At 56.7% G+C, this 93,098-nt stretch carries 79 protein-coding genes and 2 pseudogenes; 33 read left to right on the forward strand and 48 right to left on the reverse strand.

The genetic code is table 11. The features are described from left to right. From rsxC to blr, 7 genes are all read right to left on the reverse strand, one after another. Positions 1 to 1,849: electron transport complex subunit RsxC (rsxC, locus tag ABLU67_RS26975; protein WP_348852601.1), on the reverse strand; the 1,849-nt coding region annotated here is incomplete at its 3' end. Continuing rightward, the gene (gene rsxB / locus ABLU67_RS26980; protein ID WP_025105826.1) at positions 1,842 to 2,420 is read right to left on the reverse strand and encodes an electron transport complex subunit RsxB; all 579 of its coding nucleotides are present in this window, start codon (positions 2,418 to 2,420) and stop codon (positions 1,842 to 1,844) included. The genes rsxB and rsxC, both read right to left, overlap by 8 nt. Further along, on the reverse strand, positions 2,420 to 3,001 hold the full coding sequence (rsxA, locus tag ABLU67_RS26985; RefSeq protein ID WP_004102633.1) for an electron transport complex subunit RsxA: 582 nt from the start codon (positions 2,999 to 3,001) through the stop codon (positions 2,420 to 2,422). The genes rsxB and rsxA overlap by 1 nt, the downstream gene beginning before the upstream one ends. A gap of 77 nt (positions 3,002 to 3,078) precedes the next feature. After that, on the reverse strand, positions 3,079 to 3,519 hold the full coding sequence (locus ABLU67_RS26990; protein ID WP_004851426.1) for a DUF2569 domain-containing protein: 441 nt from the start codon (positions 3,517 to 3,519) through the stop codon (positions 3,079 to 3,081). 79 nt (positions 3,520 to 3,598) lie between these two features. After that, positions 3,599 to 3,814 (reverse strand): transcription modulator YdgT, encoded by a 216-nt coding sequence (gene ydgT / locus ABLU67_RS26995; RefSeq protein WP_004134363.1) that lies wholly within the window; start codon positions 3,812 to 3,814, stop codon positions 3,599 to 3,601. A 219-nt stretch (positions 3,815 to 4,033) separates the two neighbouring features. Beyond that, entirely contained in the window at positions 4,034 to 5,404 is a 1,371-nt protein-coding gene (locus ABLU67_RS27000) for a GH1 family beta-glucosidase (protein WP_254540023.1), read from the reverse strand. A 103-nt stretch (positions 5,405 to 5,507) separates the two neighbouring features. Next, positions 5,508 to 5,657: a division septum protein Blr gene (gene blr / locus ABLU67_RS27005; RefSeq protein WP_014229585.1), complete on the reverse strand. Its 150-nt coding sequence runs from the start codon at positions 5,655 to 5,657 to the stop codon at positions 5,508 to 5,510. Positions 5,658 to 5,844: 187 nt separating this feature from the next. Between blr and ABLU67_RS27010 the strand changes: the two genes are divergently transcribed. Continuing rightward, positions 5,845 to 6,885, forward strand: a complete 1,041-nt coding sequence (locus ABLU67_RS27010; RefSeq protein WP_014838658.1) for an oxidoreductase — start codon at positions 5,845 to 5,847, stop codon at positions 6,883 to 6,885. Positions 6,886 to 6,955: 70 nt separating this feature from the next. On the opposite strand, the gene add is transcribed toward ABLU67_RS27010, so the two are convergent. Continuing rightward, positions 6,956 to 7,957 carry an adenosine deaminase gene (gene add, locus ABLU67_RS27015; RefSeq protein WP_046876580.1) on the reverse strand — a complete coding sequence of 334 codons (1,002 nt, stop codon included), beginning with the start codon at positions 7,955 to 7,957 and terminating at the stop codon, positions 6,956 to 6,958. A gap of 272 nt (positions 7,958 to 8,229) precedes the next feature. Between add and metQ the strand changes: the two genes are divergently transcribed. Beyond that, positions 8,230 to 9,045, forward strand: coding sequence for a methionine ABC transporter substrate-binding lipoprotein MetQ (gene metQ / locus ABLU67_RS27020; protein WP_348852602.1), 816 nt, complete (start codon positions 8,230 to 8,232; stop codon positions 9,043 to 9,045). 86 nt (positions 9,046 to 9,131) lie between these two features. Here metQ and yedF read toward each other — a convergent pair whose 3' ends face one another. The 5 genes from yedF to malX all read right to left on the reverse strand — a co-directional run bounded on the left by yedF (position 9,132) and on the right by malX (position 13,961). Beyond that, the gene (yedF, locus tag ABLU67_RS27025) at positions 9,132 to 9,365 is read right to left on the reverse strand and encodes a sulfurtransferase-like selenium metabolism protein YedF (RefSeq protein WP_004102619.1); all 234 of its coding nucleotides are present in this window, start codon (positions 9,363 to 9,365) and stop codon (positions 9,132 to 9,134) included. Beyond that, positions 9,362 to 10,573: a selenium metabolism membrane protein YedE/FdhT gene (yedE, locus tag ABLU67_RS27030; RefSeq protein WP_025105821.1), complete on the reverse strand. Its 1,212-nt coding sequence runs from the start codon at positions 10,571 to 10,573 to the stop codon at positions 9,362 to 9,364. The genes yedF and yedE overlap by 4 nt, the downstream gene beginning before the upstream one ends. Positions 10,574 to 10,761: 188 nt before the next feature. Beyond that, positions 10,762 to 10,965, reverse strand: a complete 204-nt coding sequence (gene ydfZ, locus ABLU67_RS27035; RefSeq protein ID WP_004851411.1) for a putative selenium delivery protein YdfZ — start codon at positions 10,963 to 10,965, stop codon at positions 10,762 to 10,764. A 183-nt stretch (positions 10,966 to 11,148) separates the two neighbouring features. Beyond that, the gene (locus ABLU67_RS27040; RefSeq protein ID WP_348852610.1) at positions 11,149 to 12,321 is read right to left on the reverse strand and encodes a MalY/PatB family protein; all 1,173 of its coding nucleotides are present in this window, start codon (positions 12,319 to 12,321) and stop codon (positions 11,149 to 11,151) included. 47 nt (positions 12,322 to 12,368) lie between these two features. Continuing rightward, entirely contained in the window at positions 12,369 to 13,961 is a 1,593-nt protein-coding gene (gene malX / locus ABLU67_RS27045) for a maltose/glucose-specific PTS transporter subunit IIBC (RefSeq protein WP_004119586.1), read from the reverse strand. A 174-nt stretch (positions 13,962 to 14,135) separates the two neighbouring features. On the opposite strand from malX, the gene ABLU67_RS27050 reads away from it, so the two are divergent. Next, positions 14,136 to 15,164: a Mal regulon transcriptional regulator MalI gene (locus tag ABLU67_RS27050; protein WP_348852603.1), complete on the forward strand. Its 1,029-nt coding sequence runs from the start codon at positions 14,136 to 14,138 to the stop codon at positions 15,162 to 15,164. A 25-nt stretch (positions 15,165 to 15,189) separates the two neighbouring features. Here the strand turns inward: ABLU67_RS27050 and ABLU67_RS27055 are convergent, their stop codons facing one another. Together ABLU67_RS27055 and manA are read right to left on the reverse strand one after the other, a co-directional pair. Continuing rightward, the gene (locus ABLU67_RS27055) at positions 15,190 to 16,752 is read right to left on the reverse strand and encodes a YdgA family protein (RefSeq protein WP_014838654.1); all 1,563 of its coding nucleotides are present in this window, start codon (positions 16,750 to 16,752) and stop codon (positions 15,190 to 15,192) included. Between the two features lie 98 nt (positions 16,753 to 16,850). After that, entirely contained in the window at positions 16,851 to 18,029 is a 1,179-nt protein-coding gene (manA, locus tag ABLU67_RS27060) for a mannose-6-phosphate isomerase (RefSeq protein WP_025105820.1), read from the reverse strand. Positions 18,030 to 18,226: 197 nt separating this feature from the next. Between manA and fumA (ABLU67_RS27065) the strand changes: the two genes are divergently transcribed. After that, positions 18,227 to 19,873, forward strand: coding sequence for a class I fumarate hydratase FumA (gene fumA, locus ABLU67_RS27065; protein WP_014229578.1), 1,647 nt, complete (start codon positions 18,227 to 18,229; stop codon positions 19,871 to 19,873). Positions 19,874 to 20,015: 142 nt separating this feature from the next. After that, complete coding sequence (gene fumC, locus ABLU67_RS27070) at positions 20,016 to 21,416, forward strand: class II fumarate hydratase (protein WP_025105818.1); 1,401 nt, start codon at positions 20,016 to 20,018, stop codon at positions 21,414 to 21,416. Here fumC and tus read toward each other — a convergent pair. Together tus and rstB are read right to left on the reverse strand one after the other, a co-directional pair. After that, a complete protein-coding gene (gene tus, locus ABLU67_RS27075; protein ID WP_134898158.1) occupies positions 21,406 to 22,338 on the reverse strand; it encodes a DNA replication terminus site-binding protein in 933 nt (310 codons plus the stop codon). The two genes, fumC and tus, sit on opposite strands and share 11 nt — an antisense overlap. 74 nt (positions 22,339 to 22,412) lie before the next feature. Next, on the reverse strand, positions 22,413 to 23,714 hold the full coding sequence (gene rstB, locus ABLU67_RS27080) for a two-component system sensor histidine kinase RstB (protein ID WP_014229576.1): 1,302 nt from the start codon (positions 23,712 to 23,714) through the stop codon (positions 22,413 to 22,415). A gap of 318 nt (positions 23,715 to 24,032) precedes the next feature. Here rstB and ABLU67_RS27085 point away from each other — a divergent pair, with 318 nt between their 5' ends. Further along, positions 24,033 to 24,722 carry a VIT family protein gene (locus ABLU67_RS27085; protein WP_032748939.1) on the forward strand — a complete coding sequence of 230 codons (690 nt, stop codon included), beginning with the start codon at positions 24,033 to 24,035 and terminating at the stop codon, positions 24,720 to 24,722. A gap of 176 nt (positions 24,723 to 24,898) precedes the next feature. Here the strand turns inward: ABLU67_RS27085 and ABLU67_RS27090 are convergent, their stop codons facing one another. From ABLU67_RS27090 to iraM, 4 genes are all read right to left on the reverse strand, one after another. Beyond that, positions 24,899 to 25,381: a glutathione peroxidase gene (locus tag ABLU67_RS27090; RefSeq protein WP_048262187.1), complete on the reverse strand. Its 483-nt coding sequence runs from the start codon at positions 25,379 to 25,381 to the stop codon at positions 24,899 to 24,901. A gap of 88 nt (positions 25,382 to 25,469) precedes the next feature. Beyond that, complete coding sequence (locus ABLU67_RS27095) at positions 25,470 to 27,242, reverse strand: EAL domain-containing protein (protein WP_348852604.1); 1,773 nt, start codon at positions 27,240 to 27,242, stop codon at positions 25,470 to 25,472. A 309-nt stretch (positions 27,243 to 27,551) separates the two neighbouring features. Next, positions 27,552 to 28,268: a two-component system response regulator RstA gene (gene rstA, locus ABLU67_RS27100; protein WP_004851385.1), complete on the reverse strand. Its 717-nt coding sequence runs from the start codon at positions 28,266 to 28,268 to the stop codon at positions 27,552 to 27,554. A gap of 348 nt (positions 28,269 to 28,616) precedes the next feature. Further along, entirely contained in the window at positions 28,617 to 28,964 is a 348-nt protein-coding gene (gene iraM / locus ABLU67_RS27105; protein WP_014229571.1) for an anti-adapter protein IraM, read from the reverse strand. 1,029 nt (positions 28,965 to 29,993) lie between these two features. Here iraM and ABLU67_RS27110 point away from each other — a divergent pair. After that, the gene (locus ABLU67_RS27110) at positions 29,994 to 30,329 is read left to right on the forward strand and encodes a GlpM family protein (RefSeq protein WP_014229570.1); all 336 of its coding nucleotides are present in this window, start codon (positions 29,994 to 29,996) and stop codon (positions 30,327 to 30,329) included. Here ABLU67_RS27110 and folM read toward each other — a convergent pair. The 3 genes from folM to ydgH all read right to left on the reverse strand — a co-directional run bounded on the left by folM (position 30,326) and on the right by ydgH (position 33,600). Continuing rightward, complete coding sequence (gene folM, locus ABLU67_RS27115) at positions 30,326 to 31,051, reverse strand: dihydromonapterin reductase (protein WP_348852605.1); 726 nt, start codon at positions 31,049 to 31,051, stop codon at positions 30,326 to 30,328. The two genes, ABLU67_RS27110 and folM, sit on opposite strands and share 4 nt — an antisense overlap. A 36-nt stretch (positions 31,052 to 31,087) precedes the next feature. Further along, positions 31,088 to 32,470 (reverse strand): amino acid permease, encoded by a 1,383-nt coding sequence (locus tag ABLU67_RS27120; protein ID WP_348852606.1) that lies wholly within the window; start codon positions 32,468 to 32,470, stop codon positions 31,088 to 31,090. 179 nt (positions 32,471 to 32,649) lie between these two features. After that, a complete protein-coding gene (gene ydgH, locus ABLU67_RS27125) occupies positions 32,650 to 33,600 on the reverse strand; it encodes a DUF1471 family protein YdgH (RefSeq protein ID WP_032748948.1) in 951 nt (316 codons plus the stop codon). A 522-nt stretch (positions 33,601 to 34,122) separates the two neighbouring features. Here ydgH and pntA point away from each other — a divergent pair. The 3 genes from pntA (at position 34,123) to ABLU67_RS27140 (ending at position 37,384) form a co-directional block, all read left to right on the forward strand. Then, positions 34,123 to 35,652, forward strand: a complete 1,530-nt coding sequence (gene pntA, locus ABLU67_RS27130) for a Re/Si-specific NAD(P)(+) transhydrogenase subunit alpha (protein WP_004851372.1) — start codon at positions 34,123 to 34,125, stop codon at positions 35,650 to 35,652. Positions 35,653 to 35,662: 10 nt separating this feature from the next. Beyond that, entirely contained in the window at positions 35,663 to 37,051 is a 1,389-nt protein-coding gene (pntB, locus tag ABLU67_RS27135) for a Re/Si-specific NAD(P)(+) transhydrogenase subunit beta (protein WP_014229565.1), read from the forward strand. Positions 37,052 to 37,195: 144 nt separating this feature from the next. Continuing rightward, positions 37,196 to 37,384 carry a YdiH family protein gene (locus tag ABLU67_RS27140; RefSeq protein ID WP_004102581.1) on the forward strand — a complete coding sequence of 63 codons (189 nt, stop codon included), beginning with the start codon at positions 37,196 to 37,198 and terminating at the stop codon, positions 37,382 to 37,384. 128 nt (positions 37,385 to 37,512) lie between these two features. Here ABLU67_RS27140 and uspE read toward each other — a convergent pair whose 3' ends face one another. The 6 genes from uspE to ABLU67_RS27170 form a co-directional block, all read right to left on the reverse strand. Further along, positions 37,513 to 38,463: a universal stress protein UspE gene (gene uspE / locus ABLU67_RS27145; RefSeq protein WP_004851366.1), complete on the reverse strand. Its 951-nt coding sequence runs from the start codon at positions 38,461 to 38,463 to the stop codon at positions 37,513 to 37,515. A gap of 137 nt (positions 38,464 to 38,600) precedes the next feature. Beyond that, entirely contained in the window at positions 38,601 to 39,353 is a 753-nt protein-coding gene (fnr, locus tag ABLU67_RS27150) for a fumarate/nitrate reduction transcriptional regulator Fnr (RefSeq protein ID WP_004851364.1), read from the reverse strand. A 194-nt stretch (positions 39,354 to 39,547) separates the two neighbouring features. Further along, positions 39,548 to 40,063 (reverse strand): methylated-DNA--[protein]-cysteine S-methyltransferase, encoded by a 516-nt coding sequence (gene ogt / locus ABLU67_RS27155; RefSeq protein WP_014229564.1) that lies wholly within the window; start codon positions 40,061 to 40,063, stop codon positions 39,548 to 39,550. 454 nt (positions 40,064 to 40,517) lie between these two features. Then, a complete protein-coding gene (gene abgT, locus ABLU67_RS27160; RefSeq protein WP_025105810.1) occupies positions 40,518 to 42,044 on the reverse strand; it encodes a p-aminobenzoyl-glutamate transporter in 1,527 nt (508 codons plus the stop codon). A 112-nt stretch (positions 42,045 to 42,156) separates the two neighbouring features. Further along, positions 42,157 to 43,602, reverse strand: coding sequence for a M20 family metallopeptidase (locus ABLU67_RS27165; protein WP_048262176.1), 1,446 nt, complete (start codon positions 43,600 to 43,602; stop codon positions 42,157 to 42,159). Then, positions 43,602 to 44,912, reverse strand: coding sequence for a M20 family metallo-hydrolase (locus ABLU67_RS27170; RefSeq protein ID WP_265837584.1), 1,311 nt, complete (start codon positions 44,910 to 44,912; stop codon positions 43,602 to 43,604). Before ABLU67_RS27170 ends, ABLU67_RS27165 begins: the two co-directional genes overlap by 1 nt. A gap of 166 nt (positions 44,913 to 45,078) precedes the next feature. Between ABLU67_RS27170 and ABLU67_RS27175 the strand changes: the two genes are divergently transcribed. Next, positions 45,079 to 45,987 carry a LysR family transcriptional regulator gene (locus ABLU67_RS27175; RefSeq protein ID WP_014229560.1) on the forward strand — a complete coding sequence of 303 codons (909 nt, stop codon included), beginning with the start codon at positions 45,079 to 45,081 and terminating at the stop codon, positions 45,985 to 45,987. Positions 45,988 to 46,069: 82 nt separating this feature from the next. Then, a complete protein-coding gene (gene smrA / locus ABLU67_RS27180; RefSeq protein WP_025105807.1) occupies positions 46,070 to 46,633 on the forward strand; it encodes a DNA endonuclease SmrA in 564 nt (187 codons plus the stop codon). Here the strand turns inward: smrA and ABLU67_RS27185 are convergent. Further along, positions 46,630 to 47,436, reverse strand: coding sequence for an IclR family transcriptional regulator C-terminal domain-containing protein (locus ABLU67_RS27185; RefSeq protein WP_004851343.1), 807 nt, complete (start codon positions 47,434 to 47,436; stop codon positions 46,630 to 46,632). The two genes, smrA and ABLU67_RS27185, sit on opposite strands and share 4 nt — an antisense overlap. A gap of 167 nt (positions 47,437 to 47,603) precedes the next feature. Here ABLU67_RS27185 and ABLU67_RS27190 point away from each other — a divergent pair, with 167 nt between their 5' ends. The 6 genes from ABLU67_RS27190 to pcaC are packed head-to-tail and all read left to right on the forward strand — an operon-like array spanning position 47,604 to position 52,662. Next, complete coding sequence (locus ABLU67_RS27190; protein ID WP_038424589.1) at positions 47,604 to 48,290, forward strand: 3-oxoacid CoA-transferase subunit A; 687 nt, start codon at positions 47,604 to 47,606, stop codon at positions 48,288 to 48,290. 10 nt (positions 48,291 to 48,300) lie between these two features. After that, entirely contained in the window at positions 48,301 to 48,957 is a 657-nt protein-coding gene (locus tag ABLU67_RS27195) for a 3-oxoacid CoA-transferase subunit B (protein WP_116280804.1), read from the forward strand. A 10-nt stretch (positions 48,958 to 48,967) separates the two neighbouring features. Next, positions 48,968 to 50,170: a 3-oxoadipyl-CoA thiolase gene (gene pcaF / locus ABLU67_RS27200; protein WP_004851337.1), complete on the forward strand. Its 1,203-nt coding sequence runs from the start codon at positions 48,968 to 48,970 to the stop codon at positions 50,168 to 50,170. 9 nt (positions 50,171 to 50,179) lie between these two features. Beyond that, positions 50,180 to 51,532: a 3-carboxy-cis,cis-muconate cycloisomerase gene (locus ABLU67_RS27205; RefSeq protein WP_049083973.1), complete on the forward strand. Its 1,353-nt coding sequence runs from the start codon at positions 50,180 to 50,182 to the stop codon at positions 51,530 to 51,532. After that, entirely contained in the window at positions 51,522 to 52,289 is a 768-nt protein-coding gene (pcaD, locus tag ABLU67_RS27210) for a 3-oxoadipate enol-lactonase (protein WP_025105805.1), read from the forward strand. Before ABLU67_RS27205 ends, pcaD begins: the two co-directional genes overlap by 11 nt. Then, entirely contained in the window at positions 52,279 to 52,662 is a 384-nt protein-coding gene (pcaC, locus tag ABLU67_RS27215) for a 4-carboxymuconolactone decarboxylase (RefSeq protein WP_064377268.1), read from the forward strand. Before pcaD ends, pcaC begins: the two co-directional genes overlap by 11 nt. A gap of 80 nt (positions 52,663 to 52,742) precedes the next feature. Here the strand turns inward: pcaC and fumA (ABLU67_RS27220) are convergent, their stop codons facing one another. Both fumA (ABLU67_RS27220) and ABLU67_RS27225 read right to left on the reverse strand, forming a co-directional pair. Beyond that, a complete protein-coding gene (fumA, locus tag ABLU67_RS27220; protein ID WP_064374898.1) occupies positions 52,743 to 54,398 on the reverse strand; it encodes a class I fumarate hydratase FumA in 1,656 nt (551 codons plus the stop codon). Between the two features lie 51 nt (positions 54,399 to 54,449). Then, positions 54,450 to 55,955: an anion permease gene (locus tag ABLU67_RS27225; protein WP_004851326.1), complete on the reverse strand. Its 1,506-nt coding sequence runs from the start codon at positions 55,953 to 55,955 to the stop codon at positions 54,450 to 54,452. Between the two features lie 627 nt (positions 55,956 to 56,582). Between ABLU67_RS27225 and ABLU67_RS27230 the strand changes: the two genes are divergently transcribed. Beyond that, entirely contained in the window at positions 56,583 to 59,360 is a 2,778-nt protein-coding gene (locus tag ABLU67_RS27230) for a flavocytochrome c (RefSeq protein WP_032694458.1), read from the forward strand. 67 nt (positions 59,361 to 59,427) lie between these two features. Continuing rightward, the gene (locus tag ABLU67_RS27235) at positions 59,428 to 60,378 is read left to right on the forward strand and encodes an FAD:protein FMN transferase (protein WP_014838638.1); all 951 of its coding nucleotides are present in this window, start codon (positions 59,428 to 59,430) and stop codon (positions 60,376 to 60,378) included. Here the strand turns inward: ABLU67_RS27235 and dcuR are convergent. From dcuR to ABLU67_RS27250, 3 genes are all read right to left on the reverse strand, one after another. Continuing rightward, positions 60,359 to 61,078, reverse strand: a complete 720-nt coding sequence (dcuR, locus tag ABLU67_RS27240) for a two-component system response regulator DcuR (RefSeq protein WP_004851320.1) — start codon at positions 61,076 to 61,078, stop codon at positions 60,359 to 60,361. The two genes, ABLU67_RS27235 and dcuR, sit on opposite strands and share 20 nt — an antisense overlap. Then, complete coding sequence (locus ABLU67_RS27245) at positions 61,075 to 62,688, reverse strand: sensor histidine kinase (protein ID WP_004851318.1); 1,614 nt, start codon at positions 62,686 to 62,688, stop codon at positions 61,075 to 61,077. Before ABLU67_RS27245 ends, dcuR begins: the two co-directional genes overlap by 4 nt. A gap of 80 nt (positions 62,689 to 62,768) precedes the next feature. Beyond that, positions 62,769 to 63,692 carry a LysR family transcriptional regulator gene (locus ABLU67_RS27250; protein ID WP_048262154.1) on the reverse strand — a complete coding sequence of 308 codons (924 nt, stop codon included), beginning with the start codon at positions 63,690 to 63,692 and terminating at the stop codon, positions 62,769 to 62,771. 107 nt (positions 63,693 to 63,799) lie between these two features. On the opposite strand from ABLU67_RS27250, the gene ABLU67_RS27255 reads away from it, so the two are divergent. The 4 genes from ABLU67_RS27255 (at position 63,800) to ABLU67_RS27270 (ending at position 68,775) form a co-directional block, all read left to right on the forward strand. After that, complete coding sequence (locus ABLU67_RS27255) at positions 63,800 to 64,540, forward strand: SDR family oxidoreductase (protein WP_049082726.1); 741 nt, start codon at positions 63,800 to 63,802, stop codon at positions 64,538 to 64,540. Positions 64,541 to 64,771: 231 nt separating this feature from the next. Beyond that, on the forward strand, positions 64,772 to 65,677 hold the full coding sequence (locus tag ABLU67_RS27260; RefSeq protein ID WP_049082727.1) for an N-acetylmuramic acid 6-phosphate etherase: 906 nt from the start codon (positions 64,772 to 64,774) through the stop codon (positions 65,675 to 65,677). Between the two features lie 300 nt (positions 65,678 to 65,977). Then, positions 65,978 to 67,633 (forward strand): malate dehydrogenase (quinone), encoded by a 1,656-nt coding sequence (mqo, locus tag ABLU67_RS27265; protein WP_025105795.1) that lies wholly within the window; start codon positions 65,978 to 65,980, stop codon positions 67,631 to 67,633. A gap of 215 nt (positions 67,634 to 67,848) precedes the next feature. After that, positions 67,849 to 68,775 (forward strand): LysR substrate-binding domain-containing protein, encoded by a 927-nt coding sequence (locus tag ABLU67_RS27270; protein ID WP_004135593.1) that lies wholly within the window; start codon positions 67,849 to 67,851, stop codon positions 68,773 to 68,775. Here the strand turns inward: ABLU67_RS27270 and mdcH are convergent. From mdcH to ABLU67_RS27315, 9 genes are all read right to left on the reverse strand, one after another. Next, positions 68,765 to 69,667 carry a malonate decarboxylase subunit epsilon gene (gene mdcH / locus ABLU67_RS27275; RefSeq protein WP_025105794.1) on the reverse strand — a complete coding sequence of 301 codons (903 nt, stop codon included), beginning with the start codon at positions 69,665 to 69,667 and terminating at the stop codon, positions 68,765 to 68,767. The two genes, ABLU67_RS27270 and mdcH, sit on opposite strands and share 11 nt — an antisense overlap. Continuing rightward, positions 69,664 to 70,284, reverse strand: a complete 621-nt coding sequence (locus tag ABLU67_RS27280) for a malonate decarboxylase holo-ACP synthase (protein ID WP_025105793.1) — start codon at positions 70,282 to 70,284, stop codon at positions 69,664 to 69,666. The genes mdcH and ABLU67_RS27280 overlap by 4 nt, the downstream gene beginning before the upstream one ends. Before the next feature lie 2 nt (positions 70,285 to 70,286). After that, positions 70,287 to 71,246 carry an AEC family transporter gene (locus tag ABLU67_RS27285; RefSeq protein ID WP_348852607.1) on the reverse strand — a complete coding sequence of 320 codons (960 nt, stop codon included), beginning with the start codon at positions 71,244 to 71,246 and terminating at the stop codon, positions 70,287 to 70,289. Positions 71,247 to 71,375: 129 nt separating this feature from the next. Further along, positions 71,376 to 72,176: a biotin-independent malonate decarboxylase subunit gamma gene (mdcE, locus tag ABLU67_RS27290; RefSeq protein WP_064377284.1), complete on the reverse strand. Its 801-nt coding sequence runs from the start codon at positions 72,174 to 72,176 to the stop codon at positions 71,376 to 71,378. Continuing rightward, positions 72,176 to 73,009, reverse strand: coding sequence for a biotin-independent malonate decarboxylase subunit beta (locus tag ABLU67_RS27295; RefSeq protein ID WP_004851300.1), 834 nt, complete (start codon positions 73,007 to 73,009; stop codon positions 72,176 to 72,178). Before ABLU67_RS27295 ends, mdcE begins: the two co-directional genes overlap by 1 nt. Continuing rightward, positions 73,002 to 73,301 (reverse strand): malonate decarboxylase acyl carrier protein, encoded by a 300-nt coding sequence (mdcC, locus tag ABLU67_RS27300; protein ID WP_004102520.1) that lies wholly within the window; start codon positions 73,299 to 73,301, stop codon positions 73,002 to 73,004. The genes ABLU67_RS27295 and mdcC overlap by 8 nt, the downstream gene beginning before the upstream one ends. Before the next feature lie 17 nt (positions 73,302 to 73,318). Then, positions 73,319 to 74,161 carry a triphosphoribosyl-dephospho-CoA synthase gene (locus ABLU67_RS27305; protein ID WP_048262144.1) on the reverse strand — a complete coding sequence of 281 codons (843 nt, stop codon included), beginning with the start codon at positions 74,159 to 74,161 and terminating at the stop codon, positions 73,319 to 73,321. Further along, entirely contained in the window at positions 74,161 to 75,816 is a 1,656-nt protein-coding gene (mdcA, locus tag ABLU67_RS27310; protein ID WP_048262142.1) for a malonate decarboxylase subunit alpha, read from the reverse strand. Before mdcA ends, ABLU67_RS27305 begins: the two co-directional genes overlap by 1 nt. Positions 75,817 to 76,250: 434 nt before the next feature. After that, entirely contained in the window at positions 76,251 to 77,285 is a 1,035-nt protein-coding gene (locus ABLU67_RS27315) for an AI-2E family transporter (protein WP_004119683.1), read from the reverse strand. Between the two features lie 526 nt (positions 77,286 to 77,811). On the opposite strand from ABLU67_RS27315, the gene mdtJ reads away from it, so the two are divergent. From mdtJ to ABLU67_RS27330, 3 genes are all read left to right on the forward strand, one after another. Further along, positions 77,812 to 78,174, forward strand: a complete 363-nt coding sequence (gene mdtJ, locus ABLU67_RS27320) for a multidrug/spermidine efflux SMR transporter subunit MdtJ (RefSeq protein ID WP_004851286.1) — start codon at positions 77,812 to 77,814, stop codon at positions 78,172 to 78,174. Further along, positions 78,161 to 78,490 (forward strand): multidrug/spermidine efflux SMR transporter subunit MdtI, encoded by a 330-nt coding sequence (mdtI, locus tag ABLU67_RS27325; protein ID WP_004851284.1) that lies wholly within the window; start codon positions 78,161 to 78,163, stop codon positions 78,488 to 78,490. Before mdtJ ends, mdtI begins: the two co-directional genes overlap by 14 nt. Positions 78,491 to 78,595: 105 nt before the next feature. Further along, the gene (locus ABLU67_RS27330; RefSeq protein ID WP_025105790.1) at positions 78,596 to 80,752 is read left to right on the forward strand and encodes a bifunctional diguanylate cyclase/phosphodiesterase; all 2,157 of its coding nucleotides are present in this window, start codon (positions 78,596 to 78,598) and stop codon (positions 80,750 to 80,752) included. Positions 80,753 to 80,756: 4 nt separating this feature from the next. On the opposite strand, the gene ABLU67_RS27335 is transcribed toward ABLU67_RS27330, so the two are convergent. The 3 genes from ABLU67_RS27335 to ABLU67_RS27345 form a co-directional block, all read right to left on the reverse strand. After that, on the reverse strand, positions 80,757 to 81,569 hold the full coding sequence (locus tag ABLU67_RS27335; protein ID WP_014229539.1) for a serine protease: 813 nt from the start codon (positions 81,567 to 81,569) through the stop codon (positions 80,757 to 80,759). A 1,210-nt stretch (positions 81,570 to 82,779) separates the two neighbouring features. After that, positions 82,780 to 83,205 carry an acid resistance repetitive basic protein Asr gene (gene asr / locus ABLU67_RS27340; RefSeq protein WP_009654716.1) on the reverse strand — a complete coding sequence of 142 codons (426 nt, stop codon included), beginning with the start codon at positions 83,203 to 83,205 and terminating at the stop codon, positions 82,780 to 82,782. 174 nt (positions 83,206 to 83,379) lie between these two features. Continuing rightward, complete coding sequence (locus tag ABLU67_RS27345) at positions 83,380 to 84,867, reverse strand: carboxypeptidase M32 (protein WP_049082739.1); 1,488 nt, start codon at positions 84,865 to 84,867, stop codon at positions 83,380 to 83,382. Between the two features lie 743 nt (positions 84,868 to 85,610). Here ABLU67_RS27345 and ABLU67_RS27350 point away from each other — a divergent pair. From ABLU67_RS27350 to ABLU67_RS27375, 6 genes and pseudogenes are all read left to right on the forward strand, one after another. Beyond that, a pseudogene (locus ABLU67_RS27350) lies at positions 85,611 to 85,751 on the forward strand (type VI secretion system contractile sheath small subunit); the annotation flags it as partial. A gap of 397 nt (positions 85,752 to 86,148) precedes the next feature. After that, positions 86,149 to 88,644: a type VI secretion system tip protein VgrG gene (gene vgrG, locus ABLU67_RS27355; protein ID WP_348852608.1), complete on the forward strand. Its 2,496-nt coding sequence runs from the start codon at positions 86,149 to 86,151 to the stop codon at positions 88,642 to 88,644. Between the two features lie 252 nt (positions 88,645 to 88,896). Next, positions 88,897 to 90,864, forward strand: a complete 1,968-nt coding sequence (locus tag ABLU67_RS27360) for a hypothetical protein (RefSeq protein WP_348852609.1) — start codon at positions 88,897 to 88,899, stop codon at positions 90,862 to 90,864. Between the two features lies 1 nt (position 90,865). Next, positions 90,866 to 91,126 (forward strand): PAAR domain-containing protein, encoded by a 261-nt coding sequence (locus ABLU67_RS27365; protein WP_064406713.1) that lies wholly within the window; start codon positions 90,866 to 90,868, stop codon positions 91,124 to 91,126. Further along, positions 91,126 to 92,559, forward strand: a complete 1,434-nt coding sequence (locus ABLU67_RS27370; RefSeq protein ID WP_064358499.1) for a hypothetical protein — start codon at positions 91,126 to 91,128, stop codon at positions 92,557 to 92,559. The genes ABLU67_RS27365 and ABLU67_RS27370 overlap by 1 nt, the downstream gene beginning before the upstream one ends. Before the next feature lie 6 nt (positions 92,560 to 92,565). Further along, a pseudogene (locus ABLU67_RS27375) lies at positions 92,566 to 93,098 on the forward strand (type VI secretion protein VasK); the annotation flags it as partial.

Raw genomic sequence — 93,098 nt, forward strand, 5'->3', positions numbered from 1 at the left:
CCTGCTGTTGGGCTTTACGCGCTTTGGCGCGGGCGATGGCGGCCTCAACGGCGGCTTTGCGCGGGTCAACGGCGACGGGCTGCTCTGCTGCGGCGTCTTCCGCAGGAACCGCCTGCTGTTCGACTTTGCGCGCTTTGGCTCGGGCGATGGCGGCCTCGACGGCGGCCTTGCGCGGGTCAACGGCGGCGTCGGATGACGGCCCGGCGACGTTGCTTTGTGCCTGTTGCTGCGCTTTGCGTGCCCGGGCCTCGGCCTTGCGGGCTTCGCGGGCGGCAATGGCTTCGCTGTTATCCGGTTTGGCGCCGGAGAGCACGATAATCGGCTGCGCCGCGTCACGCTGCTTTTCCCGTACCCGGGCAAGGGCGGCGTTAATCGCGTCCTGATCTTTCGCCGCGGGCTGGACCGCGGCCTGCTTATGCCGTTCCAGACGCGCGGCTTTATCGCGCTCAAGACGCGCCTGACGGGCCTCAAAGCGTAATTTCGCCTCCGCCGCGCGTTTCTCTTCCTGAGCAAGCGCGTAAATCTCCGCTTTTTCCTGGCGGAAGTACTGCACCAGCGGGATATTGCTTGGGCAGACCCAGGCGCAGGCGCCGCACTCAATGCAATCCGCCAGGTTATGGCTGGTGGCTTTGTCGTGCTGCTGGCCTTTGCTGAACCAATAAAGCTGCTGCGGCAGAAGATCGGCCGGGCAGGCGTCCGCGCAGGCGCTGCAGCGGATGCAGCCTTTTTCCTCTTCCGGCTCGCCCATTTCGCTCGCCGACGGCGCCAGCAGGCAGTTGGTGATTTTCACGACCGGCACGTCGAGCCACGGCAGGGTGAAGCCCATCAGCGGCCCGCCCATAATTACCATAGGATCGCCGCTCGGACAGAAACCGGCATCGTTGAGCAGATGGCTGACCGGAGTGCCGAGGCGCGCCCAGACGTTGCCCGGACGCGAGATCGCTTCCCCGGTCAGGGTGACGACGCGCTCAGTCAGCGGCTCGCCGTCGATTACCGCGCGTTTCACCGCATAGGCGGTGCCGACGTTCTGCATCAGCACGCCGATGTCAGAGGAGCGTCCGCCGTGAGGCACCTGCTTGCCGGTGAGGATCTGCGTCAGCTGTTTCGCGCCGCCGGAGGGATATTTCGTGGGGATCACGCGCAGGGAAATACCGTGCGTGTCGGCTAATACCGCGCGCAGCATCGAAATCGCCTGCGGTTTATTATCCTCGATGCCGATCAGTACCTGAGCTGGCTGCAGAATATGGGTAAGGATGCGAATACCCTCGACGATCTGCGCCGCGCAATCCTGCATCAGACGGTCGTCGGCGGTAATATAGGGTTCGCACTCGGCAGCGTTGATAATCAGTGTGTCGATTTTGTCGCCGCCGCCGCGCAGCTTGGCGCCGGTCGGGAAACCCGCGCCGCCCAGTCCGGCCACGCCAAACTGGTGAATACGCTCAATCAGCGCTTCGCGGGATTTATTCTGGTAATCGTTCCAGCCATCGCGTTCAATCCAGCGGTCTTCGCCATCGGCATCAATAATGACGCTCATTTCCGCCAGCGCGGAAGGGTGGGCTGTAGAGTGGGGGGCAATGGCCGCCACCGTACCGGACGTCGGGGCGTGCACCGGCAGCATTCTGCCCCAGCCGCGCGTTAACGGCTGGCCGCGCAGGACGCGATCGCCCGGCTGAACGCAGAGTTCACCTTCCGCGCCAATATGCTGTTTTAGCGGAATGACAAAACGCTGCGGCAGTGAAACCTGACGCAGCGGGGTACCGTTGGACTGGGTTTTCATTTCTGGCGGATGGATGCCGCCGTTGAAGTCCCAGACTTTATCTTTGCGAAAAGCGGAAAATAACTTAAACATGTTGTTCCACGGGAATAATGCGTACCGGGATGGTCTGAAGATCCCATTTCCAGGTTTCTGTCGTCGGCGCCACCGGGCGCAGTTCAATACATTGCGTCGGACAGGGCGCGACGCAAAGATTACAGCCGGTACAGAGATCGCTCATCACCGTATGCATGGCGCGCGTGGCGCCGACGATGGCATCGACGGGACAGGCCTGAATGCATTTTGTGCAGCCGATGCAGTTCGCCTCGTCGATCACCGCCAGCATTCGCGCCGGTTCGGCTTCCTGCGCATCGCCGTCTGTCGGCTGCGGATCGACGTTCAATAGCTCGGCGATTTTCAGCATCACCGCTTCGCCGCCGGGGGCGCAGCAGTTGATTTTCTCGCCCTGGGTCCCCACCGCTTCAGCGTAGGGACGACAGCCAGGGTAGCCGCACTGGCCGCACTGGCTCTGCGGAAGCAGGGCATCAATTTTTTCCACCACCGGGTCATCTTCCACCTCAAAGCGGCGGGAGGCGTACCCCAGAATTAAGCCGAAAATTAGCCCCAGCAGGCTAATGGCGACCACGGCTATCCAGACAGCGTTCATTACAACTTCACCAAACCACTAAAGCCCATAAAAGCAAGGGACATTAAACCTGCGGTGACCAGCGCAATCGCGTTACCGCGAAACGGCGCGGGAACATCCGCTACCACCAGTCGCTCGCGAATGGAGGCGAAAAGCACCATAACCAGCGAAAAACCGACCGCGGCGGCAAAACCGTACAGCGCCGATTGCAGGAAATTATGCCCAAGGTTAATGTTGAGCAGCGCCACGCCGAGCACCGCGCAGTTGGTGGTGATCAGCGGCAGGAAGATGCCCAGCAGGCGATACAGCGCCGGGCTGGTTTTACGCACGACCATTTCGGTAAACTGCACCACCACGGCGATGACCAGGATAAAGGCCAGCGTACGTAAATAGACCAGATCCAGCGGGATAAGGATCCAGGTATCAATTAACCAGGCGCAAATAGAGGCCAGCGTCATCACAAACGTGGTGGCTAGCCCCATCCCCATAGCGGCTTCCAGCTTTTTGGAAACCCCCATAAACGGGCACAGTCCAAGAAACTTCACCAGCACGAAGTTGTTAACCAGGACAGTGCCAACAAAGAGCAGTAAATAATCAGCCATCATTCGACCTGAAATAGAAAAAGCCGTCTATTATCGAATAAATCGATACCGGCGACAACAGGTTAACTGTGTGGTTATTACGGATTCACAAAGGTCCGCTTAACCCGTTGAGAACGCCTGAAATAGGGCGCAAGCAGCGCTGCGGCGAGGAGAGGGAAAAGCAGCTGGCGCAGCGCGAGCGCGTCGGAAATCGGGGAAAAGGCAAAGGCTTTTACCGCCAGCAGAAGCGTGATCAGCAGCCAGATAATGTAGTGCTTCGGTACCCCTTTCCGCCGTTTAAAGAAGGCGATGGTCAACCACAGCGTGTAGTACCACATGGCGATCGCAAACGCTAAGGAGGCGATCCACAGGGCGAGATGTTCGATACTCATCGCGCTCAGCAATGTGTAAGTCTGGGAAGACATCAGGGCATCAGCAAAAAACAGCAGCGACAATGAGGCGCTAAGCAGGGCTACCAGGAGCCATGCCAGCGGTGCCAGAAGCCATCCGCCAATACGTTCCACAGAGTCAGAAGACATTATTACTCCAAAATTCAACGCCAGTTATAAATAAAAGCAGGGCGGAAGTATAAGCAACTGGCGTGAATGATGACAGTCTTTATTGCACGTAGCGCCAGACGGACTTGGGCACTTCGCCGATGTTGAACAATTTGCCGCCAGAAACCAGCTCCGCCCGGCGATGGTCGGCCGCGCGATACATGTTGACGATCTCTTCGTTATCGGTCAGGGAATAGTTAAGGTGATCAAAAAGTTTTTCCAGACTTTCCAGCGAACTGATTTTACGAAATTTTAATAAGTAGTCCTGAACGGTCATTTGCGTATCCATTTTATAATCGGAATAAATTAAGTTGAATATACCCATACTGAGTAAACCTGTTCTCAACCGGCAGTTCCTTTCTAAGATAAACTGTATGCAATTATTTCGGTTGTAAATACCGGTGACAAGAACAGATGATGTTTCCGGCCTGGTAAAAAGAAATTTAAGAGTATTCCAGAACTGAATCAGGCGCCGGAAGGCGCCTGGGAGAGAAGATTAACGCTGTTCGCCTCGGCTGGCAATAACGTTTTGGTACCAGAAAAAACTCTTTTTCCGTTTACGCGCCAGATTTTGCTGGTGATCGACATAAACGAATCCGTATTGTTTTTTGTAACCGTTCAGCCAGCTCAAAAGATCAATAAAGGACCAGGGGTAGTAGCCGCGCACGTCGGCGCCCTGTTCCAGCGCTTTTTCCAGCGCGGTAATATGGCTACTGAGATAGTCAATCCGCGGGTCGTCGACGATTTCGCCATTGATAATCGGGTCTATTGCCCCCAGGCCGTTTTCGGTGATGTAGATCGGAATATCACCGTAGCGCGCTTTAATCATCATGATCCCGTCGGTTAAGCCCTGAGGCCAAATTTCCCAGCCCCATTCGGTATAGGTGCTTTGCGGGTTGCGCACGAAGTAGAAGAGCCCATCCACGCCCGGCTCGCCGCCGGTCGTTACTTCAGGAGGCTGCGCCGACACGGTTTCACGGCGATAGTAGTTCAGGCCGATAAAGTCACAGCGGTTGTCACGCAGCAGCGCGTCGTCTCCCGGTTCAAAGACCGGAACCCCCCACAGCGCCCGGGTCTGCTGCAGTAGCTCTTCGGGATAGCCGCCTTTTAACACCGGATCGTAGAGCCAGTGGGTATGGATGGCGTCCGCCATCTCTGTCGCCCGCTTATCTTCCTCACTGTCGGTTAATGCGGTGTGCGGCTGCAGCACGTTGACAAACCCTATCTCCCCCGCCACGCCCATTTCACGAAACGCTTTCACGGCCAGCGCATGGGCGATAAAGACGTGGTGGCAGGCCTGAATGGCGCGCGCCGGATCGCGCACCGCAGGAGGATGGAGGCCGTTAATGTAACCGTGGCCGATAAAGACGATAGTCTCGTTAAAGGTTGCCCACAGTTTGACCCGGGAGCCAAAACGTTGATAGCACAGGCGAGCGTACTCAGCGAAGGCTTCCGCGGTACTGCGCGCCTCCCAGCCGCCTTCATCCTGCAGCGCCTGGGGAAGATCCCAGTGGTACAGGGTAATCATCGGTTCAATGTTATGCGCCAGCAGTTTGTCAATCAGGTCGCTGTAGAATTGGACACCAGCCTCGTTCACTTCACCGCGGCCGCCAGGCAGCAGGCGGGGCCAGGAAATAGAAAAGCGATAGCTTTGCAAACCCATTTCCGCCATCAGCGCTACGTCTTCGCGAAAACGATGGTAGTGGTCAACGGCGACGTCACCGGTTGTCCCCTGATAGGTGGTGCCCGGAAGGTGGGAATAAATATCCCAGATAGAAGGGCCTTTGCCGTCGGCATCGTGACCGCCTTCAACCTGCCAGGCCGCGGTCGCGGCGCCCCATAAAAAGTGTTGCGGGAATTTGGACATCAAGAAACTCCTTATCGATTGATAAAGAGAGTGTAATAAAGGCGCATGCAACTATGCAACCGGTTTCAGAAACCGGTTGCATAGTTGCGAAGCGGGTCACTGTTTATTTCGACAGCGGCTTCGTCTGAACAGCATCAACGGCAGGCGGGGACTGGTAGTTATCAATATGATGAGCGATAACTAAAAGCAGGGCCGAAACGCCCAAAACAATCCAGCCAATAAGTTCTACAATACGGTTAAAAACGTTTTCCATAACTCTACGGCAAATGGTGAAACCAGACTGAAATGGTACTCAACGACTGAAGTAACGCAAGTGTTACATGATCTTAGCTGCGCAAATGGCGTAAAGCTGAGCAACCGTGCAGGGGCAAATGCGTCGAAGATGCGTTCAGAATCGCGGTGTTAGTGCGGCTGCGACATTTCGTTAAGGGGGCAGAAAAATGAGTGACCCTATCCGGGTAGGTTTAATCGGGTACGGCTATGCGAGCAAAACCTTTCATGCGCCGCTGGTCAGCGGTACGCCGGGGATGACGCTGGCCGCGGTCTCGAGCAGCGATGAAACGAAAGTGCTGGCCGACTGGCCTGCGGTGAAGGTGGTGACCGCGCCGCAGGCGCTCTTTAGCGACCCCGATATCGATCTGGTGGTGATCCCCACGCCCAATGATACCCATTTCCCGCTGGCGAAAGCCGCGCTGGAAGCGGGCAAGCATGTGGTGGTGGATAAACCGTTTACCGTGACGCTGTCACAGGCGCGCGAGCTTGAGGCCATTGCCAAAAGCGAGGGCCGACTGCTGTCCGTGTTCCATAACCGCCGCTGGGACAGCGATTTTCTGACGGTGAAGTCGCTGATTAACGAAGGCCTGTTAGGTGAAGTCGGCTATTTTGAGTCGCATTTCGACCGCTATCGACCGCAGGTACGGCAACGCTGGCGCGAGCAAGGTGGGCCGGGCAGCGGCATCTGGTACGATCTTGCCCCGCATCTGCTGGACCAGGTGGTAAATCTCTTCGGTCTGCCGGTGAGTATGCAGGTCGACCTGGCTCAGCTACGGCCTGGCTCCCAGTCCACAGACTATTTTCATGCGGTGTTGGCCTGGCCGCAGCGTCGCGTGGTGCTGCACGGAACCCTGGTGGCCGCGGCGGAAACGGCGCGCTTTATCATCCACGGTTCGCGGGGAAGCTATGTGAAATACGGCCTTGATCCGCAGGAAGAACGGCTGAAAAGCGGCGAGCGCCTGCCGCAGGAGGATTGGGGGTACGATATGCGCGACGGGCTGCTGACGCGTGCCGAAGGCGAGGAAATCACCGAGGAGTCGTGGCTGACGCTACCGGGCAACTATCCGGCCTATTACGCCGCCATTCGCGATGCGCTTAATGGCATCGGCGTTAACCCGGTTCCGGCAAGCCAGGCGATTCAGATTATGGAGCTGATTGAGCTTGGGCTGGAGTCGGCCAGGCATCGGGCGACGCTGTGCCTGAATTAGGCCGACCTGACGAAACGCGCTGGCCAGGCGCTGATTGAGCTTCCCCCCGTGCTGGCACGGGGGAGAAACATCAAGCCTGCTGCACGCGCTGGATCAGCGCCGCTTTTTCCTGGGCGCTTAAAAAGGCGAGCTCCAGACCGTTTCTCTGCGCCTGGCGAATTTGCTCGCGGCTTAAACCGGCAGCCGGGGCGGCGACGGTGTATTCGTGGATAATATCGACGCCCTGAACGGCAGGGTCGTCGGTATTGATGCAGGCCAGCACGCCGTGTTCAAGGAATGTTTTCAGCGGATGCTCGGCCAGGGATGGCACGGTGCTGGTCTGAATATTAGAGGTCAGGCAGGACTCAATCCCGATTCGCTGCGCGGCGAGATAATCCATCAGCGCCGGATCCTGCACCGCCTTCACGCCGTGGCCGATACGCTCGGCGCCCAGTTCGCGAATCGCCTGCCAGATGCTTTCCGGGCCAGCGGCTTCGCCCGCATGTACGGTGATGCGCCAGCCCGCATCGCGCGCGCGGCTGAAGTGATCCATAAACAGATTTCCCGGGAAGCCGAGCTCATCCCCGGCGAGGTCGAGGGCGGTGATGCCATCGCGATGGGCGAGCAGGGCCGCAAGCTCCTCTTCGCAGGCCGCTTCGCCAAAGGTGCGGCTCAGAATGCCGATCAGGCGGGCCTCAACGTTAAAGTCGCGGCTGCCTTCTTTAACGCCGGCGATCACCGCTTCGACCACGCCCGCGACCGGCAGCTGGTGGGTCATCGCCATATAGCGCGGAGAGAAACGCAGTTCAACGTAGTGCAGGCCGTTGCGAGCGGCATCTTCGAGGTTTTCATAAGCGACGCGGCGGCAGGCTTCCAGCGAGACCAGCACCTTTACGCCCCAGTCAAGCTTAGCGAGGAAGCTGACCAGGTCAGGCTCATTGCTGGTGACCTGTACATGAGGACGTAATGTGTCGAGGGTGTCTGCCGGAAGGGCGAGGTTGTACTGGCGGCCAAGATCGAGAATGGTTTGGGCCCGGATATTACCATCAAGGTGGCGATGGATGTCGGTTAATGGCAAAGTTAAATCAATCATGGTCGCACTCTTTTTTTAGTTAAAGTGCGCGTCATTGTACATCAGAACGATAAATGGTTAAAAGCGGAGAAAATTACCGAACAATACAAGGAAAAACGGTGAGGGAAGGGAAGATTGCCCTCTCAAAGGGAGCAATGACGAAATCGCTCATAGCAAAACGCTATTAATCATAGTCAATCAGTATTTAATTTCGCGCCCGAGATTTTCTATAGTCTCAGGCGCTGGTTTTCCTGCAATGAATGGCAGGCAATTTTAAAAAGGACTCTGGGAATATGATCTTCACGTTAAAAAAAGTCGCGGTACCGCTGGTTGTCGCAGGCTCGCTGCTGCTGGCCGCCTGCAAACCTGGCGAGCAGGACCCCAACCACATCAAAGTGGGCATAAGCGCAGGCGTTGACCAGGAAGTCTGGGCGGTGGCGCAAAAAGTGGCGAAAGAGAAGTACAATCTCGACGTTGAGGTGGTGACGTTTAATGATTTCGTCCTGCCCAACGAGGCGCTGAACAATGGCGATCTTGATGCTAACGCTTTCCAGCATAAGCCCTATCTGGACAAACAGATCCAGGAGCGCGGCTATAAGCTGGTTCAGGTTGGCACCACCTTCGTTTATCCGATAGCGGCCTATTCGAAGAAAATCACGTCGGTCGCTCAGCTGCCCGATGGCGCGCAGGTGGCGGTCCCCAACGATCCAACTAACCTCGGCCGCTCTCTGCTGCTGCTAGAAAAGCAGGGGCTGATTACGCTGAAGGACGGCGTGGGTCTGCTGCCCACCTCGCTGGATATTATTAACAACCCGAAAAAGCTGAAAATCGTCGAAATTGAAGCGCCGCAGCTCACCCGCGCGCTGGACGACCAGCAGATAACCATGGCGATTATCAATACCACCTTCTCAAGCCAGATCGGGCTGTCGCCGTCGCGCAACGGCCTGTTCGTGGAAAGCAAAGATTCTCCTTACGTGAATATTTTCGCCAGTCGTATCGAAAATAAAGACAGCGAAAAGGTGAAAAACCTTGTGAAGGCCTACCAGAGCGATGAGGTGGCCGCGGCAGCAGAGCAGCTTTACAAAGGCGATGCGGTTAAGGGCTGGTAATCGTTGACGTTTTCAGGCCCGTGACGCGCGGGCTAGCGCATGTGATGCGGAAGACAGCCGGTAGCCCACTACCGGCTTTTTTCTGGCTATTTTTGAATCAAATAGCGGATGGTTGGCCCATCCTGCTGAATGTCGAGCACGGTATAGCCGTGGTTTTTGGCATCCAGCGGGATGTTGTTAATCGACTGCGGACAGTCGCTGACCACTTCCAGAATCTCGCCTTTCTTCAGCGAAGGCATGGCTTCGAGCGTGGCGATGGCCGGATAGGGGCAGGGTTCGCCAACCATATCGAGGCGATAATCGGGGACCAGAGTTTTCATGCGCTTTCCTTAACGGTCGAGGGGGCGAGAGACTGGCGGCGGAAAAACCGTTTTTCCCAGCCAATCACCAGAATCAGCGCGATCAGCAGCAGGAGATAGGTCACCAGCAGGCCGCCGAATGGCCCGAAGGTCGCCAGCAGGTTGATTTTATCCCAGCTTGTGGCCAGCGCCGGAGAGAGCCCGTCCCAGTAGTAGGCGAGGATCGTTGAACCGATAACGTTGCCCAGCCCGACCCACCAGTAGTGCACCTGACCTTCCACCGCGCGGTACATCCAGCCGGTTTCGCAGCCGCCCGCCAGGACGATGCCAAAGCCAAACAGCAGGCCGCCGATAACCGCGTTGGGCCCCGCCCACATGATTTTCGGCTCCATACCCAGCTGCACGTAGCTGAAGATCCCAATAGCGCTGGCGGCCATGCCGAAAATAATCGCCTTCGCCATATTGGTACGTCCGGTGATCCACATATCGCGAAAGGCGGAGGTGAAGCAGATCTGCGCCCGTTCGATGAGCAGGCCAAATCCGACGCCAAACAGCAGCGCCAGGCCGAGCTTCGGCCGATCGGCCGCGGTGAGCAGGCCCCAGGCGATCATGGCGAAAAAGACCACCATGCCGAGACGGAACCGGCGCCGCGCCTGGTCAGGTTTTTGCGTCAGCGGCGAGGCCTGGGACACTTTCTGCATTTTTACCGGAATACGGAAGATGGGCAGTAAGGTAAAGCGCGCGCCGAACCAGGTTCCGATAGCGGTAGCGATGGCAAAGAACCAGGCGTGCAGGGAAAACTGTGGGATACCGGTAAAAAATGCGGCCAGATTGCAGCCCATAGCCAGACGGGCGCCGAAACCGGCGATGATTCCCCCGGCGACGGCCTGCAGAATGCGGATCCGGCTGCGGGGGAAGCGCAGCTTGACGTTATTTGCCCACAGCGCGGCGGCGAAACAGCCGCCGAACATACCGATGATCATCATGCCGTCGATACGGGTGAGCGGGGTGCCCTCGAGATGAATGAGCTTATAGTAGCCCCACTCTTCGCTGTGCACGCCGACGAGCTGCAGCAATTGCCCACCCCAGCGGGTGAATTCGCCGGTGACGGCCCAGAAGGTGCCGGTAATGCCGAAGTAGTAGGTGGAGAGAATACCCGCGGCGATAACGGCGGGGACGGGGGACCAGAATTTAATCAGCCACGCCTGTTTGAACTGTTGCCATGTCATGAAGATGCCTCTGAACTCAGAAGGTATATTACCCGTAGCGGGTAGAAGAGGGGCGATAATACGCTGCTTATTAATGTAAAACGCTCGATGGGATCAAATTGAACGATAAAGAGAATATCAAAGGCCACGCTTGGGTGGCCTTTTACGCCTGCGGATCCGCGGTCAGATATTGATGACGGATATTGCGATTAATTAAAGCCCAGGCGAATAAGGTTTAGCGGGCAATATAACCCCTGATGTCCGTCTATTTCCACGCAGTCCGCCCGGCGGAGCTGCTCCGCCGTTTTACCCTCGGCGTGGATGGCTTTGATGACGCCCGTCGCGCCGCTGTCGGCCACCATAACCATGCTGCCGGTAGCGATAGCGTTACGGTTACGATCGTAGGTGTTCATATTTTTTCCTCCTGGTGAATATTTTGACGGGAATTAAAAACGGCATTTAAATACACCTTTGTGAAATAGCGTTTTTTGAGTCTCGTCAAAATATCGTTTTATTGTGCCGGGAGGACGGATGAGTGAGCGGAGAGTCAGCGGTAGCGGACAGGCCGCTACCGCGTTGGCGGCCAGCGAAAACAGTTAGCGCAGCGAGCCCAGGGCGGCAATTAATCCCTGCACGCCTTTTTCCAGCTTTTCACGTGGGCAGCCGGCATTCAGACGGACAAAACCCTTACCCTCATCGCCGTAGGTGTCCCCTGGCATAATGGCGACCTTCTGTTCCTCAATAAGTGCTTTTTGCAGGGCGCGATCGTCCACCGCCAGCGGGCGCAGGTCAATCCACGCCAGGTAAGTCGCCTGCGGCGGCTGCCAGTTTAGCTCGGGAAACGCCTGATTCAGTTCGCGCACGATGTAGCGCATATTCTCCTGCAGATAGGCGCGCAGGGCATCCAGCCAGGCGGCGCCCTCGCGATAGGCGGCGATATGCGCCACCAGCGCCGGTACGGAAGGGGAAGAGAGGCCATCGCGGGCCTTAAGCGCGTGCAGATAGCTTTCGCGCATCGCGGGATCGTCAATCAGCCCGTATGCGCCGGTAAACGCCGGAATGTTGAAACTTTTCGATCCGGAGGTGAACAGCGCCCAGGGACTGCGCGCCACCTCGCACCACGGGGTGTGCTGATGTTCGTCCCACACCATGTCCATGTGGATCTCGTCGCTAATTACCTTTACGCCGTGCTTCTCGCACAGCCGCGCCATGGTTTCCAGCTCTTCGCGGGTCCATACCTTGCCGGTGGGGTTATGCGGACTGCACAGCAGCAGCACGGTATTATGCGGCTCGGCCAGTACCCGTTCCAGCTGCGCCATATCGCAGCGCCACTGATGGTTGTCGAGGGAGAGCGGAACCGCCGCGACGCGCCGCTGGTTGCCTTCAATGGTTTTATAAAAGGCATCGTAGGCCGGAGTGTGTACCACAATACCGTCACCCGCTGCCGACCACTGACGAATCATCTCCGCCACCATATAGATAACCGACGGTCCGTAAACAATTGCTTCGCGGTCGATTGGGCTATGAAAACGGCTGGCGAACCAGTGGCTCACCGCGCCGAGGAATTCATCGTTTTTCCAGCGGCTGTAGCCAAAAACGCCGTGCGCCAGGCGTTTGCTGACGGCATCGATGATGCAGGGGGCGGTGGCGAAATCCATGTCGGAGATCGTAAAGGGCAGCAGGTCGGCCGCGCCAAAACGGTCGGCGACGTAATCCCACTGGGTGCACCAGGTGCCGTGACGGTCGACCGGCGTTGAAAAATCAAACATCTGTACTTCCTTCATCATGTCCCCCTCCTGTACGGAGGGGGCGGAGCCTATGCCTCGACGGTATTCATCAGGACAGCCATTTCATCTTTTACCGACTGCACCTGCGGGCCAATCACCACCTGCAGGTTGTGCTGGTTAAGCTGCACCACGCCGATGGCGCGATTCGCTTTCAGCGCGGCGCTGTCGACTTTGCTCATGTCGTTAACCGACAGACGCAGGCGGGTAATGCAGTTATCGAGCGAAACGATATTTTCCGCGCCGCCGAGCGCCGCCAGAATCGCCGGGACGTTGTAGCCTGATTTTCCGGTCACGCCGGTGACGGCCTTTTCGAAGGCACTATTGGTTTCAATATCGCGTCCCGGGGTTTTCAGGTTAAAGCGGGTGATAGCGAAACGGAAGATACCGTAGTAAACCGCAAACCAGATGGCCGCGACCACCGGTACCAGATACCACTTGGTTGACAGACCGTGCAGAATGCCGAACACCACAAAGTCGATAACGTTGCCGTCGGTGTTGCCGATAGTCACGCCCAGAATGGCCATCATGGTAAAACCCAGTCCGGTGAGGAGCGCGTGGATAACGTACAGCACCGGGGCGACGAACAGGAATAAAAATTCCAGCGGCTCGGTCGTGCCGCCTACCACGCAGGCGATAACGCCGGAAATCAGCAGCCCCTTAATTTTATGGCGGTTTTCCGGGCGAGCGCAGTGGTACATCGCCAGCGCCGCTCCCGGCAGGCCGCCGAGGAAGGCCGGCATTTTGCCTTGCGAGAGGAAGCGGGTCGCGCTTTCGGAGAAGCCGTGGGTGGTTGGGCAACTGAGCTGGGCCTGGAAAATCGTCAGCGCGCCGCTGACGCTATGGCCGCAAACGTCCATGGTTCCCCCCGCCTCGGTAAAGCGGATCAGCGCCACCAGAATATGGTGCAGGCCGAAAGGCAGCAGCAGGCGCTCTCCGGTACCGAAAATCATCGGTCCGAAATCTCCCGCGCTATTGATGACGTGGCCGAGGGCATTAATCCCCATGGCGAAGACGGGCCAGATCAGCGGAATGACCAGACCGACCAGGCCGAGAACCACGGTCGTGATAATCGGTACAAAGCGGGTGCCGCCAAAAAAGGCCAGCGCGTCGGGCAGGCGGATATTGTGAAAACGCTCATGCAGCATCCAGACGATGATCCCGGCGATCACCGCGCCGAGGATCCCGGTGTCGATCGATTGAATGCCGATAATATTCTGGATGTTGTTCGCTTTGAGGACGGCGGCATCGGTGGTCGGCAGAATGCCTTTGGCCGTCAGCCAGAAGTTAACCGCCAGATTCATCACAGCATAGCCGACAAAACCGGCAAACGCGGCGACGCCTTTGTTTTCCCGGGCCAGGCCTAGCGGAATGGCGATACAGAACATCACCGGCAGAAAGCTGAAGGCGAAGGATCCGACTTTGCCCATCCAGATGAATACGGCCTGCAGCAGCGGCACGTCCAGCCACGGCAGGAGCGTCAGGACATCATGGCTGCTCAGAGAGCTGCCGATCCCCAGCATGATCCCGCAAAAGGAGAGCAACGCCACGGGTAACATGAAGGTTTTCCCTAACTGCTGGAAAAACTCCCACAGGGTAATTTTGGTTGCTGTTTTCGCCGTCATAACACGAATCCTGGTTCTTTAAGTTATCGGTAGGATGTAACGCCACGGAAAGATAAAACGTTTTACCAAATTTTAGTGCGATAAAAATCACATATTCTGGCGATAATAACGTTTATAAAGAGAGTATCTTGATAAAACGTTTTATCGACAGCCAAAGGGAGTCGGCCTGCAGTTATGGCTATCGCGAAAAAAATCACCATTAATGATGTCGCCCAGGAGGCGGGCGTGTCGGTCAGTACGGTATCGCTGGTGCTGAGCGGCAAGGGGCGTATTTCGTCGGCCACCGGCGAGCGCGTCAATCATGCCATTGAACAGCTGGGCTTCGTGCGCAACCGCCAGGCGGCGTCGCTGCGCGGCGGCCAGAGCGGCGTTATTGGCCTGATCGTCAGCGACTTATCGAAGCCTTTCTACGCGGAAATGACCGCCGGATTGACCGACGCGCTTGAGTCGCAGGGTAGAATGGTGTTTCTCACCCAGGGGGGGCACAGCGGTGAAAAAATGCTCCAGCGTTTTGATACGCTAGTTGCGCAAGGGGTCGATGGCGTGGTGATTGCCGGGGCGATCGACCAGGGGGCGGAGCTGCGCGACCGCGCGGCGCAAGCTGGAATGCCGCTGGTGTTTGCTTCCCGCGCCAGCTATCTCGACGATGTCGACCTGATCCGCCCGGATAATATGCAGGCGGCGCAGATTGTCACCGAGCACCTGATCCGCCGCGGCCATCAGCGCATTGCCTGGCTGGGAGGGCAGAGCTCGTCCCTGACGCGCGCCGAACGGGTAGGCGGCTACTGCGCAACCCTGCTGAAGTATGGCCTGCCGTTTCATAGCGAGTGGGTGCTGGAGTGCGAGTCGAGCCAGAAGCAGGCGGCAGAGGCGATGGCGGCGCTGCTGCGGCAAAACCCAACGATTAGCGCTGTGCTGTGCTACAACAGCGTGATTGCCACCGGGGCGTGGTTTGGGCTGATGCGCGCCGGGCGCCAGAGCGGCGAAGCTGGCGTCGAAAGCTATTTTGAACAGCGGGTCGCGCTGGCGGCCTTTGCGGAGTTACCCGAGGAGGCGCTGGACGATCTGCCGCTGACCTGGGTGACGACGCCCGCCCGGGAGCTGGGACAAAGCCTCGCGGAGTGTATTTTACGGCGTATGGAAGAGGGACAGGGCGCGGCGAGAAACCAGATTATTTCTCCCCGACTGATTACCCGAAAATAGCCCCTGGGCAGGGGCTATTTGCCGTTTATTGCTGCGGCGCGGCGGGTGGCACCACGTCTTGCGGCGCGTCATCTTGCGGCTGAGTTTCCTGCGGCGCTGCGGGTTCAGAGACGGCGGGAAGCGCTAAACCGAACATTCCGGCAAACTCATCCAGCGGCATTTTCTGTCCGTTCAGCGTAACCTGGCCGTCAGCGTACTGCAGGCTTGAGGTGATGGCGTTATCTTCCATGGTGGTGATGCGGAACATCTGCCCCATCGCCGCCAGGCCTTTCACCTGCTGATCCGCAAGCTTAGCGGCGTCGGCGGGCTGATAGCCTTCCAGCCCGGCAATCTGGGTCATAAACGCCGTCGCCATATCCACCGGGATCACCAGCTTGCCGTCGAGCGATTTAACGCTACGATCCACTTCATCCGCCAGCGTCTGCGGCGGCGTGGTGGTCAGCGACGGGTCTTTGAGCAGAATCGAAAGATTCAGGGTGGTTTCCCCCTTCGCATTGCGCCAGCTCAGCGGCGAAATGGTCAGAGACGGGCTGCCTTTCAGCATCATCGGCAGCGCGCTAAAGAAGGTCTGCGTCAGCGCCTGCTGATAGAGCTCAGGATTCTGCGCCAGCTGCGGATCCGCCATCAGCGCCTGCGCTTCAGCGTTGTATTTTTGGCTGAACTGATGGAAGGCTTCGCCATCAATATTGTCCAGCTTCAGCGTCAGCCGGCCGCTACCGATATCCTGATTTTGCAGCTTGAGGCTATTGACCGTGTAGTCCAGCTGGCTGTTAATACCTTTACCGTCGGCAGTCAGCGACGAATTGCCGTCAATTTTCATCCCTTCGAACAGCGCCAGCTCTTTGCCTTCAACGCCAATCGCCAGCTTGTCCAGCGAGATAGCCTGTTTACCGATACGCTCGTTGAAGCTGGCCATTTCGGTAGAGCCGTCGGTTTTCAGGTTATTAAAGGTGAGCTGAACTTTCTGGTTGTACTCGTTAACCGCGTTAATCTGCCCGCTACCGGCTTCGCCGCTCAGGCTGAGGGTTTTCCCTTCGCGGTCAGCGTCCAGCTGGAACTGTCCGCCGCTGAAGGTCACCTTCTCATCGCCTTTCGCGTAATCAAGCGGGTTGAGCACAATAGCGGATGTGTTGTCGCCGCTATAAGCGATACGGGTATCAATGGTGAACGGCGTTTCGCCTTTAGCGATGTCGAACAGCGCCTTGCTGGCGTCGTTATTGGTCAGGGTGGTTTTGACGGACGCCATCGCCGGGGCGAGGTTAAAGGATTTGAGCGAGGCCAGCGGGAAAGGGCCGTGATCGACGACTTCATCAAACACCAGCGACTGTCCGGCGGCAAGCCAGCGGGGCGCTTTGCCGGCAGCAGGCTTCAGCACCAGCTGTAAATGGCTGCGGAACAGCCCGCGCTGATAGCCCTGATACGTCAGCTCCACGCCAGCCTGCGGCGCGCTGCTTTGCAGCTGAGCATTAGCCTGCTGCACCATGTCGGCAATGCGGCTTTCCAGCTGCTTCCCCGTATACCACGCGCCGCCCGTCCAGACGACGCCCAGCGCAATGATAACTCCTGCTGCGACCAGCGATTTTTTCATAGCATTTGTCCATAAATGAAACCAGGCGGATCGGGCCGCCTGGTTGTGTTGTCATGATGGGTGAAAGTCTAGCAACTGTGGCTAAAAAGTTCAGTAACTTACTGGAGCTTATTAAACACGCGCGCCACGCGGCCGCGGCCGCTGACCTGCACCGGTGATTCATTACAGCCGATAAACGCGGATTCACCCGGCTTCAGCGTCAGGCGCTGTTCGCCTTTGGCAATCGTCGCCTCACCCTCGACGCAGAACAGGATCGCCGCGCTCTGCTGGGCGATGGTTGACGCCTGCGCTGACAGGTCGTGCAGCGAGAAGGCAAAATCGTCAACCGGGATGGGGAAGTCCAGCTCCGCGCCGTGAATTACCGGCTGGGTCAGCAGTTGGCCCGCGGGTTTTGGCTCAAATTTGACGTTCGCCACCAGTTCCGGAATATCGATATATTTCGGCGTCAGGCCCGCGCGAAGCACGTTATCAGAGTTGGCCATCACTTCCAGCGCCACGCCCTGCAGGTAGGCGTGCGGGGTTTCCGCAAACAGGAACATCGCCTCGCCGGGATTCAGTTTGACCACGTTGAGCAGCAGCGGAGAGAAGAGGCCGCTATCGTCCGGGTAGAACTCGGCGATCAGGCGGATAGTCTGCCAGGGCTCACCCTGTTCGCTGTCCAGCGCCGCCTGCAGCGCCCGTAAGGCGTGCGCTTTTTCATCGCCTTTCATGTTCAGCAGGCTGGCGAACAGCTGGCTCAGATGCCCGGCGTCAGGCTGCGCAAGGAACTGGGCAATCGCCGGATGCGCATCGGCAACCGGCTGCAGCAGGGTGACGATTTCGGCAAACTCGCGGAAGGCGTTCATGGCGAGGAACGGCGTTAAGGCGAAAACCAGCTCCGGCTTGTGGTTCGGATCTTTATAGTTACGTTCGGCGGCATCAAGCGGGATCCCGGCAGCGTTCTCTTTGGCAAAACCGATTTCCGAGGCCTGCTTGTTGGGGTGGACCTGGATAGAGAGCGGCTGCGCGGCGCACAGAACTTTGAACAGGAACGGCAGTTCGCCAAAACGCTCGGCGACTTTCGCGCCAAGCAGGGTTGCTTTATCGCTTTCGATCGCGTCGCGCAGAGAGCGCGGCGCCCCGCTATTATCCACAATCTGCGAGCTGCTCTTGGGATGGGCGCCCATCCACAGCTCCGCCATCGGCAGGTTGTCCGGGTTAGCAATCCCATAAAGTTCGGTTAAGGCGGTATGGCTTCCCCAGGCGTAGTTTTGCACTGAGTTAATGAGCTTTTGCATTCTCAATCCCTGTTTCCACTTAATAGTCATGGCACTATTAAACCAGCAATCGACCGATAAGCAACCGGCGCGAAGAAAAAGTCGTCCTTGTCTCAGTTTTTGTTAAAAAATTGTGTAAAATCGATCGACTCGCTTTTCCACGGGCAAATGGAGTGTCTGCCTGAAATATAATCAGCTAAGCAGTAAGTGAGAGCACAATGTCGAATAAACCGTTTGTATATCAGGATCCTTTTCCACTGAAAAAGGACGATACCGAGTACTACCTCCTCAGCAGTGATTACGTCTCCGTCGCCGAATTCGCCGGCCAGGAAGTTCTGAAAGTTGAACCTCAGGCGCTAACTTTACTGGCACAACACGCTTTCCACGACGCCTCCTTTATGCTTCGCCCGGCGCACCAGCAGCAGGTGGCCGATATTCTCAACGACCCGGAAGCCAGCGAAAACGATAAGTACGTGGCGCTGCAGTTTCTGCGCAACTCGGATATCGCCGCCAAAGGGGTGCTGCCGACCTGCCAGGATACCGGTACCGCGATTATTACCGGCAAAAAAGGCCAGCGCGTTTGGACCGGCGGCGGCGATGAAGCCGCGCTGGCGCAGGGCGTTTATAACACCTATATCCAGGATAACCTGCGCTATTCGCAGAACGCGCCGCTGGATATGTATAAAGAGGTCAACACCGGCACTAACCTGCCTGCGCAGATCGATCTTTACGCCACCGACGGCGAGGAGTACAAATTCCTCTGCATCGCCAAAGGCGGCGGCTCGGCGAATAAAACCTACCTGTACCAGGAAACCAAAGCGTTAATTACCCCGGCGAAGCTGAAAAACTATCTCGTCGAAAAGATGCGCACTCTGGGAACCGCCGCCTGCCCGCCGTACCATATTGCTTTCGTCATTGGCGGCACCTCGGCGGAGTCCACCCTGAAAACCGTTAAGCTGGCCTCAACCAAGTACTACGACGGCCTGCCGACCGAAGGCAACGAACACGGTCAGGCCTTCCGCGATATTCAGCTGGAACAGGAACTGCTGGTGGAGGCGCAAAACCTCGGTCTCGGCGCGCAGTTCGGCGGCAAATACTTCGCCCACGATATCCGCGTCGTGCGCCTGCCGCGCCACGGCGCCTCCTGCCCGGTGGGCATGGGCGTCTCCTGCTCGGCGGATCGCAATATCAAAGCCAAGATCAATCGCCAGGGGATCTGGATTGAGAAACTGGAGAGCAATCCGGGCAAATATATTCCCGAGCATCTTCGTCAGGCCGGCGAGGGCGAGGCGGTCAAGGTCAACCTCAACCAGCCGATGAGCGATATTCTGGCGCTGCTGTCGCAGTACCCGGTGTCGACCCGCCTGTCGCTGAGCGGGACGATTATCGTGGCCCGCGATATCGCCCACGCGAAGCTGAAAGAGCTCATCGACAGCGGTGAGGCGTTGCCGCAGTACGTCAAAGACCACCCGATCTACTACGCGGGCCCGGCGAAAACGCCCGACGGCTACGCGTCCGGCTCCCTTGGCCCGACGACCGCTGGCCGCATGGACTCCTACGTCGACCTGCTGCAGGCGCACGGGGCGAGTAAAATCATGTTAGCCAAAGGCAACCGCAGCCAGCAGGTGACCGACGCCTGTCATAAACACGGCGGTTTCTACCTCGGCAGCATCGGCGGCCCGGCGGCGGTACTGGCGCAGCAGAGTATCCGCAGCCTCGAGTGCGTGGCGTACCCGGAGCTGGGTATGGAAGCCATCTGGAAAATTGAAGTCGAAGACTTCCCGGCGTTTATCCTCGTGGATGACAAAGGCAACGACTTCTTCCAGCAAATCCAGAGCTCGCAGTGCGCCCGCTGCGTGAAATGATTTCAGCCGCCCTTCGGGGCGGTTTTTTTATGCCGCTTAGCGGCACGAACCACCAAAACAACTTATAAATCTGACCCATACTTTACCCTTTGAGCAGGTGAGCTTTGTCGCTATTACGCACGTTGAATCCAAGGAGAAAGTCATGACAACGCATCGCAGTGAAAAAGACTCAATGGGCGCCATCGATGTGCCTGCCGACAAGCTATGGGGCGCGCAAACCCAGCGCTCGCTGGAGCATTTTCGTATTTCGACGGAAAAAATGCCGGCCGAGCTTATTTATGCGCTGGCGCTGACCAAGCGCGCAGCGGCGAAGGTGAATAACGATCTCGGCCTTCTGGCCGCGGAGAAAGCGCAAGCGATTATTCAGGCCGCGGACGAAGTGCTGGCAGGCAAACATCCGGACGAGTTTCCGCTGGCTATCTGGCAAACCGGCTCCGGCACGCAAAGCAACATGAATATGAATGAGGTACTGGCCAATCGCGCGAGTGAACTGCTGGGCGGGGCGCGCGGGATGGAGCGTAAGATTCACCCCAACGATGATGTCAACAAGAGCCAGAGCTCTAACGACGTGTTCCCGACGGCGATGCACGTGGCGGCGATGATTGCCCTGCGGGAGAAGCTGATCCCGCAGCTCAACGTGCTGAAGCAGACCCTGAACAATAAAGCCGTTGCCTTCAGTGATATTGTCAAAATAGGCCGCACCCATCTGCAGGATGCGACGCCGCTGACCCTCGGTCAGGAGATCTCCGGCTGGGTAGCCATGCTGGAGCACAATTTAAAACATCTCGACCATAGCCTGCCGCATCTGGCCGAGCTGGCGCTGGGCGGGACGGCGGTGGGAACCGGGCTCAATACCCATCCGGAATATGCGGTACGCGTCGCCGCCGAGCTGGCGGCCTTAAGCGGCCAGCCGTTTGTCACCGCGCCGAACAAGTTTGAAGCGCTGGCGACCGTTGATGCGCTGGTGCACGCGCACGGGGCGCTGAAAGGGCTGGCCGCTTCGTTGATGAAAATTGCCAACGATGTGCGCTGGCTGGCCTCCGGCCCACGCTGTGGGATTGGCGAAATTGCGATCCCGGAAAATGAACCGGGTTCGTCGATTATGCCTGGCAAGGTGAACCCGACCCAGTGCGAAGCCCTGACCATGCTGTGCTGTCAGGTGATGGGCAACGATGTCGCGGTGAATATCGGCGGCGCATCGGGCAACTTTGAGCTCAACGTCTATCGCCCGATGGTGATCCACAACTTCCTGCAATCGGTGCGGCTGCTGGCTGACGGGATGGCGAGCTTTAACGAGCACTGCGCGGAAGGCATTGAACCGAACCGTGAACGCATCAGCCAGTTGCTGAATGAGTCGCTGATGCTGGTAACCGCGCTGAATACCCATATCGGCTATGACAAAGCGGCGGAAATTGCCAAAAAGGCCCATAAAGAGGGGTTAACCCTGAAAGCGTCGGCGCTGGCGCTCGGCTACCTGACGGAAGCCGAGTTTGACCGCTGGGTGCGCCCGGAAGAGATGGTGGGCAGTATGTCTACTCGCTAGCCAGCCACAGGTGCAGCCGCGGAATCAGTAGCCTGAGCGACTGCGCCTGCGGTTTGTAGCGATACTGCACGTTATCGGCGTCATAGTTCAGGAGTTCACCGAGGTCCGGCACGCTGACGCCCTTCGTGCCGGATATCAGCGCAATCATCGGTCCCGGACAGGCGTATTGCACCTGTTTTTGTTCCCCGCTGTACCAGACCCTGGCGATGGGCTGCACCTTCACCGGCCGCTTTATTTTCAGCTTTGCCCGCTGCGGCAGGACGGCAATATCCTGATACTCTCGCTCCAGCTTGCTTTGCCACTGCTCGCGGGTCCACGGCGGAACCGCCCGGGGCGACTGAAGGCTTTTTTCCAGCTGCATGAGTACCCGATCGCGGGTGAGATTTTTAATCACGTGCTTATTGGCCCAGCCGAAGCGGATGGTGCTCGGATCGAGGAGGGGAGTTAGCGTGCGATAGGCGCTCAGCGTAATCAGCCCCGGCAGGTGGCGATGGACCCACTCAAACCGCGCGGCGGCAGGCAGGCCGGAATCCACGGTGATAATCTTCTCGAAGCGCGCTTTGAGGGCGTTGATATGGGTGATTTTGTCTAAGAGTTCAGCCTGTTCGCGGGCGTCAGTTTGCAGACAAATCGCGCCGGGTAAACGCACGGCGGCTTTGCTGCTGCGGGTTTCCGACTGCTGCTGGATAAACAGATGACTATAGTGCCTGAGCGCCATCTCCAGCGCGGTTTTGCCGGTGTGCTGAACCACGTTGATGCTCTCCAGCGGCTGGTGTTCTGCGTCTTTACTCACCGGCGGCAGCTCAAAGACGCGGGCGGCCAGCAGGCGGCACTGGCTCAGGGCGTGTTTTAGCGTCTGTAGTTCATGCTCGAGCTGGCGAAAGGTGTCGTTCAGACGTTCAACAAGGTCATAGCTGGCCATATTCCCCACTTTAGTTACAACATACTTAGCGATTTTTTAACTATAGCAGGCCTCAGCTTTTGCGCAAAGGCGTATCAGGCGGAGGTAAAATCCGGCAACTGATGATAGACCGGCCAGCTAAAGCAAAAACAGGCCCCGCCCAGCGAACTCGCTTCGCAATGCACTTCCCCGGCCATTGCCTGGGCGATGCTGTGGACGATAGCTAAACCGAGGCCACAGCCGCCGGTCGCGCGATCGCGGCTCGGGTCGAGGCGTACGAAAGGCTCGAACACTCGCTCACGTTCATCAGGCGCAATTCCGGGGCCATCATCTTCGACCCGCAGCGTCGCGCGCGAAGCCTGCAGCGTCAGGCTGATCTGAATACGCTGGTTACTGTAGCGCAGGGCATTATTCACCAGATTATCCAGCACCCGTTCCATTAAGCGCATATCCAGCGCGCCGTAACTCCCGGCCACGACGTCGGTTAGCGCAATCTCGCGCTGGGGATTAACCGTCTGAATATCTTCCACGTGATCGCGGATCCACGCCGGGAAATTGGGGGTCGTCAGCTTCAGTTCGTTCTGCGGGCGGTCAAGCCGCGCGTAGGTCAGAAGTTCTTCAATCAGCGCCTCCAGCTGGCCGATATCGCGGTTCAACGCCTGCGATTCGGCTTCGGTGAGGTTCTCACTCATTTCCAGGCGATAGCGCAGGCGTACCAGCGGGGTCCGCAGCTCATGGGCGATGCCATCGATCAGCTGTTTTTTGCTGGCGATAAGCGCGTTGATGTTATCGGCCATCTGATTAAACGCCACCCCCAGCCGCGCGAAGCTGGACATGCTGTCGAAATGAATGCGTTCAGTAAGATGTCCGTCGCCGAAGCGCTGGGCGGCGGTCTCAATACGCAGCATCTCCTGCCAGTGAGGACGCATCCAGATAAAGACCGGAAAGGCCAGCGAGATGGCGATAAAAGCCATCAGGGCCAGATCGAGCAGGCGCATCTCATGCAAAAAATAGAGATACGGCACCGGACCGACGGAGAGCACGTAGTGGCTGCGCGGGATCCGCTGGATAAAAGTGTACTGATCGTCGAGGGCGACGATATCCCCGGCGCGCAGATGCTGCATCGAGTTTTCCGAGAGCTTGAATTTGCTGATGGGCTCGATATGCAGATCGAAAGAGAGATTGAGGTCCAGCTCTTTGAGCGTTTTGCTCCAGTCGCGCGGCGGGATCTCCCGCAGCTCGCTGCGCATCAGATACAGCGAACTTTTCATCAGGTCGTCCAGCGACTGACGCCCTGCGCGTTCGGCGGTGAATTTGTACACCAGGCCCACCATCATGGTCATGACCAGGAAGCAGACGAACAGCAGGAGGTAAAACTGCACAAACAGCTTTTTCATTAAATCTCACTCAAAATCAAAAGGTTAAATTCCTGCTTTTACCTGCAGGGGCACTGCGGGGGCATTTATTCAGGCGCAATCTACGTGAAAAACCCTTGTTGCGTTTTATGCCCATTTGATTTGCTATGAAAGCAGGGTTCGCTGCGGCTGACAACATCCGGCACGCATAAGTATGATGGTGTGGGTTGAAGCCAAATCAGAGAAGAATGTAATGTACCGCGGTCGGCGCCGATGTGCGAAGCGTTCTCTGTTTTAATCCGTTTTATTCCACCCTCATCCCGCCAGGCTGAACAGGCGTACTTAAAGGAGAATAAAAGCATGCATCTTGAACGACACAGCATTGAACGCGTCGGATGGTTGAGGGCTGCTGTACTCGGGGCTAACGATGGTATTGTTTCGACAGCGAGCCTTGTTCTTGGCGTTGCGTCTGCTAATACGGGCTCTTCCGGGGTTTTACTTGCGGGCATTGCCGGGCTGGTCGCGGGGGCGATGTCGATGGCAGCGGGGGAATATGTTTCCGTCTCATCTCAGGCCGACACGGAAAACGCGGCTCTCGCTCAGGAAAAGAGGGAACTGGAAACAGATTATCAGGGAGAAGTACGCGAGCTGACTTTACTTTATGTGCAACGCGGACTCGAGCCAGAGCTTGCCCAAAAGGTTGCCGAACAACTCATGGTGAAAGATGCTCTGGACACGCATGCCCGCGAGGAACTGGGACTGACGGATACCAATTCTGCGCGCCCCCTGCAGGCTGCCGTTTTCTCGGCGCTGAGTTTTTCCGCTGGCGCAACGTTGCCTTTAGTCGTTGCATGGCTTTCTCCAGCAACGCTGGTTTTTCTCTTTGTTATTCTCTCCTCCCTTTTTTCACTGGCCGCTCTTGGCTATATATCTTCAATTGTCAGCAGAGCCTCTCCTGTCAGGGCGATCGGCAGAATTACTTTCTGGAGCACCCTGGCGATGTTTTCGTCGATGGGAATAGGTCATCTTGCCGGGCAGGTATTGTTTTAATAGATTGCTTAACTCGCAGAAAAGAGAAATATCTGGCGTGTGGTGGGCTGAAAAATGAGTGATTTGTATCGCGTGCGCGGGACTTATTCATAACCCATTGTCATTTTTTCAGGCGCACTTCCGGCGCGGAGCGAACATTCACTCGCGCACAGGCAGTGGTCAGGGAGGCAAAAGATTTAAATCTTTAGTGCGGCAAGGATGGCGGTCTCCATTTTCTCCGGGGTGGTGAACGGCGCGAAACGCGTGAGAGGGGTGCCGTCGCGACCGATCAAGAACTTCGTGAAGTTCCATTTGATCCGCCCGCCCAGCACGCCGGGTAACTCATCTTTCAGGTAACGAAACAGCGGGTGCGCGCTGGCGCCGTTGACCTCCACTTTCTCGAACATCGGGAAGCTTACACCGTAATTGATCCGACAGGTCTGCTCGATGTCATCGACGCCGCCGGGCTCCTGCTTACCAAACTGGTTGCAGGGGAAACCAAGCACTATCAGCCCATGGGCAGCGTATTTCGCGTAGAGCGCTTCCAGCCCTGCATATTGTGGCGTGAAGCCACAGTGGCTGGCGGTATTGACTACCAGAACGAGCTTGCCAGCATAGTCAGCCATTGAGATGGGCTGGCCGTGCAGGCTGGTGGCAGTCAATTGGTAAAAGGTAGTCATATCGTATTCCTCAGTGCAGCGCCCGTTGCGCGTCTTTATCGCTGGATTGGTTCATATACTGAAAGAACATTGAAAAGAGTCGTTCGTCTCAGGATTGCTTTCCCAGGTCTGCCTTTCTGGCGCGATACCATGCGGCAAAATCAACGGAGACCATCGGCCGGGCATAAAAATATCCCTGAACCTCATCGCAGCCCAGGCTGCGTAAAATCTCAACCGTTTCGAGATCCTCGACGCCTTCGGCAAGGACGACGTAATCGAGCTGCTTGAGGAGCCTGATAACGTTGTGCACAATAATGCGGCTGGCTTTCTCATGGACTATATGCCTCACAATAGACCGGTCGAGTTTGATGATGTCCAGCGGGATTTGCCGCAGGTAATTAATGTTGCTGTATCCCGATCCAAAGTCATCCAGAGAAATTTTAAACCCGCGTTTTTTGAGCATGTCCAGTCCGTTCAGCGCGGCCGGACTTTCAAGCATCTTCTCAGTCTCCAGACACTCCACCCCCAGCAGGGCTGGGTCAAGACACGCCTCCCGCAGTTTCTGCTCAAGCTCCTCAGCGAAATCGGGTCGAGAAAAATCGCTGGCGGCGAGATTAATTGAGACGGGAAGAGAAAGCCCCCGATCCCGCCAGTCACTCAGCTGCGCGATAGTATGATCGATAACCCAGGCCGAGAGTTCGCGCATCAGGCTAGTCTTTTCGACCAGCGGAATAAATTCACCCGGCAGCACTTCGCCATTGATAGGATGCTTCCATCTTATCAAGGCTTCAGCGCCCGTCACGTCTCCCGTCGTCAGCGAAATTTTTGGCTGAAAGACCAGATATAACCCCTGGTTTCCCTGCAGCGTTTGCCTGAGTTCGGTGAGCAGGCTGAAATCTCGCTTCTTGCGGATGTCCAGTGCGTCATTATAGGTCGTAAAACGGTGCCCCTGGCTTATCGCTTCATGCAGTGCGCTCACCGCGCGCCGCAGAATTTCATTTGGCGTCATGTCGCTATCGCAAATACCGGAGTCACCCATGTGAATATTCAAATCCAGGGGAACGTCCGGGCCGATCCTGGCCTGGGTTCCCTGAAGCCGTAGTGCTATACCCTCCAATGACAGCGCCATGGGTTCCGGGGTGAAAAAGGCAAAGCGTCCCACCGCCACGGCGTAAAGTTTGCTCGCCATGGGCAGGCGCGCCTGCAGCGCGACGGTCATGTCACGAAGCAAATTCTCTACCGCCAGCATCCCCAATGAGCGGGCCATCTCGTAGGCAAATGGCATATCAATGCAGTCAATAATGACCAGCCTGAAAGTACCCTCCGCCGACACCTCAATGTCCTTGAGCAGGCGCTGCCGATTGGGTAAAAGCGTGACGACGTCGATATACCCCACTGAGTGCCAGGAGGCTAAGAAATCCGATATCAGCTCGGCCAGCGCCTTAAAAATAGCGATCTGCTCATCTGAAAGTGCCCTGGGTTGCGTATCTAAGATACTCAAGGTACCCACGGTCACTCCGTCGCGGGTTTTCAGCGGGCATCCTGCATAAAAGCGAATGAATGGCGCTTCTCTGACCGCCCGATCGCGATGAAAGATCGGGTGCTGATGCGTATCAGGACAAAGGAGAGTCTCACCCTGTTTCAGGGTCTGTTCGCAAAATGCTCCGCCCAGGCTGGTGTCCGTGGGGGCGATATTCTGAGCGGATTTGATGTACTGCTTTTCATCGTCAAGGATTGACACAAAACTCATTGGCATTTTTAGCAACTGGCAGACCAGATGAGTGTATTTTTTTAACGCTTCGTCTCGCCCTTCGTCCGCGTTTTTTAACAGGTCAATCGCCGCGCGTCTTTTGCTTTCATCGCTGCTGAGATCGTTCAACATATAGATGCTCCCGTGCAGTAGATATTGCGGTCATCCCAACCCACTGAAGGTGTGAATCTCTATACTCACGACGGGTGTCGATACTGGCCAGGCGCCAGCGCTATCACTCCACAGTAGAATGTTTTCCGTTGATTGTCTGCAAAGAGTATCACCCGCCCGGCAAGTCGTGAGGCGCGCCGCGCGGTGAAGCGCGGGTTTTGCGTGGGAAAAGCAATTTCACCCCCTGTTTTAAAAATAATTAACAGGAGGTTGAATTGGCTCTGACGGCTAACTCCGCACAAACAGCTATTCCATCGCCATATGCCAAAATTAATTGTCCCAGGCGTGCGGGGCGAACAGGTAACCTTTATTGCGTACCGTTTTGATACGATATGGCTCAGTCGCATTATCGAGAAGCTTTTTACGCAGCCGCGAGATGGCGACATCGACGCTGCGGTCCATACCATCGTAGCTGACTCCGCGCAGATTTTTTAATAACGCGTCCCGATCCATAATTTGTCCAGCATGGGTCGCTAACTCCCACAGGAGATCGAAATCCGCAGTGGATAAGGCGACGCTTTCGCCGCCGAGCATCACCTGTCTATTCACCGGGTCGATACTCAGGGAGCCAAAAGCGATCGCTTTATGCGGGGTGAGCGAGGAGGGGACGCTGCCGTCCGGCACGGCGATATGCTGGCGCAAATGCAGGCGCAGGCGAGCTAACAGCACCGCGGGCGGCGTGGTTTTCAGGATATAATCGCTGGCGCCCATTTCGAGTGAGAGAATATGGTTCATATCGCTGTCCAGTGAAGTGAGCAATACGATTGGTCCCTGCCACTGGCCGCGTAAATCGCGGCACAGCGTCATACCGTCTTTACCCGGCAGCATGATATCCAGCAGCACCAGGTCCGGCTTTTCGCGCGCGATAACCTCTTCCGCCCGATCGCCGCGCGGTTCTACCACCACGTCCATATCGTGTTTGCCAAGGTAGGCCGCAATCAGTGCGCCGACCTCGGCATCATCCTCAACGAAAACAATTTTATTCATATTGTGTATGCTTGCACTCATCTTTTAATCGCTTGAATCTCTTTACCTGAATCACGGCTGAGGTGGCGCATTCAGTATCTGAAGTCAGGTGCCTATTCATTCGCTACCGCCATTGTAAACCATCCGGACATTAATATGAGCTATATATTAGCCATGAAATTCGCTATGATTCCCGGAGCTGCGGTTCAGGACTATTTTTTGCGGAGCCAGACAATGATTCAGATACGAGCAGAAGCATTGCGCATTAAGGGAACAGGGTGCGGCACAATGTGGGCACGGGCTGTCAGGACAGCGCGTGCCCACATAGAAAATAAGTACCGGTACGCTAGCGCGAATGATGGGGAAGCCTTATTGCGGCCTCTTTTGCCTGGCGCCGTAGGGGCACAAGGCGAACTTGCAGAGGCTTCTTCGATTGCAGATGAGCAGCATAGGGTTCTGATTGCCGGGGCATTCAATATTCTTTGAAAATGTTGACCATAAATTTTCCGTATAGGGGAATGCATGAATAACCTGTAAATCGCCGGGCACACCATTAATGAAAACTTCATTTTGTGTGATGTTAATAACCGAACCAATGCTCAAAAAATAATCCCCACTATACCAAATAATTAATTTCAGATTTTTGGCACTTGCCGCAACTGAAAAACCTGTTCCTGTTACAGGACATACAAGGCTATTTTCAATATTCCACTGCATGCTTGACGCTCTCCGGTAATTTACGAGCATTTTCGCGTTGATGAATATATTTTGATTAAGTTCATGGCCATTTTTACTTTGCGTGAAGCAGGTCCGAACATGGAGATTCCTTTAACTGGTTCTTATGCTGATTAATATAAAATAATAACAATTAGATGAGTGTCTAATACTAGTAATGATAATAGCAACAAGTAAAAGATTCGAAAAACTGGCATGAGCTGAACTAAATGGCTGCATTGAGGATTGTGAACAGAATAAAATTCTGTTCTGGATATCAGGAACAGATCGAAAGATTGTGAAATCATATAATTACGATCATATCTACTACCGCGCCTGTTATTAACGGCAAAGTATGCTTCCTTATGAAATCGGTTTTATATTGATGTAAATCAAAATAATTGGTTTTATTTAGCCATTTTGCTAAAAAATGGCTATGTGCGCTTATTCAGGATTTGCGCAAAAAGAATAATTTCAAAATAACCTCTTATGATAAAAATCAACCATATCAATTAACCACTTTTACTCTATTTTGCCAGTATTGATTTGAATCATTTAGTGCAAAACAATAGCTGCACTGAAACGGTGCGGTTATTGAGCTGGGTATTTTGTAAATGCCCGTCAGTCAAACGCTCGATGCTTAAAATCTGTGTAAATACGTGAGGAAGAGATGCGCCGAAAATAGGCTAATTTGATTTGTATCTAAAAATACGAAAAATAATATGTTATACGTATAACTCAACAATCAGAAAAAACATTCTCTTTTCGATTTAATGAATGTATTTAGCCGAAGAGTTTTTAAGGCAGCAAAAACGGCCATCTAATAACGCGCTCCGCTTGCCAGGGATATCATCCATGCGAACGGTTATCGCCAGGAGCGGATATTCGGCATAGGGGGGAGCGGCAGTGATGAGACCGCTAAAAAATAGGTCTTTTGCTTCTACACGGTATCGGCCGCTCTTGCGCGTTTATAATTGTCGGCGCTTCCGTTATGCTGCGGGGTCTTGTTGTTTAAATGTTAAGGCAAAAGGAATGGGGTTGTTGATAAAAGCGCTGCTCGGCGCGCTGGTCGTTGTCCTGATTGGCGTGCTGTCTAAAACGAAGAACTACTATATCGCCGGGTTGATTCCGCTCTTTCCGACTTTCGCCCTGATCGCGAACTATATCGTTGCCAGCGAGCGGGGGATCGAAGCGCTGCGAACCACCATCGTATTCGGGATGTGGTCGATCATTCCGTACTTTATCTATTTGCTCTCGCTATGGTATTTCACCGGCGTTATGCGCCTGCCGTTCGCTCTGGCAGGCGCAGTGGGGTGCTGGAGCCTCTGCGCGTGGCTGTTAATTATCGGCTGGAGCCGTTTCCACTAGCGCAGATGGCGGCCGCCGTCGACGGCAAATGAGCGACCGGTCACGTAGCGGCTGCTGAACAGGTATTCGATCAGGTCGCTAATCTCTTTTTCACCTGGCGCGATTTTCATCAGCGATTTATCAAGCGCCTGCTTGCGGTATTCCGCGTCATCGCCTTCGTTAAATAAAATCAGCGAAGGGGCGATAGCATTGACCTTAATTTCCGGCGCCAGCTTGCGGGCGAACGAGCGGCTCATATTATCCAGCGCCGCTTTGCTGGCGGCGTAGGCAATGTGTTTGTCGCTGCCGCGCTCCACAACGTAGTCGGTGATATGGATAATGTCGCTGGCCGCATGGCCGTGGCCGCGCAGCAGGCTCTCCAGGGCATGGTTGAGCAAGTAGGGGGCGTTGACGTGAATTTGCATCATGCTGGCGAGCACCGTGGTTAACGGCACCCCGGGCTTTTCCGCCATCCAGCCGCTGGCGTTATGGATGATGGCGCGCAGACCGCTGCCGGCGTGCGCCTTCACCTCTTCGGCGAACGTCAGAATGCTATCGTCAGTGCTGAAATCCGCGTGCAGACAAACGGCGCCCGCTTCACGTAGCGCGTCGATGGCGGGATACCAGGTGCGGTAGCTGATAATAACGGGCTGCTGCCGGGCCAGAAAATGGCGGGCCAGGGCGAGGCCGATACGACGGCCCCCGCCGGTAATCAGGATTGGACGAGGCTGGATGTCAGCCATGGGTATCTCCTTTGAGTTCAGCGGCAGGGTAACCGCTTACCCTACCAACATCCACGTTGCCGGTACGGCGGCAACCAGCAAAAAACCAATTAATGCCAGGTCACGGCGTTTGAGCGGGCGATCGTGCTGGTGTGTACGACGGGCATACAGGAAAACCAGAAGACCCGGAGCGTAAAGTATCACTGACAACAATAAATGCACAGGACCGGACGCATATAATAACCATAAGCCATAAATACAGGCACCGACACCGACGGCCTTGTGTAGCGGGCGCTCAGCAATCTTCAGCAAAAATGCGCCGACGAGAAAGTAGGGCACCAGGATCATCTCAGAGGCGATGGTCAGCAGCGTGTTGTAATCTGAGCCGGTAAGCCAAATCAATACCAGCGAAGCCTGTACGCTGACGTTGGTGAGCCACAGCGAAGCCGACGGGGCATTGTTTTTATTGGTCCGGGCAAACAGGCGCGGGAAGGCTTTATGCGTTGCTGCCAGATAGGGCACCTCCGCCGCCATAATGGTCCAGCTCAGATACGCGCCGCAGACGGAAATAATCAGCCCGGCGGCAATAACAATCTCCCCCCATGAGCCCATCATGTTGACCATCAGCCCGGCCATTGAGGGGTTGCGTATTTCCGCCAGCTCGCTACGCGGCACGACGCCTAACGAGAGAAGCGTCACCAGCAGATAGACCGCCAGCGCGGAGAGTACTGCCAGCAGCGTCGCGCGGCCAACATCCTGTTTATTACGCGCGCGTGCGGAAACAACCACCGCGCCTTCGACGCCGATAAAAACCCACAGGGTGATCAGCATGGTGTTTTTCACCTGCTCCCATACCGGTACGCCCAGCGCCAGGCCGCTGAAATCCAGGCGGAATGTCTCCATACGAAACGCGATGGCGGCCAGCGCGATAAACGCGCCGAGGGGCAGCAGTTTGGCCAGCGTCGCGGCCAGGTTGATACCCGCGGCCGTTTGTACACCGCGCAGCACCAGGAAATGGACAATCCACAGCAGGACGGAGGCGCCGACGATGGATTGCCTGGTGTTGCCGTCGCCAAACAGGCGCAGCTCGGGGGTATCGGTAAAGAAGCTTAGCGCAGAGAAGACGATAACCAGATAGGAGACATTGGCAACAACCGCGCACAGCCAGTAGCCCCAGGCAGAGCAGAAGCCTATCAACTCGCCAAAGCCTTCCCGGGCGTAGGTAAAAATACCGCCGTCGAGTTCGGGGCGAATGCGGGTGAGCAGCAGCATGGCAAAGGCGAGGAACAGGATCCCCACGCCGGTGATACCCCAGCCGATAAGCAGTGCGGAAGGGCTGGCGACGGCTGCCATATTTTGCGGCAGGCTGAATACGCCTGCACCCAGCATTGAGCTGAGAACCAGCGCGGTCAGGGCGCTAAGGCCCAGTTTCTTTTCCATTGCATTCCCGAGGTGACAATCATCAAACTAAGAATATTTATTTGGCGAAATCGCATAAAAATGGAGGATTGCGCTAAGGCGCGGGATTTTACGGAGTGTTTTGTATGCATGCAATGGCGAGAAATGAAAAAAAGAAAAAAGGCGGCAGATCGCCGCCTTTTTGTTCAGCTCAGACGCCGTTATTTATACAGGTCGGCGCTGATGGTAATGTTGCCACCGCGCTCCTGCCACTGGCGGGTAATGTGGTAGTACTTCGCGCCTTTCTTCGCCGCGCGCTTAGCCGTCTGGTAGGAGATTTCCGTCATATTACCGTAGTTACCGGTAAACTTGATGCTGTCGTATGGCACCATCTGCGCGGCGGTGATTTTGTTCACTTCCTCGACTTTGGTACCGTCCGGCAGAGTGACGGTGTAACGCCCGCCTTTAGAAGATTGCGTTTCAAAGAAGCGGCCTACGCCGGTGCCGGAACCGACCGCTGCGGTGGTCGCTACGCCCGGGATCTCCACTTTCTTCGCGGCTTCTCCGCCTTCAGCCAGCGCAGCGCGACCGGCTTCTGAATCTGCCGGGATAGCGTCCGGGCTTTGCAGAACGCGTTTTTTGGCATCGGCTTTGTAGATATAGGCGGTGATTCGCTGGTTGCCGCCCTGGTTGGCATCAACCTGGCGCACGATAAAGAAGGAGGCGGCGCCCTTGGCCTTAGCGGCTTTGGTGATGGCGTCGTTAACTTCCGGCTGGCTGCGGTAGAAGCCCTGTACGGTGACGGTATCAAACGGCTCCAGCTCGACGGCCTGGTCCTTCGGTAATTCCATTACGCCGTTAATCACACGATTTTTCGGCGCGTCGGCCTGCGGGGCATTTTCTTTATAAAAATCGGCCGTTACGCGCAGGTTGCCGCCGCTGCCAAAATCAGACGTGTCGACAACATAAAAGGATGCTGCGCCATCTTTGTCTGCTTTACGGGAAACGGCCTGCACCGCGTCGCCAATGGCGTTAAAACGGCCGGTAACCACTACGCGATCGTAGGGCTTCAGCGCTGCCGCCTGCTCCGGAGTCAGCTCGGTCGCTGCATGGGCAGACAACGCGGTTGTAGCCAGAAGAGCAGACGCCAGGAGTGAGTTCTTAAGCTTCATAAAAATAATCCTTTGCCTTGCGCAAACCATGTACTGGTATTGTTGTTGACTGAAAACATTTGATTATTGCATTTATCGTGAGTGACTGTCTGCGTCAATTTTCAGTTGTCGCCCTAAACGTATACTGCAGAAATATAACATTTTTCGATATGTTGAAAAAACAGCCGCTTGACCAGCAAAATCGATAATCGATATCACTTTCATAAGTTAACGTAATGTTAATGCGATGATCAAGACGGCGATAAATGGTGAATTAACCCCTCTGCCAAGCGGATTATCAGGCGCTGGCATAAAAATAAGGTAAATATTGCTGCCTGGCACGGTTAGCCGTGCGTTTTACCAATAAAATCAAAATTTCTGTTTTATTGCTGTAGATCACAATCGGTATTTTCAGTAGGTTATAAAAAGTTTGTTACTGTTTTATTTTTTCAGACATATGTTGGAAGGCACGTTCATCCGCCTTCGCGACGGTCGTTTGTAAGAAAAGTAAACCATCATCAAAAACCGATGGAAGGGAAAACTATGCGTATTGGTGTACCAAAAGAGAGACTAGCCCTGGAAACCCGGGCCGCCGCCACGCCGAAAACGGTGGAGCAGCTGCTGAAACTCGGGTTCAGCGTCGCGGTAGAAAGCGGCGCAGGTAAGCTGGCCAGTTTCGACGACGAGGCCTTCGTTCAGGCTGGAGCGGAGATCGTTAGCGGTGATGACGTCTGGCAGTCCGACGTCATTCTGAAAGTGAACGCGCCCGATGACGAAGAGATCCTGCTGCTTAATCCCGGCACGACGCTCATCAGCTTCATCTGGCCGGCGCAAAACCCGCAGCTGATGGAAAAACTGGCGGCGCGTAATATCAACGTGATGGCGATGGATTCAGTGCCGCGTATTTCGCGCGCTCAGTCGCTGGATGCGTTAAGTTCGATGGCTAACATCGCCGGCTATCGCGCAATCGTTGAAGCCGCCCACGAGTTTGGCCGCTTCTTCACCGGGCAGATCACCGCGGCAGGTAAGGTTCCTCCCGCGAAGGTGATGGTTATCGGAGCCGGGGTTGCCGGTCTGGCGGCCATCGGCGCGGCTAACAGCCTCGGCGCAATCGTCCGCGCGTTTGATACCCGTCCGGAAGTGAAAGAACAGGTGCAGAGTATGGGCGCCGAGTTCCTTGAGCTGGATTTTAAAGAGGAAGCGGGCAGCGGCGACGGCTATGCCAAAGTCATGTCTGAAGCCTTTATCAAAGCCGAGATGGCGCTCTTTGCCGCGCAGGCCAAAGATGTCGACATCATCGTTACCACCGCGCTGATTCCGGGTAAACCGGCGCCGAAGCTGATTACCCGCGAGATGGTTGACTCCATGAAGTCCGGCAGCGTGGTGGTTGACCTGGCGTCGCAAAACGGCGGCAACTGTGAATACACCGTGCCGGGCCAGGTGGTTACCACCGCCAACGGCGTGAAGATTATCGGTTATACCGATCTCCCTGGTCGTCTGCCGACGCAGTCCTCACAGCTGTATGGCACCAACCTGGTTAACCTGCTTAAGCTGCTGTGCAAAGAGAAAGACGGCAATGTCGTTATCGATTTTGATGATGTCGTTATCCGCGGCGTTACCGTGGTTCGCGAGGGTGAAATCACCTGGCCCGCTCCACCCATTCAGGTATCTGCTCAGCCGCAGGCGGCAGCGAAAAAGGTTGAAGCGCCAAAAGCAGAGGCGAAACCGAGCTCGCCGCTGCGCAAGTATGCGCTGATGGCGCTGGCGATTATTCTGTTTGGCTGGCTGGCAAGCGTGGCGCCGAAAGAGTTCCTCGGCCACTTTACCGTTTTCGCGCTCTCCTGCGTGGTCGGTTACTACGTCGTATGGAACGTCTCCCATGCGCTGCATACGCCGCTGATGTCGGTCACTAACGCGATTTCCGGCATTATCGTGGTAGGGGCATTGTTACAGATAGGCCACGGCGGCTGGGTCAGCTTCCTGAGCTTTATCGCGGTGCTGATCGCCAGCATTAATATTTTTGGTGGTTTCACCGTCACTCAGCGCATGCTGAAAATGTTCCGCAAAGGATAAGGGGTAACAAATGTCTGGTGGATTAGTTACAGCTGCATACATTGTTGCCGCGATTCTGTTTATTTTTAGCCTGGCGGGGCTTTCCAAACACGAAACCTCCCAACAGGGGAACTACTACGGCATTGCCGGGATGGCGATTGCGCTGGTGGCGACCATTCTGGGGCCGGATAGCAGCAACGTCGCGTGGATCCTGCTGGCGATGGTTATCGGCGGCGCGATCGGTATTCGCCTGGCGAAGAAAGTTGAAATGACCGAGATGCCGGAGCTGGTGGCGATTCTGCACAGCTTCGTGGGCCTCGCGGCGGTACTGGTTGGCTTTAACAGCTATCTGCAGCATGAAACCGGTATGGAACAGATTCTGGTCAATATTCATCTGACCGAAGTGTTCCTCGGTATCTTCATCGGCGCGGTGACCTTTACGGGTTCCGTTGTGGCGTTTGGCAAGCTGTGCGGCAAGATGTCTTCTAAGCCGCTGATGCTGCCGAACCGTCATAAGCTAAACCTGGCGGCGCTGGTCGTTTCTTTCCTGCTGCTGATCGTTTTCGTGCGTACCGACAGCATCGGCATGCAGGTACTGTGCCTGCTGGTGATGACCGTGATTGCCCTGGCGTTTGGCTGGCACCTGGTGGCCTCCATCGGCGGCGCGGATATGCCGGTCGTGGTATCAATGCTGAACTCCTACTCCGGCTGGGCGGCGGCGGCGGCGGGCTTTATGCTCAGCAACGACCTGCTGATCGTAACCGGTGCGCTGGTAGGTTCTTCTGGTGCAATTCTGTCCTACATCATGTGTAAGGCGATGAACCGTTCGTTCTTCAGCGTGATTGCCGGCGGTTTTGGTTCTGACGGCACGGCGTCCACAGGTGATGAAGAAGTGGGCGAGCACCGTGAAATCAGCGCCGAAGAAACCGCTGAGATGCTGAAAGGTTCTCAGTCGGTCATCATCACCCCGGGCTACGGCATGGCGGTTGCGCAGGCTCAGTATCCGGTCGCGGAAATCACTGAGAGACTGCGCGCGCGCGGAATCAAAGTGCGTTTCGGTATTCATCCGGTTGCCGGGCGTCTGCCGGGCCATATGAACGTCCTGCTGGCGGAAGCGAAAGTCCCGTATGACATCGTGCTGGAAATGGATGAGATCAACGATGATTTCTCCGATACCGACACCGTACTGGTCATCGGCGCTAACGACACGGTGAACCCGGCCGCGCAGGACGATCCGGGCAGCCCGATCGCCGGTATGCCGGTGCTGGAAGTGTGGAAAGCGCAGAACGTCATTGTATTTAAACGTTCAATGAACACCGGCTACGCTGGCGTACAAAACCCGCTGTTCTTTAAAGAGAACACCCACATGCTGTTTGGCGATGCCAAAGCCAGCGTCGATGCGATTCTGAAAGCGTTGTAAGGCCTGGTCGTTTAAAACCTGTGCTTCTTAAGCCGTCTCTTCTGAGACGGCTTTTTTATATAGGTGACGAAGGGGTTATTTGCTCATAAAATAATCAGGCGAAGGTGTTACAATAGGCTGTTTTTCACCCAAACTGAGGATATTATGGATACCGAGTTAACCCCCACGCAACTGGCCATCGAATTTCTGCGCCGTGACCCCGCTGCTTTAACCCCCGCGCAGTATCTGAAAAAGCTGAAATTGCTGGAACTTGAGTTCGCCGATTTAATGGCGCTTTCGTCCATGGAGCTTAAAGAAGAGATCGATCACGCCTGGCGCTTAGGTATCCACTAAGGTTTTCGTTACCCACAAAGCTGTTGAAATCGGGGCCAAATGGCCCTTTATTTTTGTTAATGGGATGCTAAAAAATCCCCCGCGCGGGCGGGGGATGACGTCTTATTACCACGAATGAAGTCAACGGACTAATCGTCTTCTTCGTCGTCCAGCTCAACCGGCGTCTGGTACTGGTCCGGCTTCAGAGCCAGCAGGTCGCAGCGCAGGTGGTCAATAACCTGTTCAGCGGTATTGCCGAGGAAGGCTGCCGAGAGTCCGGTTCGACCAATCGTACCCAGTACCACGATTCCCGCCTGAAGATGCTCTGAAAGGTCGGGAATGACCTCCTCAGGTAACCCTTTTTCAACGTGGGTGCGGCCTTCATCGATACCGAATTTTTGCCGCAGCGCTTTCATGGCCAGCAGATGCTGACCGCGAATGGCGTCGTTATAGACGCTGGGGTCAAAATCAGGGAGCTCAATCGCGATATTGATGGGCGTGACGGGATAGGCGCCCACCAGGTGAACCTCTGTATGGTTAACCTGTTCCGCCAGCTCAATGGTTTCTCTGACCAGTTTTTCATTGAGCGCGTTGTGGTAGTTCTCTTCACTGGCGAGATTGACCGCCACCAGCGCTTTACCGCCTTCCGGCCACGGCTGATCTTTGACCATCCAGACCGGGCATGGGCATTTACGCAGCAGGTGCCAGTCCGTTGGGGTGAAAATCACCGCTTCCAGCTTGTCGTGCTGGTGCGCCATCTTCAGCACTAAATCATGCTTGTCGCTGATGATTTCCTGAATAATGGCTTCGAAGGGACGATTGTGCCACACCACTTTAATATCAATGGGCACGCCGGACTCTATATAGAATTTTGCCTGCTCGCGGATCCAGGCGGTACGCTGCCCGATGACGCCCTGGCGCATGGCCGTGCGTTCGTCGGGGGAGAGCAGGGTGGTCATTTCATAAGAAAAATCATAGATCGGCAAAAAGGCTTTGATGCGGCCACCAATCCGTTGGTGCAGATACACCGCGCGCCGCAATGCAGGCTGGTCGTCCTGATTGGGGTCGATTACTACCAGCATGTTCTGATACTTCGCCATACAGGGTCTCCTTACAACTGTAACTACAGTCTGTATTAAAAAGATAACCTATATGGATGAAATGAAACAGGGGATGAGCCTGGCCAGATCAACAAATTAGAAAAAAATTCGCGATCCGGCCGGATACGGGAGGACTATCAGGCGACGTTGCGGGCCTGGCCAGCAAGCTGCGCCAGCAGGTCGCTGTTTTCGATGGTGATATATTTGCCTTTAACCGCCAGCATACCGCTTTTCTGGAAACGTCCCAGCAGGCGGCTGATGGTTTCAACCGTCAGGCCCAGATAGTTGCCGATATCGCCACGGGTCATGGTGAGGCGGAACTCACGCGGCGAGAAGCCGCGCTGCGCGAAACGGCGGGACAGATTGTAGATAAAGGCCGCCAGGCGCTCCTCTGCGTTCTTTTTAGAAAGCAGCAGGATCATATCCTGATCGCCTTTGATCTCGCCGCTCATCAGACGCATCATCTGCTGACGCAGGTTCGGCATCTTACCGGAGAGGTCGTCCAGCGTTTCAAACGGAATCTCGCAGACCATTGAGGTTTCCAGCGCCTGGGCAAAGCTCGGGTGGTGGGCGGTGCCGATAGCGTCAAAGCCGACCAAATCGCCGGCCAGATGAAAACCGGTGATCTGCTCATCGCCCTGTTCGGTGATGGTGTAGCTTTTAATGGTGCCAGAACGAATTGCATACAGCGATTTCAGCTCATCACCGGCTTTGAACAAGGTCTGTCCTTTCTGGATAGGCTTTTTCCGCTCGATGATGTTATCAAGCTGGTCAAGCTCATGCTCGTTCAGAGTAAAAGGGATGCAAAGCTGGCTAATGCTGCAATCCTGGCAATGGATTGCACAACCGCCAGACTGAATGCGTCGTATAATTCGCTTTTCCGGGATCATAAGTCTGCTCAGGCTTTAATTGATATTGGTCAATTTTAACATCTTTTTGGTGAGCAGGTAAGTCTCGAACCCCTGAAACACGTAATATTAAAAGGGTAAATCAGTTACCCATTTTATCTCATTGATTATGAATAAGTTATCTGGCGATATTGGATTGTAAAATTACCGGAAGATTCCAGAAAAGGCACTTACGGTCAAAGGAGCAGATAGCCTTCGTGACGCAATAGCCACTCTTTTCGCTGCACGCCGCCGGCGTAACCCGTCATGGTGCCGTTACGCCCGATCACCCGGTGGCAGGGCACCACAATACTGACAGGATTTGAACCGTTGGCGGCACCCACGGCGCGCGCCGCGCCCGGACGTCCCAGCGCCTCCGCGAGCTGACCGTAGTGCATGACCTGGCCGCAGGGGATGGTGCGCAGCGTTTGCCAGACTTCCCGCTGAAACGGCGTCCCGCCGGTGGCGGTAGGTAAGGTGTCGATAACGGCGAGATCGCCCGCGAAGTAATCGCTAAGCTTACGGCTCAGGTTACCGGGATTACGCGAATCAACGCGTTGGTAGCCTTCACGGCGATAATGCACATCCAGCAGTTGTTCCATGCGGTCGCGGTGCTGATCCCACTCAACGGCCCGCAGGTTAAACTGCTCATCGCAAATCACCCACAGCGGCCCCAGCGGGGTGTCAATTTTATCTTGCAACAGCGTGAGCATCGGTCCTCCTTCAGCGAGGTTATTTTGGCAGGGCATCACCATAGCACGACGCGATGTGGGCAAACCATACTCCGAAAAGGTCAACAAACAGGGTCAGCATGGACTATTAATTATGAGGTGAGGAAAGCGATGTTTATTTTTACATTCACTCGCAGACGCGTTGGCAAGGCGATTTTGCTACCTTTATCCGGCGGCGAATTCACCGGCAACCATCCGGCGCGGCAGATAAACAGACTGGCTTTCCTTGAGTCCATGATTTCCCGGCGTTTCTGCGCGGGTTTTTACCAACAAAGGTGGTGATATGCAATATATGATGACTGGCGTTGTAATTGTGATTATCAGCGGCTTAGTAATTCATCTGATCGCTTTGGCGATTGAAGGACTGTATAAAGTCATCAGTAACCGCGCGACCTGGCGTTAACGTTTTTGTGGCCTTCCCTGGCCTGTCGCGACGTTAAGGTAATCGCGGATAAATACCCGGTCCGATGGGCAGCCCCACGAGGTACCAGCCAACCAGCAGCAGTAGCCAGACGGCAAGGAATATTAATGGATAAGGCAAGACCAGCGAGTAGTAGGTTCCAAGCTTAGCGTCGGGCCGGTAGCGCTGTAAGAAGCCGAGAAATAGCGGCACAAACGGCGATACCGGCGCCAGCGGCAGCACCGATGAGTCGGCGATGCGAAACAGAATCTGCGCAAATGCCGGGTGAAAGCCCAGCAGCATAAACATCGGCACGAAAATCGGCGCCAGAATCGACCAGATTGCCGAACCGCTGGCGATAAACATACACAAAAAGGCGGATAGCAGCGCCAGGCCGACAAACGCCGGTACGCCGTTCATTCCCGCGCTCTCCAGCAGATCCGTCAAGCCGACGGCCATAAATTTCCCCATATTGCTCCAGTTGAACATGGCGACGAACTGGGCCAGCGGGAAGACCATCACGATAAAACCTGCCATCTCTTTCATCGGCTCAATCATCAGCTGAGGCAAGTCGGCCTGGCGGCGAATTTTGCCGGTGGCGATGCCGTAGGCCAGTGAAACGACGAAGAAGAAAAAGATAATGAGCGGGACGATCCCTTTTATAAACGGCGAAGGCATCACGGTATGCTTGATGGGATCGCGCAGGATACCGTTTTCCGGCACGACCATCAGCGCGATCGCCGCCACGAATAACAGCGCGGCCACGCCGGCCACGCGCAGGCCGAAGCGCTGTTCCGGCGTCAACGTCTGCAGCGTTTCATCGCTGTTGCCTTGCCATTGCCCTAACCGCGGTTCCACCAGTTTATCGGTAATCAATCCGCCAACCAGCGTGAGAACGATCACTGAGGTTGCCATAAAATACCAGTTATCAATCACGCTGACGTGGAGCGAGGCGTCAAGGGTTTTTGCCGCTTCGGTGCTGATGCCAGAGAGCAGGACATCGGTGGTGACGATGAGCAGATTGGCCGTGAAGCCGCAGCCGACGCCGGCGATGGCCGCCAGCAGCCCGGCAACCGGGTGGCGGCCGACGGCGAGGAACATCAGGGCGCCCAGCGGCGGCATAATCACCAGCGCGGCATCGGAAGAGATGTGGCTAAAGAAGGCGATAAACAGCACCATATAGCTGGCGTAACGGGCGCTAACGTGGGATGACATTTTCACCATCAGCGAAGGCAGCAGGCCCACTCGTTCCGCAAAACCGGCCCCCAGCACCAGAGCCAGAATGGCCCCCAGCGGCGCGAAACCGCTGAAATTCTTAATGACGTTCGGCAAAAACCAGTGCAATCCTTCAACGCTAAGCAAATTTTTCACCACCACTCGCGAGCCGTCGGTGGGGTTCTGTACCCCGACGTTCAGCGCCGACAGGATGGCGGTGGCGACCATTAACGCCACAATCAGATAGATAAACAGTAAAAACGGATGCGGGACCTTGTTACCTATTTTTTCAACCCAGCCATAAAGCTTACCGGTGGGGGAAGGCGACGGTATGGATGACATACTCATGGGCGTTCCTCAGTTGTCGTTGTTGTGTTGGTTGTCTCTTTACCCCTGGGCGTGTCAGCCGTTATTTTTTTGGCGATTACCGCGTTGCCGTACTCCATCCACGGGGCTTTTATTATTTTAAAATCGAAGGGTTGATCTCCTGTGGAATGGGGCACCGGTAGGGCCTTTCGGCTAAGACCTGCGCCAGTTCCTGCTGGCTGGCGGTCAGTAACGCCCTGTCGCTGAACAGACGAATGGCCGTCGCGCCCAGCACTTTCCCCGCCAGCAGCATCCCTTTGTGGGCGATGGAGGTTCTGCCCTGGCTCACCAGTTGCCAGGAGTGCAGCGGCGTCCCGACGGCAAAACAGGGGCTGAAGCACTGGGCCACGGGGGCCTTCCAGCTCACGTCGCCGACGTCGGTAGAGCCCGCAAGGATGTTGTCCGTTGCCGCCCACGGCGCCACTTCATCGATCAGGCGCGTTTCGCGGTGGCGGCGGGCGAACGCTTTCCCGTCCTCGCCGCCGGTGTCGGCAATGTTTTTCAGGCTGTTATTGATATCGTTCGCGCTCAAGGTTGCGCGAATTTCGGCGGCGAATGCGCGCTCTTCCGCGCTCCAGGGCGGCGTGCCGTAATGGCAAACCGCCTGATACATCGCCGCTTCCAGCGTGCGGTTGGGCAGATAGCTGGAACAGGCTTTTTCGAAGCGACAGCTGACGCGGGTCTCGGTCATCAACGCCGCGCCCTGGGCGATTTTCTCGATCCGGGCGAAGATTTGCTGCGCGTCGGCCATTTCCGGCGCGCGTATGAGATACAGCACCTCCGCCTGCGCCTGGACAACGTTGGGGGAGACGCCGCCGGTATCGGTGATGGCGTAGTGCACCCGCGCCTTTTCGATAATATGTTCGTTAAGGAAGTTGCTGCCGGTGGTCATCAGCGTCACGGCATCCAGCGCGCTGCGGCCCAAATGCGGCGAGTTTGCCGCGTGCGCCGCGGTGCCGGTAAACCGCCACGCCGCCTGAATGTTGGCAAGGGTGCGGGTGCTGAACATCCCGGCCCAGGCTTCCGGATGCCAGGTCAGAGCGGCATCGATGTCATCGAATAACCCCTCGCGGACCATGAAGGTTTTCCCCGAGCCGCCTTCCTCGCCGGGACAGCCATAGAAGCGAAGCGTGCCGGCGCCGCCCTGTTGCTGCAGCCAGTTCCTGGCGGCGACCGCGGCGGCGAACGCCGCCGTACCAAGCAGATTATGCCCGCACCCGTGACCGTTTTCTCCCGGCGTCGAAGACGCGGGTTCCGCGCAGTGGGCCTGCTGGCTGAGCCCCGCCAGGGCGTCAAATTCGCCGAGGAGGGCAATCACCGGTTGGCCCGCGCCGAAGCTGGCGATAAAGGCGTTGGGGATCCCGCCGGCATTGCGGGTCAATTGAAAGCCTTCCGCTTCCAGCGCATCGGCCAAACGCGCAGCGGACCAGAATTCCTGAAAGCGGGTTTCCGGATGGTCCCAGATATCATCGGCAATGGCGCAAAAATCGTTGCGCCGCCCCTCAATAACGTCATCGACAAATTGATAAACGTGTTCCATTACACACCTCGCTGCCAGGGAAAGTTCAGGGCGACGCGTGCTAACGTTTCGACGGCCAGGGTCATCACGTTCTCGTCGAAATCGAATTTTTGATTGTGGTGACCGGCGCTCAGTTCCGTGCCGAATATCATGTATGAGGCGAGACCGCCGCGCTCCTGGACCCGGGCCATCATCAGGGTGGCATCCTCGGAACCCGCCGGGGCAGCGATACGATCGACAGCCTGTTTAACGCCGGGGACCTGGGCCGTCTGCTGGCGCAGATAGTCCACCCACGCCGGCGACGGGGCGCTGGAGGTGGCCGCGCCCATCAGCTGCAGCTGGTAACTGGTTTCATACATGATCGCCGCGCCGGCGATCGCCTGTTTAGCCCGCTCAAAGACGTACTGGTTAATGGCATCGGTTTCGCCACGGGTTTCGACTTTTAATAGCGCGGAGGAGGGAACCACGTTACGCCCGGTACCGGCCTGCATGACGCCGACATTAACCCTTGATGCCCCGGCGCTGTGCGGCGCGATGCTGTGCAGGGCAAGGGCGGCCTGGGCCGCCGCCAGTAGCGCGTTACGGCCATCTTCCGGTTTACCACCAGCGTGGGCGGCGACGCCGCTGAACTGCACATCGAATTTGGTGGTGGCCATAAAGTTATCGCCGCCGCAGACGACGGTGCCGGCAGGGACGCCGGTACCGATATGAATGGCGGTAAAGTAATCCACCTCATCAAGTACGCCCGCCGCGACCATGGCGCGCGCGCCGCGGGTACCTTCTTCCGCCGGCTGGAAAATCAGCACCATCGTCCCGTTGAGCTGCGCGGCATACTCCTTCAGAACGTGCGCCAGACCCAGCCCGATTGCGGTGTGACCGTCGTGGCCGCAGGCATGCATCATGCCGTCGTTGCAGGAGGCAAAACGATCGCGATGCGGACGGTGACTATCGTCATGCTGCTCGTTGAGATCGAGCGCATCCATGTCGACGCGAAACGCCAGCGTCGGCCCCGGCCGCCCGGTATCGAGGGTCGCCACCACTCCGGCGAAGCCGCCTTCAAACGCCGGTAGCCAGCGTTCAGGCGCACCCTGCGCGCGGGCGCGCTGGAACGCCTGCGCCAGCGTCTCTTCATCAGGCAGGCCCATACGGCTATCGGCATCGATAACGTCGCGCCCCAGCGCCAGCTGATAACCCAGACCGTCTAATACTTCCGCCACTTTGCTGGCGGTGCGGAACTCCAGCCAGCCGGATTCCGCATGCAGGTGAAAATCGCGACGCCATTCGGTCATTTTTAGCGCCAGCTGGTTGATGAAATCATAAAGTTGCGGCATAACCTTTCCCGTTATAAGCAAAAACTGTGATGGTGTTCACGAAGTGATAGCCTTTACTTATCACCCATCACTTTCATGCACTCTCATCCTTAACCTGCCACAGCACAATCGATTACAGTAGATGTCATTTTCTTCTGTCTGATAAACACTGGTTATCACTCACAACATGTCATTTCAGATTAAATTTCACCACATTCGCGCCTTCGTTGAGGTCGCGCGCGAAGGAAGTATTCGCGGCGCCAGCCGGGCGTTGGCGATTTCGCAGCCGGCGTTGACCAAAGCGATTAAAGAGCTGGAAGAGGGGCTCTCCGCGCAGCTGTTTGTGCGCCGTAGCCAGGGGGTGGCGTTGACCGAAAATGGCGAAAGTTTTTATCAACATGCGAGCCTGATCCTGGAAGAGCTGCGGGTGGCGCAGGATGAATTGCTGCAACGTCAGGGCGAGCAGGCCGGGCAGATTAATATCGGCCTTGGCGCCAGCGTAGCGCGTTCGCTGATGCCTTCGGTTATTTGCCGCTTTCATCAGCAGCATCCGCTGGTGAAGGTGCGGATTATGGAAGGACAGCTGCTGGCGATGATTAATGAACTGCGTCAGGGTGAGCTGGATTTCACCATCAATACTTACTATCCCGGCCCCTACGATCATGAATTCAGCTTTGAGAAGCTATTTGAGAAACCCTTCGCGGTATTCGCCCGCGCCGGTCACCCGGCGGCACACGTCACTTCACTGACCGAGCTGCTCGATCACCACTGGACGATGCCGACGCCGCGCGGTAGCTACTTCAAACAGCTGCAGGAGATGTTTAACCAGGCCGGACTGGCGCCAAAGGTGGATATCGTTTGTGAGACCTTCTCTTCGTGCATTAGCCTGGTGGTGAAAAGCGATTTTCTCAGCATTCTGCCGGTCGAACTTGGCAACGACCCGATGATGGCGGATAAGCTGGTGATGATCCCCATTCGAGAAGCGTTACCCAAAGCCACCTATTTTCTGATTCAGCGCCGCGATACGCGGCAAACGCCCTTAACCGCGTCATTAATCACGCTGTTTCGTCGTCAGAGCCGACAACTATTTCCATAATCGCGCAGAGGTGGCTAAACGCGTTGAGGAGGCGCCGCGAGACGGCTATAGTAACCACCCGGTAGTAGCTGGAGGAGCGCGCATGAACCTTGACGACAAATCCCTATTTCTTGGCGCCATGGAGGACGTTCAGCCTCTGAAACATAATCACGACGTTCACTGGCACCCCGCGCGCAATACTCGCGCCGCGCTGCGGATTGATCCCCTGCAGCTGGATAACTTTCTGACCACCGGCTATCTCGATATTGTGCCGCTGGCAACCGCCCTTGAGTTTAAGCGGGAAGGTCTGCAAAGTGGCGTCCTGGAGAAGCTCCGGCGCGGCAAATACGGCCAGCAGGCAAGCCTCAATCTGCTGCGCCAGCCGGTGGAGAAGTGCCGACAGAATCTGTTTGCTTTTGTGGTCCAGGCGCAAAAAGAGGGGCTGCGTAATGTGCTGATCGTGCATGGCAAAGGGCGCGACGATAACGCGCACGCCAATATTATTCGCAGCTACCTGGCGCGCTGGCTGGTGGAACTCCCGGAAGTCCAGGCGTTCTGCGCGGCGTTACCGCACCACGGCGGCAGCGGCGCCTGCTACGTGGCCCTGCGGAAATCGGCGGAGGCAAAGCAGGAAAACTGGGAGCGCCACGCCAAGCATAGCCGCTAGCGCATCAACAGCGTCAGTTCCCGGGCTGCTTTCTGTAGCTCGGGTAACACCCGCTCCAGCATCTCGTGCGTGGAGACCTGCCCGGCGTGTACGCCGACGTTCAGCGCAGCCTGAATCTGCCCCTGAGGGTTAAACAGCGGCACCGCCAGCGAGCGCAGCCCCATCTCGAGCTCCTGATCGTTAAGCGCGTAGCCCTGCTGGTGCACGCGCTTAAGTTCGGTACGCAGCTTCGCAACCGAATCAACGGTTTGCGGGGTATAGCGAATCATCGTGACCCGGCCCAGCATATCGTTCAGCTTCTCCTCCGGCTGATAGCTCAGCAGCACGCGTCCCATGGAGGTCGCCCAGGCGGGCAGGCGGCTGCCGATGTCGAGATCGATGGTCATAATGCGCGAACTCGACGCGCGAGCGATATAAAGAATGTCGTCGCCGTCGAGAGTGGCGATGGAGCAGGACTCATTGAGCATTTCGCTTAAATGCTTCAGCACCGGCTGCGCCGAACGCGCCAGCGGCGTGGAGGCAAGCCAGGCGTGGCCCAGCGCCAGAATTTTCGGTCGCAGCTGGAAATTTTTACCATCTTCGGCGTAAACAAAGCCCAGTTTGCTCAGCGTATACAGGCAGCGGCGCACCGCCGCGCGCGGAATGCCGGTCTTTTGGCTGATCTGCGAAATTGAGAGCAGCGGGCGCTGCGGAGTAAACGCCTGGATCACCTCCAGCCCGCGCGCCAGCGAAGCCATAAAGTTCGGATCGCCCTTAAACGGATCGCTATCGCCCGTCAGTAAATCATCTGGATGCTTCTCCATTTTCTTCTCCGTATTTGCCGTCGATCACATTCTTTCGCTAAACATACACGATGTTCGATTATCGCACCATATTTCGATTATCGCCCTTGACCAGCATCGTTAAGCGGGTCACATTTTGTGCGAACAACGAATAAAAGTGCGATTACCGCACATACAGGAGCGACCTGATGATTGATAAAAGCGTGTCGACGCTACGTGATGCCATCGCCGGGATCCACGACGGGGCGACCATAATGATTGGCGGTTTTGGCCCCGCCGGGCAGCCGACGTACCTGATAGATGCTCTGATAGAACAGGGGGCCCGTGATTTAACCATTATCAATAACAATGCGGGCAACGGCGAAGTCGGCCTGGCGGCGCTGCTGAAGGCCGGTCGGGTGCGAAAAATGATCTGTTCGTTCCCACGTCAGGTTGATTCGCAGATTTTCGATGACCTTTATCGCCGCGGCAAAATTGAGCTGGAGCTGGTACCGCAGGGCAACCTCGCGGCGCGGATCCAGGCGGCAGGCGCTGGCCTCGGCGCGGTGTTTACCCCCACCGGCTACGGTACGCCGTTGGCGGAGGGGAAAGAGACCCGCGAAATCGACGGGCGTCATTACGTGCTCGAATACCCTATCAGGGCCGACTTCGCGTTGATCAAAGCCCACCAGGGCGACCGCTGGGGAAACCTGGTTTATCGCAAAGCGGCGCGCAATTTTGGCCCGATTATGGCGACCGCCGCGAAAACCACCATTGTAGAAGTTTCGCAGCTGGTGCCCTTGGGCGATCTCGACCCGGAAAGCATCATTACCCCGGGCATTTTTGTGCAGCGCGTCTACTCCCTGGAAAACCTGATTGCCGCTAAAAGCGCCTGAGGAACTCTTAATGCAAAAACTGACTCGCGATGAGATGGCCCAGCGCGTGGCCCGCGATATTCCCGAAGGCGCTTACGTCAATCTGGGGATCGGCTTGCCCACCCGCATCGCCAACTATCTTCCTGTCGATAAAGAAATCTTCCTGCACAGCGAAAACGGCCTGCTGGGGATGGGGCCGAAACCGCTGCCGGGGGAAGAGGATCCGGAGCTGATTAACGCCGGGAAAGAGTATGTGACTCTGCTCAACGGCGGCTGCTACTTTCACCACGGCGACTCCTTCGCCATGATGCGCGGCGGGCACCTCGATATCTGCGTGCTTGGCGCTTACCAGGTTTCCGCCAGCGGCGATCTGGCGAACTGGAGTACCGGCGCGCCCGACGCCATTCCTGCCGTCGGCGGAGCGATGGATCTGGCCATTGGCGCTCGTCAGGTCTTCGTGATGATGGATCACCTGACCCGCGACGGGGAGTGCAAGCTGGTAGAGCACTGCACCTATCCGCTGACCGGCGTCGGCTGCGTCAGCCGTATCTACACCGACCTGGCGGTCATCGATATCAGCGAAAGCGGCCCGGTGGTGCGGGAAATCTTTAATGGCCTCTCTTTTGAGGAACTGCAGCGCATCACGCCGGTGGCGCTGACTTTTGCACAACTGGCGGAAAGCGCGTAAGGAACCTATGATGAATCAGGCATTTATCTGTGATGCGGTGCGGACGCCGTTCGGCCGCTTTGGCGGTACCCTGGCCACCCTGCGCGCCGACGATCTGGCGGCGCTGCCGCTGAAAGCGTTGCTGGAGCGCAACCCGGGACTCGATCCGGCGCGTATTGACGATGTGATTTACGGCTGCGCTAACCAGGCGGGGGAAGATAACCGCAACGTTGCGCGCATGGCGCTGCTGCTGGCCGGTCTGCCGGAAAGCGTACCGGGCAGTACCGTAAACCGCCTGTGCGGTTCCAGCCTTGATGCGATCGGTATCGCAGCGCGCGCGATTAAAAGCGGCGAAACTCAGCTGATGATCGCCGGCGGCGTGGAGAGCATGTCGCGCGCGCCTTTTGTGATGGGCAAGGCCGAAAGCGCCTTTAGCCGCACGATGCGGATGGAAGATACCACCATCGGCTGGCGCTTCATTAACCCGCAGATGAAAGCGCTGTACGGCGTGGATTCGATGCCGGAAACGGCGGAAAACGTGGCGGACGATTTCGCCATTTCGCGGGAGGACCAGGATGCGTTTGCGCTTCGCAGCCAGCTGCGTACGGCGGCGGCGCAGGAGGCCGGACGCTTTGCCGACGAGCTGATTGCCGTCTCGGTGCCGCAGCGTAAGGGCGAACCGCTACTCTTTAGCCGCGATGAGCACCCGCGCAGCACCACGGCGGAGGCGCTGGCCAGGCTGCGCGGCGTGGTGCGCGCCGACGGTACGGTGACGGCAGGTAACGCTTCCGGAGTCAACGACGGCGCCTGCGCGCTGCTGCTTGCCAGCGAGCAGGCGCTGGCCGCCAATGATTTACAGCCGCTCGCCCGCGTGGTGGGCGTCGCGACGGCTGGGGTGGCGCCGCGTATTATGGGATTTGGCCCGGCGCCGGCGGTACGTAAGGTGCTGGCGCAAACCGGGCTAACGCTTGGGCAGATGGACGTCATTGAACTGAATGAGGCCTTTGCCGCTCAGGCGCTGGCGGTCACGCGCGATCTGGGTCTGCCCGACGATGCGGCGCACGTCAACCCTAACGGCGGCGCGATAGCCCTCGGACATCCGCTTGGCGCCTCCGGCGGCCGTCTGGCAATGACCGCGGCGTACCAGCTGCGCCGTACCGGCGGGCGCTATGCGCTGTGCACCATGTGTATCGGCGTCGGTCAGGGGATCGCGCTGATTATAGAACGCGTTTAAGGAGCCATAATGAGTTTGTTGACCCCGATGATGCGCACCAGTCCGCTGACCGCCTGGTTCAGCGATGCGCAGCGGGTACAGGGGATGCTGGATTTTGAAGCCGCGCTGGCTCGCGCTCAGGTCGAATGCGGCCTCGTGCCGCAGGCGGCGCTTAATCCCATTATTGAGAGTTGCCGGTACGAAAACATCGACTTCTCCGCGCTGGGGCAGGCCGCCGCCAGCGCCGGGAATCTGGCGATCCCGCTGGTCAAACAGCTGACCGCGCGGGTTAAACAACGGGATGACGCGGCGGCGCGCTACGTACACTGGGGGGCGACCAGCCAGGATGCTATCGACACCGGCTTTATCCTGCAACTGCGCGGCGCGCTGGCGGAAACGGACTCCCTGCTGCAGCAACTGCTCGACGCGTTAGCCCATCAGGCGGCGCGCTATCAGGATACGGTGATGCCCGGGCGTACCTGGATGCAGCATGCGCTGCCGGTCACCTTCGGTCTGAAACTGGCCGGGACGCTGGATGCGCTGCTGCGCTGGCAGGTGCGTCTGCGAGAGATGCGCTCAAGGGTGCTGGCGCTGCAGTTTGGCGGCGCGGCGGGCACCCTCGATTCCCTTAAAACGCAGGCGCCGCGGATCGCCGGCGCGCTGGCGAAAACCCTCGACCTGCAGCTTCCGGACGCGCCGTGGCACAGCCAGCGCGACCGGCTGCTGGAGGTGGGGGCATGGTACGCGGGCGTCTGCGGCACGCTGGGTAAATTCGCCAATGATTTTTCTCTGCTGATGCAAACCGAGGTTGCAGAGGTGGGTGAACCGGTCGCCGAGGGACGCGGCGGATCGTCTACCATGCCGCACAAACGCAATCCCATCTCCTGCGCCGCTATTTTGACCGCCGCCCAGCGTACGCCCGGGCTGGTGGCAACGCTCTATGCCGGGCAGATCCAGCAGCACGAGCGGGCGCTGGGAGGCTGGCAGGCGGAGTGGGAAACGCTGCCGGAGCTGATAACCCTCGCCGGCGGCGCGCTGGCGCAGAGCGAAACGCTGGTCCGCGACATGCAGGTCTTCCCGCATAAGATGCGCGCCGACCTCGATATCACCCATGGCCTGATTATGGCCGAGGCCGTCACCCTGGCGCTGGCGGAGTTTGTCGGCAAAGCCGAGGCTCATCACCGGGTTGAGGCGCTGTGTCGCCAGGCGCTGGATGCGTCACGTTCGCTGTTAAGCGTGCTGGAAACCGATCCGCTGGTGAGCGAGCATCTCTCCGCCAGCCGCTTAACCCAACTGCTGGACCCGACAACGGCGACCGGCAGCTCAGCACTCTTCGTGCGCCAGGTTGTGGCGCGCTATAAGGAGCAACGTTATGAATGTTGATTATCAGATAGATGGGCCGCAAGACGCGCCGGTCATCGTTCTCTCTAACTCGCTGGGCACTACCCGGGCGATGTGGCAGCCGCAGCTTGAGGCGTTAACGCAGCATTTTCGCGTGCTGCGCTACGATACCCACGGCCATGGCGCCACCCGTAAAAACGGTAAAGTGACGCTGGCGCAGCTCGGCGAAGATGTGATTGCGCTGCTCGATCATCTTAATATCGCTAAAGCCTGGTTCTGCGGGATTTCAATGGGCGGCCTGACCGGCCTGTGGCTGGGGCGCTTTGCCCCTGAACGTTTTCAGGGGCTGGTCGTTGCCAACACCGCTGCGCGTATTGGCGACCAGGCCGGCTGGCTGTCGCGTGCCCGCACGGTGCGTCAGGAAGGGATGGCAGTGGTCGCCGCAGGCGCCGCGGACCGCTGGTTTACCCACGCATTTCGCCAGAAGACGCCGGAAGTGGTGGAAGCATTGTGTCACCAGCTGACCCATATCGATGCTGAAGGCTATGCGGCCTGCTGCGAAGCGCTGGCCGCCGCCGATCTGCGTGGAGAGGTCGCGCAGATCGCGATTCCGGTGCTGATCGTCGCCGGAGAAAGTGACCCTGTCACAACGGTGGCGGACGCCAACTTCCTGCATCAGCAGATCCCGGTCTCTGAAGTCGTCGTGCTGGCGGCTTCGCATTTATCGAATATCGAAGCGCCGCAGGCGTTCAGCTCGGCGCTGCTGGGTTTTGTTCAGGGGGAAAAGCATGGACGATAAACAGCGGTATCAGCGGGGAATGGAGGTCCGGAGGAAGGTGCTCGGCGATGCTCACGTCGATAAGACGCTGCAAAAGCTGACGCCGCTTAATGAAGAGTTCCAGGATTTTATTACCCGCTACGCCTGGGGAGAGACCTGGGCCCGGCCGGGGCTCGATCATCATACCCGCAGCATGATCACTATCGCCATGCTGATTGCGCTGAACCGCGAAGCAGAGCTGAAAATGCATCTGCGCGCGGCGTTTAATAACGGCGTCACCCGCGATGAGCTGAAAGAGCTGATTATGCACTCCGCGCTCTACTGCGGCCTGCCCGCCGCCAACGCCACGATGCATCTGGCGCAGCAGGTATTTGAAGAGATGGATGCCGTTTAGCCGCCAGGCAGGTTTGTCGCTCATCTCAGGCCGTCATGCGACGGCCTTCGACGGTTACCCGCCGCCAGGGGCGGGTAATATCATCCTCTTTGCTGCGAACAGCCTGCGCACTGCTTATTCTGGATCTGCTGGAAGAAGTCATTGCCTTTGTCATCCACCAGAATAAACGCCGGGAAGTTTTCCACTTCGATTTTCCAGATGGCTTCCATCCCCAGTTCAGGATAGGCCACGCACTCCAGGCTCTTGATGCTCTGCTGCGCCAGCACCGCCGCCGGACCGCCGATGCTGCCGAGGTAAAAACCGCCGTGTTTATGACAGGCATCGGTGACCTGCTGGCTGCGGTTGCCTTTGGCCAGCATCACCATGCTTGCGCCGTGGGATTGCAGCAGGTCGACGTAAGAGTCCATGCGGCCTGCGGTGGTCGGGCCAAGGGAGCCGGACGCATAGCCTTCCGGGGTTTTCGCCGGGCCGGCGTAGTAGATCGGGTGATCTTTGACGTACTGCGGCAGTTCCTCACCGTTATCGATAAGCTCTTTCAGCTTCGCGTGGGCGATATCGCGGGCCACAATAATGGTGCCGTTGAGCGTCAGACGCGTCGAGACCGGATGGGCGGAAAGCTGGGCCAGAATCTCGCTCATCGGCTGATTAAGATCGATGCTGACGACCTTGCCTTCGCCCTGCTGGCGCAGATGTTCGGGAATATACTGACCCGGGTTGCTCTCCAGTTTCTCAATCCAGATACCGTGGCGGTTGATTTTGGCTTTGATATTGCGATCAGCCGAACAGGAGACGCCCATGCCCACCGGGCAGGAGGCGCCGTGGCGCGGCAGGCGGATGACGCGGATATCGTGGGCGAAGTATTTGCCGCCGAACTGCGCGCCGAGACCGAGGTTTTGCGCCTCCACCAGCAGTTCCTGCTCCAGCTGAATATCGCGGAAGGCCTGGCCGTGTTCGTTGCCTTCGGTCGGCAGTTCGTCGTAATAGTGGGTAGAGGCCAGCTTCACCGTTTTTAGCGTCGCTTCTGCCGAGGTACCGCCAATCACAAAGGCGATATGGTACGGCGGGCAGGCGGCGGTACCGAGCGTGCGCATCTTCTCAACGAGATAGTTTTTCAGCTTCGCCGGAGTGATTAACGCTTTGGTTTCCTGATACAGATAGGTTTTGTTGGCCGAGCCGCCCCCTTTGGCCATACAGAGGAATTTATATTCATCGCCGTCGACGCTGTAGAGGTCGATTTGCGCAGGCAGGTTAGTCCCGGTGTTGACCTCTTTGTACATATCCAGCGCGGCGTTCTGCGAATAGCGCAGGTTATCCTCGGTATAGGTGTTATAGACGCCGCGGGCGAGGGCCGCTTCATCACCGCCGCCGGTCCACACGCGCTGGCCTTTCTTACCCATAATAATCGCCGTGCCGGTATCCTGGCAGGTGGGCAGCACGCCTTTGGCCGCGATTTCAGAGTTGCGCAGGAACTGCAGCGCCACGTACTTATCGTTATCGCTGGCTTCAGGGTCGAGAAGGATCTGCGCGACCTGTTTTTGGTGGGAAACGCGCAGCATAAACGCCGCATCGTGAAAGGCCTGTTGTGCCAGAAGGGTGAGGGCCTGAGGGTCTACTTTGAGGATCTCCTGGCCTTCAAATTCGGCCACGGACACGTGCTCTTTGCTCAGCAGATAGTATTCAGTCTGATCTTTTGCTAGCGGAAAGGCTTCCTGATAGACAAATGGTTTAGTCGACATTGCTTTGCTCCCTAAGAGTAAAACCGCCGGGTTCGGCCCGACGGTTATGAATCAGAACATCATGGACATCCACGGATAGCCAATCAGCAGCAGGGCGGCCAGGAAGATGGCGCCGAAAATGGTGCCGAGACGCCAGTAGTCTTTGGTCGGCAGATAGCCGCTGCCGTAGTAGATTGGGCTGGGGCCGGTACCGTAGGGGGTGATAATCCCCATCACGCCGAGCGAGGTCACCATCAGCAGTACGAACACCTGCATATTCATCCCCGGAATGGTGGAGGCGATAGTCAGCATGGCCGGCAGCAGCGCGGTGGTGTGTGCGGTGGTGCTGGCGAACAAGTAGTGCAGCAGATAGAACGCCAGCAGCAGGACGACGGTCGCGACGCCCGGGGAGATGCCGCTCATCAGCGCGCCGCCTTCTTTACCCAGCCAGGCGATAAAACCGGTGGAGGAGAGGCCGTCGGCCAGCGCCACCAGGGTCGCGAACCAGGCAAAGGTATTCCACGCCGCTTTGTTGCTGGTGATATCGTTCCACGAAAGTACGCCGGTCCACAGCATCAGCACGATAACCAGCAGGGCGGCCAGCGCCGGTTCAATCCATTCGGCGGCGAAGATCCACATCATCAGCGCAAAGCAGACGAAGACCAGCAGCAGAATTTCATTGCGCGACAGGCGGCCAAGTTTTTCCAGCTCGCGGGCGGCCCACAGCGGCACTTCATCGTTGACTTTCACTTCCGGCGGGTAGAACCAGTAGGCCAGCAGCGGCATTGCCAGAATCAGCAGGATACCCAGCGGCAGGAAGGCGATAAACCAGGTGCCCCAGGAGATATTAATGCCGACGATGCTTTTCACCAGCGCCAGCGCCAGCAGGTTCGGCGCCAGTGCGGAGAGAAACATCGAGCTGGTGATACAGGCGGCGGTAATGGCCACCCACATCAGGTAGGAGCCGATACGGCGCGCGCTCGGGTCGTTAGGCTTAGAGCCGTACAGCGGCGGCAGGTTAGCGATAATCGGGTAGATAGTCCCCCCGCTGCGCGCGGTGTTGGAGGGGGTAAACGGCGCCAGCAGCAGGTCGGCGAAGGTAATGGCGTAGCCCAGCGTCAGGCTGCGGCGGCCGAGATACTTCACCAGAATAAGCGCCAGACGGCGGCCAAACTGGGTCTTATCGTAGCCGGCGGCAAACATAAAGGCGCCGAAGATAAGCCAGACGGTGGAGTTACCGAAACCGCTCACCGCCCATTTAAAGGAGGCGCCGGCAAGCTTGAACCCTGGCGCGGCCAGCTGTTCAGGGCTGAACAGCAGCCACTGGCTGCACAGCGCAATCACCACCACGCCGGTAATACCGATGACCGCGCCGGGCAGCGGTTCGAAGATCAGACCGACGATCACGCCGACAAAAATGGCAAAGTAGTGCCAGGCGTAAGGGGGAAGGCCGTCGGGCACCGGGACGAATAAGAGTAAGACGGCAACGATAATGGGCATCGCCATCATCAGCAGACGTTTATAAGCAGCATTTGTTGCTGCACCGGCAGGCGGTATGGTTGTCTTTTTCTCTTTCATAATGAGTATCTGCAAGTAGTTAAAAATAGGGTTTGGTCATCGCTTAACCGCTCGATTTCTTTAGTTGCAAAACTTTCTTTAATTATTAATTGTCGATTTTGGTTATTGCGCTGACCATTATTTAACGCGCTTCGTTGGGCGTTAAATTAAAATATTGGGTTATTTATATATTGCGCTTTCATGCGCCGTTGCAATTGATTTAGATCAAAAAAAGCGGGTTGTTAGCCACTTTTTTATTATTGCGGATAACCCTGTTTAGTGAGGTGTTTATTTGTCTGAAATTTGGCTTAATGTTAAATCACGAATGATTCCATGAACTGATAATGTATTTATCTTATTGAATTTTATCGTTTTATATTGATATCCTCCTGGCGGTACATGTTAAAAATGGTTTCAGATTTGTTATTGGCTATATCCACTATGTGAACGAATTATATTTAATTAATAATACAAAGGAGGTATCGATGTTATTGTTGGTATTAAATAGTTTTTTAACTAACGTAATTATTTTGGTAACTAAAAAAAGCGCTATATTATTGGCATGACTTAAGGGATTACCAAATACAAACAAAAACAATTCCGTCACCCAATTCTCAATTTTCAATATTTAAAATCTGGAGCGTCATTATGACCAGTCATCCACGAATTTTGCGTCCTTTTACTTTACCGAACGGTACTGAGCTTAAAAACCGCCTGTTAATGGCGCCGATGACCACCTGCACCGGTTATTTTGACGGTACCGTGACCAGCGAACTGGTTGAGTACTACCGCGCTCGCGCAGGCAGTATCGGCACCATTATCGTTGAATGCTGCTTTATTGATGACTACGGTCTGGCGTTCCCCGGCGCCATCGGTATCGATAATGATGAAAAAGTGGCTGGCCTGGCGAAAATTGCCGCCGCCATCAAGGCGGAAGGGTCAAAAGCGATTCTGCAGATCTACCACGGCGGCCGGATGGTCGACCCGCAGCTTATCGGCGGACGCCAGCCGGTGGCCCCGAGCGCGATTGCCGCGCCGCGCGATGGCGCAGCAACCCCCCGCGCGCTGAGCGGCGCTGAAGTCGAGGGCATGATCGCGAAGTTTGGCGAAGGCGTACGCCGCGCCATTCAGGCCGGTTTCGACGGCGTCGAGATTCACGGCGCGAACACCTATCTGATCCAGCAGTTTTATTCGCCAAACTCTAACCAGCGCGACGATGAATGGGGCGGCAGCCGCGATAATCGCGCCAAATTCCCGCTGGCGGTACTGGACATCACCCACAAAATGGCCCGCCAGTACGCCGATGATGCCTTCATTATCGGCTACCGGTTCTCCCCGGAAGAGATGGAAGTCCCCGGTATCCGTTTTGCTGACACCATGTATCTGCTGGAAAAGCTGGCCGCCCGCGGCGTCGACTATCTCCACTTCTCGGTTGGCGCCACGCTGCGACCCTCGATTGTCGATACCACCGATCCCACGCCGCTGATTGAAAAATATTGCGCCATGCGCTCCGAAACCCTGGCTCAGGTGCCGGTGATGGGCGTGGGCGGGGTAGTGAACGCGGCCGATGCCGAGCAGGGCCTGGATCACGGCTACGACCTGATGGCGGTGGGCCGCGCCTGTATCGCGTATCCTGACTGGACGGCGCGCATTGCCGCCGGCGAAGAGCTGGAGCTGTTTATTGACAGCACCCAGCGCGAAGCGCTGAACATCCCGGAACCGCTGTGGCGCTTCTCGCTGGTGGAAGCGATGATCCGCGATATGAGCATGGGCGACGCCAAATTCAAACCGGGGATGTTCGTCGAAACCGTTCAGGACGACGCTAACGAGCTGGTGATCAACGTCAGCCTGGAAAACGACCGCATTGCCGATATCGCACTGGCGGCAAGCCCGGTACAGACCGTCGAGTTCACCACCAGCTTTGAAGAGATCCGCGAGCGGATCCTCAGCGCCAACACCCCGCACGTGGATGCGATTTCCGGCGCAACCAGCCAGAGCGAAGCGGTGAAAAAGGCGGTTTCCAAAGCGATGCTGAAGTCCAGTAAAGCGCTGGCCGCCGAAGAGGGCGCGGGCGATGCGGCGCCGAAAAGCTACGATGTGGTGGTGGTCGGCAGCGGCGGAGCTGGTCTGGCGGCCGCAATTCAGGCGCACGATGAAGGCGCGAGCGTTCTGATCGTTGAAAAAATGCCGACCATCGGCGGTAACACCATTAAAGCTTCTGCCGGGATGAACGCCGCAGAGACCCGCTTCCAGCGCGTGAAAGGTATTGAAGACAGCAAAGAGCTGTTTTACCAGGAAACGCTGAAAGGCGGTAAGAACAAAAACGACCCGCAGCTGCTGCGCCGCTTCGTGGAGAATGCGCCGGAAGCCATTGAGTGGCTGGCGCGTCGCGGTATTATGCTTAACGATATCACCACTACCGGCGGGATGAGCATCGACCGCACCCACCGTCCGCGCGACGGGTCGGCGGTCGGCGGCTACCTGATCAGCGGCCTGGTGCGTAACATCACCAAACGCGGTATCGATGTCCTGCTGGATACGTCGGTGGAAGAGATCCTGATGACCGACGATGAGGTGAGCGGCGTGCGCCTGCTCACCGATGAAAACGAATCCGTAGTGGTACAGACGAAGAGCATCGTGGTGGCTACCGGCGGCTTCAGCGCCAACAGCGCGATGGTGGTGAAATACCGCCCGGATCTGGCGGGCTTTGTGACCACCAACCATAAAGGGGCGACCGGCGGCGGTATCGCGCTGCTTGAACGCATCGGCGCGGGCACCGTGGATATGGGTGAAATTCAGATTCACCCGACCGTCGAGCAGCAAACCTCGTACCTGATTTCCGAGTCGATTCGCGGCGGCGGGGCGATACTGGTGAACCCGCAGGGCAACCGCTTCTTCAACGAAATGGAGACCCGCGATAAGGTTTCTGCCGCGATTATCGCGCTGCCTGAGCACTTCGCCTATATCGTCTTTGACGAGCACGTCCGGGCGAAAAACAAAGCCGCCGATGAGTACATCGCTAAAGGTTTCGTCACCAGCGCCAGCTCGCCGCGTCAGCTGGCGGAGAAACTGGGGATGGATTACCATGCTTTTCTCAATACGCTGGAACGCTACAACGGCTTTGTTGAAAAACAGCATGACGATGACTTTGGTCGTACCACCGCGCTGCGTGCGCCGATCAATGAAGGCCCTTACCATGCGATTCGTATCGCCCCGGGGGTTCACCACACGATGGGCGGCGTGACCATTAACACCGATACCGCGGTGCTGAATGCCGGTCATCAGGTGATTGCGGGCGCTTTTGCCGCGGGCGAAGTGGTTGGCGGCATTCACGGCGGTAACCGCATCGGCGGTAACGCGGTGGCCGATATCATTATCTTCGGGACCCTCGCGGGCCATCAGGCGGCGAAACGCGCCAGAGGTTAAGCGTCAGCGACACCCGCCGGGCTGGCAAATAGACGGCCCGGCTTCTTATCTCTCTGAGGAGTGCGATATGTCCGACAACCGCGTCTACAGCTACTCCGCCGTACTGATGGGTTCGCCCATTCTCCTCAAGCTCTACGTTCATGATGAACCGCTCGCCTCCCGCGTCTTTCAGCTGATTAAAGGCTATGAAGATCTTTTCACCGTTAACCGCGCGCACTCCCAGGTGATGGATATCAACCATGCCGCCGGGCGCCATCCGGTGACGGTGAGCCGCCCGGTGTATGCGCTGATTAAATGCGCCAAAGCCGCCAGCATGGTGCGGGACAGCGCGTTTAACCTGGCGATCGGCCCGCTGGTGAAGCTGTGGCGCGTTGGTTTTCAGGGCCAGAGCGTGCCCGCCCCGCAGGATATTGCCGCTCGCCTGACGTTAACGCGTGCGCAGGATGTGATCCTCGATGACGCCGCCAGCAGCGTCTACCTTGCGCGGACGGGAATGGAGATCGATCTTGGTGCCATCGCGAAAGGCTATATCGCCGACCGGGTGCGCGACTATTTGCGGCAGCAGGGCGTGAACGCCGCGCTGATTAATCTCGGCGGCAATGTCCATACCCTGGGCGAATGGTCAATCGGGCTGAAAAAACCGTACTCAGCGGCGGATGCGCTGATTGGCAGCATTGCGGTGGCGGGGCAATCGGTGGTGACCTCGGGCATTTACGAACGCTACTTCGAGCAGGACGGCAAACGCTGGCACCATATTCTCGACCCGCGCAGCGGCTACCCGCTGGATAACGAGCTGGAGAGCGTAACGATTATTTCCGCCGACTCGCTGGACGGTGATATCTGGACCACCCTGATCTACGGTCTTGGCGTAGAGAAAGGCTGCGCGGCGCTGCGCCAGCGCGAGGATATCGAAGCGATTTTCGTCACTAAAAATCGCGACGTTATCCTCTCTTCACAGCGTCGTTTCCGCTTTCAGCTGCTGGATGACGGCTACCGGCTTACTGGCTGTACTGCTTAAGCAGGCCGTACTGTTCCGCTATCAGGTGGTAGCGGTACACCGGACGTCCCGTGGCGCCGTAGTGGATACTGGTGTACAAAATATTAATTTGCGCCAGCCAAATCAGGTATTTGCGGCACGAAACCCGGGATATATTTACCGCTGCCGCCAGCTCGTCGGTGGAGAACTCCACGTCCGGATGGGCATCAATCCACTGACAGAGGGTGCGCAGCGTCTGGGGCGTCAGGCCTTTCGGCAACTTGCGGGCGTCAGCGGCTTCCGGTACGCCGCCGTGCAGCAGCCGGTCGACATCCGCTTGTTCATAATAGGGTTGACCGGTCATCAGCTTACGCTTTTCGCGCCAGGCGGTGAGCGCCTCTTCAAACCGTGGAAACTGGAAGGGTTTGATCAGATAGTCCACCACACCGTAGCGCATCGAGGCCTGAACCGTCGCGGCATCCGCGGCGGAAGTAATCATAATCACGTCGATGGCCCGTCCGGACGCGCGAATGGCGGGCAGCAGATCCAGACCGCTATCCTGCTGCATATAGACATCCAGCAGCACCAGGTCTATCTCCAGATCCTTGTCGTTAATCATCTCCCTGGCTTTACTCAACGTAGACGCCGTGCCGCTGCAGCGGAAGCCGCTGACCCGTCCCACGTACAGGCGGTTCAGTTCGGCAACCATGGCATCATCGTCAACAATTAATACATTTATCACGCACTTTTCCTTTTACTGTCCCACGGGAGATGAACAAAAAATTGAGTAAATACGCCGGGTTCGGATTCCACGGCCAGCGATCCGCCCAGTTCGCGAAGCTGCTGGCTGGCGAGAAACAGCCCGACGCCGCGGTTTTCGCCTTTGGTGGAGAAGCCTTTATTAAAAATATCATCGATAAACGCTTCCGGGATACCGGGACCATCATCGCTGACTTCGCCGCTTAACCAGCCGTTCTGGTAATGCAGCAGCAGGCCGACTTCGCCTTCGGCCTGGCCGCTCATGGCATCCAGCGCGTTCTCGATTAAATTACCCAGCACCGTAACCAGTACGGTGACCTGTTTTTCATTCGGGCAGTCCGGCACCAGGCTCTCTTCGGCGAGAGTGAGGGTAAAACCCCGCTCCTTAGCGCGCTGAATTTTACCGATCAAAAAGCCTGCCACTACCGGTGATTTAATCCGGTGCTGGATTTCGCCGATATCCGCCTGATAGGTGTGGGCGGTCTGCAGCACGTACTCTTCCAGCTTATCGTAGCTTTTCATATTCAACAGGCCGAGGATCACGTGCAGCTTATTCATAAATTCATGGGATGTGGTACGCAGGGCGTCCACATAGTTCACCATCCCGTCAAGCCGCTGCAGCAGCTGGCTGACTTCGGTTTTGTCACGGAAGGTGCTGATGGCGCCGACCACGTCATCCTCGTCGCGTACGGGGACCGTGTTGCTGATCAGCAGCAGACCGTTACAGCCCAGCTCCCGATCGTAAATCGGCTCGCCGGTTTGCAGCACTTCCTGCAAATCCGCCAGCAGCGGCGTTTGCGCGATATCGTTACCGGGGCCGTTAAACAGAATGTCGCGCGCGGCGGGGTTAATCAGCGTCACCTTGCCGTCCGTATCCACCGCCACGACGCCCTCTTTTAATGAGTGCAGCATCGCCTGGCGCTGCTGGAACTGCGTTGAGATCTCCTGCGGCTCAAGGCCCAGCAGGACGCGCTTCAGGCCGCGAACCAGGCTCCATGTACCGACGGCGCACACGAGCGCGCTGAACAGCACGGTCAGAATCACATCCCAGCGGCTGGCGGCGATCTGCGTATCGACTTTGCTCAGCGAAATGCCAATCGCCACCACGCCGATTTGCCGGCGGCTATCGTCAAACACCGGGGTGAAGACGCGCAGCGCCGGAGCCAGCACGCCGTGGTTGACGGCAACGTTCTCTTTGCCCGCCAGCGTGGGCCGGATGTCATCGCCGATAAAAGGTTTGCCGATAATCTGGCTATTGGGATGCGAGTAGCGAATGCCGTCCATATTGGTGACGACGGCAAACAGCAGGCCATTGCGCCGGGTGACGGCCAGCGCCAGCGGCTGAATAATGCCGCTGTCCGGCGGCAGCGTCAGGCCGCGCTTGACTTCCGGGGTGTCGGCCAGCGTCCGCGCCACCGCCAGCGCCGTATCTTTCACGCCGTCGCGGGTGGCGCCGCTAATCTGCATAAACCACAGGGCATAGACCAGAATCAGTACTGAACCGATGACGCTGCCGATCATTAAGGTCACGGCGGTGCTCAGCTTCATGCTCATTGCGCGTTTACGCGCGGGCTGCTGCGCGAATTCATTCATACCGACCCCAGGAGAAAACGGATAGAGGCGTATTATCGCTGAATGCGCGGTTTTCATAAAGCCGCGTAATAAAAGCAAAATCAGCCAGACGGCAATTCTGGCGGACGCGATTTGCCGCCGACGGCCAGCAGATAGTCAATAAACGCCCGCAGCGGCGATGCCATCTGCTTACGGCTGGGGTAGTAAACGTAAAACCCGGGAAATGCCGGGGTCCACTCTTTCAATAGCTGGACTAGCTGGCCTGTCTCCAGCCAGGGATCGACCTGATGGGCAAACTGATAGGCAATACCGGTACCCTTGAGGGCTAACGGCGTGAGCATGGCCGGTTCATCGACGACGATCGGCCCTTTGACCGCAATCTCGTAGCGTTCGCCGTCGCGCTGAAACTCCCAACGATAAACGCTGCCGTCGCTGGGTCTGCGATAAGTCAGACAGGGGTGCTGCAGCAAATCCTGCGGCTTTCGCGGCTGCGGCGCTTGCGCCAGATAGTGCGGAGAGGCGACGACTTTCATTTCAAGGTCGCCGCTCAGCCTGACGGCAACCATATCCTGATGGAGCTTTTCACCGAGACGAATTCCGGCGTCAAAACCGGAAGAAACGATATCGACTAAAGCATCGTCGGTAACAATATCCAGCTCAATGTTGGGATAGCGTTGCATAAATCCGCCCAGCAGCGGCGCCAGATAATGAATCGCGGCGATGCGCGACACATTGAGGCGCAGGCGGCCCGCGGGCGCGCTGGCCGTCCGGGCATCGGTAACCGCGTCTTCCAGCGCCGCCAGCGCAGGAGCCAGCCGCTGCATCATGCGCTGGCCGGCCTCGCTCGGCGCGACGCTGCGCGTTGTCCGGTGTAATAAACGTACGCCGATGCGCTCCTCGAGACGCCGGATGGTTGCGCTTAAGGTGGAGGTCGTGACGCCGAGATGCGCCGCCGCCCGGGTAAAACTGCCTTGCTCAACGACCATCGCGAAGGCTCTTAATTCCGCAAAATCACTTCCGCGCATTATGGCTATTACCCCAAACAGTCATATTGATAATACTGGTATTATCAAACGGTTCTTCGCTGGTTACCATCCTGATAAATGTGATTACGCAGAGAGGGGCAATGACCATGGCGAGATTTAGCGCAAAAAGAGTTCTTATCACCGGTGCGACAAGCGGAATCGGGCTTGCCGGGGCAAAGCGCATCGATAGCGAAGGCGGTTGGGTGATCGCCACCGGGCGCGATCCCGGACGGCTGGCGTCTCTTCGCCGGCAGCTATCGGATCGGGCGCGGGTCATTGACAATGATGCCAGCGATCCGCTGACCGGCGCGGCGTTGGCCGAGGCGATCGATTCATCCGGCGGGCTTGATGGCCTCTGGCTCAACGCCGGATACGCAGCGGTTGGGGAGCTGTCGCAGGTGGATGCCGCGGCCTTTGATCGCATGATGGCGACCAACGTGCGCGGGCCGGTTCTCCAGATGGCGGCGCTCGCCGGAAAGCTTAATGCGGGAGCCTCGGTGGTGGTGACGGCGTCCACTTCCGCTCATGAAGGGGCCGCGGCGGCAAGCCTCTATTCGGCGACCAAAGGCGCGCTGATTTCGTTAACCCGCTGCTGGGCCTCGGCGTTAGGGGAACGAAATATCCGCGTTAACGCGCTGGTTCCCGGCCCGATTGACACCCCATTTCGCCATTTTATGCGCGACGAGGTGCGCCGCGAATTTGAAGCCTCGGTGGTGAGCCGCCTGGCGCTTCACCGCCAGGGGACGGCGGCTGAAGCGGCTGATGTGGCGCTGTTTCTGCTTTCCGACGCGGCGTCCTTCGTGAGCGGTAGCCAGTATGTCGTGGATGGCGGCCTGACGTTGCGCTAATAGCGCATTGGCCTCGCCTCGCAACCTCGGCGCGCCGAACGCGCCGCTGGTTGGATAACGACCAATCGGCAGCTGAATGGCTTCAGGGGGATGAAAACTGTGACTCCGGTGGCGGTAAAGCGCGTCGCTTAAGCTTTACACTGCCATTAATAGCCATGGTCAATGAAAGGGTTTGCCTCAGGCCTGCGCTTTCGTCCCGGAAGGTTCTTTCGCGTTTAAATGGAGGTTTTTATGAGCAGTAAGCCAACCGCTTCAATGATGGAACGACGCCACCCTGAAACCACCCATATTGATAGTCTTGCCACCCTCGATATGCTGACGCTGCTGCATAAGGATGATAAGCGGATTGCCGATGCCGTTGAGGCCTGTTTGCCGGCGATCGCGCGCCTAATGGATAACGCGACGGCGACGCTCAGCCGGGGAGGGCGGCTGGTGATTGTGGGGGCCGGGGCATCGGGTCAAGCCGCCGCGCAGGCGGTGAATGAATTTACCCCGGAGGGAAAACATTCGCTTGTCGCCCTTATCGCCGGAGGAGCGACCGCCGCGCGGCAGGAGATGGAAACCGCCGCGAGTCATTACGATCTTGGGGCTTTCGAACTTGAGGCTCTACGATTCAGCAACCAGGATATGCTGCTGGCGCTGACGGTTAGCGGCAAAACGCCGTGGGTCTGGGGCGCGATGCGCCACGCCTGGTCGCTGGGGGCGCCGATTGCGGTTGTGACGCAGCAGCCCACCAGTGAAGCCGCGCAGCTGGCGGATATCATTATCGCCCCGCAAACCGGGCCGGAAGCGGTGGCGGGTTTCGGGAATCCGAAAGCGCGCATCGCGCAGCGGCAGATCCTGACGATGCTGACCACCGGGCTGGCGATTCGCGAAGGACGGGTTTATGAAAACCTGCGCGTCGATCTGCAGGCCAATACGCCGCACGAGGCCGAGCGGCAGATAGCGATCGTGATGGCGGCGACGGGGGGCTCGCGCAGCGAGGCCAAAGCCGCGCTGGCCAGCTGCAATCAGCACTGCCGGACGGCAATACTCATGCTCCTCAGCGGGCTGGATGCCTGGCAGGCGCGCGAGCTGCTGGCAGAGCATAACGATCATCTGCGGATTGCGCTACGCGCGGCGCAGACGGTTGCCTGAACTTAACCCGACGGCGCGTATTTCCACAATACGCGCCGGATAACGCAAAATAATCTGGTCATACACAGCATCGTTATTCCATACTCTTCATCCGCTTACCCGGGTTTAATTCCCCTTCTGAAAATGGCCATCGCAAGGCGTATTTATTGCTGCTGGCGAGGGATTTACTTTTTTAAGTTAAAAAACCAGGTTAACAATAATTAGCTATGTGTGCGGATGTGTAAATGATATTTTAAAATAAAGTAAAAGTGCGTTAATATGCACGCTCTTATTACACTTGTGCTATGTGATATTTCTATTATGCCTGCAATTAAAAATACGATTATATCTATGACCGCATTAGCGATGTTCGTCAGCTCGGCGACCTTCGCAAATGACGATACCTCGAAAAAAACCGATTTCCTGCTGATTGGCGGCGGTATTATGAGCGCGTCGCTGGGGACCTGGCTGCAGGAATTACAGCCGGACTGGAAACAGGTGATGGTTGAGAAGCTGGATGGCGTCGCGCTGGAGTCCTCTAACGGCTGGAACAACGCCGGTACCGGGCACTCCGCGAATATGGAGCTGAACTATACGCCGGAACGCCCGGACGGCACCATCGACGTCAGCAAAGCGCTGGATATTAACGAACAGTTTATGATCTCCCGCCAGTTCTGGACGGCGCAGGTCAAACGCGGCATTTTGCACGATCCGCACTCTTTTATTAACTCCACGCCGCACATGAGTTTCGTCTGGGGAGATAACGTTGATTATCTGCAAAAACGCTACGCCGCGCTGCAGCAAACGACCTTATTCCAGGGGATGAAATTCTCTACCGATCACGCGCAAATAAAACAGTGGGCGCCGCTGGTGATGGAAGGGCGCGATCCGCAGCAGCGCGTTGCGGCAACCTGGACTCCGGTGGGTACCGACGTTAACTATGGGGAAATAACCCGCCAGCTGATCGGTAGCCTGAAGAAAAATAATAACTTCACGCTGCAGACCTCTTCAGAAGTCACCGATTTTAAACGCAATGCCGATAATTCATGGCACGTGACGATTAAAAACGTTAATAGCGGTGAAGAGCAGGCGATCGATGCGAAATACGTATTTATCGGCGCCGGCGGCGGCGCGCTGAAATTACTGCAAAAAACCGGTATTCCGGAAGCGGATAACTATGCGGGTTTCCCGGTAGGCGGCTCTTTCCTGATGACCGAAAACCCGGCGGTGACCAATGCGCACCAGCAAAAAGTTTACGGTCAGGCCTCTGTAGGCGCACCGCCGATGTCGGTCCCGCATCTTGATGCCCGTTTCCTCGACGGCAAGCGCGTGGTGCTGTTTGGGCCATTCGCCACCTTCTCGACGAAATTCCTGAAAAACGGTTCGTTCTTCGACCTGCTTAGCACCACCACCACCGATAACGTCCTGCCGATGACCCACGTAGGTCTGGACAACTTCGATCTGGTGAAATACCTCATCAGCCAGGTGATGCTGAGCGACGACGACCGTTTTGCGGCGCTGAAAGAGTATTATCCTGGCGCGCGTAAAGAGGACTGGAAGCTGATCCAGGCCGGTCAGCGCGTGCAGATCATCAAAAAAGATGCAGAGAAGGGCGGCGTACTGAAGCTGGGTACCGAAGTGGTGGTCGATCAGCAGAAAACCCTCTCCGCGCTGCTGGGCGCTTCGCCGGGGGCTTCTACCGCCGCGCCGATTACCCTGAACGTTCTTAAGCAGATGTTCCCTGAGCAGTTCCATTCAGCGGAATGGCAGCGCCGTATTCACGATATCGTCCCGAGCTACGGCCAGAAGCTGAACGGCAACGTCGCGCTGACCCAGCAGGTTTGGGATGATACCGCGGCGGCGCTGCAGCTGACCAAACCGCCGGTGATTGAGATGAACGCCACCGCGCCGGTGATGACCGCCAAACCGGCAGAGCCGAAGGCGGAAACGTCGCCGCAGCACGATATGGCGCTGTAAGCCCACGTCGTTGACATTGCCCGGTGGCGGCTGACGCTTCACCGGGCCTACTGGCCTCTCTTCGCTGCCCCGGCGAAAACGTGACATTGCTCTAATCTCTCCCCCCGCGCTGATATCCCCCTTCCGGCTAATCCTTCATTCGTTAATTGTGGTTATACTGTCTTGAAATCACGAAAGAAAATGCTAATGAAGACCGAAACGCGGAGCCCAGGGCAATGAAAGACGACATTAATCAGGACATCACCTTCCGCAAGCTGTCGGTATTTATGATGTTTATGGCGAAAGGGAACATCGCCAGAACCGCTGAGGCCATGCAGCTGAGCGGCGTCAGCGTCCACCGGGCGCTGCATACGCTGGAAGAGGGCGTCGGCTGCCCGCTGTTTATTCATAAAGGGCGCAACCTGCTGCCGCTCCCGGCGGCGTGGACGCTGCTGGAGTACTGTCAGGACGTTATGAGCCTGATGACCCGCGGCCTGGAAGCGACGCGTAAAGTAGCCGGCGTCGGGCAGGGGCGGCTGCGCATCGGCACGCTTTACTCCCTGACCCTTGAAACCGTGCCGCGCATTATTATGGGCATGAAGCTGCGTCGGCCGGAGCTGGAGCTGGATCTCACCATGGGCTCCAATCAGATGCTGCTGGATATGCTGGAAGATGACGCGCTTGATGCGATCCTGATCGCCACCAACGAAGGTGAATTCAATAATTCGGCTTTTGATGTGGTCCCGCTGTTTGAGGACGATATCTTCCTCGCCGCCCCGGCGACGGAACAGCTGGATACCACCGCTCCCGCCGAGCTGCGCGATTACGCCAGGCGCAAGTTTGTTTCGCTGGCGGAAGGGTTTGCCACCTATGCCGGATTTCAGGACGCCTTCCAGGTGGCCGGATTCGAGCCTGAAATCGTCACCCGGGTTAACGATATCTTTTCGATGATTAGCCTGGTGCAGGCGGGCGTAGGCTTTGCGCTGCTGCCGGGACGAATGAAAAAGGTGTATGAAAACGACGTACAGCTGCTGAAGCTGGCGGAGCCGTATCAGATGCGCCAGCTGATCTCCATTGTCTACTCACACCATCGCGAGCGCGACGCCGACCTGCTGGCGCTGGCGGCAGAAGGGCGGATGTACGCCCGCAGCCTCAGCCGTTAAGCCGGTTCGCCAGGTGACGGGCAACGTCGATACCGCTGCGCTCCAGCGCAATACACTCCCCCTGCCAGCCCGCCTGGCGGGTGAGACAGGTCAGCACGCCGCCGGGCGGCATCTCGATCGCCAGCCGCGCGTCCCGTTCATCAGCGGCGATCATCGCTTCCTGCCAGCGCACGGTTCGCGCCATATTCCGCGCCAAATCGTCGGCAATGCTTAACGGGTCCCATAAAACGCGCGCCGTGGAGCCGCTCAGATAGGCGCAGCGCGGGCGCTGCAGCGTGACGTCAGTGAACGCTTTTGCCAGCTTAGCCGCCGGTTCATCCAGCAGCGCGCAGTGGGAAGGTACGCTGACCGCCAGCCGCTGTGCTTTACCGGCGCCAGCCGCCAGCGCCAGCCGGGCCACGCGGGCCATCTCGTCGTCGCGTCCGGCAATGACAATCTGCGTTTCCGCGTTCAGGTTGGCAATATAGAGGTCGCTGTCGGCAATCAGCTTTTCCACGCGGTCGAGCGTCAGGCCCATAATCGCCGTCAGCCCGTAGCCGTGAGGATAAGCCTGCTCCATTAAATCGCCGCGCAGCGCCACCAGCCGCAGGGCGTCGGTGAAATCCAGCGCGCCGGCCATCACCGCCGCCGGGAAAGCCCCTATCGACAGGCCGCTGACCATGTCCGGATTTACTCCCTGACGCTGCAGCTCCCGCGCCCAGGCTGTGCCTGCGATCAGCAGGCACAGCTGCACCGCACGGGTATGTTTTAACGCGGCGGCGGTATCTAAATGGTCTACTTCATCGCCGAGCACGGTTCGCGCTTCAGCGAGGATATTCTGGCGGTCGGGAAGCGCGGCGAGCATATCCGGCCGCTGGTTTCCCTGACCGGGAAAGGTAAAGAGAATTTTCATGCTTCCTCCCTGTTCCACGGCGCAGCGGTCAGGCGCGCGCCGCGGGACGTTTTCAGCAGGACGCGGCCATCGCGCAGCCACTCATTTAGCGCGAAAGCCCCTGCGGGCGTTTCGACCTGGGTATCCGCCCGGCAGGGCAGCTGCGCGACGCGGGACTGCCAGGCGAGCAGCGCTTCGCGTGCGATCGGCTGCGGCGCGCGGATCAGCAGATCGAGATCGCTGGCGGCGTGAAGCACCGGAATCTCGGTGGCCAGCGCGTAGCCGGTGCTGCCGGTAATGCCCCAGCGCCACGGCCAGGGGTGTAAGGTCAGTGATATCGCCGCCTGTACCGGCGGCTGGGAGACAAACGGCGAGCGCAGGAGCTGTTGGCGATCGGCGAGGGTTTCCGGGCTGACGGTACGGACGATATTTTCCCTCTGTACCCAGGCTGCGGCCCGCTGATCGCGCTTCATCCCCCGTACGCCCACCGGAATGCGGGCGTTAGCATCAACGTCGCGTCGTACCACCACCGGCAGGCTAATACGCCAGTGCTGCGCGACCCAGGACTCCTCAATCGCCTCCAGCGCGGCGGCATTATTCAACCAGACTAAATCATGAGGACGCGGCGTTGATGACATCGTTAGATTCCTGACGTTAAGGTGATAAACAGCGGCAGCGACAGAATACACAGAACCGAGCTTAACAGCAGCACCGCTTCCGCATCCGGCGACTGCACGCCAAAGCGGTTGCCGAAGACCACGCCAAAGAAACCGGCCGCCAGCGCAATCATCAGAATGGCGGTAATGGCGATAGAGCCGTGCAGCCCCAGCAGCATCACCAGACCCCAGGCGATAAACGGCTGCACCAGCAGTTTGACAATAGTGGAAGTGGCAATCAGCGCATTGAGCTGCAGCTTACGCGCCGACAGAATCACCCCGGTCAGGAACAGCGCGGCGGCGGTCGCCGCCAGGCCCAGCGGTTTGATAGAGGCCAGCAGCAGATCCGGCATTTTGATACCGATGGCTGAAAGCACGACCCCCAGCAGCGGACCCCAGACAATCGGTTTTTTCACCGAACGCCACATCAGAACCGGCAGCATTGCCAGCGTCGAGCCGCTGTTCTCTCCGGCGGCGAGCGCTTTTTCACGTTCCAGAATCAGCAGGCAGAACGGCGTCATCAGTACCGATCCGCAGGCGATGGAAACGGCGACGGAGAGGGAGGTGGAGGCGCCTTCGCCGAGCACGCTGCCCAGAATCGGCAGGCCAAGCGCGGCGTAGTTAGGCAGCGCGACGGTCAGGGTCAGCACGGCGGCATCCTGCGGCGAGCGCTTGAAGACGCGGGTCGCGAGGAAGTAGATGGCCGCATAGGTAATCCACATCGCCCCGGTCAGCACCAGCACCAGCGGCGATTGCGCGACAATACCGCTCCACGGCGTTTGCACCGTGGCGCTGAACAGCGTGGCGGGCAGGGCGAAGTCCATCACGAAGATGTTGAGTAAAGAGACGTTTTTGTTATCGACCATTTTGGCCTTGCCGGCCCAGAAGCCCAGCAGCATGGTGACAAAAATCGGCGCGAGGGCATGAATAATCACATAAGTCATAAATCACCTGTAAATGAAAATAGAGTACTGGCGCGATTGTTATAATTTCTAAAAGCGGTTTATTTCCGGGGCGCGCGATGGCGCCCCGGGCGGCCGCTTCCGGCAGGTTTTCTTCTACTTAGGGACTGACTACCAGCTGGCGCGCATGCGATCGCGCACCTGTTGGGAACTACGGCGGTTCTCCGCGCCAAGGCGGCACTTCAGCGAGACATCCCGGCGGGCGTCAGCGATGGCGTCGCGCAGGGTGTCGGTGACCAGCGTCAGATCGCGGGCGTCCGGCGCGTCAGGATTGCTGATATCCAGCAGGGCGGAGAGCAGGCCGAGCGTTGCGTAGTTGCTGACGTCATAGGCCATCGGAGGGATGGTTGCCGCCAGTTTCTCCAGCGCCTCAACGGTGCGCAGGGTGATCCGCGCGGCGGACTCTTTACCCATCGCATGCACCAGTACCCCGGCGTCGTTAAAGGCGATCAGACGATTGGCCTGGTAGCCATGGGCGAGAAACGCCCCGGACATCGCTTTGCCGACGATCAGGCCAATCACCGGATGTCCGGCAAGCCGCGCCTTGGCGTAGGCGCCCGCGGCGCCCGCCAGCGCCTGATGAATACCGAACGCTTCTTCGCGACGGCCATAGGCCTGGCTGGGGACATCGATAACCGCGATAATCGGGCGCTTCACCGCGTTATCGGCATCGGCGTCGATGGTTTCGTTGACCACTTTGGCCAGCGTCCAGCCTTCGAGCAGGCCGACTTCACCCTGAGCGGCGCGTGGATAATGGTTATTAGCATCCGGCACCACGGCGATAAAACGGGCGGTTTCACCGTTAAAATCGGCATCGGCAACCTGCACCGAGGGGCACAGACCGGTCATTAGCGGGGCGTTCGGCGCCAGCTGGTTTAGCCACAGCGCGGCGCGGTTTGTGAACTGGTTCATTATTTCTCCTCCCGGGCGAATAGCTGTTTGATCTGAGCGGTATCCGCCTGCTGGCGGGTATCGAAATGGGTCAAACGGGTCAGGAAATCTTCATATTTGTCGCTGCGATGCTGCGCGGGCACGCCTTTGGCAATGGCTTCGTTCATCGCGCTTTTCACCGCGTTGATGCCATCGCCCACCAGGGCATCCACCAGACCGCTGGCGTAGCGAATTTCGCCGCCGGTCATGCTCCAGATAAACGGACGGTCGCGGGAGTCGTACTCTTCAATCCCCGCTTCCTGTTCAATAACCTGCGGTCCGTTGAGGCCCAGACGCGCTTCACGGGTGACAATCAGGTAGCTGCACAGCGCCGCGGCGATGGACATCCCGCCGAAGCAGCCGACGGTACCGGCGACAATGCCGATTACCGGGGTGTAGCGGCGCAGGTCGACAATCGCGGCGTGAATATCGGCGATGGCGGCAAGGCCCAGATTGGCTTCCTGCAGGCGCACGCCGCCGGTTTCCAGGCACAGCACCGCCTGGGTAGGAATGCCGTTGCGGTTATCTTCCGCCGCCAGCTCAAGGGCGGCGGCCATTTTCGCGCCGGAGACTTCGCCCATGCTGCCGCCCTGGAAGGTACCTTCGATGGCAATGACTACCGCCGGCTGGCCGTTAATGGTGCCTTTTGCGACGACCATACCGTCGTCGGACTGCGGGACGATGCCCTGCGCGCCGAGCCACGGGGACATAATGCCGTCAAAGGGATCCAGCAGTTCGCGATAGCTGCCGTCATCCAGCAGGGTGCGGGCGCGTTCACGGGCGCGGAGTTCAATAAAGCTGCGATCGTTACGCATGAGCCACCTCCTCAAAAACCTGTTCAATACGGATCCGCGCGACGCCGGGCGTGGCGCCGAAATCGTGGATGATCAGCTGTCCGCCGGGCAGGCCGTTAATCAGGCTCAGTCGTTCGAACAGCGCGTTCCAGCGCGCCTGGCTGTTGTCCACGGAGGTGGTGATTTCGACGTTGAGCGTATCGCTCTGTCCGGCGGTATAGAGCACTTCCATATCGCCGGAGCCGACAACGCCTGCCAGCGCTTTGCCGCTGAGGGCGCGGTTGGCAGGGAATGACAATTTAATCTGTTCCATAACATCCTCTGAATGCGTTAAGCGGAAACCCGGTCGAGAAACAGGGTGGCGGCAAGAAGATCCGCCGCGCCACCCGGCGAGGCGTTCTGCGCCAGCATCTGCACGTCGAGACGCGCCAGCGCGGCGCGCCCCCTGGCTGTCGCACATCCTCCTGCCGCCAGCACCTCGCCTGCGCCTTGCCGCATCGCCTCAAGGCCCGCCATTCCGGCGCGGGAGAGCACGCAGGTATCGCTAAGCGAGGTCATAATCGCCATCAGCGCGTCAAGCCGGGCCTGATCCTCGCTGGCCCCCGCGGCCCGGCTGCGCAATAGCTGCGGCAGCGCCAGGGTGGTGATGTGCGGAAAAGCGCGCTGCGCTTCTTCCCGGGCGCCGGGAACCTGCCAGCGGCGGCTGGCGCGCAGACCTTTACTGAAGGTCCTTGGCGCGCAGGCGTCCGGCAGACGGGCCAGGGCGGCGGCGGTTTCCGTAATTCTCTGTGCCTGACCCTCCCCCCCGAGCATCGCCGTCGCGCTGACCAGCAGGCCCAGCGCCCAGATAGCGCCGCGATGGGTATTGACCCCGGCGGTCGCCTGCATCATCCGCGCTTCGCCTTCGCGGCCAAGCCGGCCAACGGTTTCGCGCAGGGCAACGTCGGCCGGACGCCGCCAGCTCTGCTGAGCCAGCGCGTGAAACGTCGGCTGCAGGCTGTGGGCCGAACGCTCCATCAGGGCCAGGTTCAGGTCCTGATGCGCGCCGTTGCCGCGGCTATCCACCAGGCCCGGCTTGGGGCTGAGTCGCGCTTCGTCAACCAGGCAGGCGCTGGCGGTCTGGGCCAGCCAGCGGGCCCGGGTTTCAGCAACGTGGGGAGAGAGTTTTTTCATTACCAGCTCCGGAATTTTGCCGGTGGGTTGTACAGACCGTCGGACCACTCCACCAGATCGGCTACGCTGCCGGCGGCGAGCAGAGAGCGGGTGGCGTCGCTGCGGCGGATACCGATATCTTCCGGATAGACGACTTTGCCGCTTTGGCGCAGTGCGGCCACGCGTTTGGCGTCAATGCCGAGCCCGATATCGGTGATCCCGGCCACGGCCGCCACCATTGCCCGGCGCTCTTCCAGGCTTTCCGCCCGATAGAGATAGGCGATGCCTTCTTCGGTCAGCACGTGGGTGACGTCATCGCCGTAAATCATCACCGGCGCCAGCGGCATTCCGGAAGTTTTGGCGACCTCAACGGCGTCGAGTTTTTCCACGAAGGTCGGTTTCACGCCCGCCTGGAAGGTTTCCACCATCTGAACGACCAGCTTTTTACCGCGCTGCATCGGATCCGGTTCGGTGATCATGTTGAGCCATGCCGGCGTAGCGTGGCGGCGACCGTGCGGGTCGTGGCCCATATTCGGCGCGCCGCCGAAGCCGGAGAGGCGGCCGCGGGTCACCGTCGAGGAGTTGGCGTAGCCGTCAACCTGTAAGGTCGAGCCGATAAACATATCTACCGCATACTGTCCCGCCAGCTGGCAGAACGCGCGGTTGGAGCGCATGGAGCCGTCGGCGCCGGTGAAGAAGATATCCGGACGCGCGCGAATGTACTCTTCCATTCCCAGCTCTCCGCCGAAGCAGTGCACGCTCTCGACCCAACCGCTTTCAATTGCCGGAATAAGGGTGGGGTGCGGGTTCAGCGTCCAGTGTTTACAGATTTTGCCCTTCAGGCCGAGCTGTTCGCCGTAGGTCGGCAGCAGCAGTTCGATGGCGGCGGTGTTAAAGCCGATCCCGTGGTTCAGGGATTGCACCTGATGCTCGGCGTAGATGCCTTTAATCGCCATCATCGCCATCAGGATATGTTCCTGCTTAATCAGGCGCGGATCGCGGGTAAACAGCGGCTCGATAAAGAACGGTTTATCCGCGACGACCACGTAGTCAATCCACGAACCGGGTATATCCACGCGCGGCAGATCGCACTCGTCATCGACCAGTTCGTTAACCTGCGCAATAACGATGCCGTCATGGAACGCGGCGGCTTCCACCAGCGCCGGGGTATCTTCGGTGCTCGGCCCGGTGTACAGGTTGCCCTTGCGGTCGGCTTTGTAACCGGCGATCAGCGCGACGTTTGGCGACAGGTCGACGTACAGGCGAGAGTAAAGTTCGATGTAGGTGTGGATAGCGCCGATTTCCAGCAGGCCATCTTCCAGCAGCTGCGAAATACGCAGGCTTTGGGTACCGGAGAAGGAGAAATCAAGCTTGCGGGCGATACCTTTTTCGAAGAGGTCCAGATGCTCGCTGCGCCCGACGCTCGGCATAATCATATGCAGGTCGTGAATTTTTTGTGGGTTAACTTCCGCCAGCATCCGCGAGAGGAAATCAGCCTGTTTCTGGTTGTTGCCTTCCAGCACCACCCGGTCGCCGGGGGCCAACAGCTGCTCAAGAACGGCGACCAGCTGGTCGGTGGGGATCACTTTGCCCGAGACCTTCGCCTCGGTCAGTCGCCGCTGTTTTTCCGTACGGCGACGGTTCCAGACGCGTCCCGTCGTTTGTTCGGCACTCATTATTAACCTCCTGATTCGACGAATCGTTTTGATTGTCCTGGTGTGGAAGTAAGTGTGCGTCGCGAGGTGGCGGGCATCAATTAAGGCCGATGGCGAATCGTTAGCGTAAGAGTAATGATTGGCGGGGCAGAGATGTGATGACGATCAATAATGATTGCGAATGATTGGTCTACGAGCAGGGGACGTACCGGGTTGAGGCATTGGCGCGGCTTCCCGGCTCGCACTGCGTTTAGCCGGGCTACGGGTTAAGGGCGTCTGCGGGCCGGTAGCCCGGACAGATGCGCCGCATCGCCTCCGGGGAAGTTCAGCGGCTCCGCGCTCTGCTCCCGGGGGCGGCGCAAAGCGCCTGCCCGGGCTACAGTTAAGGGCGTCTGCGGGCCGGTAGCCCGGACAGATGCGTCAGCATCGCCTCCGGGGAAGCGTGCGCAATGGCGTTAGTTTTTACTCAAATCACTCAGCAGAAAGGCAATACTTTGCCCGGCCACCGTCTGTTCGAGGGCGATTTTGACGATAATCGTCAACGGTACCGAGAGTAGCATACCCACCGGGCCCAGCAGCCAGCCCCAGAAGATCAATGACAGGAAGACCACCAGCGTCGACAGCCCCAGCCCGCGGCCCATAATGCGCGGTTCAAGAATATTGCCGAACACCAGGTTAATCACCAGATAGCCTGCCAGGACCACCAGCGCTTCGTACAGACCGCCAAACACCAGCACCTGCAGGATCGGCGGGATCGCCGCGAGCACCGAACCAATGTTGGGAATGTAGTTGAGCGCAAAGGCCAGCAGTCCCCACATAAAAGCAAAGCGGACGTCCAGCAGCACCAGCATTCCCCAGACCACCAGGCCGGTCACCAGGCTGATGGCGGTTTTTAACACCAGGTAGTGGGAGACGCTATCCAGCGCGCGCTGAATCGCGCCCATTCCCTCCACCGGCCGCGACATCAGCTGCTGCAGCTTCGCGGGAAGCTGCGGCACTTCCAGCAGCATAAAGACCACCGTCAGCAGCAGCAGGAAGATAGAGGACATCGCGTTGGAAAGCTGGGTGAGCAGGCCGGTCACCAGCGTCATCACCGCGTTGGGGTCAATATACTTGTTCAGCTCCACCACTGACACGGTAAAGCCGAAGCGCTGTAGCCAGGGCGCAACGGTCTGCATCGGTTCATAGAGATAATTACGGTACTGCGGCAGGGTGCGCGCAAGCTCGTTAAGCGACGTGCCGAGCGAGGCCAGCAGCACAACGGCCAGCAGGACAATCACGCCGACCAGGAGCGAAATAGCCAGCACCCGCGGTACCCGGCAGCGCACCATGAGCTGAACCAGCGGGTTTATCACCACCGCCAGAAAGATCGCCAGAACAAAAGGAACGATAATATCCGCCGCGAAGCGAATGCCTGTCAGGATGATAACCAGCATGCCGAGCATGATGACTATTTTTAAGCCGTTAAGCGTGATGATGGGTTTGGCCATACCGCTCCCTGCGAGAGAAAAAATGGGGACTAATGTGAGTCATTGTAGACGTTGGCAAAGTCGGCGTCTCAGCGCGTCGCGTCCGCTAAAATGAAAAAAAAACGACCAATTAATCAATAATGGCCGGAACGATATCATAATGGTGATTGCGATCGGAAAAAACTAATCCAAATCAAATACCAGAGGTAAAGAACTGCAAAGACTTTGAGTTAAATGTGGCGTTATGGTACAAATCTGCGTGTGTATAACTACAGAGGACAATTTTGATCCGCAAATGACGAGAAGCAATACCGCGGATAATTGTAATTTTATGGACAATCAGTTCAGGATGTATATTTCTTTTCACCCTGCAGTATCCCTCTCTCACTCCCGCTTTCTCGGCGAGCAGCACTGGCGCTCGGCGCTTTAGTCTTCTTCTCTCTGCCTGAGCTGGCGCGCTGCGCACGGCTAATTTAACGTCAGAATTTTTCCGGTTTACTTCTCTGTAAGCCGCCATGGATTATATTCTCAAGCAGGAGAAGGGATCATGTTTTATTGGATTTTATTAGCTTTAGCTATCGTTGCTGAAATTACCGGCACGTTGTCGATGAAATGGGCAAGCGTAAGCGGCGGCCATACTGGTTTTATTTTAATGCTGGTCATGATCGCGCTTTCTTATATTTTTCTGGCTTTCGCGGTGAAAAAAATCGCCCTCGGCGTGGCCTATGCCCTCTGGGAGGGGATCGGCATTTTACTGATCACTATCTTCAGCGTCCTGCTGTTTGATGAGACGCTGTCGACGATAAAAATCGCCGGCCTGGTGACCCTGGTCGCCGGGATTGTTTTGATTAAATCGGGGACGCAGAAAGCGGTGAAGCCGGGCAAGGAGAAAGCGCATGCAACAGTTTGAGTGGGTCCACGCCGCCTGGCTGGCGCTGGCGATTGCGCTGGAAATTTTGGCCAACGTTTTTCTGAAATTTTCCGACGGCTTTCGACGTAAATTCTACGGCATTATGTCGCTGGCGGCGGTCCTGGGCGCCTTTAGCGCGCTTTCGCAGGCGGTCAAAGGAATTGACCTGTCGGTGGCCTATGCGCTGTGGGGCGGTTTCGGTATCGCGGCGACCATTGCCGCCGGCTGGGTGCTGTTTGGCCAGCGGCTGAATCATAAAGGCTGGGCCGGTCTGCTTCTGCTGGTGGTCGGCATGGTGTTAATTAAACTCGCCTGATATGATGCCGCCTGTGAATGCGGGCGGCAAATTCTGCTCTCTGTATTACGCTTAAAAAAGAGCCAGTTCGGCGTATTTTGCTGCCGGCCGATATGAGGGCAGAACATGATTCATTTGCCAGGCTGGCGCAATATTCCCTCCGCCAGAACGCTGTCCATCATGATTGTCCTCGCCGGGATCGGCTTAATCGTGTCCATTGTTTCGCTTCTTTATCTCACCCAACACCTGATCGGCCTGAAAGCAAACGAAATTGATAAGCATCGTTCCGTGCTATCGGTGGATGGGGCGGTGCAGACCTCGGTGAACCGCGTGCTGTCGCTGGTGATGGATAACGCTATCTGGGATGATGCGGTGCATCAGACCTATGCCGACAGGCTCGATCCGCAATGGCTCTACAACTCATGGGGATCGGGTTTTAAAATCAATAATCTCTATGACGGCACTTTCGTACTCGACCAGCACTATCGGGTGCTGTGGGGATCGTTTCGCAGTGAGAGCTTTACCGAGCAGGATACCCAATTCCTCGGCAACGGTTTTCGTGCGCTTATCTCGCAGCATGCCGCCGCGCTGCGCAGCGGTAAAAGCGCTTATGCCGGCATCACGCGAACCCGCGCCGGTATTGCGTTTATTGGTATTGGCCTGATTCGCCCGACGGCAGGGCGGCTACAGGTGCATGATGATACGCGTCGCTATCTGGTGATCACCCGCCATATCAACTCGCAAATGCTTGAGCGCCTGGGCGACACGTTTCAGATTCGCAACCTGCACGTCACGCCAGGCGGCGGTGAATACAGTATTCCGCTACGCACCCAGGCCGGGGAGATCGTGGGTTACCTGAGCTGGCAGCCGGGGCTTCCCGGCGCGGAAGCCGCGCGGGCGGCCTCCGACAGTATGCGGCTGATTGCCGCCGTGGCGGCTGGGCTGATCCTGCTGTTTATTCTCTTCAGCTACCTCGGGCTTTACAAGCTGGCGCGCGGCGAAAAGCTGGCGCGCGACAGTGCCATGACCGACTGGCTGAGCCGCCTGCCAAACCGACGGGCGCTGATCGAACGCCTTAACCAGGTGTGCGAAACCTCCCAACACCAAATGCAAAGCGTGGTATTTATCGATCTCGACGGCTTTAAGGATGTTAATGATAACTACGGCCATGACGTTGGCGATGCGCTGATTATTCATATCGCTAAAGAACTTCGGGAGCGCGTTCCGCCTGAAGGGATGCTGGCGCGTATGGGCGGCGATGAGTTCGCGATGACGGTAAGCGGCGAACAGGCGGTAAATCAGGCGCTGGCTTTTGCCTGGGCGGTACTGGAACTGTTAAAAGCGCCCGTTATCCTCAACGAGCGAAAAATTTATATCAGCGCCAGTATCGGTATCGCCAGCGGCCTCCCGGCAAGCTGCTCCAGCACCGAGCTTTTTCGCCGCGCTGATATTGCCATGTACCATTCGAAGAAAACCGGCAAAGGGCGCACGACCTGGTATGACGAAGCGCTCAGCGACGCGCGGCAGTATCAGCTGAATATCGAAAATGGCATTCGTCAGGGACTGGAGAACGAAGAGTTTGATGTCTGGTATCAGCCGATTGTCAACGCCGATACGCTGGTTATGGAAGGCGTGGAAGCGCTGCTGCGCTGGCCGCGGCGTCCTCAGGGGGCACTGCCGCCGGATGCGTTTATCGGTATCGCCGAAAGTAGCGGTTTGATCTACGCGCTTGGCCAGTTTGTGCTTGAACGCGCCTGTAGCGAACTGCAGCCACTGGACGATCTGCTGCTGTCGGTGAATATCTCCCCGGCGCAGTTCCGCGATCCGGAGTTTGAGTCGCGGGTGGTGCAGGTGCTGGGCCGCTGTCATTTCCCGGCCCGTCGGTTACAGCTCGAAGTCACGGAGAGCTACGTTCTGGAGAATCCCGAGCGGGCGAAGTCGGCCATTGAGAACTTAAGGGCGCTTGGCATCGCGGTGGCGCTCGATGATTTTGGCACCGGCTATTCCAGCATCGGCTATTTACGCAGCTTCAGCTTCGACAGTCTTAAAATCGACAAATCCCTGGCCGGGCTGGTGGATGTGGATACCCAGGCGGCGGAGCTGGTGCGCGGGACCGTCCGTATTGCCGGAGCGTTAGGCATCACGGTGGTGGCGGAGGGCGTTGAGAATCAGCAACAGCTGGCGCTGCTGCGGCGGGCGGGATGCGACAGATTGCAGGGTTTCTTCTTCAGTGAGCCGATGCCCGTCGCGTCGTTATTGCAGCTGCGCCAGCAGCAAGGCTGACCGCTTACTGGGCAGCCAGCGCTTCAAGCTTATCGCGAAAGCCGGTGACGGAGATGGCGCGGTTGTCCGCCCGCCAGCGATCTTTTGGTCCAGGCGCCGAACTCTGCACCGCAATCACCTGCCAGCCGTCGTCGGTTTTCAGCAGCAGCGGCGAGCCGCTATCCCCCGGCAGCGTATCGCACTGATGAGAGAGCACCGATGTCTGCGCCCAGCCGGTGACTACGCAATCCTGGTGGGTATAGAGATTATCCAGATGATCTTCCGGATAGCCAGACTGAGTCACTTTTCGTTCTGCGGTTTTTAGCGCGGCGGTCAGATCGGCTTTGCTGCCGCTAAAAATCGGCACCGGCGTAATGCCGGAAGGGGCGTAGCGCAGCACGATAAGGCCAAAGTCCCACGGCGCCGCGGCGCTGGGAACTATCCAGCCGTCGCCGTCCGCCTTAAGCCGTTTCCCCAGCGAAGGATCTACGCGGCCTTCAATACCGTGAATTTCGTACACCCAACCGCCTTTACGCGAGATAAAACGCAGCGCGACGGGTTTATCCGGTTTGCCTTTGGGCGGCGTGAGCAGGCAGTGCCCGGCGGTGAGCGCCAGATTGGGGGCGATAAGCGTGGCGGTACAGAGATTACCGCTGGCGGTTTCCAGTTGCCCAATCGCATCCCAGGGATCGTCCGTGGGGTTGCTGACCGGTTTTCGGTCGTCGTGACCAAAAAACAGCGTCTTAATATCTTTTGCACTCATGCCATCATCGTCGGCCTGGACCAGCGCTGGAAACAGGGAAATTGAACACAGTAATAACAGGACGTCTCTACGCATATCACTCTCTGGGGAGATAATTATGTATATTGAAAGTAGCAGCAGATTTAAGTTTATGAAAGTTAAGAATAATTTTAATTAAGCCAGGCGGCAGGCGAAATCAGCAAAAAACGCCAGTCGCTTACGGATGAATGGCGTGAATTCAATATGTTAACGCCATTTTCCTGCGGCGTTATTTCCGCAGAAAAGGGCAGCGGAAGCAACATAAATCGTGTATCCGAACGTACAACAGGCGGGTGCCGAATAAAGGATTTGCGGTTCAGCTTTTTCTCAAGGTAGTTAATGGCGAAAACGGCCAATATCACGCAAAAAAAGAGATATCTTCACAGGAAAATCGGACTTCTTTACCTGTTTATCACTTACTTTCAAAGCGAAACATTTTCTCACCGAAAACGTTGTTATTGCTATCACCTTGTTGAGCAAACAGAGATGTTATCCCGGCGATGATATCTGCAATGTCAAACACCCGATGTACGGGAGGATTTATGTCTAAACAAGGTATTCGCGCATTGGTTTACGTTTCGCTGGTATCAGCAATGATTTGGGGCGCGACGGGCTATCTGCTGGTGACGGCGGTTCACGTTCTTTAATTCGCGGCCTCATCGTGGCGGAACGAGGCAGGTTTAAGCGGCGGGCTGAGCGCGTTTTGCGGCCAGCGCCGCCCGTTCCGGCGTTTGATTGATAGATAAATCCCCGGGCAGGCCGCCGGTGTTCTCGTCAGCAAAATCTTCGTCCCTTACATTTTCTCTTCCGGGCGCTAACGCTGCCGGTAATGTTGCGTGAAGGTGCCGTTGCGCAGCAGGTGACAACAAAGCGTAGCGGGGTGATGGCAGGTTTGGCGACCGCATTAAGCGACCCCAACGATATTCTCTTTTTCCGCAGTGTATTCATATCGCTGACGGTATCGGCTGCTGTCTGGGGCTGTTGACGGCGGTGTGGGTGCGTATCGACCGGAGCGTGCTTTCGCTTGATATTCTGGCGGTTCGTCGTTGGCTAACGGCGCGTTACGTCAAACGTTTGACGACGGTCTCGGCGACAACCTGTGGCAGCAATAGGTTTAGTAAAGAAAAAAACGGCTGGCGACCAGCGCGCAGATAATCAGCAGGATCAGGATGAGCTCAAAACGATAGCGCCGCAGCATGGTGCTCTCCAGAAAAAAACGGCGCTGAAGCCAGCGCCGATATCATATCACATCGCTTAACCCGGGAGATTAAGCAGCCGGTTGTGCAGCTGGTTTAGCGGTATGATGTTTGGTGGTTTTGTGGTGTTTTTTCGCTGCCTGTGCTTTCTGAGCTACCGGTTTAGCAGCGGCTTTTTTGTGTTTCTTAGCGGCCTGAGCTTTCTGGGTGGCAGCCGGTTTAGCTTCTGCTTTTTTGTGCTTTTTAGCGGCCTGCGCTTTCTGGGTGGCAGCGGGTTTAGCGGCTGCTTTTTTGTGCTTTTTCGCAGCCTGCGCTTTCTGCTCAGCAGCCGGTTTCGCAGCGGCGGTATGGTGTTTCTTGTGGTGGGTCGCTTTAGCGGTGGTGCTGTGAGTTGCAGCAGCCGGCGCCGGAGTCGTGGTGGTGGCAGCATCGGCAGCGAAAGCAACAGAAGACAGACCCATTGCAGCGGCAACGACCAGAGCTAATACTTTTTTCATTCTGATATCCTCGAAAAGGTTTCTTGTTTCAACCCCACTGCGGGGCCGTTGAAAGAACTATATGCCTGTCTTATCGAGGTTTCCGTGAGTGTTTGGTATCGGCGTGTAACCATATGTACAACGCGCTGCTACAACAATGGGACACGGCGTCGGGCGCGGCCCGACGCCGGTGATTTACAGATAACGCGAGGTAAGGTGCTGGCGGAAATAGTCGCTGTTAAGGTCTTCTCCGGTTGCATGCTGAATCAGCTGCGAGGTGGTAAAACGGCTACCGTGCTGCCAGATATTTTGCCGCAGCCAGTCAAACAGGGCGCTGAAGTTACCGTTGGCGATATCGCTTTCCAGCTGCGGCAGCGCCCGTCTGGCGGAAGCCATCAGCTGAGCGGCGTACATCGCGCCAAGCGTGTAGGAAGGGAAATAGCCAAAACCGCCGTCGGTCCAGTGGATATCCTGCATACAGCCGTCGCGATAGTTGCCGAGGGTGGAAAGTCCCAGCCAGTGCTGCATTTTTTCATCCCACAGCGCCGGAATATCCTCGACCTCAATATCGCCATCAATCAGCGCGCGTTCAATTTCGTAGCGCAGAATAACGTGTGCCGGATAGCTCACTTCGTCAGCGTCGACGCGGATAAAGCCCGGCTTGACGCGCTGATTCCATGCGATGAAGTTTTCGTGGCTAAAGGCCGGCTGTTCACCAAAGTACTGGCGTACCGTTGGCAGCAGGCGCTGCAGGAAGGCGTCGCTACGGCCAAGCTGCATCTCGAAAAACAGGCTTTGCGATTCATGGATCGCCGTGGAGCGGGCGAGGGCAATGGGCTGATCGAGCCAGTTGCGCGGCAGGTTTTGTTCATAGCGCGCGTGGCCGGTTTCGTGAATGACGCCAAACAGCGCGCTGAGCAGGTCGTTTTCGTTGTAGCGCGTGGTGATACGGACGTCCTGGGGCACGCCGCCACAGAACGGGTGGGCGCTGATATCCAGGCGTCCGCCGTCAAAATCAAATCCCAGCACGCGCATCGCCTCCAGCCCCAGCTCGCGCTGGTCGGCAATCGGAAACGGCCCTTGAGGTTCGATGAGCGGCGTTTGCGCCTGCTTCTCAACCACCTTCTCCAGCAGCGAAGGAAGCCAGGATTTCAGGTCCGCGAACAGTACGTCAAGACGGGCGCTGGTCATATCGGGTTCAAAAATATCCAGCAGCGCGTCGTAGCGGGAACCGCCTTTTGCCGCAGCCCGAATCTGCGCCTCTTCGCGACTCAGTTTGACGACGTCACGCAGGTTCTCGGCAAAACCCTGCCAGTCGTTCGCCGGACGCTGGCTACGCCAGGCGTGCTCGCAGCGGCTACCCGCCAGCGATTTCGCTTCCACCAGGCTTTCCGGCAGCAGCGCCGCCTGTTCGTACTGGCGGGTCATTTCGCGCAGGTTGGCCTGTTCCACATCATTTAGCTCTTCCTGAAGCGCATTCTGCAGCCATTCACCCACTTTTTTATCGGTCAGGATCTGATGCTGCAAAACGCCAAGCTCGGCCAGCGCTTCGCCGCGGGCCGCGCTGCCGCCGGGGGGCATCATGGCGAACATATCCCAGCCGGCGATGGCGGAAAGATGCGAGAAGCGGGAGAGTCGCTGGAAGGTCTTTAGAAGTGACTGATACGGTGAACTTTTTTCCATACTGTCGAATCCTGTTGGGTGTGTTTGCATAGGTGAGACTTAGCAGTATTCCATCACAATTTCTTTACCTTTCCCACAATGAAAAAACCGGGTATATCTGGAAGAAATCCCGCTTCCCGTAGTGACAGCAGCGGGCAGCATTCATCCACTCGGTCCGATAGCAGTAAACCGTTCAGATAGACCTGCTGGTCGTTGACGTTGAAGAGAGAGATTGTAGGCCGTAATAACATAATTTTGCATAAATGGGGGACAATGCTTTCTTCTTAACAATGCTCAGTGGTTAGTCGGAATAAATAATCTCTGGCTGATAAGGTGGTTATTATTTGCGGTTTTTATATTTATCCTAAATATCATTGTTTATAACGATATTAAAGTTCGGCTTTAGACTGCTTCAATGTTCATAAATGGTAAGGAGAATTTGATTGCTCTTACTTTTGACAACTATATTTTTGTGCTGTCGATAATATTTATATTCAGTAAGTATTGATTTAAATCAATCATACCTAACTATTTATATATGAATTGGGAATTTATTCATAAAGTGAAGGTGTATAGCGGATGGTTTACTGGCAAAGGCCTGTTGAAACTTATGTCAAACATCACACCCGGTTGATTGACCACTTTTAATTCTTTGTTCTACAATGAATTTCTGTTGGGGTGATGCTTCAAACCCATGTTTCCTGAGGGCAGGTATTACCGACATTTAACCCGGAGGTCAGTCTTACGGAGCTTAAACCCTCTGGCTGGCGATGCGTCATTTATTACGCAAACTCAAATCCAGCCCACCTGGTAACGCAACATTCAGAAAAGATCCTGAAAAGATTCTGCAAGACCCTGCGATATCTCAGGGATTATGCGGCGAAATAAATGAGCTGGCTCCAAAATTGGTGACGTGCATTATTTTATGGGTTCACCGGGAATATTCTCGTACCGGACCACTCCGACATCCCAGCTTTATTCGACGTAAAAATATCGGCTCTGAACATCCGCGAACGAGCGGGCCGGCAATACAGACAGTCCGCCAGTCAGACCTGATGCGCTTTGGTAAGTTAGCAGCGACGGGCGGTAGCGTGCCAGAAAACGATAAAGAGAGTCTCTGGAAAATCCAGCCATTCTGCTACGACGATTTAATCATTGCTGTACCCGCGCCAGGGAAGGGGGCCTGAGCAGGGTGTACGGACAAATCCTGGGCGTGGATTGGCCGCTGCCGTAGGGCGACCCGGAGCCAGAATGAAATGAAGAGGAGGGGATTGTGATGGCATTTGATGAAGAGGTAACCGAATGAGTGATATACCCGCTTTGCTATTCAGCCACAGCCACCATCTGTTAACGGTGCGCGGCTGCAGCGCCTTTCTGGACGTGCTGAGCTTTGAAGGTGAGGAGGCCCTGAGCGAACCGTTCAGATACGTGATTGAGTTCACCAGCGCCGACAAAACCATCACGCCGCAGCAGATGCTGATGCAGGACGCGACCTTCACCCTGCAGGCGCCTGCGGACCAGGGTTTCGGGATTAACATTCAGCAGCCGGTGCGCACGATTCAGGGCGTGGTGACGGCGTTTGAGCGCCTTTCCGCATCCCGCGACGAAACGCACTATTCCCTGACCCTGCAGCCTCGTCTGGCGCTGCTCTCCCGGAGCCACCAGAACCGGATTTACCAGGATATGTCGGTGCCGGATATCGTGGAGCATATCCTGCGTACCCGCCACGCCATGCGCGGGGAGGACTTTGTCTTCACCCTGGCACAGGCGTATCCGCGTCGCGAGCAGGTGATGCAGTACGGCGAGGACGACCTGCGCTTTATCACCCGCCTGCTGGGAGAGGTCGGTATCTGGTTCCGCTTCACCGCCGACACCCGGCTGAATATTGACGTGGTGGAGTTTTACGATGACCAGCGGCACTACGAGCAGGGGCTGGTTCTGCCGTCGGTGCCGCCCTCCGGCCAGCACGACGGCGGTACCGAGTCGGTGTGGGCGCTGAAAAGCCAGCATAACGTGGTGCAGCAGTCGGTGTTCACCCGGGACTACAACTACCGCAACGCGCCGGAGGAGATGAGCCAGAGCGCGGACGTGACGTCCGGCGACGTCACCACCTACGGCGAGGCGTATCACTGGGCGGATAACTACCTGGCGCCGGGCAGTGACGGCCAGCGCAACCCGGAGCCGGAGAGCGGGGCGTTTTATGCCCGTCTGCGCCACGAGCGCTACCTGAACGACCAGACCCGGCTGAGCGGCAGGACCAGCAGCGCGGCGCTGGCGCCGGGCCGGGAGCTGAAGGTCACCGGAGGCGCTGAGGTGACGGAGGTTTTCCGCCAGGGCGTGGTGATTACCGGCATCCACAGCCGCGCCCGTCGCGACCGCAGCTATGAGGTGGCGTTTACGGCCATCCCGTTCTCGGAAAATTACGGCTTCCGTCCGCAACCGGGCGACAGGCCGGTCATGGCCGGCACGCTGCCGGCGCGGGTGACCAGCACGAAAACCAACGATATCTACGGCCATATCGACCGCGACGGCCGTTATAAGGTCAACCTGCTGTTTGACCGCGACCACTGGCAGCCGGGGGAAGAGAGTCTGTGGGTACGTCAGGCGCGCCCCTATGCCGGGGACACATACGGCCTGCACCTGCCGCTGCTGGCGGGGACGGAAGTGGCCATCGCTTTTGAGCAGGGAGACCCGGACCGTCCGTATATTGCCGGTGTCCTGCACGACTCGGCGCACCCGGACCCTGTCACCATCCGGAACTATAAGCGCAACGTCCTGCGGACCCCGGCGAACAACAAAATCCGCCTCGACGACGCGCGTGGCAAAGAGCACATCAAGGTCAGCACGGAGTACGGCGGCAAGAGTCAGCTGAACCTGGGGCATCTGGTGGACAGCGAAAAACAGCCACGCGGCGAGGGGTTTGAGCTGCGGACGGACAGCTACGGAGCGATACGGGCCGGGAAAGGGATATTCATTACTGCTGATGCACAATCGAAGGCGCAGGGACAGCAATTGGCGATGGAACCGGCGATGTCGCGGCTTTCAGCGGCACTAGTGGAAATGCAGTCACTGGCTGCCAGCGCACAGCAGGCACAGGCGCTGGCTGCGGATGTTGGACGTCAGCAGACGTTGCTGCAACAGAAGATAGAGCAGCTTCAGAAGGAAGTACTGCTGGGAACGGCCCCGCAGGGTGTGGCGCTGGCAAGCGGTGACGATATGCTGCTGTCGGCGCAGGAGAATCTGACGCTGATTGCAGGTCAGCAGCTGGATATGGGGGCGCAGAAGGACTTCACACTGGCGGCGGGTAAACAACTCAGTCTCTGGAGTCAGAATGGGGCGAAGTGGTTTGCGTCGCGGGGGGATATTGATATTCAGGCGCAGGGCGGACATATCACCACTTGGTCAACGCAGGACACGCATATTTCGAGTGGCAAGAAGCTGGTAATAACGGCACAGGATGAACTGACGCTGATATGCGGGGGCGGATATATCAAAATCAAAGGTGGGAATGTTGAAATTGGCGGTCCTGGAAAGTTGCTGATAAAAAACACCGGTATTAAGAAAGCAGGTTCGGGTAGTATGCAGGGAGTAATGAAGTCGTTTGAGTCGGGAAGTTTTGATGAGAAGTTTGTCATTCGAAATTCTCTGACCAAAGAACCTTTAGCCAATAAGGCATATTCAATAACCATGCCGGATGGAAGGATTGTTTCAGGGGTGACAGATTTAAATGGTTCTACATCATTAAATACCTCGGATGTCATTGATGATATGACTATCACTCTTATTAAAGGTAAGTAAGGTCTCAGTCTTTATTTGTGGGAGAGCGAAATGTTACTGATGATTTATTCTTTGTTAATAATTTATGCGCTAATCGCAGGAAGTTTGCTTACATTAGTTACATGGCTTTGTTGTAAGAGAGTTCATGGTTTGCGTATCATATTGCTGATTTGGTTTGGGTGTATCTGTGTGGCGTTTGTTGCTTTGTATGCTCTGCAATTTACTGAATTTGGTCTCATACGATAATGCTATGTTTTCAAAACAGGAGGTAGTATGGTACATAAGACTGAGCCAGTTAGAGAGTTAGAGATTAAATATGATGATAATGGCCATCCTTCTTGGTGTTCTTTTCCATCGCATAAGAATGTTCAGGTTCGTGGAGCTTGCGATGTGCCGCCTCATCTGCCTGGGCTTATAATACTTGTCCATGGTGTTAACTCCACAGGTGAATGGTATCAAAAAGCAGAGTCTGCATTATGTGCAGGATTGAATAAACGCCTTGGACTTGAAGGCACTAATTTTGAGTTAAAGGCTAACATATATAGTGGGGATGACAAGATAGAATTAGATGAGAAAGGCGTCGAAAAAAGAACTCCAATGTCTCCATTAGTAGAAAGGAAATTAGTCACTGACAATGGCCGGTCACCTGTAATTCGATTTTATTGGGGCTATTCATCACCATTAGGTGACGAAGATAAGTTTGTTATTCCTTTGGTAAGTATTAAGGGTGATGACTATCATCAGATGAAGCGAGATGGCATCCCATTGTATGATATTTTGAAAAAAGGTCCTTATATATGGGGCGGCGGTCCCTTTCAAAATGGCACGAATAATCTTCATTCACTTTGGAGTAAAAAAGGATTCAATGAAGATTTAGCCAATATACCTGGTGCAAAAGTTCAATATGGTAATGAAGACAAAGATCGCTTACTAACCACAGCACCACCACGAAACTATTATGCTCATGCCGCGAAGCGGTTAGCTGATTTATTGGATCTTATTCGAGAGAAATATCCTAAGGATACAGTCACCATAATTTCACATAGCCAAGGAACTATGGTTTCAATGGCTGCTACTGCACTGGCAAATAAAGCACCTGATACTCTATTTATAATGAATTCACCTTATGCCCTTCATAATAGTCAATTGAATGCCTTTTCAATGCCTCCTGAAGAATATATTTCTCCATCTGGTCGAGAAAGTACTCTGTCAGCAATAATTGATAAAGTTGCACTTCAATCAACACATTTATCTTCGTTAGGCTATGAGGGGTTGTGTGTAGGTCAATCACAGGATAATAAAAACTGGAAGCCCGATATAACTCTTGTAGCTTCTGACAAAAATGAAACGAGAAATATCCCGGAAAGAGATAATCACGGGAGGACTTATGTTTATTTCAATCCACATGACAGAGTTATGGGTTCCCTCCCTCTGCATTCGGTAGGGTGGCAAGGTTTCCCAAATGATGAAAAAGGGAATCCTCATCCACTTATCACCCAGCATAAGGGGTATTTATTCCAGCGAATGCTTGCCAGAAATACACCTTGTGGTATAGCTCCCGAGTCAAAAACTCCATTTGGTCGATTGCCAGATGGTAAACCCTTTTGGGATGATGAAGGAGATGAATATCAGAGCAGTGGTTTTGTGTACCCAGATCCACCTCACTGGCAAACTGTATTTATTAATGCCGAGGAAGTCCCTGAGCCAATTAAGGAAAATGAACTAAGTGATTTCGATAAAACAAGAGTTGGTGCTGAGCATGGCCCACAGGAAAAAAACGGTTGGGGAGAGCGTGATCCTAAAACTGGTTATAAGAATGACGATACTTACGATAATTTCATTAATTTGTATCCCGATCAGGATATCGTTATTGGTGTCAAAAAACAATCGGAATATGGTACTTACGGTAGCGTAACTCCAGTAACCCGTAAGGAGACGTTTGACGAAAAAGATCGCAGGATACGTTCATATGTCGCACAACCTACAGATCATAGTACTTTACCCAGTAATTTAAATTTTATGGCACGAGTCGTTGCTTATGATTTACCCATTGGTTACTGTGAATCGGGTTGGGATAGGGCTTTTATCACTGATCTACGCCGTCGAGCAGACTGGACTCAGGGACTGGATACATATTTAAAAACCGGAATTCCAAACAATGTTACTGAGCCAGAAATAATCAGCACAGAAACAGCATTGGAAGAAATGATTCGTGTGAAGACCAAAGAATACGGATATTGATATGGGAAAGAAAATAGTTGTTCTTGGCGATGCTACCTCGCATGGAGGAAAAGTAGTCTCTGTATCATCTACTTTTGAAATTGAAGGTAAAAATGTTGCACTGCTGAATGATTCGGTGTCCTGTCCGGAACACGGTTCTAATCCGATAGTGGAATGCGATATGAGTTATGAGGAAAACGGTAGGGGAATTGTGGCGCATGGTTGTAAGAGCGCCTGTGGTTCCGTGATCTACGCTAGTTTGCCGGATGTGGAGATAGGTTGATGGGCTGGTCATTACCCGAGGTTCCCGCGAGGCCAGATACGCAACCCTGGTCGCCCTGGGTATGCCTATCAATTACTTTCGCCGGTGTATTTATCGCGTTAGTTCGGGTGGTACTGCATTCACCCTCCGGTAGTTTACCAACGCTTGCAAGCGGCTACTGGCTACCACTGACCGGATATACTTTGGTGGGTGTTACAATTACCATAACCTTTTATTTGTTATGCTGGGAAATACAGACTTTCCGCGTCCGTAACTGGAATAACTGGCGACGAAATATGCACCTGGCCTGGCAACGTCAAGCACACCTGCATTTATGCGTGACCAGGCATGTGGTATTAACCGCAGACCCACAATTGCTTTCTCGACTAGCGGGTGTTGCGTCTGAAAGCAGCGACGAAACATCTTTATTAACATTGCTTCCCGAAGAAGCTTTTATTCCTGGTATTTCACGCTTTGAACAACTTTGTCGTTTATTAATAAACCAGATTAAAACAATACTTTCTCAGGCCTATCCTTCAGGTCCGTTAACGGTGATAATACAGACATCTGCTTCTGATAAAAAACAGGAAATTCAGTATTTTTCCCTTCTCTGGGAAGATGAAAAATTGCCATGGATGCCAGATATTCATGCCTTATCCAATTCGTCAATTTTTAATAATTGGAATAAATTCCTGTCTACTGCTCGTTATCCATTGCTTGTACTGGCGCTGCATTACCGCCAGCCGGAGGAAGCCTTAGCGGAATTTGCCTGTGCGTTGTTGCTGTTGCCTGAAGCGATGCTTAAATCGTCAGAACAGCGCGATGCGGTGCGAGTATTTCGCGCCATGCCGCTGAATACTGGTGCATTGCCCCGCGAGCTGGCTGAATTGCGCGATATGGCGCAGCAGCCTTCTGGTGTAAAACATCTGGTCTGGCACAGCGGGTTATCTACGTCGTCCGCACAGGCGCTGGGGCGGGTGGTTAATGAGTTACCTCTGCCCCTGCATACTGATATTGCAGCCGGTGGCATTATCGATTTTGCGAAAATCAGCGCAGACTACGGGCATCTGGCGGGATGGCTGATGGTAGCTGCAGCAGCAGAGATGGTCAATTACGGTCCGGGAAGCCACTGGCTGCTACAGGCGGATGACAAACGGGCCGGCGCAATGGTCGTCGGCAATAATCTGCCGGTTATCTGTGATGAAGATGTGAACATACTCCCGTTGCCTTATCCGGCGGGTTCACTCTGCCTTGCCGTATTGCTCAACGTGGCGGCTTTTGGGGGCGTTGCCCGTTTTTTTCCGGACTGGCTGTTCTCCTGGTGCGGCGTGCTCAGTATGTTACTGTCGCTGGCAGTCACTCTACCCGGTGCTGTTTTCCTGCTGCGCCACGCCCTCACTGCTCTGCAACGCCCCCACTTTATTCAGGCTGCCGGACTTGCCCGCAAGGAATAATCCAATATGAAAAGGTTTTTATACATCCTGGGAGCGGGTCTCTGTGTCCTGGTTGTTTTGTTGGCGCTGTTGTTTATTCTGGCCCAGACAACTCATCTTTTTTTTGAATGGACGGGTGAACGCGTATTCTGGATTTCGCTGTTGGGTGCGGTTTTTCTGACCAGTCTGTTGAGCGTGCTGATTTTTTTTCTTATCCCTTTCCAAAAAAACGACCCCCCGGTGACTCCGCAGTGCAGTCGCCCGGCAGGCGAGGGGGCTTGTACACAGGAACGAGATATCTCCCTTTCTTCGATAAAAAAGCACCTCCGCCGTCGCTACAACCTTTTCTGGCGCAGTCAGGTCCGCCTGCTGCTGGTCTGTGGCGAACCCGAACACATCGCCGCCATCGCCCCCGGTCTGGCGGAAAAACAGTGGCTCGAAGGCCGCCGCACGGTGCTGATTTATGGCGGCAGTCTGTCATCGGCGCCGGACACCGGGCGCCTGACCGCCCTGCGTAAGCTGCGCCGCAGCCGTCCGCTGGACGGCATCGTGCTGGCGCT

Origin of the sequence: Klebsiella sp. GN_Kp190 (assembly GCF_040061795.1) — a bacterium.
Lineage (GTDB): Bacteria > Pseudomonadota > Gammaproteobacteria > Enterobacterales > Enterobacteriaceae > Klebsiella > Klebsiella michiganensis.

Coding starts and splice junctions, on each gene's coding strand:
- ABLU67_RS27205 (WP_049083973.1), top strand. CDS start 50,180: ATGAGTTTGTTGACCCCGATGATGCGCACCAGTCCGCTGACCGCCTGG.
- vgrG (WP_348852608.1), top strand. CDS start 86,149: ATGAGTGATATACCCGCTTTGCTATTCAGCCACAGCCACCATCTGTTA.
- mdcH (WP_025105794.1), bottom strand. CDS start 69,667: ATGAAAATTCTCTTTACCTTTCCCGGTCAGGGAAACCAGCGGCCGGAT.
- folM (WP_348852605.1), bottom strand. CDS start 31,051: ATGGCTGACATCCAGCCTCGTCCAATCCTGATTACCGGCGGGGGCCGT.
- mdtI (WP_004851284.1), top strand. CDS start 78,161: ATGCAACAGTTTGAGTGGGTCCACGCCGCCTGGCTGGCGCTGGCGATT.
- fumA (WP_064374898.1), bottom strand. CDS start 54,398: ATGTCGACTAAACCATTTGTCTATCAGGAAGCCTTTCCGCTAGCAAAA.
- ABLU67_RS27195 (WP_116280804.1), top strand. CDS start 48,301: ATGCAAAAACTGACTCGCGATGAGATGGCCCAGCGCGTGGCCCGCGAT.
- ABLU67_RS27245 (WP_004851318.1), bottom strand. CDS start 62,688: ATGAATGAATTCGCGCAGCAGCCCGCGCGTAAACGCGCAATGAGCATG.
- ABLU67_RS27225 (WP_004851326.1), bottom strand. CDS start 55,955: ATGAAAGAGAAAAAGACAACCATACCGCCTGCCGGTGCAGCAACAAAT.
- ABLU67_RS27370 (WP_064358499.1), top strand. CDS start 91,126: ATGGGCTGGTCATTACCCGAGGTTCCCGCGAGGCCAGATACGCAACCC.
- ABLU67_RS27260 (WP_049082727.1), top strand. CDS start 64,772: ATGAGCAGTAAGCCAACCGCTTCAATGATGGAACGACGCCACCCTGAA.
- rsxA (WP_004102633.1), bottom strand. CDS start 3,001: ATGGCTGATTATTTACTGCTCTTTGTTGGCACTGTCCTGGTTAACAAC.
- fumC (WP_025105818.1), top strand. CDS start 20,016: ATGACAACGCATCGCAGTGAAAAAGACTCAATGGGCGCCATCGATGTG.
- rstB (WP_014229576.1), bottom strand. CDS start 23,714: ATGAAAAAGCTGTTTGTGCAGTTTTACCTCCTGCTGTTCGTCTGCTTC.
- mdcE (WP_064377284.1), bottom strand. CDS start 72,176: ATGAACCAGTTCACAAACCGCGCCGCGCTGTGGCTAAACCAGCTGGCG.
- ABLU67_RS26990 (WP_004851426.1), bottom strand. CDS start 3,519: ATGTCTTCTGACTCTGTGGAACGTATTGGCGGATGGCTTCTGGCACCG.
- ABLU67_RS27175 (WP_014229560.1), top strand. CDS start 45,079: ATGTCATTTCAGATTAAATTTCACCACATTCGCGCCTTCGTTGAGGTC.
- ABLU67_RS27315 (WP_004119683.1), bottom strand. CDS start 77,285: ATGGCCAAACCCATCATCACGCTTAACGGCTTAAAAATAGTCATCATG.
- ABLU67_RS27140 (WP_004102581.1), top strand. CDS start 37,196: ATGGATACCGAGTTAACCCCCACGCAACTGGCCATCGAATTTCTGCGC.
- ABLU67_RS27090 (WP_048262187.1), bottom strand. CDS start 25,381: ATGACTACCTTTTACCAATTGACTGCCACCAGCCTGCACGGCCAGCCC.
- smrA (WP_025105807.1), top strand. CDS start 46,070: ATGAACCTTGACGACAAATCCCTATTTCTTGGCGCCATGGAGGACGTT.
- mdcA (WP_048262142.1), bottom strand. CDS start 75,816: ATGAGTGCCGAACAAACGACGGGACGCGTCTGGAACCGTCGCCGTACG.
- metQ (WP_348852602.1), top strand. CDS start 8,230: ATGATCTTCACGTTAAAAAAAGTCGCGGTACCGCTGGTTGTCGCAGGC.
- rstA (WP_004851385.1), bottom strand. CDS start 28,268: ATGAATAAAATTGTTTTCGTTGAGGATGATGCCGAGGTCGGCGCACTG.
- ABLU67_RS27270 (WP_004135593.1), top strand. CDS start 67,849: ATGAAAGACGACATTAATCAGGACATCACCTTCCGCAAGCTGTCGGTA.
- abgT (WP_025105810.1), bottom strand. CDS start 42,044: ATGAGTATGTCATCCATACCGTCGCCTTCCCCCACCGGTAAGCTTTAT.
- ABLU67_RS27010 (WP_014838658.1), top strand. CDS start 5,845: ATGAGTGACCCTATCCGGGTAGGTTTAATCGGGTACGGCTATGCGAGC.
- malX (WP_004119586.1), bottom strand. CDS start 13,961: ATGACGGCGAAAACAGCAACCAAAATTACCCTGTGGGAGTTTTTCCAG.
- ABLU67_RS27280 (WP_025105793.1), bottom strand. CDS start 70,284: ATGTCATCAACGCCGCGTCCTCATGATTTAGTCTGGTTGAATAATGCC.
- mqo (WP_025105795.1), top strand. CDS start 65,978: ATGCCTGCAATTAAAAATACGATTATATCTATGACCGCATTAGCGATG.
- iraM (WP_014229571.1), bottom strand. CDS start 28,964: ATGCAGTGGAATATTGAAAATAGCCTTGTATGTCCTGTAACAGGAACA.
- blr (WP_014229585.1), bottom strand. CDS start 5,657: ATGGAAAACGTTTTTAACCGTATTGTAGAACTTATTGGCTGGATTGTT.
- ydgT (WP_004134363.1), bottom strand. CDS start 3,814: ATGACCGTTCAGGACTACTTATTAAAATTTCGTAAAATCAGTTCGCTG.
- ABLU67_RS27285 (WP_348852607.1), bottom strand. CDS start 71,246: ATGACTTATGTGATTATTCATGCCCTCGCGCCGATTTTTGTCACCATG.
- fumA (WP_014229578.1), top strand. CDS start 18,227: ATGTCGAATAAACCGTTTGTATATCAGGATCCTTTTCCACTGAAAAAG.
- ABLU67_RS27050 (WP_348852603.1), top strand. CDS start 14,136: ATGGCTATCGCGAAAAAAATCACCATTAATGATGTCGCCCAGGAGGCG.
- ABLU67_RS27330 (WP_025105790.1), top strand. CDS start 78,596: ATGATTCATTTGCCAGGCTGGCGCAATATTCCCTCCGCCAGAACGCTG.
- ABLU67_RS27040 (WP_348852610.1), bottom strand. CDS start 12,321: ATGTTTGATTTTTCAACGCCGGTCGACCGTCACGGCACCTGGTGCACC.
- pcaC (WP_064377268.1), top strand. CDS start 52,279: ATGGACGATAAACAGCGGTATCAGCGGGGAATGGAGGTCCGGAGGAAG.
- manA (WP_025105820.1), bottom strand. CDS start 18,029: ATGCAAAAGCTCATTAACTCAGTGCAAAACTACGCCTGGGGAAGCCAT.
- ABLU67_RS27305 (WP_048262144.1), bottom strand. CDS start 74,161: ATGAAAAAACTCTCTCCCCACGTTGCTGAAACCCGGGCCCGCTGGCTG.
- ABLU67_RS27190 (WP_038424589.1), top strand. CDS start 47,604: ATGATTGATAAAAGCGTGTCGACGCTACGTGATGCCATCGCCGGGATC.
- ABLU67_RS27250 (WP_048262154.1), bottom strand. CDS start 63,692: ATGCGCGGAAGTGATTTTGCGGAATTAAGAGCCTTCGCGATGGTCGTT.
- ogt (WP_014229564.1), bottom strand. CDS start 40,063: ATGCTCACGCTGTTGCAAGATAAAATTGACACCCCGCTGGGGCCGCTG.
- ABLU67_RS27000 (WP_254540023.1), bottom strand. CDS start 5,404: ATGTCCAAATTCCCGCAACACTTTTTATGGGGCGCCGCGACCGCGGCC.
- ABLU67_RS27055 (WP_014838654.1), bottom strand. CDS start 16,752: ATGAAAAAATCGCTGGTCGCAGCAGGAGTTATCATTGCGCTGGGCGTC.
- tus (WP_134898158.1), bottom strand. CDS start 22,338: ATGGCCAGCTATGACCTTGTTGAACGTCTGAACGACACCTTTCGCCAG.
- ydfZ (WP_004851411.1), bottom strand. CDS start 10,965: ATGAACACCTACGATCGTAACCGTAACGCTATCGCTACCGGCAGCATG.
- ABLU67_RS27110 (WP_014229570.1), top strand. CDS start 29,994: ATGGGGTTGTTGATAAAAGCGCTGCTCGGCGCGCTGGTCGTTGTCCTG.
- ABLU67_RS27345 (WP_049082739.1), bottom strand. CDS start 84,867: ATGGAAAAAAGTTCACCGTATCAGTCACTTCTAAAGACCTTCCAGCGA.
- pcaD (WP_025105805.1), top strand. CDS start 51,522: ATGAATGTTGATTATCAGATAGATGGGCCGCAAGACGCGCCGGTCATC.
- yedF (WP_004102619.1), bottom strand. CDS start 9,365: ATGAAAACTCTGGTCCCCGATTATCGCCTCGATATGGTTGGCGAACCC.
- uspE (WP_004851366.1), bottom strand. CDS start 38,463: ATGGCGAAGTATCAGAACATGCTGGTAGTAATCGACCCCAATCAGGAC.
- fnr (WP_004851364.1), bottom strand. CDS start 39,353: ATGATCCCGGAAAAGCGAATTATACGACGCATTCAGTCTGGCGGTTGT.
- ABLU67_RS27230 (WP_032694458.1), top strand. CDS start 56,583: ATGACCAGTCATCCACGAATTTTGCGTCCTTTTACTTTACCGAACGGT.
- ABLU67_RS27120 (WP_348852606.1), bottom strand. CDS start 32,470: ATGGAAAAGAAACTGGGCCTTAGCGCCCTGACCGCGCTGGTTCTCAGC.
- ABLU67_RS27185 (WP_004851343.1), bottom strand. CDS start 47,436: ATGGAGAAGCATCCAGATGATTTACTGACGGGCGATAGCGATCCGTTT.
- mdtJ (WP_004851286.1), top strand. CDS start 77,812: ATGTTTTATTGGATTTTATTAGCTTTAGCTATCGTTGCTGAAATTACC.
- ABLU67_RS27095 (WP_348852604.1), bottom strand. CDS start 27,242: ATGTTGAACGATCTCAGCAGCGATGAAAGCAAAAGACGCGCGGCGATT.
- ABLU67_RS27360 (WP_348852609.1), top strand. CDS start 88,897: ATGGTACATAAGACTGAGCCAGTTAGAGAGTTAGAGATTAAATATGAT.
- ABLU67_RS27085 (WP_032748939.1), top strand. CDS start 24,033: ATGCATCTTGAACGACACAGCATTGAACGCGTCGGATGGTTGAGGGCT.
- ABLU67_RS27255 (WP_049082726.1), top strand. CDS start 63,800: ATGGCGAGATTTAGCGCAAAAAGAGTTCTTATCACCGGTGCGACAAGC.
- yedE (WP_025105821.1), bottom strand. CDS start 10,573: ATGACATGGCAACAGTTCAAACAGGCGTGGCTGATTAAATTCTGGTCC.
- rsxB (WP_025105826.1), bottom strand. CDS start 2,420: ATGAACGCTGTCTGGATAGCCGTGGTCGCCATTAGCCTGCTGGGGCTA.
- ABLU67_RS27165 (WP_048262176.1), bottom strand. CDS start 43,602: ATGGAACACGTTTATCAATTTGTCGATGACGTTATTGAGGGGCGGCGC.
- pntA (WP_004851372.1), top strand. CDS start 34,123: ATGCGTATTGGTGTACCAAAAGAGAGACTAGCCCTGGAAACCCGGGCC.
- ABLU67_RS27170 (WP_265837584.1), bottom strand. CDS start 44,912: ATGCCGCAACTTTATGATTTCATCAACCAGCTGGCGCTAAAAATGACC.
- ydgH (WP_032748948.1), bottom strand. CDS start 33,600: ATGAAGCTTAAGAACTCACTCCTGGCGTCTGCTCTTCTGGCTACAACC.
- ABLU67_RS27295 (WP_004851300.1), bottom strand. CDS start 73,009: ATGCGTAACGATCGCAGCTTTATTGAACTCCGCGCCCGTGAACGCGCC.
- add (WP_046876580.1), bottom strand. CDS start 7,957: ATGATTGATTTAACTTTGCCATTAACCGACATCCATCGCCACCTTGAT.
- pcaF (WP_004851337.1), top strand. CDS start 48,968: ATGAATCAGGCATTTATCTGTGATGCGGTGCGGACGCCGTTCGGCCGC.
- ABLU67_RS27365 (WP_064406713.1), top strand. CDS start 90,866: ATGGGAAAGAAAATAGTTGTTCTTGGCGATGCTACCTCGCATGGAGGA.
- asr (WP_009654716.1), bottom strand. CDS start 83,205: ATGAAAAAAGTATTAGCTCTGGTCGTTGCCGCTGCAATGGGTCTGTCT.
- pntB (WP_014229565.1), top strand. CDS start 35,663: ATGTCTGGTGGATTAGTTACAGCTGCATACATTGTTGCCGCGATTCTG.
- ABLU67_RS27335 (WP_014229539.1), bottom strand. CDS start 81,569: ATGCGTAGAGACGTCCTGTTATTACTGTGTTCAATTTCCCTGTTTCCA.
- ABLU67_RS27235 (WP_014838638.1), top strand. CDS start 59,428: ATGTCCGACAACCGCGTCTACAGCTACTCCGCCGTACTGATGGGTTCG.
- mdcC (WP_004102520.1), bottom strand. CDS start 73,301: ATGGAACAGATTAAATTGTCATTCCCTGCCAACCGCGCCCTCAGCGGC.